The organism is Bacillus sp. XT-2, assembly GCF_025696525.1.
Lineage (GTDB): Bacteria > Bacillota > Bacilli > Bacillales > Bacillaceae > Bacillus > Bacillus halotolerans.
Map to the genome: position 1 here is coordinate 744,546 of NZ_JAHVOC010000001.1, position 112,771 is coordinate 857,316.

General features: G+C 42.1%; 128 protein-coding genes, 1 other RNA gene, 1 pseudogene and 1 riboswitch (2 of these 131 only partly in view). Of the genes and pseudogenes, 105 read left to right on the plus strand and 25 right to left on the minus strand.

Annotated elements, in window-relative coordinates:
• The 26 genes from mtrB to ypjB form a co-directional block, all read left to right on the plus strand.
• Window positions 1–15, plus strand: partial view of a trp RNA-binding attenuation protein MtrB gene (mtrB, locus tag KXD37_RS04075; RefSeq protein WP_024121871.1) — the end only. It extends 213 nt beyond the left edge of the window; only the last 15 of its 228 coding nucleotides appear in the window; the start codon falls outside the window, past its left edge; its stop codon occupies window positions 13–15.
• 165 nt (window positions 16–180) lie between these two features.
• Window positions 181–936: a heptaprenyl diphosphate synthase component 1 gene (gene hepS, locus KXD37_RS04080; RefSeq protein ID WP_024121870.1), complete on the plus strand. Its 756-nt coding sequence runs from the start codon at window positions 181–183 to the stop codon at window positions 934–936.
• 5 nt (window positions 937–941) lie between these two features.
• A complete protein-coding gene (gene menG, locus KXD37_RS04085; RefSeq protein WP_263463246.1) occupies window positions 942–1,643 on the plus strand; it encodes a demethylmenaquinone methyltransferase in 702 nt (233 codons plus the stop codon).
• Between the two features lie 25 nt (window positions 1,644–1,668).
• Window positions 1,669–2,631 carry a heptaprenyl diphosphate synthase component II gene (gene hepT / locus KXD37_RS04090; protein WP_024121868.1) on the plus strand — a complete coding sequence of 321 codons (963 nt, stop codon included), beginning with the start codon at window positions 1,669–1,671 and terminating at the stop codon, window positions 2,629–2,631.
• Window positions 2,632–2,746: 115 nt separating this feature from the next.
• Window positions 2,747–3,196: a nucleoside-diphosphate kinase gene (gene ndk, locus KXD37_RS04095; RefSeq protein WP_081638330.1), complete on the plus strand. Its 450-nt coding sequence runs from the start codon at window positions 2,747–2,749 to the stop codon at window positions 3,194–3,196.
• Between the two features lie 232 nt (window positions 3,197–3,428).
• Entirely contained in the window at window positions 3,429–4,199 is a 771-nt protein-coding gene (gene cheR, locus KXD37_RS04100; RefSeq protein WP_263463397.1) for a protein-glutamate O-methyltransferase CheR, read from the plus strand.
• Between the two features lie 74 nt (window positions 4,200–4,273).
• Entirely contained in the window at window positions 4,274–5,446 is a 1,173-nt protein-coding gene (gene aroC, locus KXD37_RS04105; protein ID WP_263463247.1) for a chorismate synthase, read from the plus strand.
• Entirely contained in the window at window positions 5,446–6,534 is a 1,089-nt protein-coding gene (aroB, locus tag KXD37_RS04110) for a 3-dehydroquinate synthase (RefSeq protein ID WP_024121864.1), read from the plus strand. The genes aroC and aroB overlap by 1 nt, the downstream gene beginning before the upstream one ends.
• Complete coding sequence (aroH, locus tag KXD37_RS04115) at window positions 6,531–6,914, plus strand: chorismate mutase (RefSeq protein ID WP_127696820.1); 384 nt, start codon at window positions 6,531–6,533, stop codon at window positions 6,912–6,914. The genes aroB and aroH overlap by 4 nt, the downstream gene beginning before the upstream one ends.
• 217 nt (window positions 6,915–7,131) lie before the next feature.
• Window positions 7,132–8,679, plus strand: a complete 1,548-nt coding sequence (trpE, locus tag KXD37_RS04120) for an anthranilate synthase component I (protein ID WP_101860364.1) — start codon at window positions 7,132–7,134, stop codon at window positions 8,677–8,679.
• Window positions 8,651–9,667 (plus strand): anthranilate phosphoribosyltransferase, encoded by a 1,017-nt coding sequence (trpD, locus tag KXD37_RS04125; protein WP_127696822.1) that lies wholly within the window; start codon window positions 8,651–8,653, stop codon window positions 9,665–9,667. Before trpE ends, trpD begins: the two co-directional genes overlap by 29 nt.
• Complete coding sequence (gene trpC / locus KXD37_RS04130; protein ID WP_095713181.1) at window positions 9,660–10,412, plus strand: indole-3-glycerol phosphate synthase TrpC; 753 nt, start codon at window positions 9,660–9,662, stop codon at window positions 10,410–10,412. The genes trpD and trpC overlap by 8 nt, the downstream gene beginning before the upstream one ends.
• 4 nt (window positions 10,413–10,416) lie before the next feature.
• A complete protein-coding gene (locus KXD37_RS04135; protein WP_127696823.1) occupies window positions 10,417–11,070 on the plus strand; it encodes a phosphoribosylanthranilate isomerase in 654 nt (217 codons plus the stop codon).
• Entirely contained in the window at window positions 11,051–12,253 is a 1,203-nt protein-coding gene (gene trpB / locus KXD37_RS04140) for a tryptophan synthase subunit beta (RefSeq protein WP_263463248.1), read from the plus strand. The genes KXD37_RS04135 and trpB overlap by 20 nt, the downstream gene beginning before the upstream one ends.
• A complete protein-coding gene (gene trpA, locus KXD37_RS04145; RefSeq protein ID WP_188323096.1) occupies window positions 12,246–13,049 on the plus strand; it encodes a tryptophan synthase subunit alpha in 804 nt (267 codons plus the stop codon). Before trpB ends, trpA begins: the two co-directional genes overlap by 8 nt.
• Before the next feature lie 11 nt (window positions 13,050–13,060).
• Window positions 13,061–14,143 (plus strand): histidinol-phosphate transaminase, encoded by a 1,083-nt coding sequence (gene hisC / locus KXD37_RS04150; RefSeq protein WP_188323095.1) that lies wholly within the window; start codon window positions 13,061–13,063, stop codon window positions 14,141–14,143.
• Between the two features lie 48 nt (window positions 14,144–14,191).
• Complete coding sequence (locus KXD37_RS04155) at window positions 14,192–15,307, plus strand: prephenate dehydrogenase (protein WP_106020024.1); 1,116 nt, start codon at window positions 14,192–14,194, stop codon at window positions 15,305–15,307.
• Between the two features lie 10 nt (window positions 15,308–15,317).
• Entirely contained in the window at window positions 15,318–16,604 is a 1,287-nt protein-coding gene (gene aroA, locus KXD37_RS04160) for a 3-phosphoshikimate 1-carboxyvinyltransferase (protein WP_254517688.1), read from the plus strand.
• Window positions 16,605–16,954: 350 nt separating this feature from the next.
• Complete coding sequence (locus KXD37_RS04165) at window positions 16,955–18,226, plus strand: tetratricopeptide repeat protein (RefSeq protein WP_103671821.1); 1,272 nt, start codon at window positions 16,955–16,957, stop codon at window positions 18,224–18,226.
• Window positions 18,227–18,295: 69 nt separating this feature from the next.
• A complete protein-coding gene (locus KXD37_RS04170) occupies window positions 18,296–18,835 on the plus strand; it encodes a ReoY family proteolytic degradation factor (protein ID WP_003225551.1) in 540 nt (179 codons plus the stop codon).
• Between the two features lie 58 nt (window positions 18,836–18,893).
• Window positions 18,894–19,340, plus strand: a complete 447-nt coding sequence (locus tag KXD37_RS04175; RefSeq protein WP_101860372.1) for a YpiF family protein — start codon at window positions 18,894–18,896, stop codon at window positions 19,338–19,340.
• A gap of 143 nt (window positions 19,341–19,483) precedes the next feature.
• Entirely contained in the window at window positions 19,484–19,987 is a 504-nt protein-coding gene (locus KXD37_RS04180) for a ubiquinol-cytochrome c reductase iron-sulfur subunit (RefSeq protein WP_010334725.1), read from the plus strand.
• A 1-nt stretch (window position 19,988) separates the two neighbouring features.
• Window positions 19,989–20,663, plus strand: coding sequence for a menaquinol-cytochrome c reductase cytochrome b subunit (gene qcrB, locus KXD37_RS04185; RefSeq protein WP_003225560.1), 675 nt, complete (start codon window positions 19,989–19,991; stop codon window positions 20,661–20,663).
• A gap of 32 nt (window positions 20,664–20,695) precedes the next feature.
• Window positions 20,696–21,463: a menaquinol-cytochrome c reductase cytochrome b/c subunit gene (locus tag KXD37_RS04190; RefSeq protein WP_010334724.1), complete on the plus strand. Its 768-nt coding sequence runs from the start codon at window positions 20,696–20,698 to the stop codon at window positions 21,461–21,463.
• A 110-nt stretch (window positions 21,464–21,573) separates the two neighbouring features.
• Window positions 21,574–22,167: a DUF1405 domain-containing protein gene (locus KXD37_RS04195; RefSeq protein WP_185848879.1), complete on the plus strand. Its 594-nt coding sequence runs from the start codon at window positions 21,574–21,576 to the stop codon at window positions 22,165–22,167.
• Between the two features lie 68 nt (window positions 22,168–22,235).
• The gene (gene ypjB, locus KXD37_RS04200; RefSeq protein ID WP_101860373.1) at window positions 22,236–23,030 is read left to right on the plus strand and encodes a sporulation protein YpjB; all 795 of its coding nucleotides are present in this window, start codon (window positions 22,236–22,238) and stop codon (window positions 23,028–23,030) included.
• A 43-nt stretch (window positions 23,031–23,073) separates the two neighbouring features.
• Here the strand turns inward: ypjB and KXD37_RS04205 are convergent, their stop codons facing one another.
• The gene (locus tag KXD37_RS04205; protein WP_044155146.1) at window positions 23,074–23,946 is read right to left on the minus strand and encodes a YitT family protein; all 873 of its coding nucleotides are present in this window, start codon (window positions 23,944–23,946) and stop codon (window positions 23,074–23,076) included.
• A gap of 139 nt (window positions 23,947–24,085) precedes the next feature.
• Here KXD37_RS04205 and KXD37_RS04210 point away from each other — a divergent pair, with 139 nt between their 5' ends.
• From KXD37_RS04210 to KXD37_RS04295, 18 genes are all read left to right on the plus strand, one after another.
• Entirely contained in the window at window positions 24,086–24,421 is a 336-nt protein-coding gene (locus KXD37_RS04210; RefSeq protein ID WP_106020022.1) for a nucleotide pyrophosphohydrolase, read from the plus strand.
• 11 nt (window positions 24,422–24,432) lie between these two features.
• Window positions 24,433–25,236, plus strand: coding sequence for a 4-hydroxy-tetrahydrodipicolinate reductase (gene dapB, locus KXD37_RS04215; protein WP_263463249.1), 804 nt, complete (start codon window positions 24,433–24,435; stop codon window positions 25,234–25,236).
• A 15-nt stretch (window positions 25,237–25,251) separates the two neighbouring features.
• Complete coding sequence (mgsA, locus tag KXD37_RS04220) at window positions 25,252–25,665, plus strand: methylglyoxal synthase (protein ID WP_044155160.1); 414 nt, start codon at window positions 25,252–25,254, stop codon at window positions 25,663–25,665.
• The gene (gene bshB1, locus KXD37_RS04225) at window positions 25,658–26,368 is read left to right on the plus strand and encodes a bacillithiol biosynthesis deacetylase BshB1 (protein ID WP_127696827.1); all 711 of its coding nucleotides are present in this window, start codon (window positions 25,658–25,660) and stop codon (window positions 26,366–26,368) included. Before mgsA ends, bshB1 begins: the two co-directional genes overlap by 8 nt.
• The gene (gene bshA / locus KXD37_RS04230) at window positions 26,365–27,498 is read left to right on the plus strand and encodes an N-acetyl-alpha-D-glucosaminyl L-malate synthase BshA (protein WP_263463250.1); all 1,134 of its coding nucleotides are present in this window, start codon (window positions 26,365–26,367) and stop codon (window positions 27,496–27,498) included. Before bshB1 ends, bshA begins: the two co-directional genes overlap by 4 nt.
• 4 nt (window positions 27,499–27,502) lie before the next feature.
• Window positions 27,503–28,696, plus strand: coding sequence for a CCA tRNA nucleotidyltransferase (locus KXD37_RS04235; RefSeq protein ID WP_254517683.1), 1,194 nt, complete (start codon window positions 27,503–27,505; stop codon window positions 28,694–28,696).
• Window positions 28,681–29,664, plus strand: coding sequence for a biotin--[acetyl-CoA-carboxylase] ligase (locus tag KXD37_RS04240; RefSeq protein ID WP_263463251.1), 984 nt, complete (start codon window positions 28,681–28,683; stop codon window positions 29,662–29,664). The genes KXD37_RS04235 and KXD37_RS04240 overlap by 16 nt, the downstream gene beginning before the upstream one ends.
• A gap of 240 nt (window positions 29,665–29,904) precedes the next feature.
• Complete coding sequence (gene panB / locus KXD37_RS04245) at window positions 29,905–30,738, plus strand: 3-methyl-2-oxobutanoate hydroxymethyltransferase (RefSeq protein WP_024121843.1); 834 nt, start codon at window positions 29,905–29,907, stop codon at window positions 30,736–30,738.
• Window position 30,739: 1 nt separating this feature from the next.
• A complete protein-coding gene (panC, locus tag KXD37_RS04250) occupies window positions 30,740–31,600 on the plus strand; it encodes a pantoate--beta-alanine ligase (RefSeq protein ID WP_106020017.1) in 861 nt (286 codons plus the stop codon).
• Between the two features lie 2 nt (window positions 31,601–31,602).
• Complete coding sequence (gene panD / locus KXD37_RS04255; RefSeq protein WP_101864651.1) at window positions 31,603–31,986, plus strand: aspartate 1-decarboxylase; 384 nt, start codon at window positions 31,603–31,605, stop codon at window positions 31,984–31,986.
• Between the two features lie 125 nt (window positions 31,987–32,111).
• Window positions 32,112–34,907, plus strand: a complete 2,796-nt coding sequence (gene dinG, locus KXD37_RS04260) for an ATP-dependent DNA helicase DinG (RefSeq protein WP_263463252.1) — start codon at window positions 32,112–32,114, stop codon at window positions 34,905–34,907.
• 142 nt (window positions 34,908–35,049) lie between these two features.
• Entirely contained in the window at window positions 35,050–35,220 is a 171-nt protein-coding gene (locus tag KXD37_RS04265; protein WP_003225588.1) for a YpmA family protein, read from the plus strand.
• Between the two features lie 8 nt (window positions 35,221–35,228).
• Complete coding sequence (gene tseB, locus KXD37_RS04270; RefSeq protein WP_024121839.1) at window positions 35,229–35,714, plus strand: cell wall elongation/penicillin-binding protein regulator TseB; 486 nt, start codon at window positions 35,229–35,231, stop codon at window positions 35,712–35,714.
• A gap of 22 nt (window positions 35,715–35,736) precedes the next feature.
• Complete coding sequence (gene aspB / locus KXD37_RS04275; protein ID WP_185848880.1) at window positions 35,737–36,918, plus strand: aspartate transaminase AspB; 1,182 nt, start codon at window positions 35,737–35,739, stop codon at window positions 36,916–36,918.
• 140 nt (window positions 36,919–37,058) lie between these two features.
• Window positions 37,059–38,351: an asparagine--tRNA ligase gene (gene asnS / locus KXD37_RS04280; RefSeq protein WP_095713169.1), complete on the plus strand. Its 1,293-nt coding sequence runs from the start codon at window positions 37,059–37,061 to the stop codon at window positions 38,349–38,351.
• Between the two features lie 93 nt (window positions 38,352–38,444).
• Window positions 38,445–39,143: a DNA replication protein DnaD gene (dnaD, locus tag KXD37_RS04285; RefSeq protein ID WP_185848882.1), complete on the plus strand. Its 699-nt coding sequence runs from the start codon at window positions 38,445–38,447 to the stop codon at window positions 39,141–39,143.
• 18 nt (window positions 39,144–39,161) lie between these two features.
• Window positions 39,162–39,821, plus strand: coding sequence for an endonuclease III (gene nth, locus KXD37_RS04290; protein WP_010334708.1), 660 nt, complete (start codon window positions 39,162–39,164; stop codon window positions 39,819–39,821).
• Entirely contained in the window at window positions 39,818–40,312 is a 495-nt protein-coding gene (locus KXD37_RS04295; RefSeq protein WP_255003232.1) for a YpoC family protein, read from the plus strand. Before nth ends, KXD37_RS04295 begins: the two co-directional genes overlap by 4 nt.
• Window positions 40,313–40,385: 73 nt before the next feature.
• On the opposite strand, the gene KXD37_RS04300 is transcribed toward KXD37_RS04295, so the two are convergent.
• Together KXD37_RS04300 and recU are read right to left on the minus strand one after the other, a co-directional pair.
• Window positions 40,386–43,130, minus strand: a complete 2,745-nt coding sequence (locus tag KXD37_RS04300) for a PBP1A family penicillin-binding protein (protein ID WP_188323086.1) — start codon at window positions 43,128–43,130, stop codon at window positions 40,386–40,388.
• A 21-nt stretch (window positions 43,131–43,151) separates the two neighbouring features.
• Entirely contained in the window at window positions 43,152–43,772 is a 621-nt protein-coding gene (recU, locus tag KXD37_RS04305; protein ID WP_044155259.1) for a Holliday junction resolvase RecU, read from the minus strand.
• 40 nt (window positions 43,773–43,812) lie between these two features.
• Between recU and KXD37_RS04310 the strand changes: the two genes are divergently transcribed.
• Window positions 43,813–44,775 (plus strand): DUF2515 domain-containing protein, encoded by a 963-nt coding sequence (locus KXD37_RS04310; protein ID WP_095713164.1) that lies wholly within the window; start codon window positions 43,813–43,815, stop codon window positions 44,773–44,775.
• Window positions 44,776–44,800: 25 nt separating this feature from the next.
• Here KXD37_RS04310 and sspM read toward each other — a convergent pair whose 3' ends face one another.
• Entirely contained in the window at window positions 44,801–44,905 is a 105-nt protein-coding gene (gene sspM, locus KXD37_RS04315) for an acid-soluble spore protein SspM (RefSeq protein WP_010334703.1), read from the minus strand.
• A gap of 197 nt (window positions 44,906–45,102) precedes the next feature.
• On the opposite strand from sspM, the gene KXD37_RS04320 reads away from it, so the two are divergent.
• Window positions 45,103–45,348, plus strand: coding sequence for a DUF5446 family protein (locus KXD37_RS04320; RefSeq protein ID WP_095713163.1), 246 nt, complete (start codon window positions 45,103–45,105; stop codon window positions 45,346–45,348).
• Window positions 45,349–45,393: 45 nt separating this feature from the next.
• The gene (locus KXD37_RS04325; protein ID WP_024121830.1) at window positions 45,394–45,765 is read left to right on the plus strand and encodes a YppE family protein; all 372 of its coding nucleotides are present in this window, start codon (window positions 45,394–45,396) and stop codon (window positions 45,763–45,765) included.
• Between the two features lie 34 nt (window positions 45,766–45,799).
• Here KXD37_RS04325 and KXD37_RS04330 read toward each other — a convergent pair whose 3' ends face one another.
• Window positions 45,800–45,988: a YppF family protein gene (locus KXD37_RS04330; protein WP_101864425.1), complete on the minus strand. Its 189-nt coding sequence runs from the start codon at window positions 45,986–45,988 to the stop codon at window positions 45,800–45,802.
• A 187-nt stretch (window positions 45,989–46,175) separates the two neighbouring features.
• Here KXD37_RS04330 and KXD37_RS04335 point away from each other — a divergent pair, with 187 nt between their 5' ends.
• The gene (locus KXD37_RS04335) at window positions 46,176–46,550 is read left to right on the plus strand and encodes a YppG family protein (RefSeq protein ID WP_263463253.1); all 375 of its coding nucleotides are present in this window, start codon (window positions 46,176–46,178) and stop codon (window positions 46,548–46,550) included.
• Between the two features lie 21 nt (window positions 46,551–46,571).
• On the opposite strand, the gene KXD37_RS04340 is transcribed toward KXD37_RS04335, so the two are convergent.
• Window positions 46,572–46,991: an Hsp20/alpha crystallin family protein gene (locus KXD37_RS04340; protein ID WP_106020010.1), complete on the minus strand. Its 420-nt coding sequence runs from the start codon at window positions 46,989–46,991 to the stop codon at window positions 46,572–46,574.
• A gap of 136 nt (window positions 46,992–47,127) precedes the next feature.
• On the opposite strand from KXD37_RS04340, the gene KXD37_RS04345 reads away from it, so the two are divergent.
• From KXD37_RS04345 to KXD37_RS04385, 9 genes are all read left to right on the plus strand, one after another.
• Window positions 47,128–47,634, plus strand: coding sequence for a PTS glucose transporter subunit IIA (locus KXD37_RS04345; RefSeq protein ID WP_106020332.1), 507 nt, complete (start codon window positions 47,128–47,130; stop codon window positions 47,632–47,634).
• 104 nt (window positions 47,635–47,738) lie between these two features.
• A complete protein-coding gene (gene mrfA, locus KXD37_RS04350) occupies window positions 47,739–49,988 on the plus strand; it encodes an ATP-dependent helicase MrfA (RefSeq protein ID WP_263463254.1) in 2,250 nt (749 codons plus the stop codon).
• 16 nt (window positions 49,989–50,004) lie between these two features.
• A complete protein-coding gene (locus KXD37_RS04355) occupies window positions 50,005–51,246 on the plus strand; it encodes a ribonuclease H-like domain-containing protein (protein WP_263463255.1) in 1,242 nt (413 codons plus the stop codon).
• A 100-nt stretch (window positions 51,247–51,346) separates the two neighbouring features.
• Window positions 51,347–51,475 carry a hypothetical protein gene (locus KXD37_RS04360; RefSeq protein ID WP_003230707.1) on the plus strand — a complete coding sequence of 43 codons (129 nt, stop codon included), beginning with the start codon at window positions 51,347–51,349 and terminating at the stop codon, window positions 51,473–51,475.
• A gap of 85 nt (window positions 51,476–51,560) precedes the next feature.
• Window positions 51,561–51,788: a spore coat protein CotD gene (cotD, locus tag KXD37_RS04365; protein ID WP_081638329.1), complete on the plus strand. Its 228-nt coding sequence runs from the start codon at window positions 51,561–51,563 to the stop codon at window positions 51,786–51,788.
• Between the two features lie 89 nt (window positions 51,789–51,877).
• Window positions 51,878–52,423, plus strand: coding sequence for a DUF1273 domain-containing protein (locus KXD37_RS04370; protein ID WP_024121823.1), 546 nt, complete (start codon window positions 51,878–51,880; stop codon window positions 52,421–52,423).
• 78 nt (window positions 52,424–52,501) lie between these two features.
• Window positions 52,502–52,798, plus strand: a complete 297-nt coding sequence (gene gpsB / locus KXD37_RS04375; RefSeq protein WP_010334692.1) for a cell division regulator GpsB — start codon at window positions 52,502–52,504, stop codon at window positions 52,796–52,798.
• Between the two features lie 66 nt (window positions 52,799–52,864).
• Window positions 52,865–53,246, plus strand: an RNA gene (gene rnpB / locus KXD37_RS04380) — RNase P RNA component class B.
• A 98-nt stretch (window positions 53,247–53,344) separates the two neighbouring features.
• Window positions 53,345–54,502 carry a class I SAM-dependent RNA methyltransferase gene (locus KXD37_RS04385; RefSeq protein WP_202647425.1) on the plus strand — a complete coding sequence of 386 codons (1,158 nt, stop codon included), beginning with the start codon at window positions 53,345–53,347 and terminating at the stop codon, window positions 54,500–54,502.
• Window positions 54,503–54,554: 52 nt separating this feature from the next.
• Here the strand turns inward: KXD37_RS04385 and KXD37_RS04390 are convergent, their stop codons facing one another.
• A complete protein-coding gene (locus KXD37_RS04390; protein WP_003153548.1) occupies window positions 54,555–54,707 on the minus strand; it encodes a YpzG family protein in 153 nt (50 codons plus the stop codon).
• 161 nt (window positions 54,708–54,868) lie between these two features.
• Between KXD37_RS04390 and KXD37_RS04395 the strand changes: the two genes are divergently transcribed.
• Both KXD37_RS04395 and KXD37_RS04400 read left to right on the plus strand, forming a co-directional pair.
• Window positions 54,869–55,063: a hypothetical protein gene (locus KXD37_RS04395; protein ID WP_103671822.1), complete on the plus strand. Its 195-nt coding sequence runs from the start codon at window positions 54,869–54,871 to the stop codon at window positions 55,061–55,063.
• A gap of 102 nt (window positions 55,064–55,165) precedes the next feature.
• Entirely contained in the window at window positions 55,166–57,091 is a 1,926-nt protein-coding gene (locus KXD37_RS04400) for an ATP-dependent DNA helicase (protein ID WP_069487325.1), read from the plus strand.
• Window positions 57,092–57,136: 45 nt separating this feature from the next.
• Here KXD37_RS04400 and kduD read toward each other — a convergent pair whose 3' ends face one another.
• Together kduD and kduI are read right to left on the minus strand one after the other, a co-directional pair.
• On the minus strand, window positions 57,137–57,901 hold the full coding sequence (gene kduD / locus KXD37_RS04405; protein ID WP_106020006.1) for a 2-dehydro-3-deoxy-D-gluconate 5-dehydrogenase KduD: 765 nt from the start codon (window positions 57,899–57,901) through the stop codon (window positions 57,137–57,139).
• 1 nt (window position 57,902) lies between these two features.
• A complete protein-coding gene (gene kduI / locus KXD37_RS04410; RefSeq protein WP_024121818.1) occupies window positions 57,903–58,730 on the minus strand; it encodes a 5-dehydro-4-deoxy-D-glucuronate isomerase in 828 nt (275 codons plus the stop codon).
• A gap of 221 nt (window positions 58,731–58,951) precedes the next feature.
• Here kduI and KXD37_RS04415 point away from each other — a divergent pair, with 221 nt between their 5' ends.
• The 14 genes from KXD37_RS04415 (at window position 58,952) to KXD37_RS04480 (ending at window position 73,597) form a co-directional block, all read left to right on the plus strand.
• The gene (locus KXD37_RS04415) at window positions 58,952–59,971 is read left to right on the plus strand and encodes a LacI family DNA-binding transcriptional regulator (RefSeq protein WP_103671780.1); all 1,020 of its coding nucleotides are present in this window, start codon (window positions 58,952–58,954) and stop codon (window positions 59,969–59,971) included.
• A 34-nt stretch (window positions 59,972–60,005) separates the two neighbouring features.
• On the plus strand, window positions 60,006–60,980 hold the full coding sequence (gene kdgK, locus KXD37_RS04420) for a 2-dehydro-3-deoxygluconokinase (protein ID WP_151175100.1): 975 nt from the start codon (window positions 60,006–60,008) through the stop codon (window positions 60,978–60,980).
• A gap of 1 nt (window position 60,981) precedes the next feature.
• Entirely contained in the window at window positions 60,982–61,572 is a 591-nt protein-coding gene (gene eda / locus KXD37_RS04425; protein ID WP_254517675.1) for a bifunctional 4-hydroxy-2-oxoglutarate aldolase/2-dehydro-3-deoxy-phosphogluconate aldolase, read from the plus strand.
• 49 nt (window positions 61,573–61,621) lie between these two features.
• A complete protein-coding gene (kdgT, locus tag KXD37_RS04430) occupies window positions 61,622–62,617 on the plus strand; it encodes a 2-keto-3-deoxygluconate transporter (protein WP_024121814.1) in 996 nt (331 codons plus the stop codon).
• Window positions 62,618–62,729: 112 nt separating this feature from the next.
• Window positions 62,730–64,235, plus strand: a complete 1,506-nt coding sequence (locus KXD37_RS04435) for a carboxypeptidase M32 (protein ID WP_101860390.1) — start codon at window positions 62,730–62,732, stop codon at window positions 64,233–64,235.
• Between the two features lie 144 nt (window positions 64,236–64,379).
• Window positions 64,380–64,479: riboswitch (purine riboswitch) on the plus strand.
• A 91-nt stretch (window positions 64,480–64,570) separates the two neighbouring features.
• Window positions 64,571–65,155: a xanthine phosphoribosyltransferase gene (gene xpt, locus KXD37_RS04440; protein ID WP_059336603.1), complete on the plus strand. Its 585-nt coding sequence runs from the start codon at window positions 64,571–64,573 to the stop codon at window positions 65,153–65,155.
• Entirely contained in the window at window positions 65,152–66,468 is a 1,317-nt protein-coding gene (pbuX, locus tag KXD37_RS04445) for a xanthine permease PbuX (protein ID WP_254517674.1), read from the plus strand. Before xpt ends, pbuX begins: the two co-directional genes overlap by 4 nt.
• A gap of 73 nt (window positions 66,469–66,541) precedes the next feature.
• Entirely contained in the window at window positions 66,542–67,639 is a 1,098-nt protein-coding gene (locus tag KXD37_RS04450; protein WP_254517672.1) for a type III polyketide synthase, read from the plus strand.
• A 3-nt stretch (window positions 67,640–67,642) separates the two neighbouring features.
• Window positions 67,643–68,149 (plus strand): isoprenylcysteine carboxyl methyltransferase family protein, encoded by a 507-nt coding sequence (locus tag KXD37_RS04455; protein ID WP_263463256.1) that lies wholly within the window; start codon window positions 67,643–67,645, stop codon window positions 68,147–68,149.
• Between the two features lie 70 nt (window positions 68,150–68,219).
• A complete protein-coding gene (gene fbpC / locus KXD37_RS04460) occupies window positions 68,220–68,309 on the plus strand; it encodes a Fur-regulated basic protein FbpC (RefSeq protein ID WP_100069434.1) in 90 nt (29 codons plus the stop codon).
• 178 nt (window positions 68,310–68,487) lie between these two features.
• Window positions 68,488–72,069 carry a dynamin family protein gene (locus KXD37_RS04465; protein WP_263463257.1) on the plus strand — a complete coding sequence of 1,194 codons (3,582 nt, stop codon included), beginning with the start codon at window positions 68,488–68,490 and terminating at the stop codon, window positions 72,067–72,069.
• A gap of 64 nt (window positions 72,070–72,133) precedes the next feature.
• Window positions 72,134–72,391: a YpbS family protein gene (locus KXD37_RS04470; protein WP_024121807.1), complete on the plus strand. Its 258-nt coding sequence runs from the start codon at window positions 72,134–72,136 to the stop codon at window positions 72,389–72,391.
• Between the two features lie 74 nt (window positions 72,392–72,465).
• Window positions 72,466–72,612, plus strand: a complete 147-nt coding sequence (locus KXD37_RS04475) for a hypothetical protein (protein WP_003230761.1) — start codon at window positions 72,466–72,468, stop codon at window positions 72,610–72,612.
• 97 nt (window positions 72,613–72,709) lie between these two features.
• Window positions 72,710–73,597 carry a 5'-3' exonuclease gene (locus KXD37_RS04480; RefSeq protein WP_263463258.1) on the plus strand — a complete coding sequence of 296 codons (888 nt, stop codon included), beginning with the start codon at window positions 72,710–72,712 and terminating at the stop codon, window positions 73,595–73,597.
• Between the two features lie 8 nt (window positions 73,598–73,605).
• Here the strand turns inward: KXD37_RS04480 and sspL are convergent, their stop codons facing one another.
• Genes sspL through KXD37_RS04495 form a run of 3 tightly spaced genes read right to left on the minus strand, consistent with a single transcriptional unit; the run spans window position 73,606 to window position 74,854 of the window.
• Entirely contained in the window at window positions 73,606–73,734 is a 129-nt protein-coding gene (sspL, locus tag KXD37_RS04485) for a small, acid-soluble spore protein L (protein ID WP_010334670.1), read from the minus strand.
• 32 nt (window positions 73,735–73,766) lie between these two features.
• Complete coding sequence (locus KXD37_RS04490; RefSeq protein WP_188323811.1) at window positions 73,767–74,165, minus strand: reverse transcriptase-like protein; 399 nt, start codon at window positions 74,163–74,165, stop codon at window positions 73,767–73,769.
• Complete coding sequence (locus tag KXD37_RS04495; RefSeq protein WP_024121804.1) at window positions 74,165–74,854, minus strand: queuosine precursor transporter; 690 nt, start codon at window positions 74,852–74,854, stop codon at window positions 74,165–74,167. Before KXD37_RS04495 ends, KXD37_RS04490 begins: the two co-directional genes overlap by 1 nt.
• An 82-nt stretch (window positions 74,855–74,936) precedes the next feature.
• On the opposite strand from KXD37_RS04495, the gene KXD37_RS04500 reads away from it, so the two are divergent.
• Both KXD37_RS04500 and KXD37_RS04505 read left to right on the plus strand, forming a co-directional pair.
• A complete protein-coding gene (locus KXD37_RS04500; protein WP_101864650.1) occupies window positions 74,937–75,617 on the plus strand; it encodes a ribonuclease H family protein in 681 nt (226 codons plus the stop codon).
• Window positions 75,610–75,792, plus strand: a complete 183-nt coding sequence (locus KXD37_RS04505; RefSeq protein WP_024121802.1) for a zinc-finger domain-containing protein — start codon at window positions 75,610–75,612, stop codon at window positions 75,790–75,792. Before KXD37_RS04500 ends, KXD37_RS04505 begins: the two co-directional genes overlap by 8 nt.
• Before the next feature lie 26 nt (window positions 75,793–75,818).
• On the opposite strand, the gene KXD37_RS04510 is transcribed toward KXD37_RS04505, so the two are convergent.
• Window positions 75,819–76,088: a DUF2564 family protein gene (locus tag KXD37_RS04510; protein WP_024121801.1), complete on the minus strand. Its 270-nt coding sequence runs from the start codon at window positions 76,086–76,088 to the stop codon at window positions 75,819–75,821.
• Window positions 76,089–76,244: 156 nt separating this feature from the next.
• Between KXD37_RS04510 and degR the strand changes: the two genes are divergently transcribed.
• Window positions 76,245–76,427 carry a transcriptional regulator DegR gene (gene degR / locus KXD37_RS04515; RefSeq protein ID WP_010334663.1) on the plus strand — a complete coding sequence of 61 codons (183 nt, stop codon included), beginning with the start codon at window positions 76,245–76,247 and terminating at the stop codon, window positions 76,425–76,427.
• A 43-nt stretch (window positions 76,428–76,470) separates the two neighbouring features.
• Here the strand turns inward: degR and cspD are convergent, their stop codons facing one another.
• From cspD to metA, 3 genes are all read right to left on the minus strand, one after another.
• A complete protein-coding gene (gene cspD / locus KXD37_RS04520) occupies window positions 76,471–76,671 on the minus strand; it encodes a cold-shock protein CspD (protein WP_003153604.1) in 201 nt (66 codons plus the stop codon).
• A gap of 245 nt (window positions 76,672–76,916) precedes the next feature.
• Window positions 76,917–78,065, minus strand: a complete 1,149-nt coding sequence (locus tag KXD37_RS04530) for a diglucosyl diacylglycerol synthase (RefSeq protein WP_024121800.1) — start codon at window positions 78,063–78,065, stop codon at window positions 76,917–76,919.
• 230 nt (window positions 78,066–78,295) lie between these two features.
• Window positions 78,296–79,201: a homoserine O-acetyltransferase MetA gene (gene metA / locus KXD37_RS04535; RefSeq protein ID WP_263463259.1), complete on the minus strand. Its 906-nt coding sequence runs from the start codon at window positions 79,199–79,201 to the stop codon at window positions 78,296–78,298.
• 353 nt (window positions 79,202–79,554) lie between these two features.
• On the opposite strand from metA, the gene KXD37_RS04540 reads away from it, so the two are divergent.
• From KXD37_RS04540 to KXD37_RS04590, 11 genes are all read left to right on the plus strand, one after another.
• Window positions 79,555–80,037, plus strand: a complete 483-nt coding sequence (locus KXD37_RS04540) for a glutathione peroxidase (RefSeq protein ID WP_106020001.1) — start codon at window positions 79,555–79,557, stop codon at window positions 80,035–80,037.
• A gap of 31 nt (window positions 80,038–80,068) precedes the next feature.
• Window positions 80,069–80,674: an HD domain-containing protein gene (locus KXD37_RS04545; protein ID WP_049809937.1), complete on the plus strand. Its 606-nt coding sequence runs from the start codon at window positions 80,069–80,071 to the stop codon at window positions 80,672–80,674.
• A 59-nt stretch (window positions 80,675–80,733) separates the two neighbouring features.
• Window positions 80,734–81,864 (plus strand): conserved virulence factor C family protein, encoded by a 1,131-nt coding sequence (locus tag KXD37_RS04550; protein WP_188323074.1) that lies wholly within the window; start codon window positions 80,734–80,736, stop codon window positions 81,862–81,864.
• Window positions 81,865–82,156: 292 nt separating this feature from the next.
• Window positions 82,157–83,833, plus strand: coding sequence for a dihydroxy-acid dehydratase (gene ilvD / locus KXD37_RS04555; protein WP_024121795.1), 1,677 nt, complete (start codon window positions 82,157–82,159; stop codon window positions 83,831–83,833).
• Window positions 83,834–83,939: 106 nt separating this feature from the next.
• On the plus strand, window positions 83,940–84,374 hold the full coding sequence (gene brxA, locus KXD37_RS04560) for a bacilliredoxin BrxA (RefSeq protein WP_024121794.1): 435 nt from the start codon (window positions 83,940–83,942) through the stop codon (window positions 84,372–84,374).
• Between the two features lie 39 nt (window positions 84,375–84,413).
• Window positions 84,414–85,199, plus strand: coding sequence for a class I SAM-dependent methyltransferase (locus KXD37_RS04565; RefSeq protein WP_106020000.1), 786 nt, complete (start codon window positions 84,414–84,416; stop codon window positions 85,197–85,199).
• Between the two features lie 259 nt (window positions 85,200–85,458).
• Complete coding sequence (locus tag KXD37_RS04570) at window positions 85,459–86,073, plus strand: YpjP family protein (protein WP_106019999.1); 615 nt, start codon at window positions 85,459–85,461, stop codon at window positions 86,071–86,073.
• Between the two features lie 17 nt (window positions 86,074–86,090).
• Complete coding sequence (locus tag KXD37_RS04575) at window positions 86,091–86,624, plus strand: phosphatidylglycerophosphatase A (protein WP_003230797.1); 534 nt, start codon at window positions 86,091–86,093, stop codon at window positions 86,622–86,624.
• Between the two features lie 85 nt (window positions 86,625–86,709).
• The gene (locus tag KXD37_RS04580) at window positions 86,710–87,504 is read left to right on the plus strand and encodes a thymidylate synthase (RefSeq protein ID WP_010334650.1); all 795 of its coding nucleotides are present in this window, start codon (window positions 86,710–86,712) and stop codon (window positions 87,502–87,504) included.
• The gene (dfrA, locus tag KXD37_RS04585) at window positions 87,501–88,010 is read left to right on the plus strand and encodes a dihydrofolate reductase DfrA (RefSeq protein WP_188323072.1); all 510 of its coding nucleotides are present in this window, start codon (window positions 87,501–87,503) and stop codon (window positions 88,008–88,010) included. Before KXD37_RS04580 ends, dfrA begins: the two co-directional genes overlap by 4 nt.
• Entirely contained in the window at window positions 88,011–88,631 is a 621-nt protein-coding gene (locus KXD37_RS04590) for a lysophospholipid acyltransferase family protein (protein ID WP_188323071.1), read from the plus strand.
• Between the two features lie 32 nt (window positions 88,632–88,663).
• Here the strand turns inward: KXD37_RS04590 and trhA are convergent, their stop codons facing one another.
• Together trhA and KXD37_RS04600 are read right to left on the minus strand one after the other, a co-directional pair.
• A complete protein-coding gene (trhA, locus tag KXD37_RS04595) occupies window positions 88,664–89,305 on the minus strand; it encodes a PAQR family membrane homeostasis protein TrhA (protein ID WP_044155470.1) in 642 nt (213 codons plus the stop codon).
• 23 nt (window positions 89,306–89,328) lie between these two features.
• Entirely contained in the window at window positions 89,329–90,333 is a 1,005-nt protein-coding gene (locus KXD37_RS04600; protein WP_188323070.1) for a sigma 54-interacting transcriptional regulator, read from the minus strand.
• 249 nt (window positions 90,334–90,582) lie between these two features.
• Here KXD37_RS04600 and ilvA point away from each other — a divergent pair, with 249 nt between their 5' ends.
• The 7 genes from ilvA to KXD37_RS04635 all read left to right on the plus strand — a co-directional run bounded on the left by ilvA (window position 90,583) and on the right by KXD37_RS04635 (window position 95,966).
• Window positions 90,583–91,851, plus strand: coding sequence for a threonine ammonia-lyase IlvA (gene ilvA / locus KXD37_RS04605; protein WP_095713134.1), 1,269 nt, complete (start codon window positions 90,583–90,585; stop codon window positions 91,849–91,851).
• A 90-nt stretch (window positions 91,852–91,941) separates the two neighbouring features.
• Complete coding sequence (locus KXD37_RS04610; RefSeq protein WP_024121785.1) at window positions 91,942–92,193, plus strand: DUF2535 family protein; 252 nt, start codon at window positions 91,942–91,944, stop codon at window positions 92,191–92,193.
• 157 nt (window positions 92,194–92,350) lie between these two features.
• Window positions 92,351–92,932 (plus strand): SCO family protein, encoded by a 582-nt coding sequence (locus KXD37_RS04615; protein WP_188323810.1) that lies wholly within the window; start codon window positions 92,351–92,353, stop codon window positions 92,930–92,932.
• Between the two features lie 77 nt (window positions 92,933–93,009).
• Window positions 93,010–93,777: an SGNH/GDSL hydrolase family protein gene (locus KXD37_RS04620; protein WP_188323069.1), complete on the plus strand. Its 768-nt coding sequence runs from the start codon at window positions 93,010–93,012 to the stop codon at window positions 93,775–93,777.
• 9 nt (window positions 93,778–93,786) lie between these two features.
• Window positions 93,787–94,350 (plus strand): YpmS family protein, encoded by a 564-nt coding sequence (locus KXD37_RS04625; protein WP_069487337.1) that lies wholly within the window; start codon window positions 93,787–93,789, stop codon window positions 94,348–94,350.
• Window positions 94,351–94,361: 11 nt separating this feature from the next.
• A complete protein-coding gene (ypmT, locus tag KXD37_RS04630; RefSeq protein ID WP_188323068.1) occupies window positions 94,362–94,556 on the plus strand; it encodes a protein YpmT in 195 nt (64 codons plus the stop codon).
• A gap of 72 nt (window positions 94,557–94,628) precedes the next feature.
• A complete protein-coding gene (locus KXD37_RS04635) occupies window positions 94,629–95,966 on the plus strand; it encodes an MATE family efflux transporter (RefSeq protein WP_095713154.1) in 1,338 nt (445 codons plus the stop codon).
• Window positions 95,967–96,013: 47 nt separating this feature from the next.
• On the opposite strand, the gene KXD37_RS04640 is transcribed toward KXD37_RS04635, so the two are convergent.
• Window positions 96,014–96,439 carry a MarR family transcriptional regulator gene (locus KXD37_RS04640; protein WP_024121778.1) on the minus strand — a complete coding sequence of 142 codons (426 nt, stop codon included), beginning with the start codon at window positions 96,437–96,439 and terminating at the stop codon, window positions 96,014–96,016.
• Window positions 96,440–96,572: 133 nt separating this feature from the next.
• On the opposite strand from KXD37_RS04640, the gene msrA reads away from it, so the two are divergent.
• The gene (gene msrA, locus KXD37_RS04645; RefSeq protein WP_106019995.1) at window positions 96,573–97,124 is read left to right on the plus strand and encodes a peptide-methionine (S)-S-oxide reductase MsrA; all 552 of its coding nucleotides are present in this window, start codon (window positions 96,573–96,575) and stop codon (window positions 97,122–97,124) included.
• Window positions 97,111–97,545: a peptide-methionine (R)-S-oxide reductase MsrB gene (gene msrB / locus KXD37_RS04650; RefSeq protein ID WP_024121776.1), complete on the plus strand. Its 435-nt coding sequence runs from the start codon at window positions 97,111–97,113 to the stop codon at window positions 97,543–97,545. The genes msrA and msrB overlap by 14 nt, the downstream gene beginning before the upstream one ends.
• A 44-nt stretch (window positions 97,546–97,589) precedes the next feature.
• On the opposite strand, the pseudogene KXD37_RS04655 reads toward msrB, so the two are convergent.
• Both KXD37_RS04655 and KXD37_RS04660 read right to left on the minus strand, forming a co-directional pair.
• Window positions 97,590–98,210: pseudogene (locus KXD37_RS04655) on the minus strand (polysaccharide biosynthesis protein); the annotation flags it as partial.
• A gap of 15 nt (window positions 98,211–98,225) precedes the next feature.
• Window positions 98,226–99,872: a recombinase family protein gene (locus KXD37_RS04660; RefSeq protein WP_263463260.1), complete on the minus strand. Its 1,647-nt coding sequence runs from the start codon at window positions 99,870–99,872 to the stop codon at window positions 98,226–98,228.
• 809 nt (window positions 99,873–100,681) lie between these two features.
• Between KXD37_RS04660 and KXD37_RS04665 the strand changes: the two genes are divergently transcribed.
• From KXD37_RS04665 to KXD37_RS04675, 3 genes are all read left to right on the plus strand, one after another.
• Window positions 100,682–100,879, plus strand: a complete 198-nt coding sequence (locus tag KXD37_RS04665) for a hypothetical protein (protein WP_161619395.1) — start codon at window positions 100,682–100,684, stop codon at window positions 100,877–100,879.
• Between the two features lie 258 nt (window positions 100,880–101,137).
• A complete protein-coding gene (locus KXD37_RS04670; protein ID WP_263463261.1) occupies window positions 101,138–101,977 on the plus strand; it encodes an SMI1/KNR4 family protein in 840 nt (279 codons plus the stop codon).
• A 92-nt stretch (window positions 101,978–102,069) separates the two neighbouring features.
• Window positions 102,070–102,954: an HNH endonuclease gene (locus tag KXD37_RS04675; protein ID WP_263463262.1), complete on the plus strand. Its 885-nt coding sequence runs from the start codon at window positions 102,070–102,072 to the stop codon at window positions 102,952–102,954.
• Between the two features lie 77 nt (window positions 102,955–103,031).
• Here the strand turns inward: KXD37_RS04675 and KXD37_RS04680 are convergent, their stop codons facing one another.
• Window positions 103,032–103,913 (minus strand): thermonuclease family protein, encoded by an 882-nt coding sequence (locus tag KXD37_RS04680; protein ID WP_263463263.1) that lies wholly within the window; start codon window positions 103,911–103,913, stop codon window positions 103,032–103,034.
• A gap of 266 nt (window positions 103,914–104,179) precedes the next feature.
• Here KXD37_RS04680 and KXD37_RS04685 point away from each other — a divergent pair, with 266 nt between their 5' ends.
• The 4 genes from KXD37_RS04685 (at window position 104,180) to KXD37_RS04700 (ending at window position 108,202) form a co-directional block, all read left to right on the plus strand.
• Window positions 104,180–105,166 carry an HNH endonuclease signature motif containing protein gene (locus KXD37_RS04685; RefSeq protein WP_263463264.1) on the plus strand — a complete coding sequence of 329 codons (987 nt, stop codon included), beginning with the start codon at window positions 104,180–104,182 and terminating at the stop codon, window positions 105,164–105,166.
• 21 nt (window positions 105,167–105,187) lie between these two features.
• Entirely contained in the window at window positions 105,188–105,745 is a 558-nt protein-coding gene (locus KXD37_RS04690; RefSeq protein ID WP_263463265.1) for an SMI1/KNR4 family protein, read from the plus strand.
• A gap of 99 nt (window positions 105,746–105,844) precedes the next feature.
• Window positions 105,845–107,731, plus strand: coding sequence for a T7SS effector LXG polymorphic toxin (locus tag KXD37_RS04695; protein ID WP_263463266.1), 1,887 nt, complete (start codon window positions 105,845–105,847; stop codon window positions 107,729–107,731).
• A gap of 12 nt (window positions 107,732–107,743) precedes the next feature.
• Window positions 107,744–108,202: an SMI1/KNR4 family protein gene (locus KXD37_RS04700; RefSeq protein ID WP_263463267.1), complete on the plus strand. Its 459-nt coding sequence runs from the start codon at window positions 107,744–107,746 to the stop codon at window positions 108,200–108,202.
• A gap of 302 nt (window positions 108,203–108,504) precedes the next feature.
• Here the strand turns inward: KXD37_RS04700 and KXD37_RS04705 are convergent, their stop codons facing one another.
• Together KXD37_RS04705 and KXD37_RS04710 are read right to left on the minus strand one after the other, a co-directional pair.
• Window positions 108,505–108,594: a putative holin-like toxin gene (locus tag KXD37_RS04705; RefSeq protein WP_072692678.1), complete on the minus strand. Its 90-nt coding sequence runs from the start codon at window positions 108,592–108,594 to the stop codon at window positions 108,505–108,507.
• A gap of 155 nt (window positions 108,595–108,749) precedes the next feature.
• Window positions 108,750–109,748 carry a hypothetical protein gene (locus KXD37_RS04710; protein ID WP_263463268.1) on the minus strand — a complete coding sequence of 333 codons (999 nt, stop codon included), beginning with the start codon at window positions 109,746–109,748 and terminating at the stop codon, window positions 108,750–108,752.
• A gap of 167 nt (window positions 109,749–109,915) precedes the next feature.
• Between KXD37_RS04710 and KXD37_RS04715 the strand changes: the two genes are divergently transcribed.
• On the plus strand, window positions 109,916–110,248 hold the full coding sequence (locus tag KXD37_RS04715; RefSeq protein WP_213384727.1) for a YolD-like family protein: 333 nt from the start codon (window positions 109,916–109,918) through the stop codon (window positions 110,246–110,248).
• Entirely contained in the window at window positions 110,241–111,491 is a 1,251-nt protein-coding gene (locus KXD37_RS04720) for a DNA polymerase thumb domain-containing protein (protein ID WP_263463269.1), read from the plus strand. Before KXD37_RS04715 ends, KXD37_RS04720 begins: the two co-directional genes overlap by 8 nt.
• A gap of 162 nt (window positions 111,492–111,653) precedes the next feature.
• Here KXD37_RS04720 and KXD37_RS04725 read toward each other — a convergent pair whose 3' ends face one another.
• Window positions 111,654–112,771 carry the 3' portion of a tetratricopeptide repeat protein gene (locus KXD37_RS04725; protein ID WP_263463270.1) on the minus strand. It continues 43 nt past the right edge of the window, so only the last 1,118 of its 1,161 coding nucleotides appear in the window; the start codon falls outside the window, past its right edge; it ends in the stop codon at window positions 111,654–111,656.

Genomic DNA, 112,771 nt, shown 5'->3' on the forward strand with positions numbered 1-112,771 from the left:
AGCGAAAAAAAATAAGCTGGCTGTCCCCGCTGTTTTAAAGCAAATGCTCGCAAACAGCGGGAGGATACAGCCAATTTGTTTTTTTTATGCTATAATGATACCTGCGTAATCTTATGACAAAATAAAACTCATACATATGATTTAGAAATAAATGTGAATTTGGGGACAAGGGTGATATTTTTGCAAGACATCTACGGAACTTTAGCCAATCTGAACACGAAAATAAAACAAAAGCTGTCTCATCCTTATTTAGCGAAGCATATTTCTGCGCCTAAGATCGATGAGGATAAGCTTCTTCTTTTTCATGCATTATTTGAGGAAGCCGACATAAAAAACAATGACAGAGAAAATTATATTGTAACAGCGATGCTTGTACAAAGCGCCCTTGATACCCATGATGAAGTAACGACAGCCAGAGTCATAAAACGAGACGAAAACAAGAACCGCCAATTGACTGTTCTTGCAGGCGATTATTTCAGCGGACTGTACTATTCATTACTATCTGAAATGAAGGATATCTACATGATTAGAACGCTCGCTACAGCAATTAAAGAAATCAATGAACATAAAATTCGTCTGTATGACCGATCTGTAAAGGACGAACACCATTTTTTCGAAAGTGTCGGCATCGTTGAATCAGCTCTATTCCATCGGGTGTCTGAACATTTCAATCTCCCGCGCTGGAAGAAGCTATCGAGTGATTTTTTTGTATATAAGCGGCTTATGACCGGAAATGATACATTTTTAGATGTGATCGGCAGTGTTATACAGCTGGGGAAAACAAAAGAAGAGATGCTGGAAGAGTGTTTTAAGAAAGCAAAGAACAGCATTGAGTCACTTCTGCCTCTAAGCTCACCTATTCAGCAAATTTTATTAAACCGCCTGAAGACAATCAGCCAAGACCAAACTTATCATCAGAAAGTGGAAGAAGGGTAACCATTATGCAGGACTCAAAAGAACAGCGCGTACACGGAGTATTTGAAAAAATATATAAAAACTACGACCAAATGAACTCTGTCATCAGTTTTCAGCAGCACAAAAAATGGCGTGATAAAACGATGCGCATCATGGGTGTAAAAAAAGGCGCCAAAGCTCTTGATGTTTGCTGCGGAACAGCTGACTGGACGATTGCTCTTGCAAAAGCAGCCGGTAAAACCGGTGAAATAAAGGGTTTGGATTTCAGCGAAAACATGCTGAGCGTCGGCAAACAGAAAGTAAAAGACGGCGGTTTCAGTCAAATCGAACTGCTGCACGGAAATGCAATGGAGCTCCCTTTTGATGATAATACATTTGATTTTGTAACAATTGGCTTCGGACTGCGTAATGTGCCGGATTATTTGACCGTACTGAAAGAAATGAGACGTGTGGTGAAGCCTGGCGGACAAGTAGTATGCCTGGAAACCTCACAGCCTGAAATGTTTGGATTTAGACAGGCTTATTTTATGTACTTTAAGTATATTATGCCGTTTTTCGGGAAGCTGTTTGCGAAAAGCTATAAAGAATACTCGTGGCTCCAAGAGTCAGCCAGAGAATTCCCTGGTATGAAGGAACTGGCAGGCCTGTTTGAAGAGGCGGGTCTGAAAAATGTCAAATATCATTCGTTTACTGGCGGAGTTGCTGCCACGCATATCGGATGGAAATGAAAACACAGATGTTTGGGTGAATGATATGAAATTTAAAATGGCCTACTCTTTTTTAAATGACGATATTGATGTAATTGAAAGGGAGCTTGAACAAACCGTACGCTCCGATTATCCGCTTTTGAGCGAGGCGGGTCTTCATCTTTTGCAGGCAGGAGGCAAACGGATTCGGCCTGTCTTCGTTCTGCTTTCCGGCATGTTTGGCGATTACGATATCAATAAGATTAAATATGTCGCTGTCACTCTGGAAATGATTCATATGGCATCGTTGGTTCATGATGATGTTATTGACGATGCGGAGCTTCGCCGGGGAAAGCCGACGATCAAAGCCAAATGGGATAACCGAATTGCGATGTATACAGGCGATTATATGCTTGCCGGATCTCTTGAAATGATGACGAGAATTAATGAACCGAAAGCTCATCGGATCTTGTCACAGACCATTGTTGAAGTGTGTCTTGGAGAGATTGAACAAATCAAAGACAAATACAACATGGAACAGAATCTCAGAACGTACCTGCGGCGCATAAAGAGAAAAACGGCGCTTCTTATCGCTGTCAGCTGCCAGCTGGGGGCTATTGCTTCCGGAGCTGAAGAAAAGATTCATAAGGCGCTCTACTGGTTTGGATATTATGTCGGCATGTCTTATCAAATCATTGATGATATTCTTGATTTTACTTCAACTGAAGAAGAACTGGGTAAACCGGTTGGAGGCGATTTGCTTCAAGGAAATGTTACATTGCCTGTCCTATATGCATTAAAAAATCCAGCTTTAAAGAATCAGCTTAAATTAATTAACAGCGAGACGACACAAGAACAGCTTGCGCCCATTATTGAAGAAATCAAAAAGACAGATGCAATTGAAGCATCGATGGCAGTGAGCGAGATGTATCTGCAAAAAGCTTTCCAAAAACTTAACACGCTTCCGAGAGGGCGTGCGCGTTCTTCTCTTGCAGCCATCGCAAAATATATCGGCAAAAGAAAATTTTAATTTTTTGTAGATATTAAGAAATTTCTCCGCCCCGGATTGATTAATTATCTGAAAGATGTTACGATTTCGGTGTGCAATGTGAGAGCCTATACATACATATGATGGGGTGGAGAATGTGATGGAAAAGACTTTTATCATGGTGAAACCGGACGGTGTCCAACGGCAGCTGATCGGGGAAATTTTATCTAGATTCGAACGTAAGGGCTTACAATTAGCTGGCGCAAAGCTGATGAGAGTAACTGAACAAATGGCTGAGAAACACTATGCCGAACATCAAGGGAAGCCTTTCTTTGGAGAACTTGTTGAGTTTATTACTTCCGGACCAGTTTTTGCGATGGTGTGGGAAGGCGAAAATGTCGTTGAAGTGACCAGGCAGCTGATTGGAAAAACAAACCCTAAAGAAGCATTGCCAGGCACCATTCGCGGGGATTTCGGCATGTTTGTCGGAAAAAATATTATCCACGGCTCTGATTCTCTGGAAAGCGCTGAGCGTGAGATTAATATTTTCTTTAAGGATGAAGAGTTAGTATCATATCAACAACTCATGACAGGCTGGATCTATTAATCATTGCTGAAAAAGCCGAGAGAAGAGCCGGCATCTGCACTCCGCCGGTTCCGGCTTTTTTGTAAAGGTTTACATTGACTTGAATATATGGCTAAACGGCAGGGGATCCACCACTGTCATTACCAATCATCTGAAATCAGCTGAAAAGCTGATTTTTTTATTTGAAACAATACAATTTCCTGATAAAACAAGCTATACTAGGACAAAAGACAGCGAGACTGGGAGAGAAGAGATGGATACATACAGCGTATTTACAACCAAATGGAAGCAATTAACCGGAGTTGATTTAACTTTATACAAAGAAGCGCAAATGAAGAGAAGGCTGACATCCCTTTATGAGAAAAAAGGTTTTCAAAGCTTTAAGGATTTTGCAGCGGCATTAGAAAAGGATCAGGCGCTTTTAAATGAAACATTGGACAGAATGACGATTAATGTTTCAGAATTTTATCGAAATTATAAAAGATGGGAAGTACTTGAAACAGCTATTTTGCCTTTAATCAAACATTCAAAGCCTTTAAAAATATGGAGCGCGGCATGCTCTACAGGGGAGGAGCCTTTTACGCTCGCAATGATTTTAGATCAGCAGAAAGGGCTCCCAGGCTATCAGATTTTAGCGACTGATATAGATGATAAAGCATTGGAAAAAGCGAAAAAAGGCGTGTATCAGGAGCGGTCTTTGCAAGAAGTGCCGTCTTCTGTGAAGGATCGTTATTTTACTCAAAACGCTGATAAGAGCTATGAAGTGAAACATGACATAAAGAAGAACATTAGGTTTCAAAAACATAATCTGCTTGCGGATCGCTACGAGCAAGACTTTGATTTGATTGTGTGCCGCAATGTTTTTATTTATTTTACAGAAAACGCAAAGGAAGAGCTGTACTTAAAAATGGCGCATAGCTTAAAAAAGAATGGGGTTCTCTTTGTCGGCAGCACAGAGCAGATCTTCAATCCGGAGAAATTCGGCCTTTCTCCCGCGGATACATTCTTTTATCAAAAAAGATAGACTGACTTTTTGCCGAAAAATATGTTATAGTAGTTTTACTTAAAAGCGTTAATGCGATGAAGGGAGAAGAAGTCATGAGATATTTAACAGCCGGTGAATCACACGGCCCCCAATTGACAACCATTATTGAAGGTGTGCCTGCGGGGCTTTACATAACTGAGGAAGATATCAACTTTGAGCTTGGCAGACGCCAGAAAGGCCATGGCCGCGGGCGCCGCATGCAGATCGAAAAGGACCAGGCGAAAATTATGAGCGGGGTGCGCCATGCCCGCACTCTCGGTTCACCAATCGCTCTTGTTGTAGAAAATAACGATTGGAAACACTGGACTAAAATTATGGGTGCGGCTCCGATTACTGAAGAAGAAGAAAAGGAAATGAAACGCCAAATTTCCAGACCAAGACCGGGACACGCAGATTTAAACGGTGCGATTAAATATAACCACCGCGATATGAGAAATGTGCTTGAGCGCTCTTCAGCACGTGAAACGACCGTAAGAGTGGCGGCAGGCGCTGTCGCTAAAAAGATCCTTTCTGAGCTTGGTATTAAGGTAGCGGGCCACGTCTTACAGATTGGGGCAGTTAAGGCTGAAAAAACGGATTATACTTCAATTGATGACTTGAAGCGTGTGACTGAAGAGTCTCCGGTCAGATGCTACGATGAAGAAGCAGGCAAAAAAATGATGGATGCCATTGACGAAGCGAAGGCAAACGGAGATTCCATCGGCGGAATTGTGGAAGTGATTGTTGAAGGAATGCCGGTGGGCGTGGGCAGCTACGTTCATTATGACCGTAAACTGGACAGCAAGCTTGCTGCGGCAGTACTGTCTATTAATGCATTTAAAGGTGTGGAATTCGGCATCGGTTTTGAAGCGGCCGGAAGAAACGGAAGCGAGGTTCATGACGAGATCATTTGGGACGTAGAAAAAGGATATACGCGTGCTACGAACAGACTTGGCGGATTGGAAGGCGGCATGACGACAGGAATGCCAATCGTTGTCCGCGGAGTCATGAAGCCGATTCCGACATTATATAAACCGCTGAAAAGTGTGGATATTGAAACGAAAGAACCATTTTCTGCCAGCATTGAACGTTCAGACAGCTGCGCAGTGCCAGCAGCAAGTGTAGTGGCAGAAGCTGCTGTTGCATGGGAAATTGCTAACGCTGTTGTTGAACAATTCGGCTTAGACCAAATTGACCGCATTAGAGAAAACGTGGAGAATATGAGAAAACTGTCGAGGGAATTTTAATGAGAACACTGCATGTTCAAACCGCTTCCTCTTCGTATCCTGTATTTATCGGACAAGGAATCAGAAAAAAGGCTTGTGAACTATTAACCTCGCTAAACAGGCCATTAACACGCATTATGCTTGTTACCGATGAAGAAGTGAATCGCCTGTACGGTGATGAAATGCTTCACCTGCTGGAAGAAAAATGGCCTGTGAAAAAAGTGACGGTGCCGAGCGGAGAGCAGGCGAAATCAATGGATATGTACACGAAGCTGCAGAGTGAAGCGATTCGATTTCATATGGATCGCTCCTCATGCATCATCGCTTTTGGAGGCGGTGTTGTAGGAGATCTTGCTGGATTTGTGGCTGCCACTTTTATGCGCGGCATTGATTTCATTCAAATGCCTACAACGCTTTTGGCGCATGACAGCGCGGTCGGAGGAAAAGTAGCGGTGAATCATCCGCTTGGAAAAAATCTGATCGGCGCATTTTATCAGCCCAAAGCCGTGCTTTACGATACGGACTTTCTCCGTTCCCTACCGGAAAAAGAGCTTCGGTCCGGGATGGCAGAAGTGATTAAGCATGCTTTTATTTATGACAGAGAATTCCTGAAAGATCTGCTGGACATTCACTCATTGAACGATATCACCAGTGAGCAGCTGAATGACATGATTTTTAAAGGTATTTCGATTAAAGCGTCTGTCGTTCATCAGGATGAAAAGGAAGAAGGAATCAGAGCCTATCTTAACTTTGGGCATACGCTAGGCCACGCAGTTGAGGCGGAGTATGGCTACGGACAGATCACCCACGGTGATGCGGTAGCACTCGGGATGCAGTTTGCTTTATATATAAGTGAACAGGAAGCCGGCTGTGAAATGGACAGAAATCGATTAGTCAGCTGGCTTAAGAACCTAGGCTATCCAAGCCGCATTAAAAAAGAAACGGCAACTTCCGTGCTTTTAGACCGTATGATGAATGATAAAAAAACCCGCGGTGGTATGATTCAATTCATCGTTCTCAAAGAATTAGGAAAAGTCGCCGACCATACGTTTTCAAGAGATGAACTTGAGAGCTGGCTGAACAAATGGCGAATGGAGGAGACATCATGATGATTCGTGGAATTCGCGGAGCAACTACAGTAGAAAAAGATACTGAAGAAGAGATTTTGCAAAAAACCAAACAGCTGTTAGAAAAAATGATAGAAGAAAACAAAACAAAGCCGGAAGATGTTGTTCAAATGCTTCTATCGGCGACGCCTGACCTGCACTCTGTTTTCCCGGCAAAAGCTGTCCGCGAGCTTTCTGGCTGGCATTATGTGCCGGTGACATGTATGCAGGAAATGGATGTTACAGGCGGTCTGAAAAAATGTATAAGGGTCATGATGACTGTTCAGACTGAAGTTCCTCAGAATCAAATCAGACATGTCTATTTAGAAAAAGCGGTTGTATTAAGACCCGATTTATCATTGACAAAAAATAATGAATTGTAATACGATTAGAACAGCTTAGAAATACACAAAAGTGTGTATAAAGCTTAGTGAATGAGTTGAGTTAGAGAATAGGGTAGCAGAGAATGAGTGTAGTTGAGCTGAGACATGTATGTTTATTCTACCCAAAAGAAGCCTTTCTTTTGGGTTTATTTTGTTATATCTTGATTTTCCCTCTCATGCCTTCTTCTCATTCTCCTTGCCAAAAGGAGTGAGAGCAATGAATTTCCAATCAAACATTTCTGCATTTTTAGAGGACAGTATGTCCTACCGCACCATACCGATTGTGGAGACATTCACAGTTGACACACTGACACCTATCCAAATGATCGAGCAGCTGGACAGGAAGATCACTTACCTTCTTGAAAGCAAGGATGACACATCAAATTGGTCCAGATATTCGTTCATCGGCCTTCAGCCATTTCTCACGATCAAAGAACAGCAAAATGATTTTACTGCTCAAGATGAGAATGGACGATCCCTTTACACTGGAAAAGAATTAAAAGAGGTTCTGGATTGGATGAATGCAGCATACAAAATCAAAACGCCAGAGCTTGCCATTCCCTTTGTAGGCGGAGCTGTCGGGTATTTAAGCTATGACATGATCCCGATGATTGAACCTTCTGTTCCTCGCCACAGGAAGGAAACGGAATTTGAAAAGTGTATGCTGTTTGTTTGCAGCACATTAATTGCTTATGATCATGAAACAAAAAACGTCCACTTTATTCAGTATGCTAGATTGAATGGACAAGAAACTGAAGCTGAAAAAATTGCTGTGTTCAATAAAAATCACCGAGAGCTACAAGGCCTCATTGATAAGATGATGGATCAAAAAAACATAAAAGAACTGTTTCTTTCATCTGAGTCATATAAGACACCAGGTTTCGATTCAGTATCTTCAAATTACGAAAAATCAGCGTTTATGGCAGATGTAGAAAAGATCAAAGAATATATAAAAGCAGGCGACATCTTTCAAGGTGTCCTGTCACAAAAATTTGAGATTCCGATAACAGCAGATTCCTTCGAATTGTACAGAGTGCTGCGAATCGTCAATCCTTCGCCGTATATGTATTATATAAAACTCCCGGACAGAGAGATTGTCGGCAGCTCTCCGGAACGGTTAATCCACGTTCAAGACGGGCATTTGGAAATCCATCCGATTGCCGGAACAAGAAAAAGAGGCGCAGACAAAGAGGAAGATGAAAAACTCAAAATTGAGCTGATGAAAGATGAAAAAGAAAAAGCGGAGCATTATATGCTCGTTGATCTAGCTCGAAACGATATCGGCAGAGTGGCAGAGTATGGATCGGTTGCTGTGCCGGAGTTCACAAAGATCGTCTCATTTTCACATGTTATGCACATCATTTCAGTCGTCACAGGGAGGTTGAAAGAGGGAGTTCACCCTGTTGATGCGCTAATGTCGGCTTTTCCTGCGGGAACTTTAACCGGGGCCCCAAAAATCCGCGCCATGCAGCTTTTAAATGAATTGGAGCCGACACCGAGAGAGACATACGGCGGCTGCATCGCCTACATCGGATTTGACGGGAATATCGACTCCTGTATTACGATCCGCACCATGAGCGTAAAAAACGGTGTCGCATCCATACAGGCTGGAGCAGGTATTGTTGCTGATTCTGTGCCGGAAGCCGAATATGAAGAAAGCTGTAACAAAGCGGGCGCACTGCTGAAAACCATTCATATTGCTGAAGACATGTTTCGTAGCAAGGGGGATGAAGCCGATGAACCAATTTCTGCAAACGTGCGTTGACGGTAAGACACTTACTGCTGTTGAAGCGGAAGCGCTTATGAATATGATGATGACAGCAGAAATGACTCCTTCTGAAATGGGCGGTATATTGTCTATCCTGGCTCATCGGGGCGAAACTGCAGAAGAGCTGGCGGGCTTTGTGAAGGCCATGCGGACACATGCCCTTACGGTAGACGGACTTCATGATGTGGTTGACACATGCGGTACAGGCGGTGACGGCATCTCTACCTTTAATATTTCAACGGCATCGGCAATCGTTGCTTCAGCAGCAGGAGCTAAAATTGCTAAGCACGGCAATCGCTCCGTATCTTCTAAAAGCGGAAGCGCCGATGTTCTAGAAGAGCTTGGGATACCAATCCAAACCACACCTGAAGAAGTCAGAATCAGCATTGAAACAAATAACATGGGATTTCTCTTTGCGCCGCTTTATCATTCGTCCATGAAACATGTGGCGGGTACAAGAAAAGAGCTCGGATTCAGAACGATTTTTAATCTGCTCGGACCGCTCAGCAATCCTTTGCAGGCGAAGCGTCAGGTGATCGGTGTCTATTCTGCTGAAAAAGCGGGATTGATGGCAAGCGCACTGGAAATGTTCCAGCCGAAGCATGTACTATTCGCAGCAAGCCGTGACGGTTTAGATGAGCTTTCGGTTACATCACCGACCGATGTGATTGAAATAAAGGATGGAGAGCGCCGGGAATATACTGTTTCACCCGAAGACTTCGGCTTCAAAAATGGCAGACTTGAAGATATACAGGTGCAGTCACCGACAGAAAGCGCTCATCTGATTCAGAATATTTTTGAAAATAAAAGCAGCCGATCAGCTTTATATATTACAGCCTTTAATGCCGGCGCTGCGATATACACGGCGGGTATTGCCGAAACACTGAAAGAAGGAACGGAGCTTGCGTTAGAAACGATTGCAAGCGGAGGTGCCGCAGCGCAGCTTGATAGACTGAAACAGAAAGAGGGAGAGATCTATGCTTGAAAACATAATCAATCAAAAAAAAGAAGAAGTCAAAACTCTCATCCTGCCAGAAGAGCAGCCTTTTGAAAAACGGTCTTTTAAAGAGGCGCTGGCTAACCCGAACCGTTTTATCGGATTGATTGCCGAAGTCAAAAAAGCGTCGCCGTCAAAAGGACTCATTAAAGAAGATTTTGTTCCGGAGCGGATTGCAAAAGACTATGAAGCTGCGCAGGCAGACGCGCTTTCTGTTTTAACTGACTTTCCGTTTTTCCAAGGGAAAAACAGTTATTTATCAGACGTAAAGCGTGCTGTTTCGATTCCGGTGCTGAGAAAAGATTTTATTATCGATTCTATTCAAGTGGAGGAATCAAAGAGAATTGGAGCAGATGCCATATTGTTAATCGGAGAGGTGCTTGATCCTGTACAGCTTCACGAGTTGTATCTCGAAGCAGGGGAAAAGGAAATGGACGTGTTAGTGGAGGTTCATGATCAAACGACGCTTGAACAAATAGTGAAGGTATTCACCCCTGATATTCTCGGTATTAATAATCGAAACTTAAAAACGTTTGAAACTTCGCTTGAACAGACGAAACAGATTGCATCCCTAGTTCCGAAAGAATGCTTGCTTGTCAGTGAAAGCGGCATTGGTTCTTTAGAACATTTAACATTTGTCAAAGAACATGGAGCACAAGCTGTTCTAATCGGAGAGTCATTGATGAGACAGCATTCACAGCAAAAAGCAATCCATGCTTTGTATGGGGAGTGAGGTTGTGAAAAAACCGGCATTAAAGTATTGCGGTATACGGTCACTGCAGGACCTGCGGCTTGCAGCGGATTCACAGGCAGATTATCTGGGTTTTATTTTTGCTGACAGTAAACGAAAAGTATCTCCGGCAGATGTGAGAAAGTGGCTGAGCCAAGTTCGTACCGAGAAACAGATTGCAGGCGTTTTTGTGAATGAATCGCTGGGAACGATTGCCCGTATAGCAGACGATTTGCAGCTTGACGTCATTCAGCTTCATGGTGATGAGACTCCAAAGGATGCTGAAGTCCTCCGTCTGCTGACAAATTGTGAAATATGGAAGGCGCTCCATCATAACAGCACAGCAATTCAGAATTTGGACCGCTTTAACGATTCTGTAGACGGTTTTGTGATTGACTCATCTGTAAAAGGGGCAAGAGGCGGGACTGGAGTGGCTTTTGCTTGGGAGTGTGTGCCTGAATATCAGCAGAAAGCTGAACAAACGGGGAAACGGTGTTTCATCGCAGGCGGTGTGAATCCCGACACAATCGCAGACTTATTGAAATGGAGACCGGGCGGAGTCGATCTTGCCAGCGGAATAGAAAAGAACGGGCAAAAAGATGTCAAACTGATTAGGCTCTTAGAAGAAAGGATGAACCGATATGTATCCATATCCGAATAAAATAGGCAGATACGGCGATTTTGGCGGGAAATTTGTTCCGGAAACTCTTATGCAGCCGTTAGAAGAAATTGAAACAGCATTTAAGGAAATAAAGGATGATCCTGTTTTTAGGGGAGAATATCATAAGCTGTTAGCTGAATATTCCGGCAGGCCGACCGCATTAACATATGCCGATCGAGTCACAGAGCATTTAGGCGGCGCTAAAATTTATTTGAAAAGAGAAGATTTAAACCATACAGGTTCCCATAAAATCAACAATGCTTTAGGCCAGGCATTGCTTGCAAAAAAAATGGGTAAAACGAAAATCATTGCAGAAACAGGTGCCGGACAGCATGGAGTAGCCGCCGCCACAGTTGCTGCAAAGTTTGGTTTTTCCTGCATTGTATTTATGGGTGAAGAGGATGTCGCCCGCCAGTCTCTGAACGTATTCCGAATGAAGCTTCTTGGAGCAGAGGTTGTGCCGGTCACAAGCGGAAACGGGACACTGAAGGATGCGACAAATGAGGCTATCCGCTATTGGGTTCAGCATTGTGAGGATCATTTTTACATGATCGGATCGGTTGTCGGACCGCACCCTTACCCGCAAATTGTCCGGGAATTCCAAAAAATGATCGGAGAGGAAGCGAAGGATCAGCTGAAAGACATTGAGGGAACACTGCCTGATAAAGTCGTTGCCTGCGTAGGCGGCGGAAGTAATGCGATAGGCATGTTTCAGGCATTTTTAGACGAAGATGTTGAACTGATCGGTGCTGAAGCGGCAGGAAAAGGAATTAACACTCCGCTTCATGCCGCTACCATTACGAAAGGAACTGTCGGTGTGATTCACGGTTCGCTCACTTACCTCATTCAAGACGAGTACGGTCAAATTATTGAGCCTTATTCAATTTCAGCAGGACTTGACTATCCGGGAATTGGTCCGGAGCACGCTTATTTGCATAAAAGCGGCCGTGTCACATACGATAGCATAACTGATGAAGAAGCAGTAGATGCGTTAAAACTATTGTCAGAAAAAGAAGGGATTTTACCAGCGATCGAATCTGCTCATGCATTAGCGAAGGCATTTAAAATCGCAAAAGAGATGGGGCGGGATCAAACTATCCTCGTCTGTTTATCAGGAAGAGGAGACAAGGATGTCAACACATTAATGAACGTATTGGAAGATGAGGTGAAAGCGCATGTTTAAAGTAGACCTGCAGCAGTCGGGAAAGTTGTTTATCCCGTTTATTACAGCGGGTGATCCGTTGCCGGAAGTTTCAGTTGAACTGGCTAAGTCTCTTCAAAAAGCGGGTGCCACGGCACTTGAGATCGGTGTAGCATATTCAGATCCGCTGGCAGACGGTCCGGTGATTCAGCGGGCTTCAAAACGGGCGCTTGAGAACGGGATGAATATTGTAAAAGCGATTGAATTAGGCGGAGAAATGAAAAAAAATGGCGTCAATATTCCCATTATCCTCTTTACGTATTATAATCCTGTGTTACAATTGAACAAAGAATACTTTTTCGCTTTACTGCGGGAAAATCATATAGACGGCCTGCTTGTTCCGGACCTGCCTTTAGAAGAGAGCGCCAGCCTTCAAGCGGAATGCAAAACCCATGAGGTAACGTATATTTCTTTAGTTGCACCGACAAGCGAAAGCCGTTTGAAAACGATTATTGAACAAGCCGAGGGCTTCGTCTACTGTGTATCTTCGTTAGGTGTGACCGGTGTCCGAAATGAGTTCAATTCATCAGCTTATCCATTTATCCGGACAGTGAAGAATCTCAGCGATGTGCCGGTTGCTGTTGGGTTTGGTATTTCCAGCCGCGAGCAGGTGGTCAAGATGAATGAAATCTGTGACGGTGTCGTAGTGGGAAGTGCGCTCGTCAAAAAGATAGAAGAGTTAAAGGATCGGCTCATCAGCACTGAGACGAGAGATCGTGCAGTGCAGGAGTTTGAAGATTACGCGAAGACGTTTGGCGGTTTGTACAGTTTAAAATGAGGTGACTGGATTTGCGTATCAAAGAACATTTAAAACAACTGAAGCCTTATCAGCCGGGTAAACCGATTGAAGCAGTAAAAGCAGAATATGGCTTGGATAAAGTCGTGAAGCTTGCATCAAACGAAAATCCGTACGGCTGTTCGGAAGCTGCAAAAGAGGCACTTCATCATGAAATTCAACAGCTTGCGCTTTATCCCGATGGATATAGCGCAGCTTTGCGGACAAGGCTCAGTGAGCACCTCAATGTGAGCGAAACATCACTTATTTTCGGCAATGGTTCAGATGAAATCATCCAAATTATATGCCGGGCTTTTTTAAACGACAAAACAAACACGATTGCAGCAGCACCGACTTTTCCGCAATATAAGCATAATGCGGTAATTGAAGGCGCTGAAGTTCGTGAAATTGCCCTTCGTTCTGACGGCTCTCATGATTTAGACGCGATGCTTGAAGCGATTGACGAACAGACTCAAGTCGTTTGGATTTGCAGCCCGAACAACCCGACTGGCACTTATACAGCTGAAGGAGAATTGATTTCATTTCTGGAGCGTGTTCCTTCTCGTGTCCTCGTTGTTCTTGATGAAGCATATTATGAATATGTAACAGCTGAGGATTACCCGGAAAGCATACCGCTTTTGAATACGTATTCCAACTTGATGATATTGCGTACGTTTTCAAAGGCATACGGTCTGGCGGCGCTTAGAGTCGGATACGGTATTGCTGACGAAAAATTGATCCGCCAAATAGAGCCGGTAAGAGAGCCGTTTAACACCAGCCGTCTTGGCCAGGCTGCAGCGATTGCAGCGCTTGACGATCAAGAATTTATCGCTTCTTGCATCGAGAAAAATCAAGCAGGCCTTCAGCAGTATTATGATTTTGCGGAAACACACGGATTAAAATGCTACCCTTCACAGACAAACTTTGTTTTAATAGATTTTAACCGCCAGTCTGATGAATTGTTTCAGGCATTGCTGCAAAAAGGTTATATTGTCCGATCAGGAAATGCATTAGGGTTCCCGACTTCACTCCGGATTACGATCGGCACGAAAGAGCAAAACGAGGAAATTCTCGCAACTTTAGCTGAAATTTTATAAGAGGTGGTCAAGAATCACCTCTTTAGTCTATGAACCAGGTGATGACGAATGAATCAAATCAAGAATACAATATTGCTCGCCGGTCTCGGATTGATAGGCGGTTCTATTGCGTTAGCCATCAAAAAAAAACATCCGGAAAAACGCATTATTGGGGTCGATATCTCAGATGAGCAGGTAGTGGCTGCCTTAAAATTAGGTGTGATAGACGAGAGTGCTGATTCGTTTATTGACGGCGCGAAAAAAGCTGCAACCGTTATTATCGCAACACCTGTTGCGCAAACGCTGCTTATGCTTGAAGAGCTGGCTCATTCAGAAATTAAGCATCCGCTTTTGATTACTGACGTAGGAAGCACAAAGCAAAAAGTGGTTCATTACGCCGATCAAGTGCTGCCTGCCGGCTACCAATTTGTCGGAGGGCATCCGATGGCGGGCTCGCATAAATCAGGAGTTGCCGCTGCAAAGGAATTTCTGTTTGAAAATGCTTTTTATATTTTAACCCCGGGCCGTAAAACGGACAGACAAGCGGTCAATCAGTTAAAACATTTGCTGCAAGGGACGAATGCCCAATTTGTAGAAATGTCGCCTGAAGAGCATGATGGCGTAACAAGCGTTATCAGTCATTTTCCGCATATTGTTGCAGCCAGTCTTGTGCATCAGACCCATCACTCGGAAGAGCTTTATCCGCTTGTGAAACGGTTTGCTGCCGGCGGTTTTCGGGATATTACCCGGATTGCATCAAGCAGTCCTGCAATGTGGCGTGATATTCTGTTACATAATAAAGATAAGATTTTAGATCGTTTTGATGAGTGGACTCGTGAGATTGAAACGATCCGGACATATGTAGAGCATGGAGATGCGGAAAAACTATTCAATTATTTTAAAACGGCAAAGGACTACCGTGATGGACTGCCTCTCCGCCAGAAGGGCGCAATACCGGCATTTTATGATTTATACGTAGACGTGCCGGATCATCCTGGTGTGATTTCCGAGATAACGGCTATACTTGCTGCGGAACGCATCAGTATAACGAATATCCGCATTATTGAAACGAGAGAAGATATTAACGGGATTTTAAGGATCAGTTTTCAATCCGATGATGACCGCAAACGGGCCGAACAGTGCATAGAAGCCCGCGCAGAATACGAAACTTTTTATGCTGATTGAGGTGGAAACAATGAAAAGAGAAAAGGTGCAGGCGTTAAACGGCGAAATACATATTCCCGGTGATAAATCTATTTCTCACCGCTCTGTTATGTTTGGCGCGCTTGCGAAAGGCACAACAACTGTTAAAAATTTTCTGCCGGGAGCAGACTGTCTGAGCACCATCGATTGCTTTAGTAAGATGGGTGTTCAAATTGAGCGAAACGGCAGTGATGTAGTCATTCACGGGAAAGGGATGGATTCCCTGCGAGAACCAGAAAGTCTGTTAGACGTCGGTAATTCAGGCACAACGATTCGTCTGATGCTCGGAATCCTTGCGGGCCGCCCTTTTTACAGCGCGGTAGCTGGGGATGAAAGCATTGCGAAACGCCCGATGAAACGTGTAACAGAACCTCTGAAACAAATGGGCGCTAAAATTGACGGCAGAGCCGGCGGAGAATTTACACCGCTGTCAGTAAGCGGCGGTACATTAAAAGGCATTGACTATGTATCACCTGTGGCCAGCGCGCAAATTAAATCAGCTGTTCTGCTTGCCGGGTTACAGGCTGAGGGGACTACCACTGTCACCGAGCCTCATAAATCCAGAGATCATACTGAACGGATGCTGTCGGCTTTCGGAGTGAAACTGGCAGAGGACAAGACAAGCGTTTCCATAATAGGCGGCCAGCAGCTCACGGCTGCAGATATTTTTGTTCCAGGAGATATTTCTTCAGCCGCGTTTTTCCTTGCAGCTGGCGCAATGATTCCAAACAGCAGAATTGTACTGAAAAACGTGGGGTTAAATCCGACTCGCACCGGTGTCATCGACGTGCTTCAAAACATGGGGGCAAAGCTTGAAATCATACCATCTGTTGACGAAAGCGCAGAGCCTTATGGAGATTTAATCATTGAAACGTCATCTCTTAAAGCGGTTGAAATTGGCGGAGATATTATTCCGCGCTTGATTGATGAGATACCTATTATTGCGCTTCTTGCGACTCAGGCGGAAGGAACAACAGTCATTAAGGATGCCGCAGAGCTTAAAGTGAAAGAAACGAACCGTATCGACACAGTTGTTTCAGAGCTTCGAAAGCTCGGTGCTGAGATTGAACCGACTGAAGACGGAATGAAGGTATACGGCAAACAAACTCTTAAAGGCGGCGCGAAAGTATCCAGTCATGGTGATCATCGGATCGGAATGATGCTCGGCATAGCTTCCTGTTTAACAGAGGAGCCGGTTGAGATCGGACAGACAGACGCCATTCATGTGTCATATCCAAACTTTTTTGATCATTTAAATAAGCTTTCAAACAAATCCTGAAGTTTTATGCTTCAGGATTTGTTGTGTGAGCGTTTATCAGTCATAAACTGAAGGGGAAAAACATAGCCTGTCTTATAAAGGAATATAAAAACTAAAAAAGAGGGAGGGGTGCTTTACTTACAAGTCGGCAGGTCAAGGGCTGCTTTACTGTAATAGAGGGCTATCTTCCTTTTTTTATTTGCTATCGCAGGATCTTTTGATAAACTAATAAGACTCAGAAATTCCTTGACGTACAGTGTAAGCATCTTATTTGCCGAGGGCTTTCCTCTGAATTATGATAGGATTAACCCAAACAAGTAAGACTTTTATGTATGATTGATGTTGTTAGGAAAAGAAAGGACCGGTCCGATTTGAATACATTAATTCAAGAAGCCATAAAATTAGTTGAAGCAGGAGAAACAGAAAAGGGACTCAACACCCTCTCGAAGGCCGAAAAACAGCTTCATGATGAAGATAAAGCCATCGCAGCACAGCTTTATTACGAGTGGGGAAATGTAGAGAAAGCGATCTCACTGATCAGTGATTTGCATGATTTATATCCGAATGAAACAGAACTGACGAATTTTTATGCTGAACTTTTAATAGATATTGACGAAGAAGAAAAAGCGCTGGCTGTGCTGGAAACGATCCCGGAATCAGACCCATCATATCCGGAAAGCCTGCTGCTCATGGCTGATCTTTATCAGATGCAGGGGCTGTTCGAAGTAAGTGAGCAAAAGCTTTTACAGGCAAAGTCTATTCTTGAAAATGAACCAATCATTGATTTTGCGCTAGGCGAGCTTTACTTTACTCAAGGAGCCTATGCAAAAGCTGTTCAATATTTTAAAAGAACGGCTGGGGAGCAGAGTGAGATCGGAGGCGTTAATGTCCACCAAAGACTGGCGGAATCGCTAAGTGCATCAGGAGATTTTGAGGAGGCCATTCCGTGGTATGAAAAAGCTGTAGATGAGAATCCTGACCCTAATACAATTTTCGGCTATGGATTTACAGCCTCGCAGGCGGGACTGATCAAAACGGCTATTAAACAGCTGTCCGATTTAAAGGAGCTTGATCCATCCTATTCATCACTTTATATGCCGCTTTCAAAGAGCTATGAGGCTGAAGGGATGTATGAAGAGGCATTAAAAACGGCAAAAGAGGGTATCAGGTATGATGAATATAACAAAGAACTTTTCCTCTATGCCGCAAAGATGGCGTTAAAAATCGGGAAGTCAGAAGAAGGGAAAAAACTTCTTCAGGAAGCGCTTGCTCTTGATCCTGGTTTTGTCGAAGCACTTCATACTCTCCTTGCTGTGTATCATAAGGAAGAGGATTTTGAGCAAATTATTGATCTGATTCAAGAGGTGCGGGGCTACGGGGAAGAAGATCCGAAATACAATTGGTATCTGGCCAGCGCTTACACCGAATTAGAGCAGTATGAACAAGCAAAACAATCCTTTGAAGCAGCTTTTCTTCACTATCGTGATGACAGAGATTTCTTATACGAATACGCAACCTTTTTATTAGAAGAAGGCCTCCAACAAGAAGCGCTGCCGCTATTGAAAAAGGTACTCGAAATAGACGGAGCCAATGAAGAGCTGGAAGAAATAATCTTGCGGATCGAGGATGAATTTTCGAGATAAGCAGGAAATTTAACCGCTTATGTGGAACATATAAGTATAGATTATACGAACGATAGAGGAGGGAATTACATGCAGACCCCTGTTTCTGTCAATGAGAAAAAGGATTTTATCCGTTGGTTTTTAAACCATTATCAGCTAAAGCGCAGAGAGTGCGTATGGATCTTGAACTACTTAATGAGCCACGATTCTTTAATGGAAAAGGTTCATTTTGTAGAGCAGGCAGAATTTTGCCCTAGAGGCATTATAATGTCAACACATTGTGTTGAAGAAGTTCCGTTTCGGTTTTATAAAGAGAATGTCATGACAACCGACGCGGAAAAATCTTTTCATGATATTAGATTAAATAAACAGCAGGATTTGTTTATCCAGCTTAATTTCCGTTCAGCCTACAGTTCTCCTGAGTATGCGGCGGTGCTGGAGTCCAACCCTCACATTCCGAAAGATCTGTTTGAAAACAAAAAAGATCAGGGGCTGGCTGAACAAATCCTGGAGCACGCCATTTCTACATTCCAAAGAGAAAAATTATTAAAAGACATTGACGATGCGCTTGATCGTCACGATAAAGAAGCATTTGAACAATTATCGCGCCAATTGAATCAGCTCACATAACATGACCAGCCTTGCAGTGTAATGCAAGGCTTGTTGTCGTAAAAAGGGGAGAACGATGATGAGGTGGAAAATGCCTGATGCTAAGGACTATTTACAATCTAAAGATTACATTGATACCGCTGTCATACCATTAATTAACATAAAAATGGGGAGCCAATTAAAAATAGCAGCTGAAAGAGGCGAATTTACGCAGCTTCTAGCTGATGAATTGGAAAGGCAGTTAAAAGGACGGGTATATTTATTGCCTGCTTATACATATGTTGATAGAAATGAAAATACCGTTCAAGGGCTGAAAGATTTACAGGAGGAGGTCAAATCAGATTTTCAGCATGTTGTACTGCTGACAGCTGATGATCATTGGAGTTGCGAAGAGTCATTGGGGAAGATGATTGTTGCGCCTTCTGTTCCGTTAGAGCACTTAAATGACTCCATAAAAAGAAAAATATTAGATGAACGAACAGCTGAAATTTTGAACGTTTTGTTACAGTTATGGAACGCCTCGTAAAAACACTTACATTTCCTTATAAACAATATTTTGGCTATATTGACCTTGCTGAGAGATTCATATATTATGAGGGTGTCTAGAGTTGTGAAATATTTTCTATTTTAGTCAGTTTGCAGGGTTGACCTTGAGGGGGGGGAGAAGAGATGGGCGGAAGACATGATATATCGAGACGTCAATTTTTAAATTATACGCTTACAGGCGTAGGGGGGTTTATGGCGGCTAGTATGCTCATGCCTATGGTTCGCTTTGCACTCGACCCGGTATTAAAATCGACAGGAAAGCAGGACATGGTTCAGGTTGTCAGCGTAGATGAGCTGACAAAAGAGCCGCAGCGCTTTGATTTCAAAATTAATCAAGTCGATGCCTGGTATGAGTCGGAAGAATCGAGATCAGCTTGGGTTTTCAAAAATGGGGATGAGATTGTAGCACTTTCACCAATTTGTAAGCATTTGGGGTGTACGGTGAACTGGAACAGCGATCCTAAAAATCCGAATAAATTTTTCTGTCCTTGCCACTACGGACTCTATGAAAAAGACGGCACCAATGTCCCGGGCACGCCGCCGCTTGCGCCTCTTGATCATTACGAGCAAGAAGTTAAAGACGGCTTCCTGTATCTTGGAAAAGCAAAGCCTAAGGGGGAAGGGTGACATGCTGAACAAAATTTATGACTGGGTAGATGAACGGCTTGATATTACACCGATGTGGAGGGATATTGCCGATCACGAAGTGCCGGAACATGTGAATCCCGCCCACCATTTCTCTGCGTTTGTGTACTGTTTTGGGGGACTGACGTTTTTTGTAACCGTTATCCAAGTGTTGTCTGGGATGTTTTTAACGATGTACTATGTGCCTGATATTAAAAATGCCTGGGAATCGGTATATTATTTGCAAAATGAAGTTGCATTCGGCCAGATTGTCAGGGGAATGCACCATTGGGGCGCCAGCTTGGTCATTGTGATGATGTTTTTACATACGCTGAGGGTCTTTTTCCAAGGGGCGTATAAAAAGCCGCGGGAACTGAACTGGATAGTCGGTGTGTTAATCTTTTTTGTCATGCTTGGGCTTGGGTTTACAGGCTACTTGCTACCTTGGGATATGAAGGCTCTGTTTGCCACAAAAGTCGGGCTGCAGATCGCTGAAGCCACTCCTTTGATCGGGACGCAAGTCAAAACACTCCTGGCAGGGCATCCGGATATTGTAGGCGCCCAAACGCTGACTAGGTTTTTTGCGATCCATGTATTCTTTCTTCCTGCCGCCTTGTTTGGATTGATGGCCGCACACTTTATTATGATCCGCAAGCAGGGGATTTCAGGACCGCTTTAAACTTGATCTGCGAATAAAAGGGAGGGGATGACATGCACCGGGGCAAAGGGATGAAATTTGTAGGAGACTCAAGGATACCGGCTGAGAAAAAGCCGAATATACCGAAGGATTACTCAGAGTATCCCGGTAAAACAGAAGCCTTCTGGCCAAATTTCCTATTGAAGGAATGGATGGTCGGAGCTGTCTTTCTGATCGGTTTTCTTGTTTTGACGATTGTACACCAGCCGCCTTTGGAGCGGATGGCGGACCCGACGGATACAGGTTATATTCCGCTGCCGGACTGGTATTTTCTTTTCTTATATCAGCTTTTGAAATATGAATACGCCGCTGGGAGCTTTACGGTGGTCGGCGCTATGATTATGCCGGGGATTGCCTTTGGCGCTCTGCTTTTGGCACCATTTCTCGACAGGGGAACGGAAAGAAGGCCTTGGAAGCGTCCCGTGGCTGTCGGGATGATGCTCTTGGCTATTTCCGCGGCTGTATTTTTGACCTGGCAGTCCGTAGCTACTCACGACTGGGCAAAAGCAGAGGAGCAGGGGAAAATCACAAAAGAAGCGGATATCGATACCAGTGCCGAAGGATATAAAATTTTTCAGGAGCAGGGCTGTATTTCATGTCACGGGGATAATCTTCAAGGCGGAGCGGCCGGGCCTTCATTGGTAGACACCGGACTGAAGCCGGAAGAAATCAAAAAGATCGCTGTTGAAGGAAAAGGCCAAATGCCGGCAGGTGTGTTCAAAGGAAATGATAAGCAGCTTGAAGAACTTGCGAAATTCATTTCCGAAACAACGGCAAAATAACGTATTGTGAATTGCGAAACGGAAGGATATACTTTTATTATCAAAAGCTGACCAGGCGTCAGCTTTTTTATATGGACACATTATTTTTACAGACTGAGAGTTGATTTGATGTGAAATGGTTTCAATATGTATTAGGACAGCGAACGATGCTTATTCTTGTCTTAGCGATCAATTTTCTGGGGACGGTTTACGGATACTATTGGTACTTGCCTCAGCTTTTGGAGACGCCGGCCCGTTTCCTCATCTTTGTTCCGGACAGCCCGACAGCAACGTTTTTCTTTTTGTTTGTGCTGCTGGCCTTTCTCATGAAGCGGAATGCTCCGCTTTTTGAAGCGCTTGCGTTAGTGACGCTCGTGAAATATGGCTTGTGGGCGGTCGCCATGAATCTTCTCGTATTGGCTGTAACGGGTGATTTGCCATGGGAAGGCTATATGCTGATTGCCTCGCATTTTGCAATGGCTGTCCAGGGGGTGCTGTACAGCCCGTATTTTCGATTTTCATTATGGCATCTTGTTATCGCTGCGGTCTGGACGCTTCATAATGATGTCATTGATTACCTGTTTGGGATGATGCCGCAATACTCCATGCTTTCTGAATATATGACTGACATAGGATACGGAACGTTTTGGCTGAGCATCTTTTCAATCGGACTTGCCTTCTATCTCGTCATTTCGAAAAAGCAAACAAAGCTTCAACTGACGTAAAGACAATCTTGGTCTATCCTTGTCCTTTCCTTCATATTCTGTAAGGAGAGAGAGTGGGAGGGACCTGCATGAAACGAAAGCTGACGATCTGTTTGTTGATTGCTCTTATTTTTTATAATGGGAATGCCAAGGCTGAAGAGCGGGGAAGCCTCAAGGAATTGAATGATTTATCCGATACGGTTTTTCAAATGACCCGCCAGTCGAAATATGAAGAGGCGTTACAAGTCTTATCTTATTTTGAAAAAACATTAAAATCCGCTGAAAAACAGAAGCAAGACAGCATGTTAACTGGAGCCCAAATTCGCCAAATTACTTTGGGCTATAACGATATGGTACGGAGTTTAAAACAGGCTGATGCATCAGACACACAAAAGCTCAGAGCAGCCGCGCAGTTCAGAATGCTGATGGATGCTGTTGACAATCAGTCTGATCCCCTTTGGGGGTCACTGGAGAAGCCGATTATGGAGGTCTTTGCCGCACTTAAGCAGGATGTCCAAAAAAATGAAAGTACGAGCTTTCATGAAAAGTGGAACGAATTTATCAGCTTGTATGATTTGATTTATCCAAGTCTTACAATCGATATATCAGAAGATCAGCTTGATACAGTCGGAAAACATATTGAAGTGATTGAGCAAGAGGGGTTTCAGCAAATGACCGAGAGTACGAAGCTTGAACGGCTTTCCCTACTCCAGAACGATCTGAAGAGTGTATTTGACAGGGTGGAAGAGGATGATGCAGATCCGTCTTTGTTATGGGTGATGATCACTACAGGCGGTATCATCATTACTGCACTTACTTATGTCGGTTACAGAAAATACAGAGCGGAGAAAAAGAAACTAAAAAAGCGGGATTATCCAAAATGAGTAAGAGGGGCGGCGGCAGCCGCCTTTTGTTATCAAAAAAACATTAGCGCGGGAGCGGATTTTTATTTTCATCGAGTGTAAATCCTTCTCCAAGCACATCGTGGACATCGCTGACCGCGACAAAGGCATGAGGGTCAATGGAGTTGATCACACTTTTCAGCATGACCAGTTCGTTTTTAGGCACTACACAATACAGCACGTCTAGATCCTCTTTCGTGTAGGATCCCTGTCCTTTCAAAATGGTAACGCCCCGTTCCATTTCCTCAAGAATTTTCTTCTGAATCTGGTCGTTTTTCGCAGAGATGATTGTTGCACCTTTAGCTGCGTATCCGCCTTCCTGGATAAAATCAATCAGTCTTGCCGCCACAAATACGGCAACCAATGTGTACATGGCTTCTTTGTAAGAGAGATAGGTAAGCAATGATAAAATGATCACGCAAGCATCGAAAGCAAACATCGTTCGGCCCATCGGTATCCCAAAATACTTATTGACCAAACGGGCAATGATATCAACCCCGCCCGTCGTACCGCCGAACTTAAAAATAATGCCTAAGCCGGCTCCAATGAATACGCCGGCAAATAAAGCGGCAAGCGCAAGATCATGCTGAAGGGGCATATGTATTTCATATCGCTGAAAAATGCTGAGGAATAAAGACAGTGCTACAGTACCGACTAGGGTGTATACAAACATTGTCTTGCCCAGCAAACGCCAGCCGATAAAAAAGATCGGGATATTCAAAACCAGGTTTGAAATAGAAGGACTAATATGGAAAAGGGCATAAAGCAATAGCGTAATTCCCGTGAATCCACCCTCTGCCAGATTGTTTTGCATATTGAAATGAACCAGGCCAAATGAAAAAATTGCTGCACCGATTAAAATAAAAAATATGTTTTTTAATCTAATTTCTCCAAGCATCACACAAAACCCCTTTTCCTTCCATTAGATAGCGTTTATATTATAGTGGATGCAAAAGAAAACAGCAAACGTGCTTAAACATTTGTCAAACGTATCCGAATTAGCTAACATGTAAGAGGATGATAGGAGGTTTCGTGCAGTGAGTGATAAAACAATGAAAGATATACAGGCTGAGGTGGACCGCTACATCGGCCAATTTAAAGAAGGGTATTTCAGCCCGCTTGCCATGATGGCAAGATTAACCGAAGAACTGGGCGAGCTTGCAAGGGAAGTCAATCATCGTTATGGAGAAAAACCAAAAAAAGCGACTGAAGATGATAAAAGCATGGAAGAGGAAATGGGCGATGTGCTGTTTGTATTGGTTTGTTTAGCCAATTCACTTGATATTTCATTAGAGGAAGCCCACGACCGAGTCATGCATAAATTTAATACAAGAGATAAAGAACGCTGGACAAGAAAAGAAGAAGGAAAGTAGAGGAGATCAAGATGTCAAACGAAACAATTAAAGTAGTCATTGCAGGACCGCGGGGAAGAATGGGGCAAGAAGCTGTTAAATTGGCGGAAAAAACACCTCATTTTGACCTAGTCGGAGCAGTTGACCATACATACGATCAGCACAAATTATCTGATGTGATGTCTGTTGAGTCTGATGCTCTTATTTACACAGATATCCATGCCTGCTTTACAGAAACAAAACCAGATGTATTGATTGATTTAACTACACCCGAAATCGGGAAAGTACATACAAAAGTTGCATTAGAACACGGTGTCCGCCCTGTAGTGGGTACGACCGGTTTTTCTGAAGCTGATTTGAAAGAACTTACATCTCTGACAGAAGAAAAAGGGATCGGGGCTATCATCGCTCCAAATTTTGCATTGGGTGCGTTACTCATGATGAAATTCTCAAAAATGGCTGCCAATTACTTCGATGATGTTGAGATTATTGAGCTTCACCATGATCAGAAGCTTGACGCGCCAAGCGGAACGGCTCTCAAAACCGCTGAAATGATTTCTGAGGTTCGAAAAGAAAAACAGCAAGGACATCCAGATGAAAAAGAAATTCTCCCAGGAGCAAGAGGTGCGGAGCTAAACGGAATCCGTCTGCACAGTGTTCGTCTTCCAGGGTTGATCGCCCATCAGGAAGTGATGTTCGGCATGGACGGCCAAACGCTGCAGATCCGTCACGATTCTTATAACCGTGCTTCCTTCATGTCCGGTGTAAAACTGTCTGTAGAACAAGTCATGAAGATTGATCAGCTTGTCTACGGATTGGAAAATATCATTGATTAGACAGGGGGATAAATGATGAAAATTGCTTTGATCGCGCATGACAAGAAGAAACAGGATATGATCCAATTTACAACCGCTTATCAGGAGATTTTGAGTCATCATGATCTATATGCAACGGGAACAACGGGATTGAAAATTCAAGAGGCAACCGGCCTTCAAATTCAGCGTTTTCAATCCGGCCCTTTAGGCGGAGACCAGCAAATCGGCGCGTTAATTGCCGCTAACGCACTTGACCTAGTTATCTTTTTGCGCGACCCGCTGACCGCACAGCCGCATGAACCGGATGTCTCGGCATTAATCCGTTTATGTGATGTTTATTCGATTCCGCTTGCCACCAATATGGGAACTGCAGAAATACTTGTTCGCACACTTGATGAAGGCGTTTTTGAATTCCGCAATCTTCTTCGGGGAGAAGAACCTCATGTATAATGCTGACGTTCTTGCTTTTGGCGCCCATAGTGATGATGTCGAGATCGGTATGGGCGGCACAATAGCAAAGCTTGTCAAACAGGGAAAAAAAACCGTGATATGCGACTTGACTGAAGCGGAGTTGTCTTCAAACGGAACAGTCAGTTTGCGAAAAGAAGAAGCGGCCGAAGCAGCCCGTATATTAGGTGTGGACAAAAGAATTCAGCTGACGCTCCCTGACCGCGGGCTGATGATGAGTGGTGAGGCGATTCGGGCGATTGTCACAGTCATTAGAACCTGCCGGCCGAAAGCGGTGTTTATGCCATATAAAAAGGATCGTCATCCGGATCACGGCAATGCTGCCGCACTGGTAGAAGAAGCGATCTTTTCAGCAGGAATTCATAAATATAAAGATGAAAACAGCCTGCCTGCGCATAAAGTAAGTAAGGTCTACTATTATATGATAAATGGTTTTCATCAGCCTGATTTTGTTATTGATATCTCGGATACAATAGAGGATAAAAAGAAAAGCCTCAATGCCTACAAAAGCCAGTTTGTACCGTCACAGAATTCTGTTTCAACACCATTGACGAACGGTTATATCGAGATCATTGAAGCAAGAGAAAAGCTGTACGGCAAAGAAGCGGGTGTAGGGTACGCCGAGGGCTTCTTTTCCAATCGGATGCTGATGCTGGATCATGATGTGCTTGGGGGCGAACAATGAAAAAGTTAAAGATAGGCATTACATGCTATCCGAGCGTCGGCGGCTCAGGTATCATTGCGACAGAACTCGGGAAACAGCTTGCTGAAAAGGGTCATGAAATCCATTTTATAACATCGAGCATCCCGTTTAGATTAAATACATACCATCCTAATATTCACTTTCATGAAGTTGAAGTTAACCAATATGCCGTTTTTAAATATCCGCCGTATGATTTAACATTGGCAAGCAAAATCGCTGAGGTTGCAGAACGGGAGAATTTAGACATCATCCACGCTCACTACGCTCTGCCGCATGCGGTTTGCGCTTATCTCGCAAAGCAGATGCTGAAACGGAATATCGGCATCGTAACAACTTTGCATGGAACGGATATTACAGTATTAGGCTACGATCCATCCTTAAAAGATCTTATCCGTTTTGCGATAGAGGCTTCAGACAGGGTGACAGCGGTCTCATCAGCTCTTGCTGCTGAAACGTACGATTTAATTAAGCCGGAGAAAAAAATAGAAACGATTTATAATTTCATAGATGAACGTGTATATCTTAAGAAAAACACAGCGGCCATTAAAGAGAAACACGGCATACTGCCGGATGAAAAAGTCGTGATCCATGTGTCCAACTTCAGAAAGGTCAAACGTGTGCAGGATGTCATCCAGGTGTTTCGCAATATAGCCGGCAAAACAAAAGCAAAACTGCTCTTAGTCGGAGACGGTCCTGAGAAATCAGTGGCCTGTGAGCTTGTCACAAAATATGGGCTGGAAAAACAAGTACTGATGCTTGGAAATCAAGACCGTGTCGAGGAGCTTTACTCAATCAGTGATTTGAAGCTGCTGCTGTCTGAAAAAGAAAGTTTTGGCCTTGTCCTGCTTGAAGCGATGGCATGCGGAGTGCCTTGCATCGGAACGAATATTGGCGGTATCCCTGAAGTGATAAAAAACAATGTGAGCGGGTTTTTGGTGGATGTCGGCGATGTCGAAGCCGCTTCAGCCAAAGCGGTTCGCATTTTAGAAGACGAACAGCTGAGCAAGCGGTTTACCGAAGCGGCCATGGAAATGCTCAATAATGAATTTTCGTCACAAAAGATTGTCAGCCAGTATGAACAGATATATGCCGATTTAGCAGAACCGGAGTGATGACATGGAACAAGTTTTTATTAAAGCACTTCCCGTGCTCCGCACATTAATTGAAGCAGGCCACCAAGCTTACTTTGTCGGAGGCGCAGTTCGTGACAGCTATATGAAACGAACAATTGGAGATGTCGATATTGCGACAGATGCGGCACCGGACCAAGTAGAACGGCTTTTTAAGCGGACAGTTGATGTCGGCAAAGAGCACGGGACCATTATCGTGCTCTGGGAAGATGATACCTATGAAGTCACTACATTCCGGACTGAATCAGATTATGAAGATTACAGAAGACCGTCAGAAGTGCACTTTATCACCTCATTAGAAGAGGATTTGAAACGCAGGGATTTGACGATTAATGCGATGGCCATGACAGCTGACGGTCAAGTTCTTGATTATTTTGGCGGCAAGAAAGACATTGATCAGCAGCTGATTCGAACGGTTGGAAAACCGGAGGACCGCTTTCAGGAGGATGCGCTTCGCATGCTGAGAGCGGTGCGATTTATGAGCCAGCTCGGATTTACGCTTTCGAAAGAAACAGAAGAAGCGATCATAAAAGAGAAAACACTTTTGTCTCATGTGTCAGTCGAACGGAAAACAATAGAGTTTGAGAAGCTTTTACTGGGAAAAGCGTCCCAAGAGGCCATTCAAATGCTTGTACATACGGGGCTTTATGAAGAACTGCCCGGTTTTTATCACAAACGAGAGAACCTGCTGACGGCGAGTGAGTTTCCGTTTTCTCTTCTCGCTTCTCGTGAGGAGCTTTGGGCAGCGCTTTTAATTGATCTTCAGATAGACTTGAAAGAAGCGATGCTTTTCCTGAAAGCCTGGAAGCTCCCTGGAAAAGTGATGAAGGAAGCCGCTCACATTGCCGATACGTTTGGCCAGAGCCATGACGCTATGTCCATGTACAAGGCTGGTGAAAAAGCGCTTTTATCCGCGGTCAAAATATCAATGCTCCGGCAAACCAAGCAGCTGAACGGCGAGAGACTGAAGGAAGTTAGAGAAGCTTATCAAAGCCTGCCCATCAAAAGTCTGAAGGATCTTGCCATCACAGGGCGGGACTTACTTGCACTGCGAAACCAGCCCGCTGGAAAATGGGTGTCTGAAGAATTACAGCGGATAGAGCAGGCTGTTGTAACGGGAAAGCTCTCCAATCAGAAGGAACACATAGAGGAGTGGCTGAAGACATGCGATCAACCTTAAGAAACGATCTTATTGAATTATTTTCTCAGGCCGGAAGCGAATTTATTTCCGGCCAAAAAATCAGTGATGCTCTCGGCTGCTCGAGAACAGCTGTATGGAAGCATATTGAGGAGCTTCGCAAAGAAGGCTATGAAGTGGAAGCTGTCAGAAGAAAAGGGTATCGGCTTATCAAAAAGCCTGGAAAACTCAGTGAAAGTGAAATTCGGTTTGGGCTGAAAACAGAAGTGATGGGCCAGCATCTTTTTTATCATGACGTCCTTTCATCCACTCAAAAAAAGGCTCATGAGCTTGCTAATGATAACGCGCCGGAGGGCACTCTCGTTGTCGCAGATAAACAAACAGCCGGCAGAGGGCGTATGTCAAGGGTGTGGCATTCTCAAGAAGGAACAGGCATCTGGATGAGCCTGATTTTGCGTCCAGACATTCCGCTTCAAAAAACACCTCAGCTTACGCTTCTTGCTGCGGTAGCTGTTGTGCAAGGAATAGAGGAGGCAACAGGTCTCCAAACGGATATTAAATGGCCTAATGACATATTAATTCATGGAAAAAAAGCAGTCGGCATCTTAACTGAAATGCAGGCGGAAGAAGACCGCGTCCGTTCAGTCATTATCGGAACAGGCATAAACGTCAATCAAGAGGCCGATGATTTTCCCGAGGAGCTAAAAGAAACCGCAACGAGCCTTAGTCAGGCAGCCGGTGAAAAAATAGATCGGGCCAGCGTCATGCAGCATATTTTGCTTTCTTTTGAAAAACGGTACCGCGATTATTTAGCGTATGGTTTCACGCCGATTAAACTTCTGTGGGAAAGCTATGCGCTTGGGATCGGCAGTGAATTAAGAGCAAGAACGCTAAACGGAACATTTTATGGGAAAGCTTTAGGAATAGACGAAGAGGGTGTTCTTCTTTTAGAAACAAAGGAAGGCATAAAAAAAATCTATTCGGCAGATATCGAAATGGGTTCATTGTAGTTGGTACAAACCTGTTGATTTTGATATACTTCCATTGGGCAGTATCGCCTGCGAACTGCACCTATTCATAAAAAATAGATAGACATTGCAGCAGTCTGCCTTGATCCAAAAAGGACTGGGACAGAGGGATGAAACTCGCCGAACTTTAGAAAGTGAAGAATCCTTCTCGTGTAGCGGAAGGTTTTTTGGCTTGTATAAGAAACGGCAGCTCATCTCCTCTAAAAATGAGGAGGAGAAAAAGTGAAAACAAAACTTGATTTCTTAAAAATGAAAGAAAATGAAGAACCGATTGTCATGCTGACGGCATACGATTATCCGGCAGCCAAGCTTGCTGAGCAAGCGGGAGTGGATATGATTTTAGTCGGCGATTCACTAGGAATGGTCGTGCTAGGCCTTGATTCAACTGTCGGCGTGACAGTTGCTGACATGATCCATCATACGAAAGCGGTCAAAAGAGGTGCGCCAAATACATTTATCGTAACCGACATGCCGTTTATGTCCTATCACTTGTCTAAAGAGGATACGCTGAAAAATGCCGCAGCTATCGTTCAGGAAAGCGGAGCCGACGCGCTGAAGCTGGAAGGCGGTGAAGGGGTGTTTGAATCCATCCGCGCCTTGACGCTCGGTGGCATTCCTGTTGTCAGTCATTTAGGGCTGACACCGCAATCAGTCGGTGTATTAGGCGGATATAAAGTACAGGGCAAAGATGAACAAAGCGCTAAGAAATTAATAGAAGACAGTATAAAATGTGAGGAAGCGGGAGCCATGATGCTTGTGCTTGAATGTGTGCCTGCAGAACTCACGGCAAAAATCGCAGAAACATTATCCATTCCTGTCATTGGAATCGGAGCTGGTGTAAAAGCGGACGGACAGGTTCTTGTTTATCACGATGTTATTGGCCATGGTGTTGTTAGAACACCTAAATTTGTGAAACAATATACGCAAATTGACGGCACTATAGAAACAGCAATCAGTGGATATGTCCATGATGTAAGACATCGTGCTTTCCCTGAACAAAAGCATTCCTTTCAGATGAATCAGGCAGTCCTGGAAGGCTTGTACGGAGGAAAATAAGATGAAGCAGATTACAGATATCTCACAGCTGAAAGAAATCATTACACAATATCAGTCAGAAGGCAAAACAATCGGATTTGTTCCGACGATGGGATTTCTTCATGAAGGGCATTTAACCTTGGCAGACAAAGCCAGACAAGAAAATGACGCCGTCGTTATGAGTATTTTTGTGAATCCGACGCAATTCGGTCCCGGGGAGGATTTTGAAGCGTATCCGCGCGATCTTGAACGTGATGCCGCTCTTGCGGAAAATGCCGGCGTTGATATTCTTTTCACTCCTGATGCCCGTGACATGTATCCCGGTGAAAAAAATATAACGATACATGTTGAGAGACGTACAGATGTTTTATGCGGGCGTTCAAGAGAAGGACACTTTGACGGAGTTGCCATCGTGCTGACGAAGCTGTTCAATCTTGTTAAACCGACACGCGCTTATTTTGGTTTAAAGGATGCGCAGCAGGTGGCAGTTGTTGATGGTTTAATCAGTGATTTCTTCATGGATATTGAACTGGTTGCTGTAGATACGGTCAGAGAGGAAGACGGGTTAGCCAAAAGCTCCCGGAATGTGTATTTAACGGCTGAGGAAAGAAGAGAAGCGCCTAAGCTTTACCAAGCCCTTCAGACGAGTGCCGAGCTGATCAGAGCAGGTGAGAGAAATCCTGAAACGGTCATCAATGCTGCAAAAGACATCATTGAAACGACAAGCGGCAGAATTGATTATGTTGAGCTATATTCTTATCCGGAACTTGAGCCTGTGAACAAGCTCGAAGGAAAGATTATTCTGGCTGTAGCAGTTGCATTTTCAAAAGCGCGTTTAATAGACAATATCATTATTGATATTCGAGAAATGGAGAGAATATAATGATGTATCGCACGATGATGAGCGGAAAGCTCCATAGGGCAACGGTTACAGAAGCAAATCTTAACTATGTGGGCAGCATTACAATTGATGAAGATCTGATTGATGCGGTAGGAATGCTTCCTAATGAAAAAGTGCAAATTGTGAATAATAACAATGGAGCACGCCTGGAAACGTACATTATTCCCGGTCAGCGCGGGAGCGGAGTCATCTGTTTAAACGGAGCAGCCGCACGTCTTGTACAGGAAGGCGATAAGGTTATTATTATTTCTTACAAAATGATGTCTGATCAAGAAGCGGCAAGCCATCAGCCGAAAGTTGCCGTTTTGAATGACCAAAACAAAATTGAACAAATGCTTGGACAAGAACCTGCCAGCACCATTTTGTAGATATACCGCCCCCTTTAACGGGGGTTTTCGTTTAAGATTTTCAGCGTAAAACGGTTTTGCCGCTCCATTTCCGTACAAAACGTGTTACACTTTTGTCGTATGCAAGAATTGAGGTGTCCATTTTAATGAATAAGCAACGGTTCGTTGTTATAGATGTAGAAACAACAGGGAATTCGCCAAAAAAGGGCGATAAAATCATTCAAATCGCAGCGGTTGTAATTGAAAATGGACAAATTACTGAGCGGTTTTCAAAATATATTAATCCAAATAAATCCATTCCGGTTTTTATTGAACAGCTTACGGGAATCACGAACCAAATGGTAGAAAATCAGCCGCCGTTTAAAGCAGTGGCTGAAGAAGTGTTTCATTTGCTTGACGGCGCTTACTTTGTCGCCCACAATATCCATTTTGACCTCGGGTTTGTGAAGCATGAGTTACATAAAGCGGGTTTCCAGCTCCCAGATTGTGAAGTGCTGGATACTGTTGAGCTCTCCCGTATCGCATTTCCGGGATTTGAGGGATATAAGCTGACTGAATTAAGCGAAGAGCTTCAGCTGCGGCATGATCAGCCGCATCGAGCTGACAGCGACGCTGAAGTCACAGGACTTATTTTTTTGGAAATTCTTGAAAAGCTAAGGCAGCTTCCTTACCCGACATTAAAGCAGTTAAGAAGGCTGTCACAGCATTTTATCAGTGATCTGACGCATTTGTTAGATATGTTCATTTATGAAAACAGACATACAGATATGCCAGGCTTTACGCGTTTTTCATCTTTTTCTGTCAGAGAACCTGAACCTGTGATTGAACGTCTCAAAGAAGATGAAGAATTTCTATTTGAGATAGAAAATTGGGCAGCAGGAAATGAAAAAGCGCTCTCTGAGTTCATGCCCCAGTACGAAAAAAGAGAAGGCCAAATGCTGATGATGAAAGAAGTGGCTGAGGCCTTTGCCAATCGTGAACACGCGCTGATTGAAGCTGCTCCGGGAATCGGAAAAACGATCGGCTACCTGATTCCGGCTGCGCTTTTTGCTAAAAAGTCAAAAAAGCCGGTCGTCATCAGCACGTATTCAACCCTTCTTCAGCAGCAGATTTTGACGAAGGATTTGCCGATCATCAAAGATATGTTCCCTTTTTCGGTGACTGCGGCTATTTTAAAAGGGCAAACGCATTATCTGTGCCTTTATAAGTTTGAGCAGGTGCTTCATGAGGAAGACGATAACTATGATGCCGTTTTGACAAAAGCCCAGCTTCTTGTTTGGCTGACAGAGACAAACACGGGAGATGTAGCAGAACTGAATTTGCCGTCAGGCGGAAAACTGCTGTGGGACAGATTGGCATATGATGATCATTCTTATAAACGAAAACAGAGGGATCAAGTGATTGGTTTTTATGAACGGGCCAAACAAAGTGCGATGCGGTCTGACCTGGTGATTACGAATCATTCTCTTCTGCTTACCGATGAGGCAAGCCGGAAAAAAAGACTCCCGGATAGCGGGACTTTTGTCATTGATGAAGCACACCATTTTGAACGTGCCGCAAGCGAACATTTAGGAAAAAGAGCAACTTACATAGAACTGCATACAAAATTGAGCAGAATCGGAACGCTGAAAGAGCAGGGGCTTCTGAAAAAAATGAGACAGCTTTTTCAGCGCCACAGCCTGCCGGTGGATTCATTTTTCGAAGTGGAGGAGTGGATTCAGCATATTCAGGCGGAAAGTGATGCGTTTTTCAGCTCTGTGCATTCTTTTGTCAAACGAAGAAAACCTAAAGAAGACTTAAACCGTCTTGTCTTTAACGTGAACAAAAAAAGTCACGATAAAGGATGGCCTATTTTAACAGATGGAGCGGAAAGGCTTTGTTCTATGCTGGCGCATTTGCAGCAGCTTTTTGAGACCCAGACGGCTCTGATGGAAGAACATCTGACGGTTATGAAAAGCAAAAATGCTTTTTTGGCCGATGAATATAATAGAAGCATGAATGATTTGGGGGAGTACTGCCAGACTCTAAATCAGCTGTTCTTTGGCTCAGATGACAATGAAGCGGTTTGGATTGAGATAGATGCTAAAGGTGCGAAGAATGCAGTAGCTATATATGCGCAGCCGCTGGAACCGGGCGAGCTTCTTGCTGATCAGTTTTTTGCCCGGAAAAACAGTGTCGTTCTTACATCTGCAACCCTAACGATAGAAAATTCGTTTCAATTTATCATTGAGCGTTTGGGGTTAAGCGACTTTTTCCCCCGCACAATGAGGATCGCGTCGCCTTTTTCTTATGATGAGCGGATGCAGGTAATGATTCCAAAAGAAATAAAATCGATCCAAGATACGGGGCAGACTGAATTTATACAGGATACCGCACGTTATATCGAACTGATGGCAAAAGAAAAACAGCCGAAAATCCTTGTGCTGTTTACGTCTCATGACATGCTGAAAAAAGTGCATCAGGAACTCAAGCTCGCCATGAGTGTTTCAGGCATTCAGCTTTTGGCTCAGGGCATAACCGGCGGCAGTCCCGGAAAACTGATGAAAACGTTCAAAACAGCCAATCAGGCCATTTTGCTTGGAACGAATCATTTTTGGGAAGGCGTTGATTTCCCTGGTGATGAGCTGACGACAGTGATCATCGTGAGACTTCCTTTCCGGGCTCCGGATCATCCGCTGCACGCTGCAAAATGTGAGTTGGCGAGGAAAAAAGGGCGCAATCCGTTTCAAACGGTCTCACTGCCGGAAGCGGTGCTGACGTTCAGACAAGGAATTGGGCGCTTGCTCCGGACAGCCGGAGACAAAGGAACGATTGTCATATTAGACAGACGGGTCAAAACCGCTGGTTACGGGCGCCTGTTTCTTGACGCTCTGCCGACGTCCGCAATATCTGAAGTGACTGACAGTGAGATTGAAGCTTATGTTGCCGGAAAAAGTGAATAAAAGCCGCATAAAGCGGCTTTCCGGTGTGGGAGTAGGACGTGTTTTATTTGTAAAAGCGGTTTTTCCGCTCTGTGGTACTAGTATGGCGCGTCCTGAAAAGGAGTATGACTAACAATATTTGTTCAATTTGGAGGATGAAAAAATGGAAAGCAAAATCGAAATTCTTTCAACAATTAATGTAGAGCATTCGGATGACCTTTATAAAATTGTAGACACGCTGAATCGGACACTGAAAAGAGATAATCTGATGTTCGGTCTTGCGCTTGATGAAGAAAACAAAAACCAAGCCGTTTTTACCATTTATCGTACGTAGGTGAGAAGATGAGAAAAAAAGCATTAATATTTACCGCCATATTTGGTATTATTTTTTTAGCAGTACTTCTTGTCTCGGCAAACATTTATAAATCAGCCATGGCACAAAAGGAAAAGGGGCACGAAGCAGCAGCTGCTGAAGCGAAAAAAGAAACCGACCTCACCAGCGTTGATCAAGTCGAAACATTTGTCGGAAAAGAAAAATATTATATCGTAAAGGGAACTGACAAAAAAGGCATCAAATTATATGTATGGGTTCCTGAAGATAAAAAAGCAAAAATTCTCTCAAAAGAAGCAAAAGAGGGAATCACCGAGGACAAAGCGGCGAAAATCATACAAGATGAAGGGTTGGTTTCAAAGCAAAAAGAGGTTCACCTGGCAAGAGAAGGGAACGTCCTGCTTTGGGAAGTAACGTACTTAGACAAAGAAGGACAATACAGTTTAAGTTATGTGGACTTTACAACTGGAAAGATTCTCAAAAATATCACGCCTTAAGACGAATTAGGGGGAGTTCAAGTTGAAACTGGCAAAAAGAGTATCCGCATTAACACCGTCTACCACACTAGCCATTACAGCGAAAGCGAAAGAACTGAAAGCGGCAGGCCATGATGTCATCGGCCTTGGAGCGGGCGAACCCGACTTCAATACACCGCAGCACATTATTGATGCAGCTGTACGCTCAATGAACGAAGGACATACGAAATATACGCCTTCAGGCGGTTTGGCTGAATTAAAGAACAGCATTGCAGAGAAATTTAAACGTGACCAGAATATTGAATACAAACCGTCTCAATTGATTGTCTGTACTGGTGCCAAACATGCACTGTATACCCTTTTCCAAGTGATTTTGGATGAAGGAGATGAAGTGATTATCCCAACGCCGTACTGGGTAAGCTATCCGGAACAGGTGAAACTCGCTGGCGGTCAGCCTGTTTATGTGGAAGGGCTTGAGGAAAATCACTTTAAAATTTCTCCTGAGCAGCTGAAAAAAGCGATTACAGAAAAAACAAAAGCAATCGTTATTAATTCACCAAGCAATCCGACTGGCGTTATGTATACGGAAGAAGAGCTGGCCGCGCTTGGCGATGTATGCCTTGATCATGACATCCTGATAGTATCTGACGAAATTTATGAAAAACTTACATACGGCGGAAAAAAACACGTTTCCATCGCACAGCTGTCTGACCGTTTGAAAGAGCAAACGATCGTCATCAACGGCGTATCAAAATCACACAGCATGACAGGCTGGAGAATCGGTTATGCGGCTGGAGCAGAAGAGATCATCAAAGCGATGACAAACCTTGCAAGCCACAGCACGTCAAATCCGACATCTATTGCACAATACGGAGCGATTGCCGCATACAACGGACCTTCTGAGCCAATGGAGGAGATGAGAAAAGCATTTGAGCATAGATTAAACACGATTTATGATCAGCTCGTTGAAATCCCGGGCTTCAGCTGCGTGAAGCCGGAAGGTGCTTTTTACTTATTTCCGAATGCAAAAAAAGCAGCTCAAACTTGCGGTTTCAAAGATGTAGATGAATTTGTCAAGGCGCTTCTTGAAGAAGAAAAAGTCGCGATTGTTCCAGGTTCCGGATTCGGCTCTCCTGATAATGTCCGGTTGTCCTACGCGACATCATTAGACCTTCTAGAAAAAGCGGTGGAACGAATCAAACGTTTTGTAGAAAAACATAGCTAACGGATCAGAAAGCGGCTGACAAAAAGCCGCTTTTTATCTGCATTGACCCGGTCAGTTAAGACCGGGTATAATAAAGTGATGATAAAAGAGTTCGCGGGGCAAAAGCTTCCGAATGTCTTCTTGTTTTGGAGGGAAATATTTTGAAAACAACAATCAACCAAGTGTACAAGCACGTAGGTGAGGAAGTAACGATCGGAGCTTGGATCGCTAATAAGCGTTCAAGCGGGAAAATCGCGTTTTTACAGCTGAGAGACGGTACAGGTTTTATTCAAGGTGTCGTTGTAAAAGCGGAGGTTGAAGAAAGCATTTTCCAAACGGCTAAATCTGTGACGCAGGAAACGTCACTCTATATAAAAGGAATTGTCAAAGAGGACGAGCGTTCTCCGCTTGGTTATGAATTAGCTGTGACAGATATTGAAGTCATTCACGAAGCGACTGATTATCCAATTACGCCAAAGGAACACGGTACGGAATTTTTGATGGATCACAGACACTTATGGCTTCGTTCAAAACGCCAGCATGCGATCATGAAAATCCGCAACGAAATCATTCGCGCGACTTACGAATTCTTTAATAACGAAGGCTTCGTAAAAGTAGATCCGCCGATTTTGACTGGAAGCGCGCCTGAAGGAACAACTGAGCTCTTTGCGACAAAATACTTCGATGAAGATGCTTACCTTTCTCAAAGCGGACAGCTGTACATGGAAGCTGCGGCGATGGCATTAGGAAAAGTATTCTCCTTCGGACCGACGTTCAGAGCAGAGAAATCTAAAACAAAACGTCACTTAATCGAATTCTGGATGATCGAACCGGAAATGGCGTTTGTTGAATTTGAGGAAAACCTTCAGGTACAGGAAAATTACGTTTCTTTCATCGTGCAATCAGTTCTTAAGAATTGCAAAATTGAATTAAACACACTAGGAAGAGACACGTCAAAACTTGAGCAAATCAAAGCGCCGTTCCCAAGAATTACGTATGACGAAGCGGTTGATTTTCTGAAAGAAAAAGGCTTTGACGATATCGAGTGGGGAGACGATTTTGGAGCGCCTCATGAAACAGCGATTGCCGAGCACTATGACAAACCGGTTTTCATCACTCGCTATCCGACGTCCTTAAAGCCGTTCTATATGCAGCCGGCATCTGACCGCGAAGATGTAGTGCTTTGCGCAGATCTGATCGCGCCTGAAGGCTACGGAGAAATCATCGGCGGTTCTGAACGGATTCACGATATGGAACTTTTGGAAGCGCGCCTTAAAGAACATGGACTGGATTCTGACGCATATAAATGGTATGCTGAACTTAGAAAATATGGATCAGTTCCACATGCCGGATTCGGCCTTGGATTAGAGCGTACAGTAGCTTGGATCAGCGGAGCGCCTCACGTACGTGAAACAATTCCGTTCCCAAGACTGTTGAACCGTCTGTATCCGTAATACATTTAAATGAAACAAAAAAAGAGTCTCCTGCAAGGGAGACTTTTTACAGTAAAGGGGAAAACACTATCCTTTACAGTAAGAGGTGTAACGATGAAAAAACAGCAATTTATTGATATGCAGGAGATGGGGATGTCGACGATCCCCAATCTTCTGCTGACCCATTATAAACAGCTTGGACTTAATGAAACAGAACTGATTCTGCTGTTGAAAATCAAAATGCATTTAGAAAAGGGATCTTATTTTCCTACACCGCATGAACTGCAGGAAGGCATGACGATTTCTGTTGAAGAATGCACAAACAGATTGCGTATGTTTATCCAAAAGGGTTTTCTGTTTATTGAGGAAGGCGAAGACCAAAACGGCATCAAGTTTGAGAAATATTCGCTCCAGCCTTTATGGGGCAAGCTCTATGAGTATATAGAGCTTGCACAGAATCAAACACAAGAAAGAAAAGCAGAAGGGGAACAAAGAAGCCTTTATACGATTTTTGAAGAAGAGTTTGCAAGACCGTTATCTCCTTTGGAGTGTGAAACGCTGGCCATTTGGCAGGATCAGGATCAGCATGATGCACAGCTGATTAAACACGCTTTAAAAGAGGCTGTATTATCAGGAAAACTCAGCTTCCGCTACATTGACCGGATTTTGTTTGAATGGAAGAAAAACGGGCTGAGAACAGTGGAGCAGGCCAAAATCCACAGCCAAAAATTCCGGCGTGTTCAAACAAAACAGAATGAACCGCAAAAAGAGTATAAGAGGCAGGTTCCTTTTTACAATTGGCTTGAACAATAAAGTGAAAAGGTGACAATCGTGTTAAATCTAAAACAAATTGAATTCTGTTTAGAGAAGATAGGCGACATGTTTCCCCACGCGGAGTGTGAACTTGTTCATTCCAATCCTTTTGAATTAGTGGTGGCAGTCGCATTATCTGCGCAATGTACAGACGCACTTGTAAACAGGGTGACCAAAACATTATTTCAAAAATATAAACGGCCGGAAGACTATTTATCTGTTTCTCTGGAAGAGCTTCAGCAGGATATCAAATCAATCGGTTTGTACCGTAATAAAGCAAAAAATATTCAGAAACTGAGTAAAATGATTATTGAAGATTATGGCGGAGAAGTACCGAAGGACCGTGATGAGCTTGTGAAACTCCCAGGAGTTGGCCGGAAGACCGCCAATGTTGTCGTATCTGTTGCCTTTGGCGTACCGGCCATTGCAGTGGATACACACGTCGAGAGGGTCAGCAAGCGTCTGGGAATCTGCCGGTGGAAGGATTCGGTGCTGGAAGTCGAAAAGACACTGATGCGCAAGGTTCCTAAAGAAGATTGGTCCGTTACCCATCATCGTCTCATATTCTTCGGAAGATATCACTGTAAGGCACAATCGCCGCGCTGTGCGGAATGTCCATTGCTTTCTCTGTGCAGAGAAGGGCAGAAGAGAGATAAAAAAGGGCTGGTGAAACGATGACGGCAGCGAATGAATTGTTAGCTTCTTATGAGCAATATTTGCGCAGTCTGGGCCACATTGACTTCACCGATACCAAGGAAGCATTAAGGGGCAATCCTTTGTATTTTGACTTCTCTGAGACCACGCAAGACATATTGCCGTGGGAAAACAGCGGAAAGTACGTTCCGTATCTATTTCAAGTGTGGGAAGAAACAAAAGAATCACTTCTCCCTGTATTTCAAACAAGAAAGTCCAGATGCGACCAAAACGACATGCTTAAAGGGATTGTATGTTTACTGGCTTCATTTCATTGGACAGCGGGTGAGCGGGTGATATCGCTGAATTGGTCAGAACTGACAAAGAAATCATTTCCGGCTAAGCCGATTAATTGGGCTGAACGAGTGGAGTTCATTTTGCTGAAGCCGACCCAGTATCATTGCTTTATCCAGCTAGATGAACTTTTTACAGAAATGAAGAAGCATTTCTATAAGCATCACGCGATGAATCGATAAAACCTCCCCTAAAAAGGGAGGTTTTATCGTGCAGAAAAAAGCCATCACCTTTAAAAGGGTGATGGCTTTGTCTTTAATTCGTTTTTTCAGTTGATGATGAATTCGTTTGTGTATTGTCAGATGTATTTGTTTTGTTTTTATCTGTATTAGACCCTGATGAATCATCCGTTGAGTCACCATCTGACGCGTCCTCTTCTTTGCGGCCGTTGTTATTGCTGCTGTTATCGTTAGATTGGTCTTGGTTGCTGTTGTCGGACGGATTGGTGTTCGTGTTGTCTTGTTTTTTGTCTTGATCGTTTGTTGAATCATCTGTCTGATCTTGATCTGTCTGACTGTCATCTGTTTGAGAATCATCAGTTTGTGTGTCATCCTGAGTCTTCTCATCATCTTTATTTTCATCATCCGGTTGCTGCTGGTCTTCTTTATCTTCATCCTCTTCGGCTTTTGGCACTTCATAGGATGTCGACGCTGAACTTTTGCCATCATCACTGACGGCTGTCACTTCGAATTTGTATACAGAGCCTGGCTGCACGCCCGAAATGACTGCTTCTTTTGCAGAGCTGTTTTGAACTTCAGAGTAGCTGCCGCCATCAACAGATTGCTTAACAGCAAAGGTCGCATCTCCGTCGTACTTCCAGCTTAATGTCAATGATTGATTATCTTTATCATATTTCACATTTAAACCAGACAGTTTTGCTGTTTCTTCTTTCTCTTCTTTCTCATATGTTTTAGAAACAGTAGAAGGGGATGTACCTTTTACAAAGTACTCTGTGACCTTTTTATCGCTTGGCGTATTCGGCCCTGCCAGTTTTGCCGGATTAGAGCCTTTTTCCACAGTCGCTTCCACTACGCTATCAGGTTTCTCAAATGATCCGCTTCCGTCATCGACATCGGCAATGAGCTGGGCGAAGATGCGTTTTGCAACTTTTTGCTCTTCAGTTGAAAGAGATTTCTTTCCAGCTTCGTTTTCTCCCATACCCGTCCAGACGGCTGCTGTATATTGCGGTGTGTAGCCGACAAACCAAGAATCTCGGGCACCGTCGCTTGCGATATTGTACCTTTGGATTTCACTTTCTTCAAAGTTGGTCGTCCCTGTTTTTCCTGCTACTTCCACACCGGGTACTTGTGCAAGCTGTCCAGTACCTGTCTTAACAGCTGTTTTCAGCATATCTGTAATCATAAACGCAGTATAATCGCTCATTGCTGACTTTGATTTTGGTGTTAAGTCAAGCTTCGTGCCATCGTTAAATTCAATAGACTTTACAAAATGCGGTTCATTATATGTTCCGTTATTTCCGAAGGCGCTGTATGCTCCTGCCATCGTCAGTGAAGAGACACCAACATTGCCTTTTCCGAATCCACCGATAGAATACGATTCATATACTTTATCTTTATCTAATCCTAGTCCCAATCCGTTAGCAAAGTCTACAGCAGCATCTCTACCCACTGCTTGGTATGCTTTTAAAGCAGGAATGTTCCGAGATTGCGCAAGTGCTTCACGCATAGACATTAGTTCTTTATATTTGTGGTCAAAGTTACGGATCGGTGTTCCATCAGAATACGTATAAGCTGAGTCATCAATTTGTTCGTATGTGGACCATTTTTTATTTTCAATAACTGGACCGTAGTCGAGAATAGGCTTAATGGTAGACCCAGGCTGTCGCTGAGCTTGGGTCGCGTAATTGTAGCCACCAACCGTAGAATTTCTTCCCGCACCAATCGCGCGGACTTCTCCGGTTTTTGTATCGAGAAGCGTTACACCGCCCTGCATGCCTTCAGTAAATCCGACAGTGTCTCCGTCCATTAATTCATCAAGTTTGTCTTGTGCTTTTGTATCTAATGTCGTATAAATCTTTAATCCGTCAGTACCTGGATTGACATCAGATTTTTCTTCAATTTCTTTCATGACTTCTTCAACAAACGCACTGTATTTATTTGAATTTGTTTTTTCATATTCTTTCTGTGATACAACGCCTTCATCTTTCACTGCCACTTTTTTCGCTTTGTTATATTGAGAATCAGAAATGAATCCTTGTTTTTTCATGAGACTGAGTACGATGTTCCGTCTTTTTTCCGCTTTATCCGGGTTTTTAACGGGATTGTACGCCGTCGGGCTTTGCGGCATACCCGCAAGTGTCGCAGCCTGTTCCACTGTCAATTTGCTTAAATCAGTGACGCCGAAAAATTCTTCCGCCGCTTTTCCGATTCCGTAAGCTCTAGGAGAAAAATAAATTCGGTTTAAATACATTTCTAAAATTTCATCTTTAGAATAATTACGTTCCAGCTGTATAGAAAGCCAGACTTCTTGCACCTTCCGTTTCAGCGTTTTCTGATGTGACAGAAGGGAGTTCTTTACGACCTGCTGGGTGATGGTACTTCCGCCTTCAGCTCCGAAGCCGTCTTTAAAGTTGGCGACAAGGGCACCTCCGATACGGACAGGGTCAATCCCGTGGTGTTCGTAAAAACGTGCGTCCTCTGTCGCGATAAAGGCTTCTTTTACGACATCAGGTATTTCATCTATCGAGACATAGGACCGCTTTTCGGAGCCGTATTCAGCGATTTCTTTTCCGTTTTTATCATAAATTGTCGATGAATAAGGCGTCTTCAATTTGTTTTCGTCCAGTGATGGCGCATCAGAAACCATGACGGCAAATGTTACAGCACCGCCGACTACGCCTAAAACAAACAGAATGAGTAAAGTGAATAGCGTCTTTTTAAACAATCCGCCTTTTTTTCGTTTCTTGCCTTTTTTCGGTGAAGGGCTCGACTTGCTGTTCGCTTTACGTCGAGCTTCACGACTCGTAAATTGATCTGACATAACATCTCAACCTTTCGTTAATCAACCTTTCGCACTTGATGATGGCGAAAAATAAAGCTGCTCAATAATACTAATATAATCAATTCTTGGCGCGTATCCAAGAGAAATCGGATAAGCTGCTTCCTCTAACTCATCTTTTCGAATGGATTTTCTGCCGTTTTTTTCTTTTCTTTCCCAGAAATAAAACAGCCTATCGGCTTCTAAAAAATAAACCTGGCCGAAAGCGGATATAATAACAAAACAAATACCGTCTTGAGCCGTTACCTGCTTCATATGCTCAATTTGATGGTCATGGAAATTCTGCAGGGGGAAAGAGGTTTTGTTTTTTGTCTCTTTCGCCTCAAAGTCAATGTACCGCCCTTTATAAATTCCGTTATAATCTGTTGTCGATGATTGTTTAAAATAGGCTTCTTTTATGACTGCAGCGCTTCTTTTTGGATAATGGACATTTACAATTTGAACAGGTGTCGGCTTTTTGTGTATCACGGCAATTTGGTTTGTCAGATAATACTTATTCGTTTCGTTTAAGTCATCTTCGAGGGTCATTCCGCGATTACTGTAAGATGGCGCTCTTTTATGACTGTTTTGGGATGAAACCGGATGTTTCGGCTGAAACGTTTTTCCGTTAGGATACCGAATCACTTTCTCATCCTCCTTATTAAACTATTAGTGACGGAAGTGAATGAACGTGCAAGAACAACAGGCCATCAGAAAGCTTCTTCGCCGAATTGAACGGCAGACGGCAGTCGAAAACGCCGATAATATTTCAAGAACGAATGCTTACAAAGCATTCTATGACCGTCATCCAGAAATTAAATGGTCACTCTTAGCTTCCTTCGTTTCACGCAATGCCGGCTGGTCAATGACTGATTTAAAGGGCAGTCTGTTTCAGCTTGGTCTGCGTGAGTCACAGCAAAGGTGGTTCTTTTTGGCCTACGAGAGAGCGAATTGGCTCATCTTTTCAGATGCCTATCCGCAGCTTCTTTTGTACCACTGGTCTGTAAAAACTGGGAAGCCCCTGTTCAACTATCTGCAATTGTTTGGCGTATCACAATTTATGACAGAAGAGTGGACCCGTTTTTGGCATGAACGAAACACGGAGCGGCTCATGTATGCTCTCATTATAAATGAACAAAACACTATCCAAACACCTATTATACAAAATCCTTCGTTCAAAAAGAACGTTTTTGGCACGATTCCTTTTTATTTAAGTGACTGGTTTCATTTCAACACCGTTATTTTTCCTTCTTCAGACGGCATTCTTTACGGTATTTCGGCCAAGCGTTTTTCTAAAACCGAAGAAAGGATAAGGCTCGGAAAACAGCTGTCACAATTGCTGTTCAGTCCGGAACTGTTTTCCTCTTTTTATGACTTTTTGCACACAGTGCCGCATACAGGCTCCCGTTTTGATATGGAAAAAATGATCGGAATCACAAAAAGGACATCTCCTATGCTAAGGACATGCTACCCTGAATTAACTCACTCATTAGACGGAAAGAAAACAGATTGGTTTCATGGAAAGATAAAGAAAGGCCTCTTTGCACGGGAGGCATTGCCGCGGCAGATAGAATTGACCGACTGGTATGTAAATAAAAAACGTCAGCTGCATGCGCTCTTTGCGGTGGAGCATTGGCTGAAGAAATAAAAGAAGCAAGGAATTTCCTTGCTTCTTACGTAGAAGGACGGTTCGGGCCGCCTAGTTTTTTATCTAAAGAATCAACTGCTTTTGATTCCGTCTTTTTTTGCTGGCCGGCTTTTTTCGGTCTAGATTTCATACGGCACCTCCTCACAAGTATCGTGTGCATTAAGCGTGAGGATCATACAATTTTTGCGTGTCTTTTTGTCGAAAACTTCAGCTTTTCGTGGAATACCTGTTTGTTTGGCGATTTGCTTCTAGTTTTGTCATGCGGAAGGATTGCGCCGTGCGAGCAAAGAATTTAACCGGGAGAGAAGAGTAAAGGGAGGAACACAAATGTCCGGTTACGTAAGCAAGACAGATATTCTCCGAATGCTTTCTGATATAGAAACTGAAATAAACTGTGCTGAACAGAGCCTTAGCCGTTCTATAGATGTATTCGAGGCTGAAATGCGTGAAACGGAGGACGAACGTTTGAGTGTTCTGGAAGAAGAAATCATGGATCTTCATATATGTATAAACGAACTGTACCGATCCCCTCAAGAGAGGTATGCTGTGGACAAGGTATACCGTATCGGCTGAATTTATGAGCAAAATTTGGTACGATAAGCTATGAGGTGAAGGATGTTGCAACCACAAACATTGCTGAAAGTTACCGAGCAGATGATTGAAGCCGCTGAAACTGGTGCTGCACGATATCAGGAAGGGAAAGAAAATAACCATTCGTACGATTTTTTTGAGACGATAAAGCCTGCTGTGGAGGAGAATGATGCCCTGGCAGCTCACTGGGCGGAAGGGACGCTTGAATTTATAAAGGCTCGCCGCCCGAAATATGTGCATGCTGAGCAAATAGAGACCGCAAAAGATAATTTCCTGGAATTGATTCTTCAGTCATATGTTCATCACATTCATAAAAAGCGATTCAAAGACATCACTGAATCAGTCATTTACACATTGCAGACAGTGAGGGATGAAATTGCAAGTGAAGACAGCCAATAAGGCTGTCTTCATTTTTATTATAGGGGGCCGGACATTAATTCAGCTCATATGCCGGGCTTTCTGCTCCATTTGCTTCCAGAACCTTCATACTGTTACGAAATTCAGTTGCGTTGAGGTGTCCTTGAATATAGAGGAACTTGGCAAAGTCCATCAGTTTATTCACACAGTCTGTTTCATATTTCTTCATTTCTGCAAAACGTTTGCTTAAGTATGATACGTTCATTATGGTGCATCCCCTCTCATCTGTATTGAAAATATGGTATCATAATGATTCGACTTTTTTCTGTTTTTAAAAAATTTAAACTTTCGACACAATTTGACAAACACGCTTGATGGCATCAGACACAAACAAAAGAAATGATTCATACATATATAGGAGAGAAACTGTTGAGTCTAGGGGGGAAATCGCAATGAAAAGGAGACCTCAAAACGATCCTCGGCAATTGGGTTATTATTACCCTCAGCAAGTGCAGGGATATTATCAGCAGAATGCGCCTGTTCATTTTGAACAGTACGTTCCGCAGCATTACGGACAACAGGAGTTTTATCAGCCGTATATTCCGCCTCAGTCTATGCCTATGCAGCCGCCGGTATTTCCTAATCCTTATCCTATTCCGAGACCGAATCAGCAGCAGCCTTCACAGGTTCAAAGTATTATGTCACAATTCAAAAAAGCGAACGGGCAGTTTGACTTTAATAAAATGATGGATACGACAGGCCAAGTCATGAGTGCCATGAATCAAGTCGGCTCATTAATAAAGGGATTTACCAGCTTTTTCAAATAACAGAAGCATGAATGAATCAAATCATTCATGCTTATTTGTTGGGAAGAAAAGCGTCATTGTCTGCTCACTCCATGACGTTACCATTTCTTCCTTGTGTACCTCATAAGGCAGCTGTACGGTTCTTGTCATGCTTGTTAATGTGGAGGCGTTTTGCTCCTTCTGTTTTTCCTGAAGCGTTACATGGAGGTACCGGGACTTAATGTCGATGAGAATCTCGCCATCTCGAAACGTTGCTGGAATTGTGATATCGACATACAGCCCGTCATCACTTTCTCTGACGTCTATCGTTGTCTGTACATCTTTGAAACTAGAGTCGATCAAGTTTTGAAAACCATGTAAAAGATTTCCTAATGCAGAAGACTGAAACAGATGGTCCATTGCTTGATTGATGATCTCTTCTTTCTTAGACAATTCATTCTTTTTGTCATCTTTACATTCCAAATGAGCCACCCCCTTTTTTTATCAGACTATGCGTTTGTGCCGGATGTTGTTATAAATTGAAGCGAAATTGAAAGTGTGGTTAAATAGGTGGTGAATGAAGGGATAACGGTTGATGAATTGGAAGGGAGATAACACATTGCTGAAAAAATTATTCGGAATGGGAAAATCAGAGGAAAAAATTACGGAAGAGGTCATCTATTCTCCGGCAGACGGGACGGTAATGGATCTGACAGATGTGCCGGATCCTGTTTTTTCACAAAAAATGATGGGCGAAGGAATTGCAGTTGAACCCTCTAATGGTGAAATTGTTTCACCTGCTGAAGGTGAAGTGATTCAGCTGTTTCATACAAAACACGCCGTGGGCATCCGGACACGTTCGGGAATCGAGCTGTTAATTCACGTCGGATTAGAAACCGTAAATATGAATGGAGAAGGATTTACCGCTCATATTAAAGAAGGTGACAAAGTAAAGGTCGGCGACCCGCTCATCACGTGTGATTTGGAGTTAATAAAAGAAAAAGCGAGCAGCACAGTCATCCCAATCGTCATTATGAATGGGGAAGCTGTGGAAACAATAGAGCCTGCAGGCGAAAAGGCTGCACACAAAGGCGAAACAAAGCTGTTCACAATAAGAGCGAAATAAGCAGGGCGGATGCCTTGCTTTTTTGTTGTCCGATTGTATAAAATTTGCACCTAGCCATGCAAACAAATATTCGGTAAACTGTACTTGATAAAGAGGTGTAAAGAATGAAAAAGAAATCACTGACTGAACTCATTTCTGAATTGAAAGGAAATGAAAACGTTGTGAACTGGCATGAAATTGAGCCTCGTGAAGCAAGGACAAGGCCGATGCCTGAACGTATAGATGAGAGACTCAAAACAGCCCTTTCCAAAAGAGGAATTGATGCCTTATATACCCACCAATATGCCGCTTTTCAATATGTGCAAAAAGGTGAAAGCATTGTAACTGTAACGCCTACGGCATCCGGAAAAACATTATGCTACAACCTGCCTGTCCTGCAATCTATCGCTGAGGACGATACAAACCGGGCGTTATATTTATTTCCTACTAAAGCGCTGGCCCAGGATCAAAAAAGTGAACTCAATGAAATCATTGATGAGATGGGCATTGATATTAAAAGTTTTACATATGACGGAGATACATCTCCAGCGATCAGACAAAAAGTCAGAAAAGCAGGGCACATTGTGATTACAAACCCTGATATGCTCCACTCGGCAATTCTTCCGCATCATACAAAATGGGTGAGTCTGTTTGAAAATCTTAAATATATTGTGATAGACGAACTGCACACGTATCGCGGTGTATTCGGAAGCCATGTGGCAAATGTAATCCGCCGGCTGAAACGGATCTGCCGGTTTTATGGAAGTGACCCGATCTTTATTTGTACCTCGGCAACGATCGCGAATCCAAAGGAATTGGGAGAGCAGCTGACCGGAAACTCAATGAGGCTGGTCGATGACAACGGTGCACCAAGCGGACGGAAGCACTTTGTATTTTATAATCCTCCAATTGTTAATCAGCCGCTTAACATCAGAAAAAGCGCAACAGTAGAAGTAAACGAGCTGGCGAAAGAGTTCCTGAAGAACAAAGTGCAGACCATTGTTTTTGCCAGAAGCAGAGTCCGGGTGGAAATTATTTTAAGCCATATTCAAGAGCTTGTGAAAAAAGAGATCGGGACAAAGTCAATCAGAGGCTATCGGGGAGGCTATCTTCCGAAAGAGCGGAGAGAAATCGAAAGAGGGTTAAGAGAAGGCGAGATTTTAGGAGTTGTCAGTACGAATGCCTTAGAGCTTGGTGTTGATATCGGACAGCTGCAAGTGTGTGTGATGACGGGTTATCCTGGAAGTGTGGCAAGTGCATGGCAGCAGGCGGGACGAGCCGGCAGAAGGCACGGTGAGTCTTTGATTATCATGGTCGCCAATTCAACACCGATTGACCAATATATTGTGCGCCATCCTGAATACTTTTTTGACCGTTCGCCGGAATCGGCAAGAATCAACCCGGAGAATCTAATTATTTTAGTTGATCACTTAAAATGCGCTTCTTATGAACTTCCTTTTAAAGCCGATGAAGAGTTTGGGCCGCTGGACGTCAGTGATATTCTCGAGTACCTTCAGGAAGAAGATGTCCTGCACCGCAATGGGGAACGTTATCATTGGGCAAACGAATCGTTTCCTGCTTCCAATATCAGTCTGCGTTCGGCTTCACAAGAAAATGTGGTCATTGTCGATCAAACGGATATTGCGAATGTGAGAATCATCGGTGAAATGGATCGGTTTAGTGCGATGACGCTTCTTCATGATGAAGCGATTTATTTGCATGAAGGCGTGCAATTCCAAGTGGAAAAGCTTGATTGGGATCATAAAAAGGCTTATGTCAGAAGAGTTGATGTGGAGTATTACACGGATGCCAATCTGGCAGTCCAGCTGAAGGTGCTGGAAATTGACAAAACAAAAGAGAGGAGCCGTACATCCCTACATTACGGCGATGTTACGGTAAATGCATTGCCCACTATTTTTAAAAAGATTAAGATGACTACTTTTGAAAATATCGGATCAGGCCCTATCCATTTACCGGAAGAAGAACTCCACACGAGTGCGGCTTGGCTTGAAATCAAAACAATTGATGAAGACATTGGAGAAAAGACACTCGAACAGCTGCTTCTCGGCATATCGAATGTTTTGCAGCATATTGTCCCTGTGTATATTATGTGTGACCGAAATGATGTCCATGTCGTTTCGCAAATCAAAGCTGCCCATACCGGTTTGCCAACGGTATTTTTGTATGACCATTATCCGGGCGGAATCGGCTTGGCAGAGGAAGTCTTTACACGGTTTGCTGACATTAATGAAGCGGCTAAGCGGCTGATAAAACAATGTCCTTGTCATGATGGCTGTCCGTCTTGTATAGGTACTGAAATAGAAGGAATAAAAGCCAAGGAACGAATTTTGCAGCTGTTGGACCAAATGTCATAAGGAAAGGAGGTTAGGCATGTCGTTAAAAGGAAAACTCCAGCGTATGAAAAAGCATATGGTGCTGGAGGAAGCAGAACACAAGATAGAAGAGAATGGGACCTCAGACATTCGCTCTGATATACCGTTTCTTAAAGAGTGGGAGGCTTATGGCGTGAAGCCTTTCTTCTTTGAGAATGAATACTGTCTGATCAGGGAAGTAGAATATCCGCTCTCCCATCGGCACGGACATTACTGTTTTTCCGAGCTTGATGAAGTCATCGCGTTATGGAATAAAAGCAGCCTGTCGCATACACTATCTTCAAAAGGATATGAAAACAACAGCCTCTTTTTCTTTGATACAGAAACAACAGGTCTTGGCGGTGGAGCCGGCAATACGATTTTTTTGCTCGGCCATGCAAGGGTATATAAAGATCGAGTGGTAATCAAACAGCATCTTCTGCCCAAACCGGGGAATGAAGTCGCCTTGTATCAGAGCTTTTTAAGCGAGGTTGATATTACATCACTTGTTACCTACAACGGAAAAGCTTTTGATTGGCCGCAGGTAAAAACAAGGCATACACTGATTCGTGACAGAGTTCCGAAGCTCCCGGAATTCGGGCATTTTGACCTCTTGCATGGAGCAAGGCGTTTGTGGAAGCACAAAATGGAACGCGTGTCGCTTGGCTCAGTTGAAAAAGAAGAGCTTGGCGTACGCAGAAAAGAAGACACCCCGGGCTATTTGGCACCGATGCTGTACTTTCATTTTATTAAGGCACAGGAACCGGATCTTTTAAAGGGTGTGCTGCACCATAACGAGATGGATGTGCTGTCGTTAATTTCACTGTACATTCATATGTCAAAGAAAATTCTTTCCGCTTCTGATATGCCAAAAGAGCATGATGAAGCATACGCAATGGCGAAATGGTTTATGGCCCATAAGGAAACAGGCCAAGCAGTCAATCGGCTTGAAAGACTTAAAGAAAAGTCATTTGAAAATAAAGACAGAGCCCTTTTAGATTTATCAATGCTGTACAAAAAACAAAACCGCCTAGAAGATGCAGTCCCGCTTTGGGAGAAACTATCTCATTCTCAGCACCAAAAATGCAGGTACACTTCAGCGATAGAGCTTGCGAAATATTTTGAGCATAAGAAAAAGGAATTCGGGAAAGCTTTACATACAGTTGAACAATTACTTGCCGATGAGGCATCCTTATCAGAAAAAGAAACGGAAAATCTGCACGTGAGAATTACCCGTCTGAAGAGGAAATATTCCTCTTAAATATTCCCCGGGAAAGCGCAAAAGACGACTTCTTTCGCCATGAAATTTTTTTGCTGGATTCACATCGATTTTGTTGTAGAATACCGGCGAATCCTGTAAAATGACGTTAGTTATTTTTAAAGGGAGAGTTGGTATGTATAAGGGTGTTTTTTATTTGTTCTTCGTCGTTGTGTTTTTGATTGCTTTCGTATTTTCAAACTTTAAAGACAGCTTAATTGCACACTTTTAAAATAGGTCTTTGCATCAGAACATGTACCCTCTATTTTTCATAGCTTAGTATTGTAATAAAGTTTATGGAAAGGGGATTTTAAATCATGCATCACTGCAGACCGCACATGATGGCGCCGATTGTCCATCCTACTCATTGCTGTGAACACCATACGTTTTCAAAAACAATCGTGCCGCACATTCACCCACAGCACACAACAAACGTAAATCACCAGCATTTCCAGCACGTTCACTACTTTCCACACACTTTCTCAAATGTTGATCCGGCTACGCATCAGCATTTTCAAGCAGGAAGACCTTGTTGCGATTACTAGTATGGAAACGTGCAGCTTGATGGTGTAAACCAACGCAGCACATCAAATGGGGCCCAATGGGAGCCCCATTTTTTAAAGCAGGTGAAAAGATGAAAGTATTAGCAATAACAGGATATAAACCGTTTGAACTCGGGATATTTAAACAGGATGACAAGGCGCTGTATTACATAAAAAAAGCCATTAAGAACCGGCTGATTGCTTTTTTGGATGAAGGATTAGAATGGATTTTAATTTCAGGGCAGCTTGGAACGGAACTCTGGTCGGCCGAAGTTGCATATGATTTGCAAGAAGAATACCCTGACTTAAAGGTTGCTGTCATCACACCATTTTACGAGCAGGAAAAGAACTGGAAAGAGCCGAATAAGGAACTGTATGAAGCTGTTCTGGCCCAGGCGGACTATGAGGAAAGCCTGACTCATCGTCCGTATGAAAGCCCGCTTCAGTTCAAACAAAAAAATCAGTTCTTCATTGATAAGTCTGACGCGCTTATGCTTTTATATGACTCTGAAATGGCAGGTTCCCCAAAGTATATGCTTGAGACAGCGGAAAAAAGACGCGAACAGGATGGCTATCCGATCTACTTTATCACAATGGATGATCTGAGAGTGACAGTAGAGGAAGACAGCTTCTCATAACAAAGAAAGAGAAATTTGACAATCGTACAGATTTCTGAAAAAATATAAGATGATGATTCACGATACGAGGTGAAAAAGATGCTTGCTGATAAAGTAAAGCTTTCTGCGAAAGACATTTTGGAAAAAGAATTTAAAACAGGCGTTAGAGGTTACAAACAAGAAGACGTTGACAAATTTTTAGATATGATCATTAAGGATTATGAAACCTTCCATCAAGAAATTGAAGAACTGCAACAGGAAAATTTGCAGCTGAAAAAACAGCTTGAAGAAGCCAGCAAAAAACAGCCAGTGCAATCAAACACAACGAACTTTGATATCTTAAAACGGCTGTCTAACTTAGAAAAGCATGTTTTTGGCAGCAAGCTTTATGATTGATCTGCGCTTGTAAAAAATGGCGCTTGTAAATGACAATCAGTTGTTATATAATAATTCATGTTCTTAACGTTCGGGTAATCGCTGCAGATCTTGAATCTGTAGAGGAAAGTCCATGCTCGCACGGTGCTGAGATGCCCGTAGTGTTCGTGCCTAGCGAAGTCATAAGCTAGGGCAGCCTTGATAGGCTGACGGCAGGAAAAAAGCCTACGTCCTTTGGATATGGCTGAGTATCCTTGAAAGTGCCACAGTGACGAAGTCTCACTAGAAATGGTGAGAGTGGAACGCGGTAAACCCCTCGAGCGAGAAACCCAAATTTTGGTAGGGGAACCTTCTTGACGGAATTCAACGGAGAGAAGGACAGAATGCTTTCTGTAGATAGATGATTGCCGCCTGAGTACGAGGTGATGAGCCGATTGCAGTACGATGGAACAAAACATGGCTTACAGAACGTTAGACCACTTAAATTAAATGATGAAATCAAGCTCTCCCGTATAAGGAGAGCTTTTATCTTGATGAGAGAAAAGTTTTAAAAGACAGGGTGATACGATGAAGAAGTATACACTAATTGCAACAGCGCCGATGGGCATTGAAGCTGTAGTTGCAAAAGAAGTTCGTGACTTAGGATATGAATGCAAGGTTGATAACGGAAAAGTTATCTTTGAAGGAGATGCGCTTGCGATTTGCCGTGCGAATCTTTGGCTGAGAACGGCGGACCGTGTAAAAGTTCAAGTTGCTACATTTAAAGCAAAAACATTTGATGAGCTGTTTGAAAAAACGAAAGCGGTTAACTGGCGTTCATTTATACCGGAGAACGGGAAATTCCCTGTCATCGGTAAATCCGTTAAATCAACACTTGCAAGCGTTCCCGACTGTCAGCGGATCGTCAAAAAAGCGATTGTTGAAAAGCTGAAGCTGCAGTCCGGCAAAGCCAATGACTGGATCGAAGAAACAGGCGCCGAATATAAGGTGGAAATTTCTTTATTGAAAGATCAGGCGGTTATTACACTTGATACGTCAGGGACAGGCCTCCACAAACGGGGATACCGCGTGGATCAGGGAGGAGCGCCCATTAAAGAAACGCTTGCTGCCGCTTTGGTGCAATTAACAAATTGGACTCCGGACCGTCCATTTGTCGATCCTTTTTGCGGTTCCGGAACGATCGCGATTGAAGCCGCATTAATCGGCCAAAATATCGCCCCGGGATTTAACCGCGATTTTGTCTCAGAGGATTGGGAGTGGATCGGTAAAGATCTGTGGGACAAAGCACGTCTTGAAGTCGAAGAAAAGGCAAACTATGATCAGCCGCTTACGATTTTCGCCAGTGACGTAGATCACCGGATGGTGCAAATCGCAAAAGAAAATGCAGAGGAAGCGGGACTGAGCGAATTAATCGAATTTAAACAAATGCAGGTAAAGGACTTCACTACAAAACTTGAGTTTGGCGTGATTGTCGGAAACCCGCCGTACGGAGAACGTCTCGGCGAGAAAAAAGCCGTTGAGCAGATGTACAAAGAAATGGGACAGGCGTTCGAACCGCTTGATACGTGGTCTGTGTATATGCTGACTTCAAATGAAAATTTTGAGGAAGCATATGGAAGAAAAGCAACGAAAAAACGAAAGCTCTTTAATGGTTTTATTAAAACGGATTACTATCAGTACTGGTCTAAAGTAAGACCTCAGCGTAATAAAACGGAACACGCATAAAAAGAAGACGCTCTGGATGCGTCTTCTTTCATCTTTCAGCCATATTCTATCGTTACCAACGGTGCGCTTTCGCGTTACTTCTTAATATAATGTTGGTTTGGGACATTTCGGTGTGACCGTTTACTTGAGACTTAGAACGTTTAGGCCGCGTCCAATTGTGATGAAACAGTTCAGAATGCTGATCTAATCGGTCTTTATAACTCATGTCAACATCACTCCCTGATAGAATATTGTTGATAAGACGGATAGTCCATGACGGAGTATCGGATGTAGTTTGTGCACATTTCAGTGATAACATGCGGAAAGCATGTATATAAAATGAAAAGTTCGCATACAATGATGATTATTTCAATTAGAGGTGATCTCATGCTGAACAGCGAACATTTTAATCTCATTCAAAGGGCGCTTGACGCAACCGCAAACGAGCTGAAGGAGCTCAGAGCTGATGATGCGTCTCCGTCTGTGATTTCACATGCGCAAAATAATTTAGAAAAAGCGGTGGAACATATTCAATCAACAGACCATCCTTTTTTATCCTCGCATGTGATCAACCGAAAGTAAGTCACAAAAAGCTTGGCACTGCCAAGTTTTTTTATTGTATTCAGCGGCGGGAAATGATAATATTGATGGTCTGAATGCCGAATAGTTGGGGGTTGGAACTGGGTGACAACATCACGTTTGCCTTTTTCTTTAACGAAAACAAAGAATTTTTATGAAGAATTGAACAATTGGATTGGTGACGTGTTTTACGATATTCTTCCCGAAAAAGGGTTTGATCTTCGAGATGAGCAAGTGTTCATGGCTTTTCAGCTGGAACGGGCTTTTAAAGAGAAAAAAGTCATGTTTGCCGAAGCCGGAGTAGGAACGGGGAAAACACTTGTTTACCTTCTTTTTGCGATCAGTTATGCAAGATATGTCGGAAAACCCGCTATTATCGCTTGTGCTGATGAAACGCTAATCGAACAGCTCGTGAAAAAAGAGGGAGACATTTCGAAGCTGGCTGAACATTTGGATCTTAAGATTGACACAAGGCTATCGAAATCACATGAGCAGTATCTATGCTTGAAAAAGCTTGAAAAAACAATGCAGCGATCTGATGATGAAAAGTGGCTTGATCTTTATGAAGCTTTACCGTCATTTGTCCATGAGTCACAGGCCATGCAGCGGTTTTATCCATATGGTGACCGAAAGCAGTACGCTAACCTTTCGAATGAAGAATGGTCGCAAGTAAGCTACGACTCGTTTCAAGATTGCCTGACATGTGATATGAGACATAGATGCGGCTTGACGCTATCAAGAGATTATTATCGCAAGTCAACAGACTTGATCATTTGTTCTCATGATTTCTATATGGAACATGTATGGACGGAAGAATCGCGCAAACGGGAGGGACAGCTGCCGCTGCTGCCTGATCATAGTGCGGTTGTATTTGATGAAGGGCATCTGTTAGAGTTTGCTGCGCAAAAAGCATTAACCTACAGAGTCAAGCAATCAACTCTCGAATTATTTTTAGAACGTTTGCTTCAAAATGACATTAGAGAAGAATTTGCTGAATTGATAGAAGACGCACTTGCTGCAAACGACGAATTTTTCTATGTTCTTTCTGAAGAATCAAGAGAAGTTGCCGGGTCGCACCGTTTGGAAATAAAGAATGATCAGCGTGTCAAAAAGGCGGCGGACGAGCTGTGCCGTTTGCTTGATAAAATTGGTGAAGCACTCGTATTTGAGTCAGAAATGTACACCATTGATCAATACGAGCTGTCAGTCGTAGAGGAATACGTTGAGCAAATGGCGTATTCATTATCTTTATATCAAAAGGATGCGATCAGCTGGCTGGAGCAAAAGGAAGCGGAATCCACCTTTGTCGTGATGCCGAGAACAGTAGCAGAAGTGCTTGGCGAGAAAGTGTTTTCAAAGAAAATTCCGTATATCTTTTCTTCTGCAACGCTGTCAGAAGGCGGTTCGTTTGACTATATTGCGGACAGTCTGGGGATTCACGATTACTTATCGTTAACGGTTGATTCTCCTTATGATTATGACGAACAAATGACCGTTACCCTTTATGGGAAAACAGAAATGAGCGCAGAACAAAAAACAGCTCAAACAATAGAGACAATTAAGCACTATAAAGGCAGAACGCTGGTGCTCTTCCCGTCTTTTGAGGAATTAAACGAGTTTAAGGAGCTCGCAGCTGCTTGGGAGCTGCCGTATCCGATTTACTTTGAAGGCGACGAGGAAATCAGCAGCTTAGTAGAAAAATTCCAAGGGGAAGAGGAAACGGTTTTATGTTCAGTTCACCTATGGGAAGGGCTTGATATTCCTGGTGACGCATTGAAGAATGTCACGATCTGGTCATTGCCGTTTCCGCCTCATGACCCTGTATTTACGGCAAAACGCAACAGTGCGAGAAAAGACCCGTTTGAAGAGGTTGACCTTCCGTATATGCTGTTGCGAGTGCGGCAGGGGATTGGCCGTCTGATTCGCTCAAATCAAGACAGCGGCTCGATTCATATTTATGCGGGCGGAGAAAATGAACGCATCATTGATGAAGTGAAAAAGGTCTTACCTGTTGAACCGCATATGATGTAATCACGAAAAAGCTGATGATCCATGATCATCAGCTTTTTCATTTTGTCAGCGGGCAAGCCAGCCGCCGTCTACTGCTAAAATATGTCCATTGACATAATCAGAAGCGCGAGATGCCAGAAAAACAGCCGTCCCGCCGATATCATCAGCTTTGCCCCAGCGTCCGGCAGGAATCCTTTTTAAAATGTCTTCATTTCGCTTTTCATCATCCCGGATAGGCTGTGTATTGGCAGTTGATATATAGCCAGGCGCTATCGCGTTAACTTGTACGCCGGAAGCGGCCCACTCATTTGCAAACGATTTTGTTAAACCAGCAACGGCATGTTTGCTTGCTGTATAGGCTGGAACAAGAATGCCGCCTTGAAAAGAGAGGAGAGAGGCAATATTGATAACCTTCCCATGACCTCTTTTCAGCATGTGTCTGCCCGCTAGCTGGGTCAGGATAAATAAGCTGTTTAGGTTCACATTCAGCACGTTATGCCAGTTCTCTTCAGCGAAAGTGTCCGCTTTTTCCCGGTGAATAATCCCGGCGTTATTGACAAGGATGTCGATTTGCTGTGTTTCAAACAGTTCAGCCGCTGTATCCTTTATTGCATCAGGCTTACTCATATCCAATGTAAAGGTAGTGAATGTGCGGCCTTCTTGTTCCACAAGCTGCTGTGTTTCAGAGAGGCTGCTTTTATGTGATGTGCCGATAATATCAGCACCGGCGCCTGCCAGCGCTTTGGCGATTCCTTGGCCGATTCCCGTACCCGGCCCTGTCACCAGTGCCCTTTTTCCTTCTAATGAAAATGCCTCTTGCAGATAACTCATCTTATTTCAGCCCATCCATCGGCACAAGATCCATGTCCGTAAATGTGTAGTTTTCACCAGCCATCGCCCATACAAAACTGTAGTTAGATGTTCCTGCGCCAGAATGAATGGACCAGGCAGGAGAAAGGACAGCCTGCTCGTTTCCGACGACAAGGTGGCGTGTTTCATCCGGCTGACCCATGAAGTGAAAAACCTTTGAATCCTTCTCAAGATCAAGGTAGAGATAAGCCTCCATCCGGCGATCATGAACGTGTGCCGGCATGGTGTTCCAGTTATTGTTTTCGTCTAGCATCGTGATCCCCATCATCAGCTGACAGCTTTGAATGCCATCTTGATGAATGACTTTGTACAAGCTTCTTACATTTGATGCTGCTGCGTCACCGAGCCGGTCCGGTGTCAGTTCAGAAAGAGCGGCTTTTTGCGTCGGATAGCTTTGATGCGCGCCCGAGGAGACGAAGTAAAACTTTGCTGTTTCTCCGTTTAGGCTTTTAAATGCTACATCCCGATTGCCCATCCCGATATATAGAAAATCCTTTGTTTGAAGCACATATTCATCATCGCCAACTTTAACCGCACCAGGCTGGCCGACGTTAATAATACCGATTTCACGCCGTTCCAGAAAAAAGTCCGTTTTAAGAAAGTCTCCGGCATCAAGCTTCAGTTCGCTCTGTCCGGGTGCTGCGCCGCCGATCACAACGCGGTCTTCATGGGAGTAATACATGGTCAGCTTATTTTCCGTAAATAACGTATCCATTAAAAAATGACTGCGAAGCTCCTCGGTTGTAAAGCGTTTTACTTGTTCAGGGTGTACAGAGTAACGATTTTCCATTGGATTTCCCCCTTGGTTAGGATTTCAGCATCATGAATGAAAATATTTTGGTAACGGTTTCAAAGAAAATTTTAGGATAAATAGAGAAAAGAGTCAACCGAAATTTTGTGAATAAGCACATTATTAAAAAAATACTTTTCAATTTTAAAAAATATGGTATTCTTGTTTTGTAACGGTTTTGAAATCGGTTTCAAATTATAAGACGATACAGGAGCACTTGAATGAAAAAGAAAACAACAGGCCATATCACCATCAAAGACGTAGCTGAATTTGCAGGAGTATCAAAATCAACTGTTTCTCGTTATATTAACGGGAAAATTGACGCGATTTCTCCTGAAAAGGTAAAAAACATAAAAAAGGCAATCACTGAATTGAATTATCGGCCGAGTAAAATGGCACAAGGTTTGAAAATAAAAAAAAGCAAATTAATTGGATTTGTTGTTGCCGACATTACAAATCCCTTTTCAGTCGCAGCATTTAGGGGAGTTGAAGAGGTTTGTGATCAATATGGCTACAGCATAATGGTGTGCAACACTGATAACAGTCCTGAAAAAGAACGGGAAATGCTGCTAAAGCTCGAAGCACACTCTGTAGAAGGGCTGATTTTGAATGCAACCGGGGAAAACAAGGATATTTTATATTCCTTTGCCGAACAGCAGGTGCCGACAGTATTAATTGACCGCAAATTGCCGGATCTGAAACTGGATACCGTAACGACTGACAACAGAAGGATAACTGAAGAGATCCTTCAGCAGATTTACAGCAAAGGGTACACAGATGTCGCGCTGTTTACCGAACCGATTGCATCCATCAGCCCCCGGGCGGAAAGAGCGGCTGTTTATCAGGAGATTGCTGCGGTGCGAAATGTGAATGGACTCAGGCGAATGTATGAAATTGACGTCAAAGACAAAGAGCAGCTTGAGAAGGCGCTGTGCTCTTTTATGAATGAGATGCCTGAGCAAAAAAAAGCGATTCTTGCTTTAAATGGGTTGATTATGCTGAAAATTATTAGCTGTATGGAAGAAATAGGGCTGCGCATTCCCGAAGATACGGGGATTGCCGGATTCGATGATACGGAATGGTATAAACTCATCGGCCCGGGCATTACAACAATCGCCCAGCCGTCACATGATATGGGCAAGACGGCGATGGAACGCGTATTAAAAAGGATTGAAGGTGACGAGGGAGCGCCTCAAACCATCGAATTAGAGGCAAAAGTCATCATGAGAAAGTCACTTTAATCCAAGGTGCCCTCAACTAAGGGGAGGTTGGGAAATGAAGCTTGATGCGATTACTTTCGGCGAATCGATGGCCATGTTTTACGCAAATGAGTACGGAGGCCTTCATGAAGCTTCCACATTCTCAAAAGGACTGGCCGGGGCAGAAAGCAATGTGGCTTGCGGCCTGGCCAGACTTGGCTTTCAAATGGGCTGGATGAGCAAAGTCGGCAATGATCAGCTCGGAACATTTATTCTTCAGGAGCTGAAAAAAGAGGGAGTGGATGTGTCTCGCGTGATCCGGTCTCAGGATGGCAATCCAACCGGGCTGCTGCTAAAGTCCAAAGTGAAAGAAGGCGATCCTGAGGTAACCTATTACAGGAAGAACTCGGCTGCAAGCACTTTAACAGCTGCTGAATACCCAAGAGACTATTTTCAAAGCGCAGACCATCTGCATGTTACAGGTATTCCCCCGGCTTTGTCCGCCGATATGAAAGAATTCGCCTATTATGTGATGAAAGACATGAAACAGGCTGGAAAAACCATCTCATTCGATCCTAACCTAAGACCCGCACTTTGGCCTGATCAAGCTACAATGGCACATACGATTAATGATTTGGCGGGACTTGCGGATTGGTTCTTCCCTGGAATCGCAGAGGGAGAGTTATTGACTGGTAAAAAAACGCCTGAAGGCATTGCAGATTTTTATCTGAAAAAAGGTGTCAGCTTTGTCGCTATTAAACTTGGAAAAGAAGGCGCTTACTTTAAATCAAAGGAAAGTGAAGGATATACAGAAGGCTTCCGGGTTGATCAGGTTGTTGACACAGTCGGCGCCGGAGACGGATTTGCTGTCGGCGTCATCAGCGGAATTCTTGATGGCTTGCCGTACAAGGAAGCAGTGCAAAGGGGTAATGCGATCGGCGCATTGCAAGTTCAGGCACCGGGGGACATGGACGGTCTGCCGACAAGGGAAAAATTAGCCGCATTTCTATCTGCTCAAAGAACAGTTCACCACAAGAAAGGGGATTGTTAATATGGAGTCCAATGTAGTAGAAAACCGTCTGAAAGAAGCCAAGCTGATTGCAGTCATTCGTTCAAAGGATAAACAGCAGGCCTGTCAGCAGATTGAGAGTTTGATAGATAAAGGGATTCGGGCAATTGAAGTCACTTATACGACACCTGGAGCTTCTGCTATTATTGAGTCCTACAGAAATCGGGAAGGTGTCTTAATCGGAGCGGGCACGGTCATCACTGCGCAGCAGGCGGGAGAAGCTGCGGAAGCAGGAGCACAATTTATTGTCAGTCCGGGTTTTTCAACAGATCTTGCTGAACACCTATCGTTTATGAAGACGCATTATATCCCTGGCGTACTGACACCGAGCGAAATTTTGAAAGCGTTGACATGTGGATTTACTACATTAAAGCTGTTTCCAAGCGGTGTATTCGGCATCCCTTTTATGAAAAATTTAGCGGGCCCTTTTCCGCAGGTTACTTTTATACCGACTGGCGGGATCCATCCGTCTGAGGTTCCGGAATGGCTCAAGGCAGGGGCAGGTGCCGTCGGAGTCGGAAGCCAGCTGGAAAGCTGTTCAAAAGAGGATTTACAGGCTGTTTTCCAAGTGTAGCCACATAAGGGGTATTGTTTTTCCATAACCGGAGGATGGGAGAATATATATGAAAATCAAAGCGACAATTGAACGGGTACCTGGCGGAATGATGATTATTCCGCTGTTTCTGGGAGCAGCGCTTAATACGTTTGCGCCTGGAACAGCAGAGTTTTTTGGAGGGTTTACGGGTGCGCTTATTACAGGAACCCTTCCCATACTAGGCGTTTTTATCTTTTGCGTTGGAGCGACGATTGATTTCCGTTCTTCAGGCTATATTGCGAGAAAAGGGATTACCTTATTATTGGGAAAGATCGGGTTTGCGGCACTGCTCGGTGTGATTGCGGCTCAATTTATACCCGATGAAGGCATACAATCCGGATTCTTTGCAGGTCTTTCTGTTCTAGCTATTGTTGCAGTGATGAATGAAACGAACGGCGGCCTCTATTTGGCGCTCATGAATCATATGGGCAGAAAAGAAGATGCCGGCGCATTCGCGTTTATCAGTACAGAATCTGGACCTTTTATGACCATGGTTACATTCGGTGTTACCGGACTGGCTGCTTTTCCGTGGGAAACGCTGGCGGCAACAGTCATCCCGTTTTTGCTCGGCTGCATACTTGGAAATCTTGATCATGATCTGAGAGACTTATTCAGCAAGGTAGTGCCGGCAATCATTCCGTTTTTTGCATTTTCACTTGGGAACACTTTAAATTTTGGAATGCTGATTCAGTCAGGGTTATTAGGCATTTTGGTCGGTGTCTCTGTTGTCATCTTATCCGGCGGCTCCTTGTATTTGCTTGATCGTTTCATTGCCCGGGGAGATGGTGTCGCGGGGGTGGCAGCTTCATCAACAGCGGGAGCGGCCGTCGCCGTGCCATACGCCTTAGCGGAAGCGAATTCTGCGTTTGCACCCGTTGCTGAATCGGCAACTGCAATCATTGCGACAAGCGTTATTGTCACCTCTTTGTTAACACCTTTGGCAACAGTGTGGGCGGATAAAAAAATCAATGCGAAAAAACGAAAAACACCGCCGCCGCCAAACAATCAAATGACGATAAACTGAGTGATGAAGGCTGCCGATAACTAGACCGGCAGCCTTTTATACAAACAATTTGACTTTCAAACACCCTTCCAGTAGCCTGTAATGGAACGGCTAGAATAGGGAGGGAATGGATATGGAGATACATACATATGAAAAGGAATTTTTTGATCTTTTAAAAAGAATCTCACATTATAGTGAAGCGGTTGCATTAATGCATTGGGACTCCAGAACAGGCGCGCCGAAAAACGGCTCAGAGGACCGTGCTGAAAGCATCGGTCAGCTTTCGACAGATATATTCAATATCCAGACATCAGATCGGATGAAGGAACTTATTGATGCGCTTTATGAACGGTTTGATGATCTGGCTGAAGATACGAAAAAGGCTGTAGAGCTGGCGAAAAAAGAGTATGAAGAAAACAAAAAAATTCCTGAAGCAGAATACAGGGAATATGTTATTCTTTGTTCAAAGGCTGAAACAGCATGGGAGGAAGCGAAAGGAAAATCTGATTTCAGCTTGTTTGCCCCTTATTTGGAGGAGCTGGTCGAATACAATAAACGATTTATTGAATATTGGGGTTATGAAGAGCATCCTTATAATGCATTGCTTGATTTGTTTGAACCAGGTGTGACGGTCAAGGTGCTTGATCAGCTGTTTTCTGAGCTGAAAGAAGCGATCATTCCTCTTATCAAACAAGTGTCAGCCTCAGAGAATAAACCGGATACAAGCTTTATCAGTGAAGTGTTCCCTAAGGAAAAACAAAAAGAACTCAGCCTTTATTTCCTGCAAGAGCTCGGCTACGATTTTGACGGCGGAAGGCTTGATGAAACCGTTCATCCATTTGCGACAACAATGAACCGCGGGGATGTTCGGGTGACAACGAGATATGATGAAAAAGATTTCCGGACAGCTATTTTCGGCACAATTCATGAATGCGGTCACGCGATCTACGAGCAAAATATTGACGAAGCGCTGAGCGGGACGAATTTATCAGACGGTGCTTCAATGGGAATTCATGAATCTCAATCATTGTTTTACGAGAATTTTATTGGACGGAACAAGCATTTCTGGACACCATACTATCAGAAAATACAAGAAGCGTCTCCTGAACAGTTCGGCAACATATCGCTTGATGATTTTGTTAGGGCTGTCAACGAATCAAAACCTTCATTAATTAGAGTTGAAGCGGATGAATTGACGTATCCTTTGCATATTATTATCCGTTATGAAATTGAAAAAGCGATTTTCAGCAATGAAGTATCAGTGGAAGAACTGCCTTCACTTTGGAATCAAAAATATCAGGATTATTTAGGTATTACTCCTTCTGAGGATGCAGAGGGAATCTTGCAGGATGTTCACTGGGCGGGTGGAGATTTTGGCTACTTCCCATCGTATGCACTTGGTTATATGTATGCAGCACAGCTGAAGCATAAAATGCTCGATGATCTGCCTGAATTTGATACCCTCTTGGAAAGAGGGGAGTTTCATCCGATTAAACAATGGCTGACGGAAAAAGTGCATATTCACGGAAAACGGAAGAAGCCATTAGACATTATTAAAGAAGCAACAGGTGAAGAGCTGAATGTACGCTACCTGATTGATTATTTGCAAAATAAATACTCAAATCTGTATTTATCTTAATGAAAAAGCCTGGCGTCTCAAACGTCAGGCTCAATTTATTATCGAAATATTCATAAAAAACGAATGATTTTTTCAAAAAAAGAATTAAAGTTCGGAAATTTTTATTTTTGTCTATGCAAGAGGTTAGAATCTTGATATAATTTGTAACAATATGATAGGAACACTCATATAATCGCGTGGATATGGCACGCAAGTTTCTACCGGGCACCGTAAATGTCCGACTATGAGTGAGCAATGAGACCGGACGTGTACGGTTTTTTGTTATTTTAGCATTGCTTGCTCTTTGTTTTGAGCGGGTAATGCTTTTTTTATTATCTAAACGGAGGTATGACAGGATGGAAGCACTGAAACGAAAAATAGAGGAAGAGGGCGTCGTTTTATCAGATCAGGTATTGAAAGTGGATGCTTTTTTAAATCATCAAATTGATCCGCTGCTCATGAAGAAAATCGGTGACGAGTTTGCCGCCAGATTTGAAAAAGACGGAGTAACAAAAATTGTTACAATCGAATCATCCGGAATTGCTCCGGCCGTAATGGCTGGTTTACAAATGGGTGTGCCAGTCGTCTTCGCGAGAAAACATAAGTCTTTAACGCTCACTGACAATTTGTTGACATCGTCTGTTTATTCCTTTACGAAGCAAACAGAAAGCCAAATCGCAGTATCAGGAAACCATCTGTCAGATCAGGACCGCGTTTTGATTATTGATGACTTTTTGGCAAATGGACAAGCCGCACTTGGGCTGGTATCGATCGTACAGCAAGCTGGAGCTTCTGTCGCGGGACTTGGCATTGTCATTGAAAAATCGTTTCAGCCGGGAAGAGAAGAACTTGTGAAGCTTGGCTATCGGGTGGAATCTTTGGCAAGAATTGAATCTTTAGAAAAAGGAAAAGTATCCTTTGTACAGGAGGTTCGTTCATGAAAAACGGATTCGGCAAAACGCTGTCACTAGGGATCCAGCATGTACTCGCCATGTACGCCGGCGCCATTGTTGTTCCCCTGATTGTGGGGAAGGCGATGGGGCTGACGGCGGAGCAGCTGACCTACTTGGTGTCGATTGATATTTTTATGTGCGGTGTGGCTACACTTCTTCAAGTTTGGAGCAATCGGTTTTTCGGCATCGGGCTTCCAGTTGTGCTTGGCTGCACATTTACCGCTGTGTCACCAATGATTGCGATAGGCTCCGAATACGGGGTTTCCGCTGTTTATGGAAGTATTATCGCCTCAGGTATTCTTGTGATTCTCATTTCTTTTTTCTTTGGAAAACTCGTCTCGTTTTTTCCGCCTGTCGTTACAGGTTCTGTCGTTACCATCATTGGCATTACGCTTATGCCGGTGGCCATGAATAATATAGCCGGCGGGGAAGGCAGTCCAGACTTCGGTGATCTTTCTAATCTCGCTCTCGCTTTTATCGTTTTTAGCATCATCGTGCTTCTATACCGCTTTACAACAGGATTTATCAAGTCCATCTCCATTTTGATCGGTATTTTGATCGGGACATTTATTGCGTATTTTATGGGGAAAGTTCAGTTTGATAATGTTTCAGACGCTGCCTTTGTGCAAATGATTCAGCCGTTTTATTTCGGCACACCGTCTTTTCATGCTGCCCCTATCATTACAATGTCCATCGTTGCCATCGTCAGCCTTGTGGAGTCAACGGGCGTTTACTTTGCTTTAGGCGATCTGACCAACCGCCGTCTGTCAGAAAAGGACTTATCCAGAGGATATCGTGCAGAAGGACTGGCTGTTTTGCTGGGCGGTATATTTAACGCATTTCCTTACACTGCATTTTCTCAAAATGTCGGACTTGTTCAGCTGACAGGAATCAAGAAAAATACAGTGATTGTGGCGACAGGCGTGCTTCTAATGGCTTTTGGCCTGTTTCCCAAAATTGCTGCTTTTACGACAATCATTCCATCTGCCGTGTTAGGCGGAGCGATGGTGGCCATGTTTGGAATGGTCATTGCTTATGGCATCAAAATGCTCAGCCGAATTGATTTTGCAAAGCAGGAAAATCTGCTGATCGTTGCCTGCTCAGTGGGGCTTGGGCTCGGTGTGACAGTTGTGCCGGACATATTTAAACAGCTTCCAAGTGCCTTAACGCTTCTTACAACAAACGGCATTGTTGCCGGCAGCTTTACAGCTGTTGTCTTGAATGTGATATATAATATGTTTTCGAAAACTGAAAAAACAGAACAGAAAGCTGATGTCAATCAGCAAAAAACAGCAGTGTAAACTCCGCTTCGGCGGAGTTTTTTTGCATATAAAAAAGAAAGTTGCGGCACAATGTATGCTAAGAGGTGATCATATGGCGTTTGTTTTGTCGATCGGGACAAGTCTTCCTGAGAATGATGTGGATCAAGAAAAGGCGGCGGAGTTTGCCAGATATATGTTTCAGCATTCCTTTAAAGATATAGAACGGCTGTTAACCTCCTTTAAAAACGGGCAAATTGAATCGAGACAATTTGTGAGACCGATTGAATGGTATAAAGAAGGGCACAGCTTCGAAGAAAAAAATCAAATTTACATAGAGGAAACACTCAGGCATAGCGTCAGTGCTGTTCAAAAGTGTCTCGCAAATGAAGCCTATCTTCAAGAACCCATTCCTTATGAAAAAGTGGATGCTGTTTTTTTCGTCTCCAGCACGGGCCTTTCCACACCAAGCATTGAGGCGCGGCTGATGAATGAACTCCCGTTTTCTCCTTATACGAAGCGAATTCCGCTTTGGGGACTCGGCTGTGCAGGAGGGGCGAGCGGGCTTGCGCGCGCTGCTGAGTACTGCAAAGCGTATCCGGAGGCTTTTGTTCTTGTCATTGCTGCTGAGCTGTGCAGTCTGACATTTCAGCCTGAAGATAAAACGAAAAGCAATTTGATCGGCACATCACTTTTTGGGGATGGCATTGCAGCGGCGTTATTATGCGGGGAGAAGGCGGACCGCCGGCTGACAAGGCTCCAGCTTTTGCCGAATATATCGGATTCGCAATCTGTATTGATGAAACAATCTGAAGATGTTATGGGCTGGGACTTTACCGATCATGGTTTCAAAGTCATTTTTTCAAGGGATATTCCGACTTTGGTTGAAAAATGGTTGAAGACAAATGTCCAGGCTTTTTTGAATGGACATCAGCTTTCATTCAGCGATATTACGGTCTTTCTGGCTCATCCAGGCGGAAAAAAAGTCATTGATGCATACATTAAATGTCTTGAACTGTCACCTGAGCAGCTTGCGTCTTCGCAAACTATCCTTAAAAAACACGGAAATATGTCATCAGCCACCATTCTGTATGTAATCGACCACCATCTGCAGAACGGAAGCAAAAACGAAGCAGAACGGGGGCTGATCGGTGCATTGGGGCCGGGATTTTCATCAGAATTGCTGCTGTTCAGCTGGGAAAAGGGGGCATAACTCATGTTTTGGATGCTAATCACTGTGCTCACTGCTCAAAGAGCAGCGGAAATGGCTGTGGCGAGACGAAACGAACAAAAGGTGAAAAAACAAGGGGCGATAGAATGCGGGGAGGGCCACTATCCGTATATTATCATCATGCACATTCTTTTTTTTCTATCGTTAATTGCCGAAGTACTGCTGCTGCACAAACAGCCTTCAAACTGGTGGTCAGGCATAGCAGCGGCTATATTGGCAGTACAGGCGATTCGATATTGGGCGCTTTGTTCCTTGGGAGCATACTGGAATACAAAAATTCTTGTTGTTCCGGGTGCTGAACTTGTCAAAAAAGGGCCTTACAAATGGCTGAAGCACCCAAACTATACAGTTGTCGTATTAGAAATCATCCTGATTCCGCTCTTGTATCAAGCGTACTTTACCATGTGTCTGTTTTCACTTTTAAATGCCGTTATGCTGTCTGTCAGAATACGTGCAGAGGAGCAAGCATTACGAGAATATACAGTAAAATAGAGATTGAATATCATTCTCATCCATGTTAGAATGAACTTGAAAAAGATTCTCAATCAGGATGGTGAAGCAAATGACAATGCTGTTTTTGCTTGGGGCAGTTTGTACATATAGTGTATTAATTGGTTTTGTATTGAAAGGAATCTCTAATAAATCTGTTTAAAGAATCTGGAACTTGTAAAAAAGTTGCAGATTTTCTTTTATAAAAGCTGCCGTCTTCGGCAGCTTTTTTCTATTCTCATAAAGAAATTTGGGTCATTCTTGTGTAAAATGGAAGTGGGATTTATTCAGATCTTTCAAAAAAGATTCATAATTGAAACGGCACAAAGGGGTTCAGACTTATGACAGAACGCAGCAGACAAGAACTTTTGTACAAAACTGGGGCACTTTATGAACAATTGATTGAGAACCAGGATGAAAAAAGGGCGGCTAAACTGGCTTCAGTTGTTAAGAAAGCCGCAGATGAAGAAATTTATATCGCGTTTACAGGGCATTATTCAGCGGGGAAATCGTCATTGCTGAACTGCCTGTTAATGGAGAATATTCTGCCGACAAGTCCAATTCCGACCAGCGCTAACCTTGTTGTGATCAGAAACGGAGAAAAGCGTGTTCGTCTTCATACAACAGACGGAGCGTGTGCGGAGCTGGAGGGTGCCTATCATAAAGACAAGGTGCAGCAATATTGCAAGGATGGGGAGCAGATTGAAACCGTAGAAATTTTTGACCGGTATACTGAAATTGAACCAGGAGTTGCGTATATTGATACCCCCGGGATTGACTCAACAGATGAGGCTCATTTTTTATCGGCGGCATCTATTCTTCACCAGGCAGATGCGCTGTTTTACGTGGTTCACTATAACCATGTCCACTCTGAGGAAAATGTACTGTTTCTTAGGTCAATCAAAGACAGCATTCCGAATGTATATTTTATCGTTAATCAAATTGACAGACATGATGAGACTGAGACACGCTTTGAAGATTACAAAGCGCAAGTGGAGGAGATGCTTTGTCAAGAAGGAATTCCGAAGGATGCACTCTTTTTTACGTCGGTGACGGAACCGAATCACCCATTCAATCAAATCGGTATCCTGCGAAAAGAGTTAAAAAGAATTGAACAGCATTCAAAAAGAAATTTGCATTCCATTACTGAACAAAAAGTACAGAATTTACTGAGAGAGCACACAGAGATGCTCATGAAAGAGGATACGGACAGTCCAAGTTCTGGAGAACAGCTTGAAAAACAAGTGCGGCTGGTGGATTCCCTGCAGCTTCAATCAACCGAAGCAGCAAATAAACCGATTGAGGCAGAAAGCACGATGCAGGAGGAAGTCAATCGAATTTTAAGAAACGCTAATTTGACGCCTTTTGAAATGCGTGAACTGGCAGCAGCTTACTTAGAATCACGTGAGCCCTCTTTTAAGACCGGTTTTTTCTTTTCTAAAGCAAAGACTGCACAGGAAAGAGAAAAAAGGAGAAAAGAGTTTTTCTCTGATGTGAAAAAAAGAACGGAAGCTGAATCGGATTGGCATATCATAGATATTTTGCATAAACTCGCCAAGGGATTCGATATTCAATCAGCTGAAAGTGAGAAGCTGATCCAGGCTTATCGCACGCCGCTTCATATTGATATCATTGAACGTGCAGTCAAGCAAGGTGCAGCATTTTCTTCTGAATATATCTTGCAATATACAAAAGATTTGGCGGAGCTGATCCGTAAAGAGGCGAAAGCTGAAGCGTCAGACATCATCAAAACACTTACCTCCACGGTAAAAGAGAGTACTTCTATAGAACAGGAATTGATCAATGGCCGGCTCGCGCAGGAATCGGAAAAGCTGGCTTATCTTCAAGAACAGGCCAGTCATGAACAACATGCCCGTGAGAAAGCCGACCGGATGTGGGCGATCTGGGAAGAGAAGTCTGCAAGCCCAATAAACATAGATCCGGACTGGTTTAGAACGAAGAAAAAAAAGGTCGAGGCTCCAGAACAGAAACAAAGCCAAGCACAGCATACAAAGCAGCAGACGCTAAAAACAGAAGTGAAAAGCGGGAAAGAGCTGCCGCTTCAAGAGCAGATAAAACGCTTTTACACACTGTCTGATCTATTGGGCGGATATCGTATGCTGTCAAAACAAACCTCAGCTTTTCGTGAAAGGATTAAAAGGCTGGAAGACCGAAAATTTACACTTGCTCTATTTGGCGGATTCAGTTCAGGAAAATCCTCATTTGCCAATGCGCTGGTTGGTGAAAGAGTGCTGCCGTCATCACCGACACCGACAACAGCAACGATTAACAAAATAACGAAACCGGTAAACGGCAAATCTCACAAAACAGCGGATGTCATGTTTAAGACGGAGGGTGACATAACAGCTGAAATCATGCAGCTCACAGGAATGCAAGAGGAACCACAAGGACGGTCATTTGCGGAAAAATGGAAAAAGGCAATCAAAAAAGAGCGTCTGCAAGAAGAACAAATCAACATGATCAGTCATTTCCTGCTTGCATATGAAAAATATCAGCAATATATTCAGGCCCAAAAGATATTAACGATTCCGCTCTCCGAATTAAAACCGTATGTAGCTGAGGAGACAACGGCTTGTGCTGTAAAGGAAGTGACCGTTTATTATAAAAGCCCGCTGACTGAAAAAGGGATTACGATCGTTGATACACCTGGAGCCAGCAGTCTGAATAAACGGCATACAGAACTTGCGTTTCAATATATCAAGGATGCCGATGCGTTTTTTTACATGACTTATTATCAGCATTCTTTCTCGAAAGGAGACCGCTCATTTTTACGGAAGCTGGGACTCGTGAAAGAATCGCTTAGCATGGATAAAATGTTTTTTGTCATTAATGCCGCTGATCTTGCGAAAGATAAAGCAGAGCTCGAAACGGTCACGGATTATGTCAGATCAGAGCTTTTAAAAGAAGGAATTCATGATCCGCAGCTCTTTTACGTGTCAAGTAAAGAAGAGCTTTTAGGAAAACCGGAAACGTATCATAATCAGTTCTCAAAAGCAAGAGCACATTTAGACCAGTTTATTGAGGTCGATGTAAAGAAAGCGGCTGCGGCCCAGCTTAGCTCAGAAGCAGACAAACTATGTGAGACGGTCTTACAGCTTCATCAATCTCAGCATCAGTCCAAAGAAGAAAAGGAAGCGCAAAAAAAGCGCCTTCTGTTATCGTTTGAGCGGGCAGTTGCTGATATCAAGGAACGCCGCAATTCAGAAACCATTATTGAGAAAGTAAAAAAGGATACAAGGGAGCAGCTTTATCACATTACACAGCGTTTGTCCTTTTTTGCGAATGATTTGTTAAAATCTGCATTTCATCCGGGTCTTCAAAATGGAGATTGGAAAAAGAATATCAGTGCGGCGATGAAAAGCGCATTACATGATTATCAATTTGAATATATTCAGGAGATCAAAACGCTCGACATTCGAATGAGCGGTTTCATCGAACGGCATATCACTGAAGAGTGGCTGGAAAGCTGTCAAAAAACATTGGAAGAAGACGGATATTTCTCCATTTATGCGGATGATCAGCTCTCTAACAGCATACAGCTCAAAGAAGTTGAACCTGAAATCGATGAACGTGCCTTTGAACAGGAGCAAAAACAAATCAAATCTCCGAAGCAGTTTTTTGAACAGAAAGGAAAAGCAGGCTTCATTGAAGCAGTGCGGACGAAGCTTATGAAAATAACGGAGGCCTGGATTAAAAATGAAGAAGAAAGCCTTATATCTCATTATGCTGAATATGTCAGACACCAGCAGTATGGAATGGCGGAAAAAGCATTGGCGCAAATAGAGGGCCAAAGAGATACGTATGTAAAAGGATACGCAGAGGGGGAACATGTGAAAGAGATAGAAGATGCATATCAAGCATGTATTTCTTGGCAGAGAAAAGGCGATACAATCAAAATGTAAAAATTCAGTTGGCTTGCATTTCAAGTCATGATAGACTAAATAGAAAAAGCGAGATGAACGATTGATGTCAGAGGTACATAAAGCAATTTCTGCACATTCTGCAAAACAGCACGAGCATATTAAAACATTTATGCAGCTTGAACACCTTCGTGAAATGGCGATTGAAGAAGCTGTTGCTAAATGCAAAAACGATGAGCCATTTTCAACAGATGCCATTAATGAAATTACAGAAAAGATGAATCAGCTGGCCAAGAAAGGCATCGTACCGACTAGACGTCTGGTATCAAAAGAAATGGTCAACGAATACGTCAGCCGCACATAAGCTGGATGATCCTGCCTCGAGTGTAGATCCTCCGTTACGCGCATACTATATGTATCCGACGTAAGGGGGGATTTATGTTGGGCAGAACAAAGCTGGGTAACAGAAATGCACAGGCCAATAACAATGCCAAAAAGAAAAACGGGTTTCAAACCCATTTCGACTCTTACGCAGGACGCGAAGCTGAAAAGCTGATTGCCAGCAATAAAAGACACAACGATTAATTTAACCGCAAACAGTATCTCTATACAGAGATGCTGTTTTTTATTTTCGCGGCACTTATGGTAAAATAGATCGACTGATAGAAAAAGGAGTTATCATATGAAAAATAAATTATTGCTTGTTGACGGCATGGCTCTATTATTCAGGGCATTTTTCGCCACAGCCGTGCATCGCAACTTTATGATAAATGACAGCGGGGTTCCGACAAACGGCGTTAACGGATTTTTGAAGCATTTAATCACAGCCGTGGAAACATTTCAGCCTACACACGTTGTATGCTGCTGGGACATGGGCAGCAAAACGTACCGCAATGATCTGTTCCAGGATTATAAGGCGAACCGAAGCCAGCCGCCGGTTGAACTGATACCGCAATTTGATCTGGCAAAGGAAGCGGCCGCTGAACTTGGCATCATGAATATTGGCCTTGCCGGGTACGAAGCGGATGATTGTATTGGAACACTTGCAGCTTTGTTTTCTGAAGAAACGGATATTACGATCGTAACAGGCGACAGGGATTTACTTCAGCTGTTAACGGACGAAGTAAGCGTTGCGCTGCTTCAAAAAGGAATCGGCAATTATAAAATGTATACAAAAGAAGTATTTTACGAAGAAACAGGTGTCCTGCCCAAGGCTTTAATTGACATCAAAGCGCTGATGGGCGATTCCAGTGATAATTATCCCGGAGTAAAAGGCATTGGAGAAAAAACCGCGTATAAACTGATTCGTGAATACGAAACAATTGACCGCTTGCTGGAGAATCTGTCTCTTCTTCCAAAGGGACAGCAGGGGAAAATTCAGCAAGGTTTAAGCGACTTGGAAATTTCGAGGAAGCTTGCTGAGATTAACTGCTCTGTGCCGTTAGCCTGTACGCTGACAGAAGCCGTTTTTACATTGAAAATGGAGCAGGCGGCTGTCATGCTTCGCCGCCATCAGATCAAAGGAATAGAGCGTATGCTTGGAAAACTGAACGCTAGAGAGATCGTTTAAGATCTTCTCTAGCGTTTTGTATTGCTTTTTTTAGCTCTTTCCTCAAGCTCTGTTTTAGGGTCATTATGTGTATTTCCTTCTAAATCGCCTTGCGGGGAAACACCGCCGGTCAGCCGGCCCTTATCTTTCTTTTTCATGTTTGTTCACCTCATCAATAGCATGAACCATTCTAATTCTTATCATTCATCCGAATCGCTTCTTTTGCCAGCTGGTCGGCTTTTTGGTTTTGCTTTCCTGGAATCCATTTGATGAAAAAAAGAGGGAAGGCCATTTTTAATCGGGTGATTTCTTCGACAAACGACTGAAACGCTTTATTTTTCACGATTTCAAGATCGGCTGCGCGTTCCACGATATCCGAATCAGTTCGAAAGGAGACCGATTGATACCCGCGCGCTGCACACAGTTTCATGCCTTCAATTAACGCCAGAAATTCCGCTTCCTGATTGGTATGCATTCCAATTGGAATCGAGAAAGATTCTGCTTTTCCTTCATGTTTGATAAAAATGCCGATGCCGGAAAGCCCTGGATTACCGGCGCTCGCTCCGTCAACATAAATTTCTGTAGGCATCATGTACTCCTTTCGTCACTCGGAATCATTTTTTTCGCCGCATAAGCATAGGGCAGAGAAATCAGAGATACCGCAAACTTAATCAAATATGTAGAAATAAAAATATGTAGCCAAACATCCGCCGGATATGTACCGAAAAAAGCGACTCCGGTAAAAATGAATGTATCGAACAGCTGGCTGACTGCTGTACTGCCGCCGTTTCTCAGCCATAGAAGCCGATCGGAAGGAAATATCCTTCTAATTGCCGAATATACATAAACATCCAGTGTTTGGCTGAAGATAAAGGCAAGCAGACTTCCCAAAGCAACTCTCGGGAGAAAACCGAAAATTGTTTCCAGCGCTGTTTGTGAAATATCGCTCGAAGCGGGTTCGAAAAGCAGAACGCCCTGCATAACAAAAGTCAGTGTCAGGAGAGTCGAAAACCCGAGCCATACAGCTTTTCTCGCTTCAGCTGGCCCATATTTTTCATTCAGCACATCTGTAGCAAAAAAGATTGTGCCGTACATCACATTCCCGAGCGTTGCTGTTAAGCCAAACAGTTCAACCGTTTTGACGACTTGAAGGTTGGCACAGACTGTTGCAAAGCCGATCCACACAAATAAACCCATTTTGCCAAATCCTTTATAAAATAAAAGAACAATGATAAAATGAATGATCGCAAAAAAGATCCAAAAAGAGTTATTAAACAAAATGAAGAAGCTTCCTTTCCGGGTTAAGAATGGTTTGATTATAGCACAAGCCCGGCAACTAATGAATGGTAAGGTGATTATATTGAATCTCAGACCGCACATGAAAATAGAAGCAAAAGGGACAGGGCCTGTCTCGTTTTTGGGCGAAAACTGGCTGACTGTTCAGGAAGCACGTATGCTCGCGAGGGAACTCGGCCGTTTTCCTTATATGAAGGAACTTGAATTCGAAGATGAGAAGGGCGGCGTCTGGACGCTGAAGGAATTAGAAAAGCTGACTGAGGAGCTTGCGCATGAACCTGATGACATTACCGTTTATTTTGACGGCAGTTTCGATAAGGAAAGCCAGCTGGCCGGGCTCGGAATCGTCATTTATTATTCATTGGGAGGGGCGCGCCACCGCTTAAGAAAAAATAAAAGCTTCCGTCTGAAAACCAATAACGAAGCTGAATATGCCGCTCTTTATGAAGCGATAAGAGAAGTAAGAGAGCTCGGAGCTAGCAGAAATTCAATCACGATCAGAGGGGACTCTCTTGTTGTGCTGAACCAGCTTGACGGCAGCTGGCCTTGCTATGATCCCTCCCATAATGAATGGCTGGATAAAATAGAATCGCTTCTTGAGTCACTAAAGCTGAGTCCGACATACGAAACGATACAGCGAAAAGAAAATCAGGAAGCTGATGGCCTCGCAAAAAAAATCCTATCTCATCAATTCGTAGAAAGCCACATGAAATTAGACTGTAACGGAGATGACAATATTGGATAAGAAAGCTATATATAAGGAACTGACAGAACTGCAAGATGAATATTGCAAAGACTGTTTTATTAAGAAGCAGTTTCGCAAGGAGTTTGGCAAAACATACGCACATTCATTTTGTATCAATAAATGTACAGTGGGGGAAAAGCTTAAATCATATGGAGATGTCTTAACCAAGCACTAAAAAATAAAACCGCAGAAGCTGCGGTTTTATTTTTTAAATTCATCCAGCTGATGCTGGCAGGCATCTAACAGCTGCTGTTGCTGCTGTACAAATTCAGGATCATCAAGAGCTGCCAGTTCTTGAGACAGTGAAAGCTCCCTGGCGTCCTCGATGGCTTGGTATGCGGAATTGAGTAATGTTGAGCTTCGGCCTCTTGTGGCGGCGCCGGTCGTTTTCTGCGCTGTTTCCACCGCTAGCTCCAGCTGCCGTTTATCGGTAAATCCAGTCTGATCCTCTTCATGAAATTCTGAGTTCACAAAAAAACACCTCCGCAACTATTTTGCAGAGTTTTTTTAAATTTATGTGCCAAAATAGAAAATAAAATAAAAAATAAGCCGATATAACTATTGAACCTGAATGAGTAGGTCTGTTTTACTATTTGAGGTATCTTGGTAGAGAAGGGGAGCACAGCTATGGATGATAAAGACTTAAAATCGATCCTTCACAAAACATTTATAGAAATATACAATGATTTAGAAGAACTTGCGGATATTGCGAAAAAAGGAAAGCCGTCAATGGAAAAGCATATTGAAGAGATTGAGCAGAGGTGCAAACAAAACATTTTAGCGATCGAAATTCAGATGAAAATCAAATAGGAGAGGCATTTGCCTCTCCTCTATTTGTCAACTTATATTGAGTTTAGAGTTTTACAACATTAGAAGCTTGAGGTCCACGATTACCTTCGACAATTTCAAAAGAAACTTCTTGTCCTTCTTCTAATGATTTGTATCCTTCTCCTTCGATAGCTGTGAAGTGAACAAATACATCGTCTCCGCCTTCAACTTCAATGAAGCCGAATCCTTTTTCGTTGTTGAACCATTTTACTTTACCGTTTTGCATATTGCTTAATTCCTCCTAGTACTGTAGCACCTATGTGCTAAAAAAAATTTTGTATCATTTAACTTCGTTTCGTTGTTAAATGATGGTTCAACTATACACCATCTGGCAGCACGCGTCAAGTTGCGAAACTGCTTATTTTTGAAAAAAAGGGCAAGTTTCTCAAAAAAATGTAACCGCTTTTACGAAAAGATGAATGCGAATAAAAAGAGCACACGATTTTTCGTGTGCTCCTGCAAGAACATCAGTTAAGAAAGCGCCTTGGCTTTTTGTTTGGTCGTCATCATTTCTGATTCCTTCAAAATATCCTCCAAAATCACTTCAGAGGAGTGTGCCAAATGAAGACTCTTAATGTTTTTCTTCATTCGCTGTAAGGTATCTTCATCTGAAAGAAGGGAGGTGACAGACTCGAGAATCTCTTCATGTCGGTTCACGACAATGGCAGCTCCGCGGTCCTCAAAGAAATTTGCATTTTCTTTTTCTTGTCCGGGCACTGGTTTGTACAGAATGACAGGCACGCCGATAGCAGTGGCTTCTGTCAAAGTAATACCGCCTGGTTTTGTAATCATGCAATCTGTGACCCGGAAGAGCTCGTCAATTCGCTCTACATAGCCGAGAACCTTTAAGTTATCGCTGTTTTCTGCTTCAAGTATGCTCAAGGATTCTTTTAAAGCCGTATTTTTTCCGCATACGACCACCACTTGCACCTGATCATCCATAACAAGGTTTTCGCACAGCTCTTTTACGTTCTTTAATACACCGTGTGCGCCAGCCATGATGAGCAGCACTTTTTTATCAGGCGAAAGATCGTACTTTTTATAAATCGGCTCTACCGGCAGCGATTCTTCAAATTGAGGCCTGATCGGAATTCCCGTAATTTTCACGTTGCTGGGATGGGTCCCGATCTCAATCAGTTTTTCCTTCACATAATCTGTCGCCACATAATATTTATCCACATTTTCGTGAACCCAAATTTTATGAAGACAAAAATCAGTCATGACGTTGAAGGTAGGAATAACTCTTCCTGTTCTCCGTCTGTATTCGGGTACGACGATCATCGGAAATGTATTAATAATGATGTCGGGCTGATGTTCATCGACAAGTTCGCCCAATCGTTTATTTCCCATTTTAAAGTAAATATTAAATTTACGTTTATTATAGATTTTGTCAACTCCGTAATAAAACAAACGATAAAACTGTTTTCCGATTGAGAAGCTTTTTAAATAAAGGTACTGAGTTACCTCTGAAACAATCGGATTTGACTCTTGATACAAATTAGAAACTGTTACATGCTGAAAGCCGAGACGTACACATTGTTCATAAAGCGTTTTGGCTACCTGTACATGTCCATTTCCGTAATTTGCAGTCAAAATTAATACTCTTTTATTGGTATTCAAGTAAATTCACCTCAATGTAATCAACAACAAGCAAGCTTCATGCATCGTAAGGAGTTATTGTCTATACATAAACATAACACAAATACATAATCGAATTATTAATGCAGTGAAAAAATTAAACTAATTTTAAAAGATTCGGATTCCAGTATTTTAAATTTTTGTTATACGCATACTGAATCAGATGTATTTTATCATATTTTTTGCTCAGCGTATCACTTTAAAAAGAAAAATTAGTCCCATTCATAAGGAGTTTCTTGGTAAACATAATAATTAAGCCAGTTCATAAACAATAATGTCGCATGTGCTTTCCAGCGATTGACAGGTTCTTTGCTGTCTTCTGCGAAATAATGTTTCGGCGCCTCGACAGTCGAAAGGTTTCGTTCCAGATCTCTTTCATACTCTTGAAGCAACGTATTTGTATCATATTCAGGGTGTCCTGTTAAAAAGACTTGTTTTTCGTCTTTTGACACAATTAAGCAAACCCCAGCTTCCTTTGATGCAGTAAGAATGTTTAACTCGGGCACTGCTTGCAGTTGTTCCATATTTATATCTGTATGCCGGGAATGCGGCACGTAGTATAGCTCGTCAAAACCTCTTATCAATCTTTCGTGCTTGGAAAGAACAGTATGTTCAAACACACCAAAGATTTTTTTCGGCATTTCAGTTTTTTCCACGCCGTAATGATAATACAAACCTGCCTGAGCACCCCAGCAAATATGCAAGGTTGACGTGACATTCGTTTTGCTCCATTCCATAATCTCTTTGAGCTCTTCCCAATAAGAAACATCTTCAAACGCCAAATGCTCGATCGGCGCACCGGTGATGATCATGCCGTCAAATTTCTTATGACGGATATTGGAGAATGTCGTATAAAACTCATCAAGGTGTTCCCTTGCTGTATTTTTCGGTGTATGAGTGCTTGGGATTAAAAATGTAAAATGAACCTGCAAAGGCGAATTCCCAAGCAGTCTGAGCAGCTGAGTTTCCGTTTGGATTTTTTTCGGCATTAAATTTAAAATAATAATTTTCTGCGGCCGGATATCCTGATGAAATGCTCTGCTTTCATCCATTACAAAGATATGTTCACTCTCAAGCACCTGTTTTGCCGGCAGGTGTGTAGGTATATTAATAGGCAACGTGCCACCTCCATCATTTCCCCGTTAATTTTCTTCATTATAGGAATTTTCCCGCCAATTTTCAATCTATCTATAAGGGTTTGAAGGGGAACAGCAGAAAATACTATATAATAAACGCAAACATATGACTTTTGGTTTCACTGTAATGAGTTTTCCAGGTGTCATGCAATATATAGAATAATAGCTCCTTCTCAAGAGATGTTTCTGTTCATAAACAAATGATCCGATGAGGGAAGAACATCCGTTGAACACGATGTCTGTACAATTGATAAACCTAGAGCTTCCGTTTTGTTTTGAAACAGGAAAAAAGGTAAAATAATCACAGCACTCAGGTTCATTAGGAGGGAATTTCAATGTCTATATACAATATGAGGGTCCGCACCATTACAGGCAAAGACATGACACTTCAGCCATTTGCCGGAAAGGTGTTGTTGATTGTTAACACAGCCAGTAAATGCGGTTTTACTCCTCAATTTAAGCAGCTTCAGGAGTTGTATGATACATACCAGCCGGAGGGCCTGGAGATTTTAGGGTTTCCCTGCAATCAATTTATGAATCAGGAGCCTGACGACGAGGAAGGCATACAGGAATTTTGCGAAATAAATTACGGTGTGACGTTTCCCATGTTTTCAAAAGTCGAGGTGAACGGAAAAAATGCCCACCCGCTTTTTGCGTATTTGACAGACAATGCGAGAGGCATGCTTGGAACAAAGGCAATCAAATGGAATTTCACTAAATTTGTAGTGGGCAGAAACGGAGAAATAGCCGGACGCTATTCACCAAACACAAATCCGAAAGAACTGGAAGACGTTATTGCGAAGTTATTAGGACAATAAAGAGGGTGTTTTGGTGCGGGATCGAAAACTGATGCAGACAGAGCAAATCAGGACATGGGTCAAATCTGTTCTGAGCGGGGAAAGCACGGGTCATGATTGGCTTCATGTGTCAAGAGTTGCAGAGCTTGCTTTATATATTGGAAAAAAGGAAAATGCGGATTTGTTCGTCGTTGAAGCGGCAGCCTTGGTTCATGATTTGATTGATGTGAAGCTGCCTGACGCAATCAGGCTTTCAGTCAGTGAGGTGGACGAACGGCTGGTTTCTTTAGGAGCCGGAAAAGATGAGGCTGAAAGAATTATTCACATTATTACTAGAATGTCCTTTCGGGACAGGGAAAAGCTCGGAAAAGAACCGCTTTCACTTGAGGGGAAAATCGTACAGGATGCTGACAGGCTGGATGCGATCGGCGCAGTTGGTATAGCACGGACGTTTATGTTTGCGGGAGCAAAGGGACATAGCCTTTATGGAAATGATAAGAGTGCCTATACCCACTTTTTCAGCAAGCTGCTGCTCCTAAAAGATATGATGAATACAGATACCGCAAGAGAAATGGCTGACGAGAGGCATAAATTTATGCTTCATTTTGTCAGTCAATTAGAAAAAGAAATTCCCGGAATTGATATTGAAACATCGTAATAGAAGGCGCGGGGCGACTATGTTAGAATAAGTCACAGATAGGCTATAGGAGGACAATCATGAAGATAAAATCAATTGAACCGACGCCAAGCCCGAATACAATGAAGGTCATCTTAACGGAAGAGCTTCCGGCGGGCAAAAGCAATAATTATAAACCGGATCAGGCAGAAGGCGCCCCGCCTGTTGTCGTGGAAATCCTAAATATTGAAGGAGTTAAAGGGGTATATCACGTTGCCGACTTTCTTGCGGTTGAACGGAACGCCAGATATGACTGGAAAGACATTTTACCGCAAGTCCGGACGGCATTTGGAATGGAGAGCGCTGAGAGTGCAGAAAACCGCTCGGATCAGGAGTCATTTGGAGAAGTGAAAGTGTTTGTACAGATGTTCAGCGGAATTCCTATGCAAGTCAAATTAACAGATGGTGAGCGTGAAGAGCGGTTCGGGCTTCCTGACCGTTTTCAGCAGGCGATCTTAAAACTCAGATCTGAAGCGTCAAATGTTGTGTTTGAACGAGCTTGGAAAGAACAAGGCGTCAGATTCGGCGATTTTACTGAAATCGGCCATGACGTGACAGAAGAGCTTCAGGCCGCTTACAGTGATGAAAGGCTGAAACGGCTAACGGAAGCAGCGATCCAAGGTAAAGGCGAAACGAAACAAACAGCACAGCGCAAAGCCTATAAAGTAACGCTTGACATGCTGGATGATGAGGACTGGAAGCGGCGATACGCACACTTGGAGCAGATGAATCCAAAAGAAGAGGACATCCCCGTTTTGCAAAAAGCATTGGATGATCCGAAGGTGTCCATTAGAAGACAGGCTGTTGTGTATTTGGGAATGATTGAATCACCTGATGTTCTTCCTCTATTGTATAAGGCGCTTGAGGATAAGTCTGTATCGGTGAGAAGAACGGCTGGAGACTGCCTGTCTGATATCGGCGATCCTCAAGCCATCCCTGCGATGATAAAATCGTTAAGCGACTCAAGCAAGCTGGTCCGCTGGCGCGCCGCTATGTTCCTTTACGAAGTCGGTGATGAAAGTGCAATAGAAGCTTTGCGGGCTGCTGAAGATGATCCGGAATTCGAAGTCAGCCTTCAAGTGAAAATGGCGCTGGAACGAATCGAACATGGGGAAGAGGCAAAAGGTTCAGTCTGGAAGCAAATGACAGAGAGCAGAAAAAAAGGCGAATAAAAAAGAAGATGAAGGTGCAGATCATGCACCTTTTTTGTTTGAATTCACTTTTTATAAAAATTATTTCGAATATTGTTGAAAAATAATCAAAAACTATATATAGTAAGTAACAATATTAATAGTTGGAGGGTTCACATCGACAGAAAGCTATATAAATATAAAAACATGAATCAAACAACAGAGGAAAGGGCGGCCTGAAATCATGCGATTTAGCTAAAACGGCCCGCAAATAAACTGAAAATTGTTAAAATAAAATTCAATCTAACAATTGAGACTATTTAGGAGGATCACCATGGCAGAATTACGCAGTAACATGATCACACAAGGAATCGATAGAGCACCGCACCGCAGTTTGCTCCGCGCAGCAGGTGTAAAAGAAGAGGATTTTGGTAAACCGTTTATTGCGGTTTGTAACTCATATATTGATATCGTTCCCGGTCATGTTCACTTGCAGGAGTTTGGAAAAATCGTAAAAGAAGCAATCAGAGAAGCCGGAGGCGTACCGTTTGAATTTAATACAATCGGTGTAGATGACGGAATTGCGATGGGGCATATCGGAATGAGATATTCGCTCCCGAGCCGTGAGATCATCGCGGACTCAGTGGAAACTGTCGTATCAGCGCACTGGTTTGACGGAATGGTCTGTATTCCGAACTGTGATAAAATCACGCCGGGAATGCTTATGGCGGCTATGCGCATCAACATTCCGACCATTTTTGTCAGCGGAGGGCCGATGGCGGCAGGAAGAACAAGCGACGGCCGCAAAATCTCTCTTTCTTCAGTATTTGAGGGAGTCGGTGCTTATCAAGCTGGAAAAATCGGCGAAAGCGAACTTCAAGAATTAGAACAGTTCGGCTGCCCGACATGCGGATCTTGCTCGGGAATGTTTACAGCAAACTCAATGAACTGTCTGTCAGAGGCGCTTGGATTGGCTTTGCCTGGTAATGGAACCATTCTCGCGACATCACCGGAACGAAAAGAGTTTGTCAGAAAATCAGCTGCGCAATTAATGGAAACCATTCGCAAAGACATCAAACCGAGAGATATCGTTACAGTAAAAGCGATTGATAACGCGTTTGCGCTTGATATGGCGCTCGGCGGTTCAACAAATACTGTACTTCATACGCTTGCCCTTGCAAATGAAGCTGGCGTTGAATACTCTTTAGAACGCATCAATGAAGTCGCAGAGCGCGTGCCGCATTTGGCTAAGCTGGCGCCTGCATCTGATGTATTTATTGAAGATCTTCATGAAGCGGGCGGTGTGTCTGCAGCATTGAATGAGCTTTCCAAAAAAGAAGGAGCACTTCATTTGGACGCGCTGACAGTTACAGGTGAGACGCTTGGAGAAACCATTGCCGGACATGAAGTGAAGGATTATAACGTGATTCATCCGTTAGATCAGCCATTCACTGAAAAGGGCGGCCTTGCCGTATTATTCGGAAATCTGGCTCCGGACGGCGCTATCATCAAAACCGGCGGCGTACAGAACGGAATTACGAGACACGAAGGGCCCGCTGTCGTATTCGACTCTCAGGATGAGGCGCTAGACGGCATTATCAACCGGAAAGTAAAAGAAGGCGATGTCGTCATCATTCGTTACGAAGGGCCAAAGGGCGGGCCGGGTATGCCTGAAATGCTTGCACCTACATCACAGATTGTCGGAATGGGGCTTGGTCCGAAAGTAGCGTTGATTACAGACGGACGTTTTTCCGGAGCATCCCGAGGCCTTTCAATCGGACACGTATCACCAGAGGCAGCAGAAGGCGGACCGCTTGCCTTTGTTGAAAACGGCGATCATATCATCGTTGATATTGAAAAACGCATCCTGGACGTTCAAGTGCCTGAAGAAGAATGGGAAAAACGGAAAGCAAATTGGAAAGGCTTTGAGCCAAAAGTGAAAACCGGCTATTTAGCCCGTTATTCTAAACTTGTGACAAGTGCCAATACGGGCGGTATCATGAAAATCTAGACATAAGGATCACATTCTATTGTTTTAAGACATGAACATTTGAAATCCGGCTCTCTCTATAGTATCCTTTACTTCAGATGAAGGATAATAGAGGGGGCTTTTTTTTATGTCAATGGCTTATGAAGAATATATGCGCCAGCTTGTCGTTCCGATGCGCCGCGAGCTGACTGGTGCCGGTTTTGAAGAATTAACAACGGCAGAAGAAGTGGAGAATTTTATGGAAAAGGCAGAGGGCACAACTCTCGTAGTCGTTAACTCTGTTTGCGGCTGTGCAGCTGGTCTTGCGCGTCCTGCGGCAACTCAGGCAGTCCTGCAGAACGACAAAACACCTGACAATACGGTGACAGTATTTGCGGGCCAAGATAAAGAAGCCACTGCAAAAATGCGGGAGTATTTTACAGGCCAGGAGCCTTCTTCACCGTCAATGGCTCTTTTGAAAGGCAAAGAAGTCGTGCATTTTATTCCGCGTCATGAGATTGAAGGGCACGAAATGGAAGAAATCATGAAAAACTTAACTGACGCCTTTGATGCACACTGCTAAATGCCCGTTTTCCGGGCATTTTCTTTGGGAGTATAGATCATGATTACAACAAGCTATAGACCGTCTGACCACACGATAAAGATCGCAAAAATGCTTTCGGAAGAGCTGGGTATACGATATTGCGACCGAAATAAACAAACGGTTGAAAATATGCTGAAGTCAGCTGAGCGTGATTTGCTCGTGATTGGAAAAGAGCGGTTCGAACTTTATACAAAACAAGGCGGTAAATTCTTTTTTCATCCGAATACAGCGATGTTCAGAGCTAAACGGTTTATGCGCGGCGAGCAAGAGCCGATGCTTCGGGCAGCCGGCTTAACGGACGGAGATTCTTTTTTGGATTGCACGCTCGGTCTGGCTTCCGACGCTATTATCGCAAGTATGGCCGTTGGCGAAACCGGGTCGGTGATCGGGCTGGAAAAAAACAAGCTTGTGTCCGTTCTGGTGAATACGGGGCTCCATTCATGGGAAACCGGTATAGAACAGCTTCAAGCTGCCATGAGAAGAATACAAGTGAATCATGCGGATTGCTTTGACTACCTAAAGCAGCTGCCTGACAAATCAGTAGATGTCATTTATTTTGATCCGATGTTTCATGAGCCTGTAGAGTCGTCTGATGGCATCGCGCCATTACGAGAGCTGGCTGAGGATTCTGCATTGGCTGACGGCTGCATCAAAGAAGCGGTGCGGGCAGCCAGAAAAAGCGTTGTACTCAAAGACCATTGGAAAAGCCCGCGCTTTGACCAATTTGGTTTTAACGTATTGAAAAGAAAAACAGCGCTTTTTCACTACGGTGTTATTCAAATCGCAAGCGAAACAAGCCCGTGAAGAACCTCACGGGCTTGTTTCTAATCGGTGACTTCCATGACGACAAAGTATAATAATGTTAAAAGTGAAACCGTTGCAAACAAGGCGTCAATCATGCGGAAGGCCTCCTTTCATATTATATTGTAAGCGTTTTTATACACGCGGCAAAGCAACAAATCTCCTAAATTGACTTAGAGCTTCATATAGTACATGACTTGTAAGTTCGACCTATGATAAAATAAGAGAAACATGACAATAAAATAGAGAGGAATAAGCAGTCATGAAATTGTGGATGAGAAAGACCCTTGTGGTTTTATTTACCATCGTAACGTTCGGGCTCGTATCTCCTCCGGCTGCTCTCATGGCAGACAAGCCTTCAGGACAGCCGAGCAGTCTTGAGCAGAATGATTACACCGCTTTTTATGATGAGCATGATTTGTACGATGATTATGAATCGGAAGACAGGCGAGACCCCGAATTACTTTTTCAATCGTACAAGGAACAGCTCCTTGACAGCGCTGAAAATCAGTCCTTTTTGAAATTTGGCAGCAAAATTGCTCCGGTCATTGAGGATGACTATCGGAAAGAGATTCTGCCGAAAATCGAAAACGTCATATGTGACTTTTTAGCGACATTACAAGATGACGAAGCGTATCAAGATGTTGTGATTTCAAGCAAGCCTTCAGCGGGGAAAACGGAGAAAATCTTTCACGTTTTTAATCGGTCAACCGGAGAAGACCTCCTCAGGTTTCATGTGCGCAGAGACCACCCTCCGCATGAGGGCTACTGGTTTAATTTTCATTATCATACAGCAGAAGATGGATTTCAATCACACCATGAGCTTGGGAGCATTTATTGGGACCGCAACACACCTCCCAACTGGATGAGTGCCTAAAGGAGATGCCATTAGATATGAAAAAGTACACAATGAATGAAATGGTCGATATAACAAAAGATATGCTGAACAAACGGGGCGTTATGATAGAAGATATTGCGCGTATTGTTCAAAAACTTCAGGAAAAATACAATCCAAATCTCCCGCTTAGTGTATGTATGGAGAATGTAGAAAAAGTACTTAACAAGCGTGAAATTATCCATGCTGTTTTAACTGGGCTGGCGCTTGATCAGCTTGCAGAGCAGAAACTGCTTCCTGAACCGCTGCAGCATCTTGTTGAAACAGATGAACCGCTGTACGGCATAGATGAAATTATCCCTCTTTCAATCGTTAATGTGTACGGTTCGATCGGCTTGACCAACTTTGGTTATTTGGATAAAGAGAAGATCGGAATTATTAAGGAGCTCGATGAAAGTCCTGACGGCATCCATACGTTTTTGGATGATATTGTGGCAGCACTTGCAGCCGCAGCAGCGAGCAGAATTGCCCATACGCATCAGGATCTGCAAGATGAAGAAAAAGAACAGGACGAAAAGCCTGTTGTCAGCTGACTTATAAAAAAAATCATTTCTGGGTTCAGAAATGATTTTTTATTGTGTTACACTACTATAAGACTACTTTTAAAGGATGAATAAAATGAAACAGTATAAAGAATTATGCCGACATGTTTTAGATCATGGTGAAAAAAAGGGCGACCGTACAGGAACCGGAACAATCAGCACCTTCGGCTATCAAATGAGATTTAATTTACAGGAAGGCTTCCCGATGCTGACCACAAAAAAACTTCACTTTAAATCAATTGCGCACGAGCTGCTTTGGTTTTTAAAGGGTGATACCAATGTACGCTATCTGCAGGAAAACGGAGTGCGTATTTGGAATGAGTGGGCCGATGAAAACGGCGAACTCGGACCTGTATATGGTTCGCAATGGCGTTCGTGGCGGGGAGCTGACGGAGAAACCATTGATCAAATTTCACGTCTTGTGGAAGATATTAAAACAAATCCGAACTCAAGACGCTTAATCGTCAGTGCATGGAATGTTGGTGAAATCGATAAAATGGCCTTGCCTCCGTGCCACTGCCTGTTCCAATTTTATGTATCTGACGGCAAGCTGTCCTGCCAGCTTTATCAGCGCTCAGCCGATGTTTTCCTCGGTGTGCCGTTTAATATAGCTTCTTATGCGCTGCTTACGATGATGATCGCGCATGTAACAGGGCTTGAGCCGGGCGAGTTTATTCATACATTCGGCGATGTTCATATTTATCAAAATCACATTGAACAGGTTAACTTGCAGCTGACTAGAGATGTCCGCCCGCTGCCGAAGCTTCGTTTTGCCAGAGAGGTTGATTCGATTTTCGGCTTTACGTTTGATGACTTTATCATTGAAGATTACAATCCGCATCCGCATATTAAAGGAGCGGTCAGCGTATGATTTCATTCATTTTCGCGATGGATGCCAACCGGCTTATCGGGAAGGACAATGATTTGCCGTGGCATTTGCCGAATGACCTTGCATACTTTAAAAAAATAACCTCAGGACATTCAATCATCATGGGGCGAAAAACATATGAATCAATTGGACGTCCGCTTCCGAATCGGAAAAATATTGTTGTGACATCTGCACACGATTCAGAATTTCCCGGTTGTACCGTCGTCAGTTCAATAGAGGATGTGCTCCAGATTGCCTCAGATACTGAGGAATGCTTCGTGATCGGAGGCGCACAGCTTTACACGGCGCTGTTCCCTTATGCGGACAGGCTGTATATGACAAAAATTCATCACCAGTTTGATGGAGACCGCTACTTTCCTGAATTTGATGAGAGCAAATGGAAACTTGTTTCTTCTGAGCAAGGGACTAAGGACGAAAAAAATCCGTATGACTATGAATTTTCAGTGTATGAAAAAAAGAATGTATCATCTGAAGCGGGAGGATTTTAATTGATTCGCTACAGCTGTCTAGTGATTTACATTGTGTATATGCTGTTAAAAAATATAAAACAATTGTTTAATCAAAGAATGCTGGATCCGCGTCTGTCATACAAAAAACAGATGACGCTCGTTTACGAGCAGCCAAAGGCGTTTTTGGAAGGCTGTATCGGCATTTCAGGATCTGTCATCACCATTCATCAGCCAGAGCCGATACCGAGCGGTCCTGTTTTGTATGTGCATTCTCGTTTAGGATTGCCTGAAATTGCTTTGATTGCCGGGTATATTGAAGAACCAGCCGGATTTATCGCAAATCCCAAAGTGTTTCGTTTACCGATTATCGGACAATGGCTTGAACGGATGAATGTCATTCGAGAGAGCAGTTCAGAAATGGTATATGAAGATATTTTGACCCAATTAGAAAAAGGCCAAAGCATGATTCTTTCTTTAGATGGCTGTATCAATCCATTGGAACTTGCAGCCCGCTGCCGCCTTCCGGTTGTAATGGTGGAAACGAAAGGAACCGATGAACTGCTGAAGGGATCGCTTTTTAAACGCTTAAAGCCAGCAGATATAGAAGTGTCATTTTCTAAGGCTTATATACCGGCAAGTGAGAAGCAATTACGGGCCTAAAAAAGCGCAGTCACTGAGACTGCGCTTTTTCATTAGGATAAAAACGGCACTTTCACACAATAGAACAGCACGCAGAAAAACATCGCCGCACTCCCGCCTAAAACAAAGCTGTGCCAAATGGCATGATGGAAGGGGATCTTTCTCCAAATATAAAAGATCGTTCCGGCTGAATACAACAGACCGCCAAGCAAAAGAAGGCTGAATCCAGCTCCTGTCAGTGAAGCATATAAAGGCTTAACCGCGATAATCATTAGCCATCCCATTAATAAATACATCAAGGTAGATAAAATGATAAACCGTTTTACGAAGAAAATTTTGAATACGATTCCGCCAAGGGCAAGCGCCCAAACGATGATCAGCAGGGTGAAGCCGAGTGTGCCTTTTAACGGCCCAAGCAGAAAAGGGGTATAGGTTCCGGCGATCAACACGTAAATAGCGCTATGGTCAATAATCTCCAAAATATCTTTCGTCTTTTTGTGCTGAATGCTGTGAAGCAGGGTGGAGCTCAAATAAAGCAGCAGCATGGAAACACCAAATATGGTAAAACTGACGATATCCCATGCGGACCCGTAATTAGCCGCAAATATGATGAGAAACACTAATGCTGGTATGGATAAGAACACACCGATGCCGTGGGTAATGGCGTTGGCGATCTCTTCTTTTATTGTATACACGTACATTCTCCTCTCTTTAGCTGCTACATCATTTGTTTTTGCAGCGTTTCTAAAAAATTCAGCCCTTCTAAAGTGATTTTCGTGCCCGCACGTCCGCGGCTTTTTGTCACATACTCTTTCTTCTCCAAATAATCGAGACGGCTTCTGACCTGCTGCGGCGTTAAAGAGATTTGGCTGTTTTTGCTGCTTTCAGAGATGATCCGTCTGCTTGCCGGTTCGCCTTTTTCATTTAACACTTTTATGGTTTCCAAAATAAACAGAAACTCGGCTTTTTCCATTAAAGTCAGAAGCTTCGCTTTTTTCTTCGTCGTTTTTTCATTTAGCCCGTCCCGTATATACGGCGGCACGTCATACGGATGAATGGTTCCTCCGCTTGATACGGCCGCCATATAATCTGCAGCGTTTTTCAATTCTCTTACATTCCCATCAAAGGGATGCTGTTCAAGCAGCGGAAAGACTGAGGGATCAATTAACAATTGCTGCCCCGATTCCGAAAGGAAATACTGGGTCAAAAGGGGGATATCGCTTTTTCGCTCGGACAGCACCGGCAATGTGAGCGTTAAAATGTTCAGCCTGTAAAATAAGTCCTGCCTGAATGTATTTTCAGCAACTTCTGTTATCGGGATTGCAGAAGCACAGATGATTCTCGGTTTTTCCCCATCTGAGTCAAGTGCTTCTAGAAGCTTAGCTTGTACAGAAACCGGCATACTCCATACGTCATTAAGAAAAAGTGTACCTTGGGCGGCTTTTTGAAACGCACCCAAGGCATCATCAGCGCCAAAAAGCTCGTATGCAAGGCTTTCTTCTGAATGGGTGCTGCAATTGATACTGATCAATGGTTCGCCGTTTCTTGAAGAGCCTTGGTGTATGGCTTGTGCAAAATGATCCTTGCCTGTTCCGACCTTTCCTGTGATCAGGACAGGAAGCTCTGATAGGGCGAACTGCATGGCGACTCGTTTTGTTTCGAGAAATAGTTGATGCTCTCCAATTAGATTATGAAAAGTGCAAGGTCGAGGTGCGGTAATCATTTATTGGCTCCTTTTGGTTCTAATTGGTTCTATTATAGCATGCCTTTCAGATGAAAACATCTTTTATCTTTAAGAAACTTTTTTCTTAGGCTGCTGGATACAGGTCACGCAGATGTTATCACGGGTGGGGGAACTTAGAATACGATCCATTTTTTTATTTACTAAATAAAAATAATTGTCTTATTATTTGAATATTCGTGTTATAATGGCATATTAAATAGGGATTTAAAACAAGAAAGGAATCTGTACATGAAACCGTTGCTTAAAGAAAACTCTCTCATCCAAGTGAAAGACATTTTAAAGGCTCATCAAAACGTGAAGGACGTTGTGACTCACACACCGCTGCAAAGGAATGACAGACTTTCTGAGAGATACGAATGCAATATTTATTTGAAACGAGAAGACTTGCAGGTAGTCAGATCTTTTAAACTCAGAGGGGCTTATAACAAAATGAAGCAGCTCTCTGACGAGCAGACTAAAAACGGAGTCGTGTGCGCAAGTGCCGGAAACCACGCGCAAGGTGTAGCGTTTTCGTGTAAACACTTGGGTGTTCACGGGAAGATTTTCATGCCTTCCACAACACCAAGACAAAAAGTGTCACAAGTTGAACTGTTCGGAAAAGGGTTTATCGATATTATTTTGACAGGTGATACTTTTGATGATGCGTATAAAAACGCAGTTGAATGCTGTGAGCAGGAACACCGCACCTTTATCCATCCGTTTGATGATCCGGATGTAATGGCCGGCCAGGGAACTCTGGCGGTTGAAATTTTAAACGATATTGATACAGAACCGCATTTTCTATTTGCAAGTGTCGGGGGAGGCGGGCTTCTTGCAGGGGTCGGCACGTATATGAAAAACGTGTCTCCTGAAACCAAAGTAATTGCGGTTGAACCGGCGGGCGCTGCGTCTTATTTTGAATCCAACAAAGCTGGACATGTCGTCACGTTAGATAAAATTGATAAATTTGTGGACGGAGCGGCTGTAAAAAAAATCGGCGATGAAACCTTTCAAGCGCTAGAAACCGTTGTTGATGACATACTTCTCGTGCCAGAAGGGAAGGTATGCACAGCCATTCTTGAACTATATAATCAATGTGCGATTGTCGCTGAACCGGCGGGTGCTCTTTCTGTCGCGGCACTGGATTTATATAAGGAAGAAATTAAAGGGAAAAACGTAGTATGTGTTGTCAGCGGCGGCAATAACGATATCGGAAGAATGCAGGAAATGAAGGAGCGGTCTATGATTTTCGAAGGCCTTCAGCATTATTTTATCGTCAATTTTCCGCAAAGAGCTGGGGCACTCCGTGAATTTCTTGATGAAGTTCTTGGGCCGAATGATGACATTACGCGATTTGAGTATACGAAGAAAAACAATAAAAGCAACGGACCGGCCCTGGTCGGCATTGAGCTTCAAAACAAAGCTGACTATGGGCCGCTGATTGAACGGATGAATAAAAAAGCGTTTCATTATTTAGAGGTAAATAAGGATCAAGATTTATTCCATCTGCTGATCTGATTTTTTCGGCACAACCGCGCAAAATGACAGACAGCCCGGCCGGCATTGTATATAATAGAAGAAAACAATCAAAAAATGAGGATTGATAGCTTGTTACTCAAAAGCCTAGAGTTCAAACGCAGCGACGGGATTCAGGTGAAAGTGACAGAAATACCTGTGTTAAAGGAAGATGAACATTATTTCTTTATGTTAAATCAGCATTTGCAGATCTACTTAAAAGAAGTATTTTCATCAAAAAGCAGGGCAAAAGTGTATTCTTTCCGACAATATATGAAGCGCCGGATGAAATGGACTGATTATCAGGCTGTTTTTCATCAAGAGGTGTTAAAACACAACGCGTGATACGCCGTTTATTCCTGTGTGTCCCCTTTGCTATGCCGCTCGAAGGCGGACGAAGGGGCATGCAGGAATTTTTTTTGCGCGTATAGAATTAAACAAAGGATGTAAGAAGGTGAGAGCGGCATTTAGTAAGCGCTTTAAGCTGGAAAGGGTGAACGGCATGAAGATGATCAAAGGGTTGGCGGTGGGGCTGATTTTTCTGCTTTTGTGTGCCTGTGGAGGACATCAGATTAAGGATCCGCTTAATTACCAAGTGGAGTCTTTTACTTTTAAAAACCAAGATGGCAAAAATGTTTCTTTAGACAGTTTAAAAGGAAAGGTTTGGCTCGCAGACTTTATTTTTACCAATTGTGAGACCGTGTGTCCGCCGATGACGGCTCATATGACAGATCTTCAAAAGAAATTAAAGGCTGAGAATATAGATGTGCGTATCGTATCCTTTAGTGTTGATCCTGAGAATGATAACCCGAAGCAGCTGAAAAAATTCGCGGCAAATTATCCTTTATCTTTTGATAACTGGGATTTTCTAACGGGATACAGTCAAAGTGACATCGAGACGTTTGCGTTTGATAGCTTTAAAGCGATCGTGAAGAAACCTGAAGGCCAGGACCAGGTCATTCACCAATCCTCTTTTTATTTAGTAGGCCCTGACGGTAAAGTGCTGAAAGATTACAATGGAGTAGAAAATACACCATACGATGACATCATCGCTGATGTGAAAGCGGCTAGTAAACTCAAGTAATCTCGAAGACAAGGCATTTTCAAATCTCCTAAAACATGATACACTTTCCACTAGTAGAATGGGGAGGAGCAACAAGATTGAAACTGCGCATTTTTGCACTCATGGCCAGTTTGATTTTGCTTCTTACTGCATGTACGAGCATACGTACAGCATCTGAGGGAAAACAAAAAGCCCATGAACTGAAAACGAAGGAACACATTGTCATTGCCGCTGTCGGAGATTCGCTTACAGAAGGTGTCGGAGATCCTGAGGGCAAGGGATATGTCGGCAAGGTGGCGGATTCTATCCGGTCAAATGAGCAAGTCAAAAAGGTTGACGTTAAAAATTATGCCGTCAAAGGGAATCGTTCGGAGGATTTGTTAGAGAAACTAAAAGATAAAAACGTTCAAAAAGGCATAAAAGATGCAGATTATGTCTTTTTAACAATTGGCGGTAATGATCTGATGAAGGTCCTTCGTCAAAACTTCCTGCAATTAACCGTCGAACCGTTTCAGGAAGAGGAAAAGCCGTACGAAAAGCGTTTTAAAAAAATCATTTCAGAAATCCGCGCGCTGAATAATCACGCAGAGCTGATTTATGTCAGCATGTATAATCCGTTTACATTTACTTTATCTGAATTACAGGAAATAAACGGGGTAGTCACTGCGTGGAACAACATTGCTAAAAAAGAGCTGAAAAAAGATAAACATGCAAAAATCATTAATATAGAAGACTTGTTCAATCAAAAAAGTGACAGTAAACGAATTTCTGAGGAAGATGATTTTCATCCTAATGGAACGGGTTATTCCTTAATAGCGAAGCGGGTCTATCAAGCAATTGAAAAAGAAGGATTACCGAAAGAGTAGGGTGAAATCATGAATAACTGGAAACGACTGTTTTTTATATTGCTTGCCATCAATATTGTATTAGCAGTAGGATTTGTGACGCTGGTCATGCTGCCGGGCAAGCAAGCGGAGGTAGAGGATACCTCTAAAAGCGAGTACGGATTTCAAGTGACAAGCACAAAAGAATCCTTAGCTGCGTTTGTCAACTCATATTTAAACGAGAAAGCGTCAAATCAGCTTGATTACAAAGTGGATATAGATGACGATGTCCATGTGGCAGGGAAAATCAAAGCATTTTCCACGTCAATTGACGCGTTTATCGCATTTGAGCCGACCGTGAAAAAGAATGGCGATGTCGAGCTGAATGTAACGAAATTTTCCTTAGGGAAATTGAGTATTCCTATTAGCTTTGTGTTAAATTATATGGACAGCTTCTATGAACTTCCATCCTTTGTGCATGTTCATCCCGGCGATAAAAGCATTGAGGTTCGTTTGTCTGAAATGCCATTAACGAACGGTATGTATGTCAAAGCAGATAAAATTAATTTAGAAAAAGATGAAATTGAGTTTTCCTATTACCATCCTAAACAATAGAGGTGACTGAAATGAAGCGGATTTACCAGTATTTCAGTTTGTTATCATTTACGTTTTCCCTTTACTTCGGCTGGCTGGCTTATCATCATCTGTCGGCTGAGGATATGGATCAAATGTACTTGAACATTTCGTACTGCGCATTGTTTTTGAGTGTGATGGTGTTTACATTTGGCATGAAAGACCGAAAAAAAACCGATAAATCATGAAAAAAAGAGACATGCTGCACCGTCTCTTTTTTCATGCGGCTGGACGAAAATATAAGAGAACAAGGAGAAGAAATGAAAGCATACGATTTTACGAAGGGAAACGTGCTGAGGCAGCTTATCCTGTTTTCGATGCCTATTATGCTGGGAAATGCTCTGCAGGTTTCTTTTCAATTCATAGACAGTTTATGGATCGGCAATTTGCTGGGGGCAAAAGCGCTTGGCGCGGCCGCGGTATCAAGCACGATAGTTTTAACCGTGCTTTCTTTTATTTTGGGACTTAATAATGCGACCTTAACCATTTTGTCTCAGCAAAAGGGAAAAGATGATGAGAAAGGAATGGCGTCGTATATAAATGCCTTTGTCGTTTTATTAACAGGCTTAAGCATCGGGTTCGGCGCAGCCGGTTTTTTCCTGTCAGAACCATTGCTGCGTCTTCTGCAAACGCCGGAGTCCATGATTCCGCTTGCCGAGATCTATTTGCAGATTCAATTTATCGGCATACTGTTTTTGTTTGGTTATAACTTTATCAGTACGGTTCTTCGGGCGCTAGGCGACAGCAAAACACCGCTGCGGTTCATCGCTTTTGCCGTTGTGCTGAATGCTGTGCTGGCACCGCTCTTTATTTCTGTTTTCCGCATGGGGATTGCGGGAGCGGCTTATTCAACTGTTTTGTCACAGGGCATTGCGTTTCTTTACGGTTTGTTTTATGTCATCAAACATCAGCTGGTTCCGTTTTCTATGCCAAGAGCACCTAAGTGGGAAGAGACTGCATTGATTCTAAAACTTGGTATTCCTGCCGGTCTGCAGATGATGGTGATTACAGGCGGAATGATGGCGATCATGAGCGTCGTCAACTCTTATGGAGAGCATGTGGTCTCTGGATTTGGCGCAGTGCAGCGGCTGGACAGCATCATCACACTTCCGGCTATGGCGGCCGGTACGGCGGTCAACAGCATGGCGGGACAAAATATCGGACTCGGAAACTATAAAAGAGTGGAATCGATTGCGAAGCTTGGTGTGATGTCTGTTTTTTCTTGCATGCTCGTAATTGCTATTATCATTTGGATATTCGGAAAATATTTAATGAGGTTATTTATTAGTGAGCCTGACGCGGTAGCGTTTGGTGAACAATATTTGCGGTGGATTGCGTTTTTCTATCCCTTTATCGGTATTAATTTTGTGCTGAACGGAATTGTCAGAGCTGCTGGGGCAATGATGCAGGTTTTGGTTTTAAATTTGATTTCTTTTTGGGTTTTGAGATATCCTTTCACGGCTCTGTTTTCAGCTTGGCTTGGACAGAAAGGGATCGGTCTCGGAATCGGTATGAGTTTCTTATTCAGCAGCTGTGCGGCGTTTTTGTACTACAGATACGGCCGCTGGAAAACGATGAAATTGTTTACTGAAAGATAAGAAAGACGCTGCGAAAAGCACATACCCTAAATGGGTATGTGCTTTTTTTACCGTTTTTTATCAAGTTTGCTGAAAAGCTCGATTAATGTGGCGAGTTCAGTATCCGTATAACAATCAAAGCGTTTAAAGAAATATTCAGTTTTTTTCTCATTGAAATGCTGAACGATTTTTTCACCTGCTTCAGTGATATGGATGCGGATGATCCGCCGATCTTCCTTCGATCTGATTCTCGTGATCCATTCTTTTTCTACCAGCGCGTCAGTCACTGCGGTAATATGGCTTGCTGATACTTCCAAAATGGGCGCAAATTCCGTCACTTTCTTAGGTCCCTGTTCACTTAGAATGCGCAAAATGGTAAATTCATTCCGCGAAAGCTCTTTATCTAGAATATCGTTGATTTCATTGCGTATTTGTTTAAAAACTTTACGGAGTAAAGTTTCCATATCATACATCATTTGTGTTCTTACTTTCAAATTTGTGAACCCCCATTACATAATTGCTAATACTCAAAACCTATAGATTTTTATTGAAAAGCAGAATCATTTTCATTCTATTTTTACATGCTATAATATAATAATACCACGTATTAACAAAGGAGGCACCAGTATGTCTGAAAAAAAAGAACTCGCCACATTTGCAGGCGGCTGTTTTTGGTGTATGGTCAAACCATTTGACGAACAGCCGGGAATTGAAAAAGTGGTGTCCGGGTATACAGGCGGCCATACTGAAAACCCTACGTATGAAGAAGTATGCAGCGAAACAACAGGGCATCGTGAAGCCGTACAAATCACGTTTGAGCCTGATGTATTCCCTTATGAAAAGCTGTTAGAGCTGTTCTGGCAGCAAATTGATCCGACAGATGCAGGCGGCCAGTTCGCTGATCGCGGCAGCTCTTACCGTGCAGCGATTTTTTATCATAATGAAAAACAAAAGGAGCTTGCCGAAGCATCAAAACAGCGGCTGGCGGAAAGCGGCATTTTTAAAGATCCTATCGTGACAGATATTTTAAAGGCTGAACCATTCTATGAAGCAGAAGATTACCATCAGCATTTTTATAAAAAGAATCCAGGGCATTATCAGCGTTACCGGACAGGCTCCGGAAGATCTGGATTTATCAGTGAGCATTGGGGGGGGGGCGAAATAAATGACGCTAAATAAAGAAGAAAGAATAAAGTCATTAAACCGTATGCAATACGAGGTCACACAAAATAACGGAACGGAGCCGCCGTTTCAAAATGAGTATTGGGATCATAAAGAAGAAGGGCTTTATGTTGACATTGTGTCAGGAAAGCCTTTGTTTACTTCCAAGGATAAATTTGATTCCCACTGCGGCTGGCCAAGCTTTACAAAGCCGATTGAGGAAGAAGAAGTGGAAGAAAAACAGGATACGAGCCACGGAATGATTCGGACAGAAGTCAGAAGCCGAACAGCTGATTCCCATCTGGGACATGTATTTAATGACGGACCTGGACCTAGCGGACTTCGTTACTGCATTAATTCTGCGGCGCTGCGGTTTATTCCTAAGGATAAGCTCAAAGAAGAGGGATATGAAAGCTATCAGCACCTATTTGACAAATAAATGCAAGAAAAAACAAGCCTGCCTAATGGATAGACAGGCTTGTTTTATGCCTTTTTTTCTTTATGCAGGTCTTCAATAATTTGGGCAATTCTGTCTTTTGTAATAAGAGGAGCCTGATCAGACTGATACCCGGGCAAATTGACTTTGCGAAAATCAGGATGTTTTTCAGGTTCTGGGAGGATAGCATATAGGTTGCCCCATTCATATAGTGACTCTACTTCGTGGGGAGATGTCAATTCTTCGTGAAGCTTTTCACCTGGACGCTTGCCGACTTCTATTGCGGCCGGGTGCGGGAGACCGTGCTGCGCTGCGTATTCTTCAAATCCATGAATCAATTCCTCGAGTTTCAGTGATTCCATTTTAAAAATAAAAGTTTCTCCGCCTGTGGTTATAGCGGCTGATTGCAGTGTCAGTGTGGCCGCATCATTAATAGACATAAAAAATCTGGTCATGTTCTTGTCTGTGATGGTCAGCGGTTCACCTTCCATCATCTGTTCAAATAAAATAGGGATGACTGAACCTCTTGAGCCGAGAACATTTCCGAAACGGACGGAACAAAAAACAGTTCCTCTATTTTGAACGTGGCGGTTAGCTTGATGAAACAGCTTTTCAGATAACAGCTTAGTGGCACCCATTGTGTTTACAGGGGACACAGCTTTATCTGTTTATCGAGATACTGACTACGAAAACGAACTTTCCTTAGTATCAGTCAGCGTATCACCGGTTAGAAGGCCGAACCTAAGAATAGGTGTTATCTCAAATTGTGCAGGTACTGGGCCTTTTCTTTTAGCTGTCATTTTAACAATTACTTTTTCTAATGCTATTCTGAGTAAGTTGTTTTTTTCTTCTTTATCATTTGATGTCTCGTAAATTTGAATCAAGTTTTTCATTTGGCTTCTTACTTTACTGATATCAATACCTGATTTAATATCTGTCAGACCATTTAACTCATCTTTGGCTTTTTTTAGTTCTTTCATTTCCTTGTCCAATGTTGCTTTTCGCTGAAGAAAAATTTCGTCAGAGTAAATACCACTTTCGTACTTATCAAAGATGAAATTCAGTTTATTTTGTAACTCTTTCTCACGTTGCTCGAATTGTTCATTAATCTGTTTTTGAGATTTGATGTTGTTCTTATTCTCGTGTGAATGAACCATGTCTTCAATAAGGTTTGTAAGTTCCTTATCATTTAATGTTTGAAACAGTCTAAAATAATCTAATATTGCTTCTTCAACATCATTATACCGAACATTCATACACTTGTTATTGAGGCATCTGAGCACTTTAACATGATATAAGCTTTCAGTACCGTTTTTGTTTTGTCTCTTTCTTTTGGCTTCATATTTTGACAATGGGCCACCGCAGTCAGCACAAATACATACACCAGCCAATTCATTTAATTTATAATCGCTTCTATTTGGCAGCAAAGGTATTTTGTTTTCGATTTTTTTATTCGCCTCCTCGAATTGATCTTTATCAATAATGGGAGTGTGTGCGTCAGGTACAATTATTTGTTCATTCTCAGGTCTAATTGTTCTCTTACCGTCTTTTTCTTTCTCTCTGACTTTATACTTAACAGTTCCTATATAAACTTCATTTTCAAGAATGGCTTTCACAGTGAATCGATTCCACTTTTTCTTTCCGGCAGGGGAGGGGATTTGCAGATTGGTCAAATGAGTGGCAATTGCATTGTAACTGTAATCCTTCCCGTTGAGACCATTCAAGAATAAATCAAAAATTAGTTCAACAACCTTTGCTTCATCCTCAATTGGGTCTAGCTTAGAGGTCTTTTTGTTTAATTGGTATCCATAAGGTGCCAGTCCAGATATCCATTTCCCTTGTGCTGCATATGTGTATTTAGCACCTGTCATACGCTCTCTAGTCATTTCAAATTCTTCTCTAGCCATAAATAATTCAAAACGAATTTGGCGCATGTCTACAGGGTTTCTAGGGTCATAAACCTTATATGGTGTAATTATGGTCAATCGTTTGCTTTGAAGAAGGTTAACAATCTGTCCTGCATCGCTATAACTCCCACGACTAAGTCTTGTTATTTCTTTAACTGCAATTGCCTGATATTTGCCTTCCTCAAGATCTTTAAGGCACTCTTTAAAGACAGGACGACCCTCAATGCTTTCTCCTGATCCAATCTCCATTTTTAATTCATAAGGGATCTCAATAGCCGTAAGTATTTTATTCATGAGTTCTTTTTGCTCTGTGAGTGTGTCTTCACCTGTTCTTTTTTCTCGTTCCATGTCCTGACGAGAACGTCTAAGATAACCTAAAATATTTGTGATGTTGTAAGAATTGACAATGTTTTTTAACTCCAAAAATTTAGCACCTCTTTATTGTGTTTAATGTCAAAACAGAAGTATCTGTAAAAACATTCTATCTAACATTGAATACGAAAACAACAAAATAATTTGAAAGATTTGTATTCTTTGAATGTTGATCTATCTAGTTTTAGATTTAGGCATATGTATTGTGAATTATTATCAGCCCTCGTCTTTTAAAGACGGGGGATTTTTTTGTCCATTTTTTGAAGTATGTACGCATCTATAAGTGAGGACGAAAAAATTTCAGTAAAAAGTGTCCGATTTTAAAAGTTTATACGCAGTTATTAATAACAGAGGAAAAGTTCTAGATCGATGATGCAAAATCGAATACACCGATGGGGTTTTACTTATGAAGGGTGAAAAAAAATTAGCGAAAAGATTGTGCCATTGCGGAGGTCGATACGCAGTTATATATGACAGAAGAAATTTGCGCGACATTTATTCGACGTGCATATTATCAGTTGTGTGAAATTTTTTAATTTGATGTCGCAAAATGACCGTTACTGTACCCGTTTTATAAGTGTAGGTAGAAGTTCAAATGAATGGTTGTCCGTCTTGGAAAGTCTATACGCAACTTATAATGACTGAAAATTTTTTCGCTGAATTGTGCGGGCGAGTATTAACTATTGAAGGATATAAGAGAGGGGATGAATCATTGACTATGAGTAACATTTGGATAAAACAAGGTTCTTCTAAAACCTTGTTAAATATCTCAACTAGCTATCTATAATGCTTGTGAGCAAGATTGAATGCCCTTGCTTAACTCTCAATAAAATCTAATGTAATTATAGGAGGAAAGAATAATGGATCAATCACAAATCGAAAATTTATCATTAATCATCCCTACTATCGGTGTGATCGTAACTCTATTAATTGCTATGTTCCCAAAATTATTTCCAGCGATCGGAACATTCTTTCTTGGCCTGAACATTTATGTATGGGTAATAATCCTTCTGCTGCTGATTATCGTTGTTTTAATATACATAATTATTAGGAGGTGATCTAAATAAAATTCCCATTTTATTTAAACCTAAAAGCTGCTTGAATACATCCTAAATTTAAAGTATCCTGTATATGTATCATAGTTGGTATATCAGCCACTATAGGCCAGAGAGTTCCCTCACATACTCTCTGGCTTTTCTTCTAAGATAAGCCTCACCGCCTGTTTTAATTTCCAGCACTAATTTGAATGAAACTTTCCGAATTTAAAAGCGTATATGTCTTGAAGTATCATTACATAGCCCATAGGAGGTAATACCATGAGTGAGATTTGGGAGAACAGTGAATATGATCCTTTTAGGTTAAAAGACATCAGTGAAGATGAAATAAAGAATGTTGAACAAGAGTTAAACTTAACTTTGCCTGAACAATATAAAAAATTGATCATTCAACAAAATGGTGGATTGATTAATTTTAATGCGTTCCCAACAGATCAGGAAACATCTTGGGCAGACGATCATATTGAAGTTGATCATATTAGAGGTATAGGAAAGGATCTGGGGATTTTAGAAAGTGAATATCTAATAAAAGAGTGGGGGTTACCACAAAGATTATTGTTAATACAGGGAGATGGGCATAATTGGGTAGCCTTAGATTATCGTCTAACTAATGAAAATCCACCTGTTCATTACTTTGACTTAGAATTAAATAATGATTTTAAGATTGCAGATTCATTTGATGAATTCTTATCTAAACTCTATACACATGAATACGAAGAAGTTCAAGAAGACGAAAATTTAGATTTTGATGAAATATCAAGTATTGATCCAAATGATCCAGATGCTATTCAGAAGGAAGAAGTCGAAAAAATTCTTGCTAATAAGAACCCTATGGAGATTCATAGGATTTCTCTTTTTCCAATCCAAAGTGTCGAAGACCTAAATTGGCTGCTGAACATTATTAATGATAATTCCATAGGGGAACAAGGTGACATGGCTTTTGAATTGGCTGACGTATTGATGTCAGTTGTTTCTTCATACTCACAACAAATAAAGTCGAATAATTTAAAAACTGTGGTTCAAAAAGCTGCTCAGGAGTTAGGAAAGTCCAGAAATGAGGATACTGAGATTATATTAGATCAACTTAAAGACTTTTTGTAAAATAAGTATTATTTTCCTCTTTTTGTTTATTTTTAACACCATTTGTACTAGAATGGAAATGTGTTAAAAATCCTAAAGAAAAGAGGGAATTAATGAAAAGCTATCGGAAGATTTTGAGTGTCGTTTTGAGTTTGCTTCTCCTGCTAACTTTTGTGTTACCGAACTTTGCTGAAGCACAGTCAATTGAACAGCCGGTTCAACCTGAAACAGAGTCAGTTCAAGGATCAGATGAAAATCCGGTTGATTCCGAGTATGAAGAGTATGAGGATGACTTTAACTACGAAGAGGATACATACGAAGATTACTCTGATGTTTCGGAAGATTCGTATTATGCTAATTTAGCAGATGCTCCTGTCTATGAAGATGAAGATTTATTAGAGGACGGAGCTACGCAAGAAGAAATCAATGAAGACGAAAGTGTTCCTGATAGTGAATTTGAAGAGAATGTTGTAACTCCGACTGAAAACGCCACTGAACCAGAAACTGATGATGTAGGTGAAGACGAATCTTATCATGCTCAATGGGCTTGGTTAATTCCACCTGCAATCGCTGTTGTCAGTCGGGTCGGAGGTAAGCTCCTAGTTAAGCAAACGTTAAAGTCAACTACAAAGAAAATTGCAGTCAGAAATGGTAAGCTTGCAGGAAAGAAGCATCCTAAGACTGGTGTGAAATTTAATTCTAAAGGTTTTCCTGTTTTCGCATCTAAATACAATTATAACCTCCCTATGAGTCTAATTAAATCTTCAAATGGTACACAATTTAAGAATGCAAACGCATCTTTGAAGAAGGCAATTAATACTTGGGAGCATGCGAAAAAATTCAATAAGTATCAGATTCAAGACATTAAAAATGGGAAAACTCCACGAGGGTATATATGGCACCATCACGAAAATACAGGCAGATTGCAATTAGTAAATAGAACTATACATGAAAAAACCGGACATACAGGTGGTAAATCTATCTGGGGTTCTCTATAAATCATTCCTCTCCTCTATTTAGAGGAGGGGTTTTTTATATCACTTACTAAAAAAAGAAAGCCACAAAGGGCTTTCAATTAACGTTCACAAGCATAGTTGTCATGATCCCTGTCCATTTTAGATTGGTATGCAGGGTGGGAACTAGGAACTCCATTCGGATATTTCTTTCTTAACTCTGTACAATTTTTAAACGATTCTGTTTCTCCAGTTGACGCTGAAGATGATTCGTTTTCAGTTGTAGTCGAAGTTTCACTTGATGCCTTTGGAGTAGTAGGCTGTTTAGCTGCCGGTTTAGATGTTGTTGCTTTTTTAACTGCAGTGTTTTTCTCTTTCACACAGCCATTAAATCCTCGGTCAGTCACAAAACCATTCTTGCTCCAGATTGAAAGTTTCTCTGATTTTGCCTCTTGCTCATCTTTCCTGAATTGGTCTATGTATTTCGTATTTGGCTCATAAACATATGCAACTCTGGCCAATCCTTCTTTTAATAATGTTTCCTGAACAGACTTACCATCGACATAAACGTAAGCTAACAATCTTCCATATTTATCTCGGTGGTCACCTTTATCAAATTCCATTTGCAGTTTGCCGTCGCTAACCAATTCTTTGTTTCGTTTAGATGCATCCTCACCATATGGTTGAACACAAGAATCTGGCTTTTTACTCTCAGGAGTGTCAACGAGTAAGTATCGTACTGTATCAACGTTCCCGTTGTATTTAACTTTAATCGTATCTCCATCAACAACCTTGTCTAAGGTTACATCCACTAATTCCTTTTTGTCTTTGGAATCGGATTTGTCAGCTGTTTTTTCTTTAGTAGCTTCTTTTTGTTCAGCATCCTGAGAAACTTGTTGTGTTTCTTTAGATTCTGTACTGCTTTTTTCAGTATCATTTGAGCCGCAGGCAGCCAATGATAAGCTTAAAGTGAATGCAGTAAAGCCTAATATTACTTTCTTCAATTTCATTTCCCCTTTTAAAGTGTTTGTTCTCTATCTATATCGGTAGACCATCAATAATTATAATCCTTTATCCAATCTTTTCAAATTGAATTTTAAATAAAATCTTACATAAACAATAGTTTAAAAGCGAGCAGAAAGGATTGTTTGAAAAAAAGGTCAGTGGTACTATCTTTCTTGAAAGGAGGTATTAAATGTAAAAAAAGAAAAAATATTCATCTGTGAGTTCTCATAAGAGGTTGAAATTTAACAATAAAGGAGAAACCATTATGAAAAAATTTGTTCCACTAATTTTATTTGCAGTTTTATCATTTACCATGCTACTTTTCTTAAACACTAAAGAGGTTGAAGCAACTTCCTCTAATTCTGAGAAGAATGTTACCTCGTTGTTTAAGGGAACACTTAAATTTGAAGTAGATGAAAATAAAAATGCCAAATTAAAAAAAGTTGATCTTGGAAATGAAAAAGAACAAATTAAACAAGCAGATATTCTCGCATCTGAGTTAAATCATGATTATCTCTACAACTACGATTCAAGTATCTCAGGAGATCGAGTTGATCTATTTTCTAATAAAGAGACCAAAATAAAGAATAAAACTAAAGGAAAAGTACCTGGCTATGTAGAAGTACAAGTTGAAACATTATTAAGTGAGAAGAACAAATCAATAACAAACGTTATTAGAATCACTAAAGTTGTTGGCACAAAGCCTATGTACGTGAATGCTTCAAATAACTTACTAGCCAATAAATCCGTAAATGGAAAGTACATTAGAGTTCTTGCACACACTAAGAAATTTATGCTTGGAGAAATAAAGGCAGGAGCAAGTTCTTCAAAAAGTTTTAGAGTGGGTGGAACTAGCTTCTATAAAAGAGAATTTTCGGCTTCAGTTGTATGGAAAGACTCTCCTCCAGTAGTTGACTCTAAAACGTCTTCACCATTTCTTGCAAATAAAAAAGCAGTATTATACCCATATGCAAAAAACAATCATAACAAAAAAGTAATGCCGGCACCGGCTTATGCTAACATGAAAGTTATCCCAGTTGAAGATAGAGAGAAAAGGGATAAAAAAATTAGAGATAAATATAAAAGTTGGTATATAAAGAAATATGGAGACCCTAAATGGAATTGGAGTGATTATGAAATTCACCATATTATTCCTCTTCAGTACGGAGGGAATAATGATATGAACAATTTATTCCCATTAAAAAAGGATTTCCACCGAAAAACTGTGTCTCCTTGGTGGACTGGATATTAACAAGTAAGTGGGGCGATTTATTTGACTAACTTTGTTCATAAGACTGTAAATGGTTTGAAAAGTCTCTTAGATGAAAAAGGATCCATTAAATTGTTTTGTTCTGAAGGAGATACCATGGAATGTCTTGTTACTTTTTCCTCGGACAAAGCAACCCTTAATGAGATTCAAAGTTTTGAAACTAAACACCAGATTACCTTTCCAGAGGATTATCAGAAGTTCATCACACTACATAACGGTGCGAAAATTTTTGAGATTCTTTCTGATGGGGAGAATATAGGTGGAGGACTTCAGCTATTTAGCCTTGAAGAGATTGAAGAGGAACTAAAATATGAGGATTTGTTTGAAGGTATCAATGGTATCCCAATTGGCTACTTATTGGAAGAATGCCATTTAATGATCGATAAAGATAAAATTAATCAAGATGATCCTAACTATCTCTATATATTTGAAAGTGGTTTAGAATACAATCCATTAAATTTAAATTTTGAAATATTTTTAGACCGATATATATTGGCTAATGGGGAACCTTTTTGGGATTGGCGCTACTATACTGCAGAAAATTATTATAGAACAAGATAGTGTGATGTATAAGACAGTCATTTTGGCTGTCTTTTTCTGTTATTCAAATAGATGATTGTGGTAAAATTTACATAGAGTAGGGCTAGGAAGGAGAATGATATGAAGGTATTTGAGGCTGATTCATTACTCTCTGAAGCAGATAAAAGAGCCAAAGAGTATAAGGAACTAAGGTCGCAAATGGTTAAGCTAAGAAAAGCGTTTAAGGACGTAGCTGACCTAGATGACAGCGAGTTTTCAGGTAAAGGTGCTGATAACATTAAAGCATTTTATCATGACCATGTTGGCGTGACCGACCAATGGATTGATCTGATTGACATGAAGATTGCCTTCTTAAGCAGCATTTCTGCAAAACTTGAAGATGCCAAGATGTCAGATGCTTACATAGAAGAATCTTTTCTTGAACATGAGTTGGCGAACGCTTATACAAAATCAAAATCCATTATGTCTGAACAGAAAAAAGCAATGAAAGACATATTAAACGACATCAATGATATTCTTCCCCTTGAAATATTCTCAACAGAAGACTTCAAAGACAAACTTTCTTCTGCAGATGACAAACGTGAAAAAACAATCAATAAGCTAAACAAGCTTGATGAGGATTTAAAAACAGAGTACGCAGAGACTGAGCCAAACGAACAATTCATTCAGCAAGATTTTAAAAAGCTGCAGGAATCAACAGGCAAAGGGAAGAACGCCACACCAATTCACTACAACGCCAAAGCGTATAGAGAAAGTGACATACATAAGAAAAAAGGCGAAATAGAAAAGCATTCTGAATCTTACTTAAGTGTTAAAAAAGAAGAAGCAAAAGAACAAGAAATTAAAGAGTTGAAAAAGAAACTTGATGACGGTGTTTCTGATCCAGATGAATATTTAGAGATTGCTAAGAAAGTAGGCTACGAGAATCTTGAACCTGCTCAAGTGCAGCTTGCAGTTCAAATTGAACAAGCGAAGCAGCTAGAAGGGGTAGGAAAAGTCACCTGGGATATCGTAAAAGGGGTGAGTGTGGCTGTATATGATGTCGTTAAGGATACGGTAGTTGGTGCCAAAGACTTAGCAGTTGGTACTTGGGAATTTTCACAGCTTTCTGATGAGCAGAAGCTATTAAAAATAACTGGTACCATAATTGAAACACCTACTTATGCTAAAATTATTTGGAAAGACTTATCTGATTCCTGGAATGATAAAATGGTCAATGGTGATGCTTATTCGAGAGCACACTATATAACTTATGCTGTTGGAAGCCTTGTTGGTTTAAAAGGTGGAGGCTCTATTCTTAAAGGGTCAAGTAAGTTAGCTACAACTGGAGCAGCCAAGGTCGATAAAGTCTTAGGGGCTGGAGAAAAAGCAGTTACCAATAGCGTAAAGACTGGAATTGATAAAGGAAAAACCTTCATTAATTCTATTTCATTAAATAATAATCATTTGGCGTATGCAGGTATCCTTCAGGATATAAAGAATACTCATAATGTGAAAAACACATCAATATTGAAAGAAGCGATAGACGAGAAGAACAGTGTGCTATATAAATCGGCTGGTAGCGATGATTTTGTAGGAACATTAAAAGGTGAACAGGTTCTTTTAAAAGGTGTTAAAGTTAAGGAAATTAGCTACACAAAGAGAAGTCCAGAAGAAACAGCAAAACTTAGAAGAAAGTTCAACAGTTCTATAAAAAAACAATTTTTAAAAGGTCTATCAAATGACCCCAATAAAGTTAAGAAACTTAAGAAGGCTGGCTTAACAGATAAGGATATTGCCCGAATGAAGGATGGGTTGAATCCAAAAGGATATCAAGTTCACCATAAGCTTCCTTTAGATGACGGTGGCACAAACGACATGGATAACTTGATTTTGATCAAAAATGACCCTTATCATAAAGCAATAACTAATGAGCAAAATTCGTTAACAAAAGGTTTAACACCGGGGGAAACAAAGAAGATTAATTGGCCTATTCCAAATGATGAGATATATCCAAGTGAGAAATAAGGAGGCAGTATTATGTGGGTAAATTTATTAGAGGAAATTCGAAAAACTGAAGCAAAGTATGGAGATGAATTAAATTCTCCTGTTACAGACCAAGAAATAAGGAACTTTGAAGAAGCAGTATTAGGTAAGTTCCCTGTAAATGAGATTCCTTTAGGATATAAAAAATTCCTTCAAACTGTAAACGGATTAGATTTTAATGGCTTGGTAATCTATGGATTGGATCAAGAATTACTGAGAGAAGAAAATGATGAAGAAGTTTATGGTTTTATTGAAACAAATGAACAGTGGCACGAAAATGATGAGCAGAAAAAATATCTGTTTTTTGGTGACTCAGATACAGCTTGGTATTGTTTAGATGTAATTGAAAATGAATACTTAGAGCTTGATAAACCCTCTGGAACGCTGATGAATAAATTTGATGATTTTAACACCATGCTAGCTGATGCATTGAAAGTTAGTTTAGACAACTAAACAAAAGTATTGCAATTGTATGAGATGTGCAAAACTAATCATCATCAATCCAAATAAAATAATGGTTTTACCCATAAAGCAATAGTATTGCAAATACCATTTTTATATGGTTATAATTAGGGTAATGATACAATTATATAATTATTTTATGCATTTGTTTAATTGTATTGCATAAAATAAAAAAGACCAGGGTGCTACCAACACCCCGGATCTGTACAAAAAGCTGCCCATCAAAGGGCTTGCTCATTGGTTCTTAGTTGAGATAGACCATTCCCTGAACTTTCTGAGGGCTCAAGGGAGGTCTATTTTTTGTTTATATACGTCAACAGGGCAATTATAAAAGACCCAAATGCAAGCATGAGTATTAATGCTTGAAATGTTGACATTAGCATCACCCCCTTTCATTAGGGGATGAGCAAGACTCCCTTGAGTGAGCAAACTTAATGTACAGGAAATATTATACTATACATAAATCCCCTTGTCGTTAAAAATTCACAATAAATTACCAATATGAATCATATGTTTTAAGATTGGATAGAACGTATCTCTAAATTCCCCATTCACTAATTGATTTTAGAACCTCCTTTGCATCCTCTACAAAGAAAGGGTCATGAACTAAATTTAACTTACCTGGATTTTCACTAAAGTATTTAGCCAATTCAACTAATGTTTGGTCGCGCATTTCTTTTGTAATCAATTTTTCTATATCGTAAAATTCAATCTCTCCATACCTTGCTTTATAAAAACCCAGTCTATCTATGTCTAATAGGGGAGGCGCTCCTATTGCAGCGTGAACTTCTTGAGCGAGTTCATTTAATATAAAATAGCCGATCAACTGAAGGTTATCATTTTTATCCAAAGAGTTCTTTTTCGTTGTTTTAAAATCATACAACGTCCCATCAATCCAAATATCTGCGTCTGCACCGCCTACTAATGGTGAGCTAACGCCAAAAGAAGGGTTAAAAACAACTTCGCTGTTTTTTGTTAATATGCCACTGTTTATGAACTTATTTTCGAAAACCTCTAGCAGGCTCATTAGGTCATTGACTATTTCATCAGAAGAATTTATACAAGTATAAAAATCAACATTTGTCTCTCCAATTGTTCGAGATCTGTATAGCTGTTCTAGTTTGGCTAGCTTTAATGCTTTTTTACATATATCTGGAGAAATTTTCGACTCACTTCTGATAAAGTCCAAAATGTCGTTTATTAAGGGTATATAGAAAGTATCCGTGAGCGAATAGTTCTTAGTTTTGTTACTTAATTTCCTCAGTCCCTGATAGGCAATTAAATGATCTCTTGCCTCCTCTTTATTCGTGAACTGTCCAATTCTAAACCTTGCTAAGTAATCAAAAGCAACACCGACTAAACTTGAATCGTATTGATTTTCAAGTGCGTAGGGAACATATGTTGAATATTCTTTTGAAAAAGGAAGTTTACCACCCAGGGTATAGTAATCTTCTTTTAATGGCTCTATAGAAGCAAGGATATTTTTAAATTCCTTGTCTTTTTGTTTTTTGCTTGTTAGTTTGCTAATCAATGACATTACTTCATCTCCTCAATTAACTTATCCATTTGTTAATAAGTGTATCACGTTTAAATTGTCATAGTATCGAATAATTACCAACATTTACATCGAACTTTTGTTCTGGTTTATCTTGAATAAAGAACGTTTGTTCTGTTAATATTAGATCGATAAAGGAGTGAGTCGATATGCTTAGGGATCGAGGAACAATCAAATGGACATCAATGATGCTCCCAGAACATTTAACACAACTTAAACAAGATTTGATTGATGTATCAAAAATTGAAAAACCATCCTTAGATGACCAACAAATTGAAGAGATGGATCTTCTCGTCTCTGAGGCACTTGAATTTAATAAAGAGTTGAAATTCAAACTCTTTAACAATGGATTCGTTGAAAATGTCAACGGCAGAGTCCATTACATTAATTTTGAACAACACAGGCTTCATGTAAAAGACCAGAATGACAATACAGTTTATATCAACATGAATAACATCATAGGAGTTACATACAATGATTGATTACTTACAATTTCCACGTAAGAATATACTTTGTGTCGATATGAAATCCTTTTATGCTTCTGTATCGGCTGTAACAATGGGGCTTAACCCTTTAACATGTTATCTTGCCGTTGTAGGGAATACGGAGAGACAGGGAAGTGTAGTATTAGCTGCATCTCCTGCACTTAAAAAAGATTTTGGAATCAAAACAGGATCGAGACTTTTTGAGATACCTGAAGATCCAAGAATACACATTGTAAATCCGCAAATGAAGCTTTTCATCAGAGTTTCAACTGAAATTACAAAGCTGTTTTACAGATTTGTTCCTGAGAAATGCGTACATACGTTCTCTATCGATGAATCTTTTTTAGATGCAGGAAAAGAAGATCCTGAAGAAATGGCCAAAGCAATACAAAGCAGTATGTGGAGAGAATTTGGTTTGATGTGCACAGTAGGTATTGGAGACAATATGTTACTCAGTAAGCTTGCACTTGACCTGGAGAGTAAGAAAACAAAGAGTGGTATTGCACGTTGGAGATATGAAGATGTGCCAAATAAACTCTGGAAGGTTCACCCGTTGTCTAAAATGTGGGGAATAGGAGGGAGGATGGAAAGAAACCTGAACCGAATGGGGATATCGACTGTAGGCCAGTTAGCCAAGTTTCCCTTAGAATTGCTTGAAAAGAAGTTCGGAATAATGGGAAACCAGTTGTATTATCATGCTCATGGAATCGATTTATCAGAAATAGGAGCTCCTTTGATGCAAGGGCAGATTAGTTTTGGTAAGAGTCAGATTTTACTGAGGGATTATATAAGGAGAGAAGAGATTAAGGCTGTTCTATTGGAAATTTGTGAGGAAGTAGCAAGGAGGGCACGCACACATAATAAAGTTGGTCGAACAATAAGCCTAGGAATTGGATACAGCAAGGATGAGCTTGGTGGTGGGTTTCACCGATCCAAAACAATTGATCTTCCCACAAATATCACCATGGACATTTATAGATGCTGTTTGATGCTCTTTAATAAGTTTTACTCGGGGAAAACAGTGAGAAGTATCTCAGTTACATTATCAAATATAGAGGATGATGTTAATCAGCAGTTGAGTTTATTTGAAGTGGATAATGAAAAGAGAAGGAAACTCGGGTTTGTGATGGATGGGATCAGAAGTAAATACGGCTCTAAAGCAATTCTAAGAGCAGTTTCTTATACACCTGCAGGGACAGCGCTTCACAGAGCTGGGCTTACTGGGGGACATAAATCATGAGAATAGAGGGGAACTCCCTCTATTCTCCTTACTTAGTTATTAGTATTTACGTTTCGGCTCTTTCAGCAACTTTGAGTGTATCGTTTTGTTGTTGGAGATAGGAAGCACCCACTGTTCCGGCAACACCGAATAATAGAACTGCGCAGATAATTAGTTTTGTTTTCATATTGCTTCTCCCCTTTTAATTTGTCTTCTTGCTTCATTTGCCAAACGATAAAATTCAATTGCACCCCAAGCTTCTTTTTTTGCTGTGAGAAAATCAGCTATAACAACTCCATAGCTTTCCATATCAGGGTACATACCTCTTTCTCTGAAGAACTGGAACGCTTCTCTTACTAAATTTAAATCCGAGTCCAAGAAAAGACCTTTAACCATTTTCAGCTTTTCAATAACTACTTCATTGTTGTACTGTTCTGCTATCTGCTTTGATTGTTCATAAAACGCTTGAGCATTTTTAGTATCGTTTTGCCTTCCTTTTAAGAAGGAGATAACAAACAATGTTTTAGCTGCATAATCATGGTTTTCTGGCTTAATGATTTGGAGCGACTTATTAAAGTGAAAAAATGCTTTATCAAGTTCTTCCATTTGATTATAACATAATCCAATATTAAACAGTGCTGAACGTATTAAATGTCCACGATTCTTCTCATTTTTATTCAGCTCTTCTGCTTCTTGGTAAGCTTTATATGCTCTTTTTAACGCCTCATCAAACTTCATGCTGTCCAGCAAATTGCCAAATATGACGAATTGACAGCGTACTTTTTGTACCCCGTATGTAGAGTTTCCATCAACATCAGGTTGCTTTTTAAAAATATTATAGGCTCTCATGGCATAATTCATTGAAAAATAAGTTTGTTTCATGTGGTAATACACTTCTGACAATTTAAAATAAAATTCAGCTTTTTCAACTTCAATATCTTCGCTATCGATGGAGTCCAAATGTTTCTCTGCTTGTCTATAGTGATTAAGGGAGAACGTCAACTCTTTTTGTCTAAAATAGAACATGCCCATGAAAAAATAATAGTAATATTCGAGCATTCCTGTTAAGTTTTCATGACCTTCATATTCTTTTAACTCACCATAATTTTTCTCAATGTCCTTTATGGCGTTGGGGTACATATACGATAGCATTAATTTATGTCTAAATTCGAGTAGAGAGTAGTATAGCAAGACATCTTGATTCTCTTCCATAATCTTTATTTCTTGCATAACTTCTTTTCGCATTTCCTCTGCTCTACCGACCCAATTCTTTTTAATTGCCACATACCAATGATTCATTT

Excerpts from the sequence above, each read along its gene's own strand:
- menG (WP_263463246.1), top strand. The coding sequence starts at position 942 with ATGCAGGACTCAAAAGAACAGCGCGTACACGGAGTATTTGAAAAAATA.
- hepT (WP_024121868.1), top strand. The coding sequence starts at position 1,669 with ATGAAATTTAAAATGGCCTACTCTTTTTTAAATGACGATATTGATGTA.
- cheR (WP_263463397.1), top strand. The coding sequence starts at position 3,429 with ATGGATACATACAGCGTATTTACAACCAAATGGAAGCAATTAACCGGA.
- aroC (WP_263463247.1), top strand. The coding sequence starts at position 4,274 with ATGAGATATTTAACAGCCGGTGAATCACACGGCCCCCAATTGACAACC.
- aroB (WP_024121864.1), top strand. The coding sequence starts at position 5,446 with ATGAGAACACTGCATGTTCAAACCGCTTCCTCTTCGTATCCTGTATTT.
- aroH (WP_127696820.1), top strand. The coding sequence starts at position 6,531 with ATGATGATTCGTGGAATTCGCGGAGCAACTACAGTAGAAAAAGATACT.
- trpE (WP_101860364.1), top strand. The coding sequence starts at position 7,132 with ATGAATTTCCAATCAAACATTTCTGCATTTTTAGAGGACAGTATGTCC.
- trpD (WP_127696822.1), top strand. The coding sequence starts at position 8,651 with ATGAACCAATTTCTGCAAACGTGCGTTGACGGTAAGACACTTACTGCT.
- trpC (WP_095713181.1), top strand. The coding sequence starts at position 9,660 with ATGCTTGAAAACATAATCAATCAAAAAAAAGAAGAAGTCAAAACTCTC.
- trpB (WP_263463248.1), top strand. The coding sequence starts at position 11,051 with ATGTATCCATATCCGAATAAAATAGGCAGATACGGCGATTTTGGCGGG.
- trpA (WP_188323096.1), top strand. The coding sequence starts at position 12,246 with ATGTTTAAAGTAGACCTGCAGCAGTCGGGAAAGTTGTTTATCCCGTTT.
- KXD37_RS04155 (WP_106020024.1), top strand. The coding sequence starts at position 14,192 with ATGAATCAAATCAAGAATACAATATTGCTCGCCGGTCTCGGATTGATA.
- aroA (WP_254517688.1), top strand. The coding sequence starts at position 15,318 with ATGAAAAGAGAAAAGGTGCAGGCGTTAAACGGCGAAATACATATTCCC.
- KXD37_RS04170 (WP_003225551.1), top strand. The coding sequence starts at position 18,296 with ATGCAGACCCCTGTTTCTGTCAATGAGAAAAAGGATTTTATCCGTTGG.
- KXD37_RS04175 (WP_101860372.1), top strand. The coding sequence starts at position 18,894 with ATGAGGTGGAAAATGCCTGATGCTAAGGACTATTTACAATCTAAAGAT.
- KXD37_RS04180 (WP_010334725.1), top strand. The coding sequence starts at position 19,484 with ATGGGCGGAAGACATGATATATCGAGACGTCAATTTTTAAATTATACG.
- qcrB (WP_003225560.1), top strand. The coding sequence starts at position 19,989 with ATGCTGAACAAAATTTATGACTGGGTAGATGAACGGCTTGATATTACA.
- KXD37_RS04190 (WP_010334724.1), top strand. The coding sequence starts at position 20,696 with ATGCACCGGGGCAAAGGGATGAAATTTGTAGGAGACTCAAGGATACCG.
- ypjB (WP_101860373.1), top strand. The coding sequence starts at position 22,236 with ATGAAACGAAAGCTGACGATCTGTTTGTTGATTGCTCTTATTTTTTAT.
- KXD37_RS04205 (WP_044155146.1), bottom strand. The coding sequence starts at position 23,946 with ATGCTTGGAGAAATTAGATTAAAAAACATATTTTTTATTTTAATCGGT.
- dapB (WP_263463249.1), top strand. The coding sequence starts at position 24,433 with ATGTCAAACGAAACAATTAAAGTAGTCATTGCAGGACCGCGGGGAAGA.
- mgsA (WP_044155160.1), top strand. The coding sequence starts at position 25,252 with ATGAAAATTGCTTTGATCGCGCATGACAAGAAGAAACAGGATATGATC.
- bshB1 (WP_127696827.1), top strand. The coding sequence starts at position 25,658 with ATGTATAATGCTGACGTTCTTGCTTTTGGCGCCCATAGTGATGATGTC.
- bshA (WP_263463250.1), top strand. The coding sequence starts at position 26,365 with ATGAAAAAGTTAAAGATAGGCATTACATGCTATCCGAGCGTCGGCGGC.
- KXD37_RS04235 (WP_254517683.1), top strand. The coding sequence starts at position 27,503 with ATGGAACAAGTTTTTATTAAAGCACTTCCCGTGCTCCGCACATTAATT.
- KXD37_RS04240 (WP_263463251.1), top strand. The coding sequence starts at position 28,681 with ATGCGATCAACCTTAAGAAACGATCTTATTGAATTATTTTCTCAGGCC.
- panC (WP_106020017.1), top strand. The coding sequence starts at position 30,740 with ATGAAGCAGATTACAGATATCTCACAGCTGAAAGAAATCATTACACAA.
- panD (WP_101864651.1), top strand. The coding sequence starts at position 31,603 with ATGTATCGCACGATGATGAGCGGAAAGCTCCATAGGGCAACGGTTACA.
- dinG (WP_263463252.1), top strand. The coding sequence starts at position 32,112 with ATGAATAAGCAACGGTTCGTTGTTATAGATGTAGAAACAACAGGGAAT.
- KXD37_RS04265 (WP_003225588.1), top strand. The coding sequence starts at position 35,050 with ATGGAAAGCAAAATCGAAATTCTTTCAACAATTAATGTAGAGCATTCG.
- tseB (WP_024121839.1), top strand. The coding sequence starts at position 35,229 with ATGAGAAAAAAAGCATTAATATTTACCGCCATATTTGGTATTATTTTT.
- dnaD (WP_185848882.1), top strand. The coding sequence starts at position 38,445 with ATGAAAAAACAGCAATTTATTGATATGCAGGAGATGGGGATGTCGACG.
- KXD37_RS04295 (WP_255003232.1), top strand. The coding sequence starts at position 39,818 with ATGACGGCAGCGAATGAATTGTTAGCTTCTTATGAGCAATATTTGCGC.
- KXD37_RS04300 (WP_188323086.1), bottom strand. The coding sequence starts at position 43,130 with ATGTCAGATCAATTTACGAGTCGTGAAGCTCGACGTAAAGCGAACAGC.
- KXD37_RS04310 (WP_095713164.1), top strand. The coding sequence starts at position 43,813 with ATGAACGTGCAAGAACAACAGGCCATCAGAAAGCTTCTTCGCCGAATT.
- sspM (WP_010334703.1), bottom strand. The coding sequence starts at position 44,905 with ATGAAATCTAGACCGAAAAAAGCCGGCCAGCAAAAAAAGACGGAATCA.
- KXD37_RS04320 (WP_095713163.1), top strand. The coding sequence starts at position 45,103 with ATGTCCGGTTACGTAAGCAAGACAGATATTCTCCGAATGCTTTCTGAT.
- KXD37_RS04330 (WP_101864425.1), bottom strand. The coding sequence starts at position 45,988 with ATGAACGTATCATACTTAAGCAAACGTTTTGCAGAAATGAAGAAATAT.
- KXD37_RS04335 (WP_263463253.1), top strand. The coding sequence starts at position 46,176 with ATGAAAAGGAGACCTCAAAACGATCCTCGGCAATTGGGTTATTATTAC.
- mrfA (WP_263463254.1), top strand. The coding sequence starts at position 47,739 with ATGAAAAAGAAATCACTGACTGAACTCATTTCTGAATTGAAAGGAAAT.
- KXD37_RS04355 (WP_263463255.1), top strand. The coding sequence starts at position 50,005 with ATGTCGTTAAAAGGAAAACTCCAGCGTATGAAAAAGCATATGGTGCTG.
- KXD37_RS04360 (WP_003230707.1), top strand. The coding sequence starts at position 51,347 with ATGACGTTAGTTATTTTTAAAGGGAGAGTTGGTATGTATAAGGGTGTT.
- cotD (WP_081638329.1), top strand. The coding sequence starts at position 51,561 with ATGCATCACTGCAGACCGCACATGATGGCGCCGATTGTCCATCCTACT.
- KXD37_RS04370 (WP_024121823.1), top strand. The coding sequence starts at position 51,878 with ATGAAAGTATTAGCAATAACAGGATATAAACCGTTTGAACTCGGGATA.
- gpsB (WP_010334692.1), top strand. The coding sequence starts at position 52,502 with ATGCTTGCTGATAAAGTAAAGCTTTCTGCGAAAGACATTTTGGAAAAA.
- KXD37_RS04385 (WP_202647425.1), top strand. The coding sequence starts at position 53,345 with ATGAAGAAGTATACACTAATTGCAACAGCGCCGATGGGCATTGAAGCT.
- KXD37_RS04390 (WP_003153548.1), bottom strand. The coding sequence starts at position 54,707 with ATGAGTTATAAAGACCGATTAGATCAGCATTCTGAACTGTTTCATCAC.
- KXD37_RS04395 (WP_103671822.1), top strand. The coding sequence starts at position 54,869 with ATGCTGAACAGCGAACATTTTAATCTCATTCAAAGGGCGCTTGACGCA.
- kduD (WP_106020006.1), bottom strand. The coding sequence starts at position 57,901 with ATGAGTTATCTGCAAGAGGCATTTTCATTAGAAGGAAAAAGGGCACTG.
- kduI (WP_024121818.1), bottom strand. The coding sequence starts at position 58,730 with ATGGAAAATCGTTACTCTGTACACCCTGAACAAGTAAAACGCTTTACA.
- KXD37_RS04415 (WP_103671780.1), top strand. The coding sequence starts at position 58,952 with ATGAAAAAGAAAACAACAGGCCATATCACCATCAAAGACGTAGCTGAA.
- kdgK (WP_151175100.1), top strand. The coding sequence starts at position 60,006 with ATGAAGCTTGATGCGATTACTTTCGGCGAATCGATGGCCATGTTTTAC.
- eda (WP_254517675.1), top strand. The coding sequence starts at position 60,982 with ATGGAGTCCAATGTAGTAGAAAACCGTCTGAAAGAAGCCAAGCTGATT.
- kdgT (WP_024121814.1), top strand. The coding sequence starts at position 61,622 with ATGAAAATCAAAGCGACAATTGAACGGGTACCTGGCGGAATGATGATT.
- KXD37_RS04435 (WP_101860390.1), top strand. The coding sequence starts at position 62,730 with ATGGAGATACATACATATGAAAAGGAATTTTTTGATCTTTTAAAAAGA.
- xpt (WP_059336603.1), top strand. The coding sequence starts at position 64,571 with ATGGAAGCACTGAAACGAAAAATAGAGGAAGAGGGCGTCGTTTTATCA.
- pbuX (WP_254517674.1), top strand. The coding sequence starts at position 65,152 with ATGAAAAACGGATTCGGCAAAACGCTGTCACTAGGGATCCAGCATGTA.
- KXD37_RS04450 (WP_254517672.1), top strand. The coding sequence starts at position 66,542 with ATGGCGTTTGTTTTGTCGATCGGGACAAGTCTTCCTGAGAATGATGTG.
- KXD37_RS04455 (WP_263463256.1), top strand. The coding sequence starts at position 67,643 with ATGTTTTGGATGCTAATCACTGTGCTCACTGCTCAAAGAGCAGCGGAA.
- fbpC (WP_100069434.1), top strand. The coding sequence starts at position 68,220 with ATGACAATGCTGTTTTTGCTTGGGGCAGTTTGTACATATAGTGTATTA.
- KXD37_RS04465 (WP_263463257.1), top strand. The coding sequence starts at position 68,488 with ATGACAGAACGCAGCAGACAAGAACTTTTGTACAAAACTGGGGCACTT.
- KXD37_RS04470 (WP_024121807.1), top strand. The coding sequence starts at position 72,134 with ATGTCAGAGGTACATAAAGCAATTTCTGCACATTCTGCAAAACAGCAC.
- KXD37_RS04475 (WP_003230761.1), top strand. The coding sequence starts at position 72,466 with ATGTTGGGCAGAACAAAGCTGGGTAACAGAAATGCACAGGCCAATAAC.
- KXD37_RS04480 (WP_263463258.1), top strand. The coding sequence starts at position 72,710 with ATGAAAAATAAATTATTGCTTGTTGACGGCATGGCTCTATTATTCAGG.
- sspL (WP_010334670.1), bottom strand. The coding sequence starts at position 73,734 with ATGAAAAAGAAAGATAAGGGCCGGCTGACCGGCGGTGTTTCCCCGCAA.
- KXD37_RS04490 (WP_188323811.1), bottom strand. The coding sequence starts at position 74,165 with ATGCCTACAGAAATTTATGTTGACGGAGCGAGCGCCGGTAATCCAGGG.
- degR (WP_010334663.1), top strand. The coding sequence starts at position 76,245 with ATGGATGATAAAGACTTAAAATCGATCCTTCACAAAACATTTATAGAA.
- cspD (WP_003153604.1), bottom strand. The coding sequence starts at position 76,671 with ATGCAAAACGGTAAAGTAAAATGGTTCAACAACGAAAAAGGATTCGGC.
- KXD37_RS04540 (WP_106020001.1), top strand. The coding sequence starts at position 79,555 with ATGTCTATATACAATATGAGGGTCCGCACCATTACAGGCAAAGACATG.
- KXD37_RS04545 (WP_049809937.1), top strand. The coding sequence starts at position 80,069 with ATGCAGACAGAGCAAATCAGGACATGGGTCAAATCTGTTCTGAGCGGG.
- KXD37_RS04550 (WP_188323074.1), top strand. The coding sequence starts at position 80,734 with ATGAAGATAAAATCAATTGAACCGACGCCAAGCCCGAATACAATGAAG.
- ilvD (WP_024121795.1), top strand. The coding sequence starts at position 82,157 with ATGGCAGAATTACGCAGTAACATGATCACACAAGGAATCGATAGAGCA.
- brxA (WP_024121794.1), top strand. The coding sequence starts at position 83,940 with ATGTCAATGGCTTATGAAGAATATATGCGCCAGCTTGTCGTTCCGATG.
- KXD37_RS04565 (WP_106020000.1), top strand. The coding sequence starts at position 84,414 with ATGATTACAACAAGCTATAGACCGTCTGACCACACGATAAAGATCGCA.
- KXD37_RS04570 (WP_106019999.1), top strand. The coding sequence starts at position 85,459 with ATGAAATTGTGGATGAGAAAGACCCTTGTGGTTTTATTTACCATCGTA.
- KXD37_RS04575 (WP_003230797.1), top strand. The coding sequence starts at position 86,091 with ATGAAAAAGTACACAATGAATGAAATGGTCGATATAACAAAAGATATG.
- KXD37_RS04580 (WP_010334650.1), top strand. The coding sequence starts at position 86,710 with ATGAAACAGTATAAAGAATTATGCCGACATGTTTTAGATCATGGTGAA.
- dfrA (WP_188323072.1), top strand. The coding sequence starts at position 87,501 with ATGATTTCATTCATTTTCGCGATGGATGCCAACCGGCTTATCGGGAAG.
- KXD37_RS04600 (WP_188323070.1), bottom strand. The coding sequence starts at position 90,333 with ATGATTACCGCACCTCGACCTTGCACTTTTCATAATCTAATTGGAGAG.
- ilvA (WP_095713134.1), top strand. The coding sequence starts at position 90,583 with ATGAAACCGTTGCTTAAAGAAAACTCTCTCATCCAAGTGAAAGACATT.
- KXD37_RS04615 (WP_188323810.1), top strand. The coding sequence starts at position 92,351 with ATGAAGATGATCAAAGGGTTGGCGGTGGGGCTGATTTTTCTGCTTTTG.
- KXD37_RS04625 (WP_069487337.1), top strand. The coding sequence starts at position 93,787 with ATGAATAACTGGAAACGACTGTTTTTTATATTGCTTGCCATCAATATT.
- ypmT (WP_188323068.1), top strand. The coding sequence starts at position 94,362 with ATGAAGCGGATTTACCAGTATTTCAGTTTGTTATCATTTACGTTTTCC.
- KXD37_RS04635 (WP_095713154.1), top strand. The coding sequence starts at position 94,629 with ATGAAAGCATACGATTTTACGAAGGGAAACGTGCTGAGGCAGCTTATC.
- msrA (WP_106019995.1), top strand. The coding sequence starts at position 96,573 with ATGTCTGAAAAAAAAGAACTCGCCACATTTGCAGGCGGCTGTTTTTGG.
- msrB (WP_024121776.1), top strand. The coding sequence starts at position 97,111 with ATGACGCTAAATAAAGAAGAAAGAATAAAGTCATTAAACCGTATGCAA.
- KXD37_RS04665 (WP_161619395.1), top strand. The coding sequence starts at position 100,682 with ATGGATCAATCACAAATCGAAAATTTATCATTAATCATCCCTACTATC.
- KXD37_RS04670 (WP_263463261.1), top strand. The coding sequence starts at position 101,138 with ATGAGTGAGATTTGGGAGAACAGTGAATATGATCCTTTTAGGTTAAAA.
- KXD37_RS04675 (WP_263463262.1), top strand. The coding sequence starts at position 102,070 with ATGAAAAGCTATCGGAAGATTTTGAGTGTCGTTTTGAGTTTGCTTCTC.
- KXD37_RS04685 (WP_263463264.1), top strand. The coding sequence starts at position 104,180 with ATGAAAAAATTTGTTCCACTAATTTTATTTGCAGTTTTATCATTTACC.
- KXD37_RS04695 (WP_263463266.1), top strand. The coding sequence starts at position 105,845 with ATGAAGGTATTTGAGGCTGATTCATTACTCTCTGAAGCAGATAAAAGA.
- KXD37_RS04700 (WP_263463267.1), top strand. The coding sequence starts at position 107,744 with ATGTGGGTAAATTTATTAGAGGAAATTCGAAAAACTGAAGCAAAGTAT.
- KXD37_RS04705 (WP_072692678.1), bottom strand. The coding sequence starts at position 108,594 with ATGCTAATGTCAACATTTCAAGCATTAATACTCATGCTTGCATTTGGG.
- KXD37_RS04710 (WP_263463268.1), bottom strand. The coding sequence starts at position 109,748 with ATGTCATTGATTAGCAAACTAACAAGCAAAAAACAAAAAGACAAGGAA.
- KXD37_RS04715 (WP_213384727.1), top strand. The coding sequence starts at position 109,916 with ATGCTTAGGGATCGAGGAACAATCAAATGGACATCAATGATGCTCCCA.
- KXD37_RS04720 (WP_263463269.1), top strand. The coding sequence starts at position 110,241 with ATGATTGATTACTTACAATTTCCACGTAAGAATATACTTTGTGTCGAT.